Origin of the sequence: Stackebrandtia soli (genome assembly GCF_965137155.1) — a bacterium.
Taxonomy (GTDB): Bacteria; Actinomycetota; Actinomycetes; order Mycobacteriales; family Micromonosporaceae; genus Stackebrandtia; species Stackebrandtia soli.
Map to the genome: position 1 here is coordinate 101122 of NZ_CBCRZX010000003.1, position 111930 is coordinate 213051.

110 protein-coding genes, 2 tRNA genes, 1 pseudogene and 1 riboswitch (1 of these 114 only partly in view) are annotated in these 111930 nt (G+C 67.7%); of the genes and pseudogenes, 62 read left to right on the forward strand and 51 right to left on the reverse strand.

Annotated features, from left to right (window positions below; all coding sequences use genetic code 11):
• Window positions 1-910: 910 nt before the first annotated feature.
• Window positions 911-2149 carry an amidohydrolase gene (locus ACM9NP_RS02800; RefSeq protein ID WP_415644960.1) on the forward strand — a complete coding sequence of 413 codons (1239 nt, stop codon included), beginning with the start codon at window positions 911-913 and terminating at the stop codon, window positions 2147-2149.
• Window positions 2150-2266: 117 nt separating this feature from the next.
• On the opposite strand, the gene ACM9NP_RS02805 is transcribed toward ACM9NP_RS02800, so the two are convergent.
• The gene (locus ACM9NP_RS02805) at window positions 2267-2497 is read right to left on the reverse strand and encodes an SIP domain-containing protein (RefSeq protein ID WP_415644961.1); all 231 of its coding nucleotides are present in this window, start codon (window positions 2495-2497) and stop codon (window positions 2267-2269) included.
• Window positions 2498-2727: 230 nt separating this feature from the next.
• On the opposite strand from ACM9NP_RS02805, the gene ACM9NP_RS02810 reads away from it, so the two are divergent.
• The 3 genes and pseudogenes from ACM9NP_RS02810 (at window position 2728) to ACM9NP_RS02820 (ending at window position 4808) form a co-directional block, all read left to right on the forward strand.
• Window positions 2728-3324: a hypothetical protein gene (locus tag ACM9NP_RS02810; RefSeq protein ID WP_415644962.1), complete on the forward strand. Its 597-nt coding sequence runs from the start codon at window positions 2728-2730 to the stop codon at window positions 3322-3324.
• 281 nt (window positions 3325-3605) lie between these two features.
• Window positions 3606-4379: pseudogene (locus ACM9NP_RS02815) on the forward strand (endonuclease I family protein); the annotation flags it as partial.
• Window positions 4380-4580: 201 nt separating this feature from the next.
• Window positions 4581-4808 carry a proprotein convertase P-domain-containing protein gene (locus ACM9NP_RS02820; RefSeq protein ID WP_415645094.1) on the forward strand — a complete coding sequence of 76 codons (228 nt, stop codon included), beginning with the start codon at window positions 4581-4583 and terminating at the stop codon, window positions 4806-4808.
• 124 nt (window positions 4809-4932) lie between these two features.
• On the opposite strand, the gene ACM9NP_RS02825 is transcribed toward ACM9NP_RS02820, so the two are convergent.
• From ACM9NP_RS02825 to ACM9NP_RS02850, 6 genes are all read right to left on the reverse strand, one after another.
• Window positions 4933-5532 (reverse strand): vitamin K epoxide reductase family protein, encoded by a 600-nt coding sequence (locus ACM9NP_RS02825; RefSeq protein ID WP_415644963.1) that lies wholly within the window; start codon window positions 5530-5532, stop codon window positions 4933-4935.
• Between the two features lie 2 nt (window positions 5533-5534).
• Window positions 5535-6287: a DsbA family protein gene (locus ACM9NP_RS02830; RefSeq protein ID WP_415644964.1), complete on the reverse strand. Its 753-nt coding sequence runs from the start codon at window positions 6285-6287 to the stop codon at window positions 5535-5537.
• Between the two features lie 138 nt (window positions 6288-6425).
• Window positions 6426-6809, reverse strand: coding sequence for a hypothetical protein (locus tag ACM9NP_RS02835; RefSeq protein WP_415644965.1), 384 nt, complete (start codon window positions 6807-6809; stop codon window positions 6426-6428).
• A 383-nt stretch (window positions 6810-7192) separates the two neighbouring features.
• Entirely contained in the window at window positions 7193-7660 is a 468-nt protein-coding gene (gene purE / locus ACM9NP_RS02840) for a 5-(carboxyamino)imidazole ribonucleotide mutase (RefSeq protein WP_415645095.1), read from the reverse strand.
• 26 nt (window positions 7661-7686) lie between these two features.
• On the reverse strand, window positions 7687-8841 hold the full coding sequence (locus tag ACM9NP_RS02845; protein WP_415644966.1) for a 5-(carboxyamino)imidazole ribonucleotide synthase: 1155 nt from the start codon (window positions 8839-8841) through the stop codon (window positions 7687-7689).
• A gap of 104 nt (window positions 8842-8945) precedes the next feature.
• Complete coding sequence (locus ACM9NP_RS02850; RefSeq protein WP_415644967.1) at window positions 8946-9347, reverse strand: hypothetical protein; 402 nt, start codon at window positions 9345-9347, stop codon at window positions 8946-8948.
• 359 nt (window positions 9348-9706) lie between these two features.
• Between ACM9NP_RS02850 and ACM9NP_RS02855 the strand changes: the two genes are divergently transcribed.
• The 8 genes from ACM9NP_RS02855 to ACM9NP_RS02890 all read left to right on the forward strand — a co-directional run bounded on the left by ACM9NP_RS02855 (window position 9707) and on the right by ACM9NP_RS02890 (window position 19173).
• Window positions 9707-12106: a sigma-70 family RNA polymerase sigma factor gene (locus ACM9NP_RS02855; RefSeq protein WP_415644968.1), complete on the forward strand. Its 2400-nt coding sequence runs from the start codon at window positions 9707-9709 to the stop codon at window positions 12104-12106.
• A 77-nt stretch (window positions 12107-12183) separates the two neighbouring features.
• On the forward strand, window positions 12184-12681 hold the full coding sequence (locus ACM9NP_RS02860) for a GtrA family protein (protein ID WP_415644969.1): 498 nt from the start codon (window positions 12184-12186) through the stop codon (window positions 12679-12681).
• A 79-nt stretch (window positions 12682-12760) separates the two neighbouring features.
• A complete protein-coding gene (locus tag ACM9NP_RS02865) occupies window positions 12761-13366 on the forward strand; it encodes a GtrA family protein (RefSeq protein ID WP_415644970.1) in 606 nt (201 codons plus the stop codon).
• 527 nt (window positions 13367-13893) lie between these two features.
• The gene (locus tag ACM9NP_RS02870; protein ID WP_415644971.1) at window positions 13894-14160 is read left to right on the forward strand and encodes a hypothetical protein; all 267 of its coding nucleotides are present in this window, start codon (window positions 13894-13896) and stop codon (window positions 14158-14160) included.
• 2 nt (window positions 14161-14162) lie between these two features.
• Window positions 14163-14957, forward strand: a complete 795-nt coding sequence (locus tag ACM9NP_RS02875; RefSeq protein WP_415644972.1) for a hypothetical protein — start codon at window positions 14163-14165, stop codon at window positions 14955-14957.
• A 1-nt stretch (window position 14958) separates the two neighbouring features.
• Window positions 14959-17604 (forward strand): FtsK/SpoIIIE domain-containing protein, encoded by a 2646-nt coding sequence (locus ACM9NP_RS02880; RefSeq protein WP_415644973.1) that lies wholly within the window; start codon window positions 14959-14961, stop codon window positions 17602-17604.
• A complete protein-coding gene (locus ACM9NP_RS02885) occupies window positions 17594-18274 on the forward strand; it encodes a hypothetical protein (protein WP_415644974.1) in 681 nt (226 codons plus the stop codon). The genes ACM9NP_RS02880 and ACM9NP_RS02885 overlap by 11 nt, the downstream gene beginning before the upstream one ends.
• Before the next feature lie 230 nt (window positions 18275-18504).
• A complete protein-coding gene (locus tag ACM9NP_RS02890) occupies window positions 18505-19173 on the forward strand; it encodes a hypothetical protein (RefSeq protein WP_415644975.1) in 669 nt (222 codons plus the stop codon).
• Between the two features lie 36 nt (window positions 19174-19209).
• On the opposite strand, the gene ACM9NP_RS02895 is transcribed toward ACM9NP_RS02890, so the two are convergent.
• On the reverse strand, window positions 19210-19605 hold the full coding sequence (locus ACM9NP_RS02895) for a winged helix-turn-helix transcriptional regulator (RefSeq protein ID WP_415644976.1): 396 nt from the start codon (window positions 19603-19605) through the stop codon (window positions 19210-19212).
• A gap of 100 nt (window positions 19606-19705) precedes the next feature.
• On the opposite strand from ACM9NP_RS02895, the gene ACM9NP_RS02900 reads away from it, so the two are divergent.
• Window positions 19706-20341 (forward strand): NAD(P)-dependent oxidoreductase, encoded by a 636-nt coding sequence (locus ACM9NP_RS02900; RefSeq protein WP_415644977.1) that lies wholly within the window; start codon window positions 19706-19708, stop codon window positions 20339-20341.
• A 61-nt stretch (window positions 20342-20402) separates the two neighbouring features.
• On the opposite strand, the gene ACM9NP_RS02905 is transcribed toward ACM9NP_RS02900, so the two are convergent.
• The gene (locus ACM9NP_RS02905; RefSeq protein WP_415644978.1) at window positions 20403-21434 is read right to left on the reverse strand and encodes a 3-hydroxyacyl-CoA dehydrogenase; all 1032 of its coding nucleotides are present in this window, start codon (window positions 21432-21434) and stop codon (window positions 20403-20405) included.
• A gap of 219 nt (window positions 21435-21653) precedes the next feature.
• On the opposite strand from ACM9NP_RS02905, the gene ACM9NP_RS02910 reads away from it, so the two are divergent.
• Genes ACM9NP_RS02910 through ACM9NP_RS02920 form a run of 3 tightly spaced genes read left to right on the forward strand, consistent with a single transcriptional unit; the run spans window position 21654 to window position 24314 of the window.
• Window positions 21654-23129, forward strand: coding sequence for an aldehyde dehydrogenase family protein (locus tag ACM9NP_RS02910; RefSeq protein ID WP_415644979.1), 1476 nt, complete (start codon window positions 21654-21656; stop codon window positions 23127-23129).
• Window positions 23130-23170: 41 nt separating this feature from the next.
• Window positions 23171-23464 (forward strand): hypothetical protein, encoded by a 294-nt coding sequence (locus ACM9NP_RS02915; RefSeq protein ID WP_415644980.1) that lies wholly within the window; start codon window positions 23171-23173, stop codon window positions 23462-23464.
• A 16-nt stretch (window positions 23465-23480) separates the two neighbouring features.
• A complete protein-coding gene (locus ACM9NP_RS02920; protein ID WP_415644981.1) occupies window positions 23481-24314 on the forward strand; it encodes an alpha/beta hydrolase in 834 nt (277 codons plus the stop codon).
• A 453-nt stretch (window positions 24315-24767) separates the two neighbouring features.
• On the opposite strand, the gene ACM9NP_RS02925 is transcribed toward ACM9NP_RS02920, so the two are convergent.
• Window positions 24768-25511, reverse strand: coding sequence for an SDR family oxidoreductase (locus ACM9NP_RS02925; protein ID WP_415644982.1), 744 nt, complete (start codon window positions 25509-25511; stop codon window positions 24768-24770).
• A 109-nt stretch (window positions 25512-25620) separates the two neighbouring features.
• Window positions 25621-26586: an extracellular catalytic domain type 1 short-chain-length polyhydroxyalkanoate depolymerase gene (locus tag ACM9NP_RS02930; protein WP_415644983.1), complete on the reverse strand. Its 966-nt coding sequence runs from the start codon at window positions 26584-26586 to the stop codon at window positions 25621-25623.
• A 113-nt stretch (window positions 26587-26699) separates the two neighbouring features.
• Here ACM9NP_RS02930 and ACM9NP_RS02935 point away from each other — a divergent pair, with 113 nt between their 5' ends.
• Both ACM9NP_RS02935 and ACM9NP_RS02940 read left to right on the forward strand, forming a co-directional pair.
• On the forward strand, window positions 26700-27371 hold the full coding sequence (locus tag ACM9NP_RS02935; RefSeq protein WP_415644984.1) for a TetR/AcrR family transcriptional regulator: 672 nt from the start codon (window positions 26700-26702) through the stop codon (window positions 27369-27371).
• Window positions 27368-28225 carry an alpha/beta hydrolase gene (locus tag ACM9NP_RS02940; RefSeq protein WP_415644985.1) on the forward strand — a complete coding sequence of 286 codons (858 nt, stop codon included), beginning with the start codon at window positions 27368-27370 and terminating at the stop codon, window positions 28223-28225. The genes ACM9NP_RS02935 and ACM9NP_RS02940 overlap by 4 nt, the downstream gene beginning before the upstream one ends.
• Here ACM9NP_RS02940 and ACM9NP_RS02945 read toward each other — a convergent pair.
• From ACM9NP_RS02945 to nhaA, 5 genes are all read right to left on the reverse strand, one after another.
• Window positions 28215-29087, reverse strand: a complete 873-nt coding sequence (locus tag ACM9NP_RS02945) for a hypothetical protein (RefSeq protein ID WP_415644986.1) — start codon at window positions 29085-29087, stop codon at window positions 28215-28217. The genes ACM9NP_RS02940 and ACM9NP_RS02945 overlap by 11 nt on opposite strands.
• A gap of 105 nt (window positions 29088-29192) precedes the next feature.
• Entirely contained in the window at window positions 29193-29600 is a 408-nt protein-coding gene (locus ACM9NP_RS02950; RefSeq protein WP_415644987.1) for a (deoxy)nucleoside triphosphate pyrophosphohydrolase, read from the reverse strand.
• A 97-nt stretch (window positions 29601-29697) separates the two neighbouring features.
• Complete coding sequence (locus ACM9NP_RS02955; RefSeq protein ID WP_415644988.1) at window positions 29698-30423, reverse strand: GNAT family N-acetyltransferase; 726 nt, start codon at window positions 30421-30423, stop codon at window positions 29698-29700.
• An 83-nt stretch (window positions 30424-30506) separates the two neighbouring features.
• Window positions 30507-31367 carry an alpha/beta fold hydrolase gene (locus ACM9NP_RS02960; protein WP_415644989.1) on the reverse strand — a complete coding sequence of 287 codons (861 nt, stop codon included), beginning with the start codon at window positions 31365-31367 and terminating at the stop codon, window positions 30507-30509.
• Entirely contained in the window at window positions 31364-32611 is a 1248-nt protein-coding gene (nhaA, locus tag ACM9NP_RS02965; protein ID WP_415644990.1) for a Na+/H+ antiporter NhaA, read from the reverse strand. Before nhaA ends, ACM9NP_RS02960 begins: the two co-directional genes overlap by 4 nt.
• A 322-nt stretch (window positions 32612-32933) precedes the next feature.
• Between nhaA and ACM9NP_RS02970 the strand changes: the two genes are divergently transcribed.
• Window positions 32934-34154 (forward strand): cryptochrome/photolyase family protein, encoded by a 1221-nt coding sequence (locus ACM9NP_RS02970; protein ID WP_415644991.1) that lies wholly within the window; start codon window positions 32934-32936, stop codon window positions 34152-34154.
• A 212-nt stretch (window positions 34155-34366) separates the two neighbouring features.
• Here ACM9NP_RS02970 and ACM9NP_RS02975 read toward each other — a convergent pair whose 3' ends face one another.
• From ACM9NP_RS02975 to ACM9NP_RS02985, 3 genes are read right to left on the reverse strand one after another with little or no spacing between them, the layout of a single operon-like run.
• A complete protein-coding gene (locus ACM9NP_RS02975; RefSeq protein WP_415644992.1) occupies window positions 34367-35638 on the reverse strand; it encodes an RNA polymerase sigma factor in 1272 nt (423 codons plus the stop codon).
• Window positions 35638-36006, reverse strand: a complete 369-nt coding sequence (locus ACM9NP_RS02980) for a YciI family protein (protein WP_415644993.1) — start codon at window positions 36004-36006, stop codon at window positions 35638-35640. Before ACM9NP_RS02980 ends, ACM9NP_RS02975 begins: the two co-directional genes overlap by 1 nt.
• Window positions 36007-36053: 47 nt before the next feature.
• On the reverse strand, window positions 36054-36716 hold the full coding sequence (locus ACM9NP_RS02985) for a DUF998 domain-containing protein (protein ID WP_415644994.1): 663 nt from the start codon (window positions 36714-36716) through the stop codon (window positions 36054-36056).
• 285 nt (window positions 36717-37001) lie between these two features.
• Here ACM9NP_RS02985 and ACM9NP_RS02990 point away from each other — a divergent pair, with 285 nt between their 5' ends.
• Entirely contained in the window at window positions 37002-37511 is a 510-nt protein-coding gene (locus ACM9NP_RS02990) for an ASCH domain-containing protein (RefSeq protein ID WP_415644995.1), read from the forward strand.
• Between the two features lie 272 nt (window positions 37512-37783).
• On the opposite strand, the gene ACM9NP_RS02995 is transcribed toward ACM9NP_RS02990, so the two are convergent.
• Window positions 37784-37975, reverse strand: coding sequence for a YegP family protein (locus tag ACM9NP_RS02995; protein ID WP_415644996.1), 192 nt, complete (start codon window positions 37973-37975; stop codon window positions 37784-37786).
• A 564-nt stretch (window positions 37976-38539) separates the two neighbouring features.
• Here ACM9NP_RS02995 and ACM9NP_RS03000 point away from each other — a divergent pair.
• Window positions 38540-38896 carry a peptidase inhibitor family I36 protein gene (locus ACM9NP_RS03000; RefSeq protein WP_415644997.1) on the forward strand — a complete coding sequence of 119 codons (357 nt, stop codon included), beginning with the start codon at window positions 38540-38542 and terminating at the stop codon, window positions 38894-38896.
• A gap of 63 nt (window positions 38897-38959) precedes the next feature.
• On the opposite strand, the gene ACM9NP_RS03005 is transcribed toward ACM9NP_RS03000, so the two are convergent.
• Window positions 38960-39036: transfer RNA gene (locus tag ACM9NP_RS03005), tRNA-Met, on the reverse strand.
• Window positions 39037-39221: 185 nt separating this feature from the next.
• Here ACM9NP_RS03005 and ACM9NP_RS03010 point away from each other — a divergent pair.
• Window positions 39222-39443, forward strand: a complete 222-nt coding sequence (locus ACM9NP_RS03010; RefSeq protein ID WP_415644998.1) for an SCO4848 family membrane protein — start codon at window positions 39222-39224, stop codon at window positions 39441-39443.
• A gap of 265 nt (window positions 39444-39708) precedes the next feature.
• On the opposite strand, the gene ACM9NP_RS03015 is transcribed toward ACM9NP_RS03010, so the two are convergent.
• The 7 genes from ACM9NP_RS03015 to ACM9NP_RS03045 form a co-directional block, all read right to left on the reverse strand.
• Entirely contained in the window at window positions 39709-40263 is a 555-nt protein-coding gene (locus ACM9NP_RS03015; RefSeq protein WP_415644999.1) for an RICIN domain-containing protein, read from the reverse strand.
• A 589-nt stretch (window positions 40264-40852) separates the two neighbouring features.
• Window positions 40853-42442, reverse strand: a complete 1590-nt coding sequence (locus ACM9NP_RS03020) for an ABC transporter permease (protein WP_415645000.1) — start codon at window positions 42440-42442, stop codon at window positions 40853-40855.
• On the reverse strand, window positions 42439-43347 hold the full coding sequence (locus tag ACM9NP_RS03025; RefSeq protein ID WP_415645001.1) for an ABC transporter ATP-binding protein: 909 nt from the start codon (window positions 43345-43347) through the stop codon (window positions 42439-42441). Before ACM9NP_RS03025 ends, ACM9NP_RS03020 begins: the two co-directional genes overlap by 4 nt.
• A gap of 334 nt (window positions 43348-43681) precedes the next feature.
• Window positions 43682-43879: a hypothetical protein gene (locus tag ACM9NP_RS03030; protein WP_415645002.1), complete on the reverse strand. Its 198-nt coding sequence runs from the start codon at window positions 43877-43879 to the stop codon at window positions 43682-43684.
• A 567-nt stretch (window positions 43880-44446) separates the two neighbouring features.
• Window positions 44447-44860 (reverse strand): hypothetical protein, encoded by a 414-nt coding sequence (locus ACM9NP_RS03035; RefSeq protein ID WP_415645003.1) that lies wholly within the window; start codon window positions 44858-44860, stop codon window positions 44447-44449.
• Between the two features lie 413 nt (window positions 44861-45273).
• Window positions 45274-45350 (reverse strand) — tRNA-Met (locus ACM9NP_RS03040).
• A gap of 435 nt (window positions 45351-45785) precedes the next feature.
• Window positions 45786-46718, reverse strand: a complete 933-nt coding sequence (locus ACM9NP_RS03045) for a hypothetical protein (protein ID WP_415645004.1) — start codon at window positions 46716-46718, stop codon at window positions 45786-45788.
• Window positions 46719-46949: 231 nt separating this feature from the next.
• Between ACM9NP_RS03045 and ACM9NP_RS03050 the strand changes: the two genes are divergently transcribed.
• Complete coding sequence (locus ACM9NP_RS03050; RefSeq protein WP_415645005.1) at window positions 46950-47225, forward strand: DUF1876 domain-containing protein; 276 nt, start codon at window positions 46950-46952, stop codon at window positions 47223-47225.
• 19 nt (window positions 47226-47244) lie between these two features.
• Here the strand turns inward: ACM9NP_RS03050 and ACM9NP_RS03055 are convergent, their stop codons facing one another.
• The 4 genes from ACM9NP_RS03055 to aroA form a co-directional block, all read right to left on the reverse strand.
• Window positions 47245-48177, reverse strand: a complete 933-nt coding sequence (locus ACM9NP_RS03055) for a hypothetical protein (RefSeq protein WP_415645096.1) — start codon at window positions 48175-48177, stop codon at window positions 47245-47247.
• A 244-nt stretch (window positions 48178-48421) separates the two neighbouring features.
• Window positions 48422-49210 (reverse strand): histidinol-phosphatase, encoded by a 789-nt coding sequence (hisN, locus tag ACM9NP_RS03060; RefSeq protein WP_415645006.1) that lies wholly within the window; start codon window positions 49208-49210, stop codon window positions 48422-48424.
• Between the two features lie 172 nt (window positions 49211-49382).
• Entirely contained in the window at window positions 49383-50390 is a 1008-nt protein-coding gene (rsgA, locus tag ACM9NP_RS03065) for a ribosome small subunit-dependent GTPase A (RefSeq protein ID WP_415645007.1), read from the reverse strand.
• A complete protein-coding gene (gene aroA / locus ACM9NP_RS03070) occupies window positions 50360-51652 on the reverse strand; it encodes a 3-phosphoshikimate 1-carboxyvinyltransferase (RefSeq protein WP_415645008.1) in 1293 nt (430 codons plus the stop codon). The genes rsgA and aroA overlap by 31 nt, the downstream gene beginning before the upstream one ends.
• 55 nt (window positions 51653-51707) lie before the next feature.
• Here aroA and ACM9NP_RS03075 point away from each other — a divergent pair, with 55 nt between their 5' ends.
• From ACM9NP_RS03075 to rsrA, 4 genes are all read left to right on the forward strand, one after another.
• Window positions 51708-52430 (forward strand): SOS response-associated peptidase, encoded by a 723-nt coding sequence (locus ACM9NP_RS03075; protein WP_415645009.1) that lies wholly within the window; start codon window positions 51708-51710, stop codon window positions 52428-52430.
• Between the two features lie 159 nt (window positions 52431-52589).
• Complete coding sequence (locus tag ACM9NP_RS03080; protein ID WP_415645010.1) at window positions 52590-52925, forward strand: WhiB family transcriptional regulator; 336 nt, start codon at window positions 52590-52592, stop codon at window positions 52923-52925.
• A gap of 480 nt (window positions 52926-53405) precedes the next feature.
• Window positions 53406-54191 carry a sigma-70 family RNA polymerase sigma factor gene (locus ACM9NP_RS03085; protein ID WP_415645011.1) on the forward strand — a complete coding sequence of 262 codons (786 nt, stop codon included), beginning with the start codon at window positions 53406-53408 and terminating at the stop codon, window positions 54189-54191.
• The gene (gene rsrA / locus ACM9NP_RS03090; protein ID WP_415645012.1) at window positions 54188-54466 is read left to right on the forward strand and encodes a mycothiol system anti-sigma-R factor; all 279 of its coding nucleotides are present in this window, start codon (window positions 54188-54190) and stop codon (window positions 54464-54466) included. The genes ACM9NP_RS03085 and rsrA overlap by 4 nt, the downstream gene beginning before the upstream one ends.
• Here the strand turns inward: rsrA and ACM9NP_RS03095 are convergent.
• Entirely contained in the window at window positions 54411-54998 is a 588-nt protein-coding gene (locus ACM9NP_RS03095) for a TetR/AcrR family transcriptional regulator (protein ID WP_415645013.1), read from the reverse strand. The two genes, rsrA and ACM9NP_RS03095, sit on opposite strands and share 56 nt — an antisense overlap.
• Window positions 54999-55099: 101 nt before the next feature.
• Between ACM9NP_RS03095 and ACM9NP_RS03100 the strand changes: the two genes are divergently transcribed.
• Window positions 55100-56689 carry an MDR family MFS transporter gene (locus tag ACM9NP_RS03100; RefSeq protein ID WP_415645014.1) on the forward strand — a complete coding sequence of 530 codons (1590 nt, stop codon included), beginning with the start codon at window positions 55100-55102 and terminating at the stop codon, window positions 56687-56689.
• Window positions 56690-56787: 98 nt separating this feature from the next.
• Here ACM9NP_RS03100 and ACM9NP_RS03105 read toward each other — a convergent pair whose 3' ends face one another.
• Window positions 56788-56862: a 50S ribosomal protein bL37 gene (locus ACM9NP_RS03105; protein ID WP_415645097.1), complete on the reverse strand. Its 75-nt coding sequence runs from the start codon at window positions 56860-56862 to the stop codon at window positions 56788-56790.
• A 299-nt stretch (window positions 56863-57161) separates the two neighbouring features.
• On the opposite strand from ACM9NP_RS03105, the gene ACM9NP_RS03110 reads away from it, so the two are divergent.
• From ACM9NP_RS03110 to ACM9NP_RS03120, 3 genes are all read left to right on the forward strand, one after another.
• Window positions 57162-57368, forward strand: coding sequence for a biotin/lipoyl-binding carrier protein (locus tag ACM9NP_RS03110; protein ID WP_415645098.1), 207 nt, complete (start codon window positions 57162-57164; stop codon window positions 57366-57368).
• Window positions 57369-57559: 191 nt separating this feature from the next.
• Window positions 57560-58060, forward strand: coding sequence for a GNAT family N-acetyltransferase (locus ACM9NP_RS03115; RefSeq protein WP_415645015.1), 501 nt, complete (start codon window positions 57560-57562; stop codon window positions 58058-58060).
• A gap of 326 nt (window positions 58061-58386) precedes the next feature.
• Window positions 58387-59418 carry an SIS domain-containing protein gene (locus ACM9NP_RS03120; protein ID WP_415645099.1) on the forward strand — a complete coding sequence of 344 codons (1032 nt, stop codon included), beginning with the start codon at window positions 58387-58389 and terminating at the stop codon, window positions 59416-59418.
• 46 nt (window positions 59419-59464) lie between these two features.
• Here the strand turns inward: ACM9NP_RS03120 and ACM9NP_RS03125 are convergent, their stop codons facing one another.
• The gene (locus ACM9NP_RS03125) at window positions 59465-60454 is read right to left on the reverse strand and encodes a hypothetical protein (protein WP_415645016.1); all 990 of its coding nucleotides are present in this window, start codon (window positions 60452-60454) and stop codon (window positions 59465-59467) included.
• A 190-nt stretch (window positions 60455-60644) separates the two neighbouring features.
• Between ACM9NP_RS03125 and ACM9NP_RS03130 the strand changes: the two genes are divergently transcribed.
• The 4 genes from ACM9NP_RS03130 to ACM9NP_RS03145 all read left to right on the forward strand — a co-directional run bounded on the left by ACM9NP_RS03130 (window position 60645) and on the right by ACM9NP_RS03145 (window position 66789).
• Entirely contained in the window at window positions 60645-62531 is a 1887-nt protein-coding gene (locus ACM9NP_RS03130) for a hypothetical protein (protein ID WP_415645017.1), read from the forward strand.
• A 33-nt stretch (window positions 62532-62564) separates the two neighbouring features.
• On the forward strand, window positions 62565-64517 hold the full coding sequence (locus tag ACM9NP_RS03135) for a HEAT repeat domain-containing protein (RefSeq protein WP_415645018.1): 1953 nt from the start codon (window positions 62565-62567) through the stop codon (window positions 64515-64517).
• 117 nt (window positions 64518-64634) lie between these two features.
• A complete protein-coding gene (locus tag ACM9NP_RS03140) occupies window positions 64635-65648 on the forward strand; it encodes an Acg family FMN-binding oxidoreductase (protein WP_415645019.1) in 1014 nt (337 codons plus the stop codon).
• 532 nt (window positions 65649-66180) lie between these two features.
• Window positions 66181-66789 (forward strand): uridine kinase family protein, encoded by a 609-nt coding sequence (locus tag ACM9NP_RS03145; protein WP_415645020.1) that lies wholly within the window; start codon window positions 66181-66183, stop codon window positions 66787-66789.
• A 70-nt stretch (window positions 66790-66859) separates the two neighbouring features.
• Here the strand turns inward: ACM9NP_RS03145 and ACM9NP_RS03150 are convergent, their stop codons facing one another.
• Complete coding sequence (locus ACM9NP_RS03150; protein WP_415645021.1) at window positions 66860-68227, reverse strand: dipeptidase; 1368 nt, start codon at window positions 68225-68227, stop codon at window positions 66860-66862.
• 300 nt (window positions 68228-68527) lie between these two features.
• Between ACM9NP_RS03150 and ACM9NP_RS03155 the strand changes: the two genes are divergently transcribed.
• Together ACM9NP_RS03155 and ACM9NP_RS03160 are read left to right on the forward strand one after the other, a co-directional pair.
• Window positions 68528-69271: an SURF1 family cytochrome oxidase biogenesis protein gene (locus ACM9NP_RS03155; RefSeq protein ID WP_415645022.1), complete on the forward strand. Its 744-nt coding sequence runs from the start codon at window positions 68528-68530 to the stop codon at window positions 69269-69271.
• Between the two features lie 104 nt (window positions 69272-69375).
• Window positions 69376-70740: a cobyrinate a,c-diamide synthase gene (locus tag ACM9NP_RS03160; protein ID WP_415645023.1), complete on the forward strand. Its 1365-nt coding sequence runs from the start codon at window positions 69376-69378 to the stop codon at window positions 70738-70740.
• A 102-nt stretch (window positions 70741-70842) separates the two neighbouring features.
• Here ACM9NP_RS03160 and ACM9NP_RS03165 read toward each other — a convergent pair whose 3' ends face one another.
• A complete protein-coding gene (locus tag ACM9NP_RS03165) occupies window positions 70843-72957 on the reverse strand; it encodes a transglycosylase domain-containing protein (RefSeq protein WP_415645100.1) in 2115 nt (704 codons plus the stop codon).
• 365 nt (window positions 72958-73322) lie between these two features.
• On the opposite strand from ACM9NP_RS03165, the gene cobA reads away from it, so the two are divergent.
• On the forward strand, window positions 73323-74537 hold the full coding sequence (gene cobA / locus ACM9NP_RS03170) for a uroporphyrinogen-III C-methyltransferase (RefSeq protein ID WP_415645024.1): 1215 nt from the start codon (window positions 73323-73325) through the stop codon (window positions 74535-74537).
• A 1123-nt stretch (window positions 74538-75660) separates the two neighbouring features.
• On the opposite strand, the gene otsB is transcribed toward cobA, so the two are convergent.
• Window positions 75661-78234 carry a trehalose-phosphatase gene (gene otsB / locus ACM9NP_RS03175; protein ID WP_415645025.1) on the reverse strand — a complete coding sequence of 858 codons (2574 nt, stop codon included), beginning with the start codon at window positions 78232-78234 and terminating at the stop codon, window positions 75661-75663.
• Between the two features lie 46 nt (window positions 78235-78280).
• Window positions 78281-79723 carry an alpha,alpha-trehalose-phosphate synthase (UDP-forming) gene (locus ACM9NP_RS03180; protein ID WP_415645026.1) on the reverse strand — a complete coding sequence of 481 codons (1443 nt, stop codon included), beginning with the start codon at window positions 79721-79723 and terminating at the stop codon, window positions 78281-78283.
• A gap of 532 nt (window positions 79724-80255) precedes the next feature.
• Here ACM9NP_RS03180 and ettA point away from each other — a divergent pair.
• From ettA to ACM9NP_RS03200, 4 genes are all read left to right on the forward strand, one after another.
• Window positions 80256-81929 carry an energy-dependent translational throttle protein EttA gene (gene ettA, locus ACM9NP_RS03185; protein WP_415645027.1) on the forward strand — a complete coding sequence of 558 codons (1674 nt, stop codon included), beginning with the start codon at window positions 80256-80258 and terminating at the stop codon, window positions 81927-81929.
• A 315-nt stretch (window positions 81930-82244) separates the two neighbouring features.
• On the forward strand, window positions 82245-82646 hold the full coding sequence (locus ACM9NP_RS03190) for an acyl-CoA thioesterase (RefSeq protein ID WP_415645028.1): 402 nt from the start codon (window positions 82245-82247) through the stop codon (window positions 82644-82646).
• A gap of 62 nt (window positions 82647-82708) precedes the next feature.
• The gene (locus ACM9NP_RS03195) at window positions 82709-83371 is read left to right on the forward strand and encodes a hypothetical protein (protein ID WP_415645029.1); all 663 of its coding nucleotides are present in this window, start codon (window positions 82709-82711) and stop codon (window positions 83369-83371) included.
• Between the two features lie 450 nt (window positions 83372-83821).
• A complete protein-coding gene (locus ACM9NP_RS03200) occupies window positions 83822-84307 on the forward strand; it encodes a type III secretion system chaperone family protein (RefSeq protein WP_415645101.1) in 486 nt (161 codons plus the stop codon).
• A gap of 111 nt (window positions 84308-84418) precedes the next feature.
• Here the strand turns inward: ACM9NP_RS03200 and ACM9NP_RS03205 are convergent, their stop codons facing one another.
• From ACM9NP_RS03205 to ACM9NP_RS03220, 4 genes are all read right to left on the reverse strand, one after another.
• Entirely contained in the window at window positions 84419-85861 is a 1443-nt protein-coding gene (locus tag ACM9NP_RS03205; RefSeq protein WP_415645030.1) for a M1 family metallopeptidase, read from the reverse strand.
• Window positions 85862-86016: 155 nt separating this feature from the next.
• Entirely contained in the window at window positions 86017-86475 is a 459-nt protein-coding gene (locus ACM9NP_RS03210) for a globin (RefSeq protein WP_415645031.1), read from the reverse strand.
• Window positions 86476-86638: 163 nt separating this feature from the next.
• On the reverse strand, window positions 86639-87907 hold the full coding sequence (locus ACM9NP_RS03215; protein ID WP_415645032.1) for an MFS transporter: 1269 nt from the start codon (window positions 87905-87907) through the stop codon (window positions 86639-86641).
• A gap of 143 nt (window positions 87908-88050) precedes the next feature.
• Window positions 88051-89064: a mechanosensitive ion channel family protein gene (locus ACM9NP_RS03220; RefSeq protein ID WP_415645033.1), complete on the reverse strand. Its 1014-nt coding sequence runs from the start codon at window positions 89062-89064 to the stop codon at window positions 88051-88053.
• A gap of 129 nt (window positions 89065-89193) precedes the next feature.
• On the opposite strand from ACM9NP_RS03220, the gene ACM9NP_RS03225 reads away from it, so the two are divergent.
• Complete coding sequence (locus ACM9NP_RS03225) at window positions 89194-89745, forward strand: HNH endonuclease (protein WP_415645034.1); 552 nt, start codon at window positions 89194-89196, stop codon at window positions 89743-89745.
• Between the two features lie 83 nt (window positions 89746-89828).
• Here the strand turns inward: ACM9NP_RS03225 and kynU are convergent, their stop codons facing one another.
• Window positions 89829-91094, reverse strand: a complete 1266-nt coding sequence (gene kynU, locus ACM9NP_RS03230; protein WP_415645035.1) for a kynureninase — start codon at window positions 91092-91094, stop codon at window positions 89829-89831.
• Between the two features lie 282 nt (window positions 91095-91376).
• On the opposite strand from kynU, the gene ctaJ reads away from it, so the two are divergent.
• From ctaJ to era, 7 genes are all read left to right on the forward strand, one after another.
• On the forward strand, window positions 91377-91661 hold the full coding sequence (gene ctaJ, locus ACM9NP_RS03235) for an aa3-type cytochrome oxidase subunit CtaJ (protein WP_415645036.1): 285 nt from the start codon (window positions 91377-91379) through the stop codon (window positions 91659-91661).
• Complete coding sequence (locus tag ACM9NP_RS03240) at window positions 91648-92058, forward strand: DUF5130 family protein (RefSeq protein WP_415645037.1); 411 nt, start codon at window positions 91648-91650, stop codon at window positions 92056-92058. Before ctaJ ends, ACM9NP_RS03240 begins: the two co-directional genes overlap by 14 nt.
• A gap of 133 nt (window positions 92059-92191) precedes the next feature.
• Complete coding sequence (locus ACM9NP_RS03245) at window positions 92192-93223, forward strand: PhoH family protein (protein WP_415645038.1); 1032 nt, start codon at window positions 92192-92194, stop codon at window positions 93221-93223.
• A 31-nt stretch (window positions 93224-93254) separates the two neighbouring features.
• Entirely contained in the window at window positions 93255-93719 is a 465-nt protein-coding gene (gene ybeY, locus ACM9NP_RS03250; protein ID WP_415645039.1) for an rRNA maturation RNase YbeY, read from the forward strand.
• A 65-nt stretch (window positions 93720-93784) separates the two neighbouring features.
• Entirely contained in the window at window positions 93785-95056 is a 1272-nt protein-coding gene (locus tag ACM9NP_RS03255) for a hemolysin family protein (RefSeq protein ID WP_415645040.1), read from the forward strand.
• A complete protein-coding gene (locus tag ACM9NP_RS03260; RefSeq protein WP_415645041.1) occupies window positions 95046-95387 on the forward strand; it encodes a cytidine deaminase in 342 nt (113 codons plus the stop codon). The genes ACM9NP_RS03255 and ACM9NP_RS03260 overlap by 11 nt, the downstream gene beginning before the upstream one ends.
• Window positions 95388-95416: 29 nt before the next feature.
• Window positions 95417-96322 carry a GTPase Era gene (era, locus tag ACM9NP_RS03265; protein WP_415645042.1) on the forward strand — a complete coding sequence of 302 codons (906 nt, stop codon included), beginning with the start codon at window positions 95417-95419 and terminating at the stop codon, window positions 96320-96322.
• An 89-nt stretch (window positions 96323-96411) separates the two neighbouring features.
• Here the strand turns inward: era and ACM9NP_RS03270 are convergent, their stop codons facing one another.
• Complete coding sequence (locus ACM9NP_RS03270) at window positions 96412-96927, reverse strand: hypothetical protein (RefSeq protein ID WP_415645043.1); 516 nt, start codon at window positions 96925-96927, stop codon at window positions 96412-96414.
• Window positions 96928-97166: 239 nt separating this feature from the next.
• Entirely contained in the window at window positions 97167-97901 is a 735-nt protein-coding gene (locus ACM9NP_RS03275; protein WP_415645044.1) for a Crp/Fnr family transcriptional regulator, read from the reverse strand.
• Between the two features lie 346 nt (window positions 97902-98247).
• Between ACM9NP_RS03275 and recO the strand changes: the two genes are divergently transcribed.
• Together recO and ACM9NP_RS03285 are read left to right on the forward strand one after the other, a co-directional pair.
• Complete coding sequence (gene recO / locus ACM9NP_RS03280; RefSeq protein WP_415645045.1) at window positions 98248-99024, forward strand: DNA repair protein RecO; 777 nt, start codon at window positions 98248-98250, stop codon at window positions 99022-99024.
• The gene (locus ACM9NP_RS03285) at window positions 99021-99818 is read left to right on the forward strand and encodes an isoprenyl transferase (RefSeq protein ID WP_415645046.1); all 798 of its coding nucleotides are present in this window, start codon (window positions 99021-99023) and stop codon (window positions 99816-99818) included. Before recO ends, ACM9NP_RS03285 begins: the two co-directional genes overlap by 4 nt.
• A gap of 4 nt (window positions 99819-99822) precedes the next feature.
• Here the strand turns inward: ACM9NP_RS03285 and ACM9NP_RS03290 are convergent, their stop codons facing one another.
• From ACM9NP_RS03290 to ACM9NP_RS03300, 3 genes are all read right to left on the reverse strand, one after another.
• Window positions 99823-100620 (reverse strand): energy-coupling factor transporter transmembrane component T family protein, encoded by a 798-nt coding sequence (locus tag ACM9NP_RS03290; protein ID WP_415645047.1) that lies wholly within the window; start codon window positions 100618-100620, stop codon window positions 99823-99825.
• A 61-nt stretch (window positions 100621-100681) separates the two neighbouring features.
• The gene (locus tag ACM9NP_RS03295; protein ID WP_415645048.1) at window positions 100682-102100 is read right to left on the reverse strand and encodes an ABC transporter ATP-binding protein; all 1419 of its coding nucleotides are present in this window, start codon (window positions 102098-102100) and stop codon (window positions 100682-100684) included.
• Between the two features lie 7 nt (window positions 102101-102107).
• On the reverse strand, window positions 102108-102695 hold the full coding sequence (locus tag ACM9NP_RS03300; protein WP_415645049.1) for an ECF transporter S component: 588 nt from the start codon (window positions 102693-102695) through the stop codon (window positions 102108-102110).
• A 37-nt stretch (window positions 102696-102732) separates the two neighbouring features.
• Window positions 102733-102838: riboswitch (TPP riboswitch) on the reverse strand.
• Window positions 102839-102930: 92 nt separating this feature from the next.
• On the opposite strand from ACM9NP_RS03300, the gene ACM9NP_RS03305 reads away from it, so the two are divergent.
• From ACM9NP_RS03305 to ACM9NP_RS03325, 5 genes are all read left to right on the forward strand, one after another.
• Window positions 102931-103869, forward strand: coding sequence for a metal ABC transporter substrate-binding protein (locus ACM9NP_RS03305; protein WP_415645050.1), 939 nt, complete (start codon window positions 102931-102933; stop codon window positions 103867-103869).
• Window positions 103866-104606, forward strand: a complete 741-nt coding sequence (locus ACM9NP_RS03310) for a metal ABC transporter ATP-binding protein (protein WP_415645051.1) — start codon at window positions 103866-103868, stop codon at window positions 104604-104606. Before ACM9NP_RS03305 ends, ACM9NP_RS03310 begins: the two co-directional genes overlap by 4 nt.
• Window positions 104606-105469, forward strand: a complete 864-nt coding sequence (locus tag ACM9NP_RS03315) for a metal ABC transporter permease (protein WP_415645052.1) — start codon at window positions 104606-104608, stop codon at window positions 105467-105469. Before ACM9NP_RS03310 ends, ACM9NP_RS03315 begins: the two co-directional genes overlap by 1 nt.
• Before the next feature lie 89 nt (window positions 105470-105558).
• Window positions 105559-105843, forward strand: coding sequence for an ArsR/SmtB family transcription factor (locus tag ACM9NP_RS03320; RefSeq protein WP_415645053.1), 285 nt, complete (start codon window positions 105559-105561; stop codon window positions 105841-105843).
• Entirely contained in the window at window positions 105840-106265 is a 426-nt protein-coding gene (locus ACM9NP_RS03325; RefSeq protein WP_415645054.1) for a Fur family transcriptional regulator, read from the forward strand. Before ACM9NP_RS03320 ends, ACM9NP_RS03325 begins: the two co-directional genes overlap by 4 nt.
• Before the next feature lie 53 nt (window positions 106266-106318).
• Here ACM9NP_RS03325 and ACM9NP_RS03330 read toward each other — a convergent pair whose 3' ends face one another.
• A complete protein-coding gene (locus ACM9NP_RS03330; RefSeq protein ID WP_415645055.1) occupies window positions 106319-106648 on the reverse strand; it encodes a DUF6703 family protein in 330 nt (109 codons plus the stop codon).
• Between the two features lie 85 nt (window positions 106649-106733).
• Here ACM9NP_RS03330 and ACM9NP_RS03335 point away from each other — a divergent pair, with 85 nt between their 5' ends.
• The 3 genes from ACM9NP_RS03335 to ACM9NP_RS03345 all read left to right on the forward strand — a co-directional run bounded on the left by ACM9NP_RS03335 (window position 106734) and on the right by ACM9NP_RS03345 (window position 109183).
• Window positions 106734-107093 (forward strand): antibiotic biosynthesis monooxygenase family protein, encoded by a 360-nt coding sequence (locus tag ACM9NP_RS03335; protein WP_415645056.1) that lies wholly within the window; start codon window positions 106734-106736, stop codon window positions 107091-107093.
• Between the two features lie 15 nt (window positions 107094-107108).
• Window positions 107109-107651 (forward strand): hypothetical protein, encoded by a 543-nt coding sequence (locus ACM9NP_RS03340; protein ID WP_415645057.1) that lies wholly within the window; start codon window positions 107109-107111, stop codon window positions 107649-107651.
• A gap of 149 nt (window positions 107652-107800) precedes the next feature.
• The gene (locus ACM9NP_RS03345; RefSeq protein WP_415645058.1) at window positions 107801-109183 is read left to right on the forward strand and encodes a glycine--tRNA ligase; all 1383 of its coding nucleotides are present in this window, start codon (window positions 107801-107803) and stop codon (window positions 109181-109183) included.
• A 384-nt stretch (window positions 109184-109567) separates the two neighbouring features.
• Here ACM9NP_RS03345 and ACM9NP_RS03350 read toward each other — a convergent pair whose 3' ends face one another.
• Window positions 109568-109840 carry a hypothetical protein gene (locus ACM9NP_RS03350; RefSeq protein WP_415645059.1) on the reverse strand — a complete coding sequence of 91 codons (273 nt, stop codon included), beginning with the start codon at window positions 109838-109840 and terminating at the stop codon, window positions 109568-109570.
• Between the two features lie 600 nt (window positions 109841-110440).
• On the opposite strand from ACM9NP_RS03350, the gene dusB reads away from it, so the two are divergent.
• Window positions 110441-111649, forward strand: coding sequence for a tRNA dihydrouridine synthase DusB (gene dusB, locus ACM9NP_RS03355; RefSeq protein ID WP_415645060.1), 1209 nt, complete (start codon window positions 110441-110443; stop codon window positions 111647-111649).
• A 51-nt stretch (window positions 111650-111700) separates the two neighbouring features.
• Window positions 111701-111930, forward strand: the 5' portion of a protein-coding gene (locus ACM9NP_RS03360; protein ID WP_415645061.1) for a gluconokinase. Its footprint extends 277 nt past the window's final position; the window shows 230 of its 507 coding nt (coding positions 1-230); it begins with the start codon at window positions 111701-111703; the stop codon falls past the right edge of the window.

The following is a 111930-nucleotide window of genomic DNA, read 5'->3' on the forward strand; positions in this document are numbered from 1 at the left end:
GATCGATTCCCTCATCGACTCCGATCGATTCCGAGATGGTCACGGTGGGGCGGCGATCCGGTCACATCGGTTCGATCACCGTCGGTGGTGGCGTCGGAGAGCCACGTCGAACCGGTTGTCATCCGGGGCTGAGATCGGAGCCTTCGCCCAGTCGCCCCGGGCGGTCGCGCCATCGAAAGTGATCACCGTCACGGCGTCGTCCGCAGCGGCCGGATCCACTCGCCGAACGTGACGTTTCCGCAGGCACGCGCAGGTGTGCATCGGTATCCGGCGCATTGACGGCTCGGTCGCGATTTGCGTGGTCGGTGGGCGGTGCGTCGTGGTCGGAAGCGGCGATCTCGGACGCCTTCGCAGGGCCCGCCGGGCGCTGGTCGGCGTCCGGTGAACCCCGCTGTTCCGCCGGGTTCGCGCCGTCGGATCGGGGACCGGGCTCCAACTCGTCACGGCGGTGGCGCTGGTCAGCGCCGGTGCGAAACGACCTCATTGGGCGCTTTTCGTTGCACCGCAAGCGAATGGCTTACGTGGAGGATCGAGCCTTCTCACATCCTGGAAATGCGCCGCTTTCGGCGGGCGGCCCTGGGATGATCATTACGCAGCGTCACATTCATATCGATAACAATCAATTCAATACGTGTAAGTGGCATCGCTTCCGTTGCGGCCGTAACCTAGTCAGCGTTCAGGCGTTGTACCTGGTGTGAGACGTGAGGCGGATTCGATCGGGTGTGTCCCCGCCGAGCGACTGAACACTGTGGGTAGTGGGTATTGTGATCCGTGTCGCCCTTTCCGGCGGTTGCGCACCGTAGCAATCGTGGGTTTAAGTTGACCGACGCCCGAAAACCAACCTTCCTCTACGCGAAAGCCTGGATTCGTGACCATCATGTCGGCGCCAACCAGCCAGATGGAGAACACCATGTTTGACGAGCCCGTCCACGAGGCTCCCGGTATCGAGCACGACTCGGTAACCGAGATTCTCGATGGCTGGCTCCGTCGCCACGAATCCGCGCTCATCGGGCTACGCCGTCACATTCACGCGCACCCCGAGCTGTCCGGCTGTGAGCAGCGGACGGCGGAGCTCGTCGCGGCGAAACTCGCCGAAGCAGGTCTCGAACCCCGGCTGATCCCCGGCGGCAACGGCGTCCTGTGCGACATCGGGGACCCGAACGCGGAACACGTCATCGCCCTCCGGGCGGACATGGACGCGCTCCCGATCGACGACCCGAAGGACGTTCCTTACCGCTCAACGGTTCCCGGTGCCTGTCACGCCTGTGGACATGACGTCCACACGACGATGCTCGTCGGCGCGGGTCTCCTCTTGCAGGAGCTGTACCAGCGCGGTCAGCTGCGAGGTCGGGTCCGGTTGGTCTTCCAGCCGAGCGAGGAGAAGTTCCCGTCGGGCGCGCCGCTGATGATGCGGGCGGGCGCCCTCGACGACGTCACCGCGATCTTCGCGTTCCACTGTGACCCGAAGCTGGAGATCGGCCGCGTCGGCGTCCGTTCCGGTCCGTTGACCGCCGCGTCGGACATGCTCGAGGTGAAACTGACCGGCAAGGGCGGCCACACCTCCCGTCCACATTTGACAACGGACCTGGTGCACGCCCTGTCCCGTGTCGTGGTGGACGTGCCCGCGCTGCTCAACCGCCGTATCGATCCGCGAAACGGTGTGGCCCTGGTATTCGGCTCGATCCACGCCGGTTCCGCGGCCAACGCGATCCCGCAGGAGGGTTCCGTCCGGGGCACACTGCGGATGCTCGATAGGGACGCCTGGAAGACGATCCCCGACCTGGTCACCGAGATCATCGACAACGTCGTGACGGCGGCCGGCGCGACCGCCGAGGTCACCTACACGCGAGGCGTGCCGCCGGTGATCAACGATCGAGTGGCCGCCGCGATCTTCGCGAACGCCGCCGCCACTGCGCTCGGCGCGTCGTCCGTGGTCGAGGCTCCCGTCAGCATGGGTGGTGAGGACTTCTCCTGGTACCTGGAGCAGGTTCCCGGTGCGATGGCCCGTCTCGGCGTCGGTCGGCCGGGGGAGCAGCTCGATATTCACCAGGGAAACTTCGACATCGACGAGAAGGCCATCGCCCACGGGGTTCGGGTCTTCGCCCACATCGCGCTCGCGGCCGTCGCCTCGCCCGCCTGGTCGGCGTAGCTCCGGTTCAGCACCGACGTTCGGACGGCCCTGGCCCCCCGCAAAGGGAGCCGGGGCCGTCCCCCTTCATTGCGGCGCGAGCGTTCCAGGTGGTCATACACCGCAAGGGGACGCCGGTCAGGCGTCGGAGTCCTGGGCGTGGTCGACCGTCCAATAGGCAGTGAGGTGGACGTCCGAGCGCGGAAGACCCCACGCCTTCAGGGCATGACGGCGAAGTCGCGTGATGACGTCGCGTTCGGCCGCTCCCCAGAGCTTCGCCCGATCCAGGGGTCGGCGCTCGGTGAGCACGGCCGTTTCGGTCAGGAGCAGGCACTCGGGCGACCGGGTGTCCACAGGGTAAATGGGCACGGGGCCGAACCTCGGTTCGTCGCCCTTGTCGCGAAACGTGCTGTCGCCGCGAGGCCGGACGGCGCCAGGCCGCGGTCCTGCCGAGCGTGTCTTCAGTGGCGCGTCCTGGGTCCGCATCCGATCTTCGACTTCAATGTGACTGCCTTACCTCATATATGGACGCCGGTCGCCGTCCCTCGAGTTGCCACATCACACATGTCGAAATGGTGATATGTGGATAGGGTGCGTGGATGAGCGGAGTTCGAGGGTGGAAGCGCGGCGTCACCGCGGCGCGTCGACTCGCTCGGATTCCCGGCTACCACGTGGAATCAGGGCTGACGCCCGCCGAGTTCGATCGCGTCGAGGAGACCTACGGCTTCACCTTCGCCGACGACCACCGTGCCTTTCTGGCCGAAGGTCTGCCCGTCGGCGTCTCGCAGGACGACGGCGCCGTCTCGCGGCCGTGGCCCGACTGGCGCAATGGCGATCCGGAGGACCTGCGGAACCGCTTGGGCCAGCCCGCCAAGGGCGTCCTGCGCAGCGTCGAGCTCGGGTGGTGGGCACCGTGGCTGTGGGGCGACCGCCCGGTGGACAAGACGGAGGCGATGGAGGTGGTTCGGCGGTTCCTGCGTTCGGCGCCCACGCTGGTCCCGTTGTGCTCCAACCTTTTCCTGTCGGCGGGTCGCGGCACCGCAGGGCACATGGTGCTGTCGATGTGGGGCGCGGACATCATCTGCCACAGCAGGGACATCGCGCACTTCGTCGAGCGGGAGTGCGGCGAGTCCTCGTCGGGCGCTGACGTCGACCTCACGACCTGTGTCCCGGTCTGGCGCGACCTGCTGAGCTGACTCGAATGTTCCTTTATGGATTCCAGTCGGTTATCCATAGTGTTTGAGTGCTGCCGTTCGGTGGCTCTTTCGACGTGTCGTTACGACTCGGAATCTCCTGGTGGATATGCCTTTGGCGGGTATCGCAGTGAGGCAGATACAAGTATCATTATCACCTGTTCGCAGGATGTTCCATCATCCTTTCGTCGGTAGCGCTATGGCTGCCCGACTGTGAGGCTGTGAGACGTCCAGATCAATCAATGACACTGCGAGGTGTCGCCGTCCGAAAGGAACAGATGTTCATGAGGCTGACCAGAAAGGGGACGGCGATCACCGTGGGTGCCCTGGTAGGAGCCTCGATGCTCCTGGCGCCGATCGCGTTCGCCAGTAACACCGCCACCCCCTCCAGCGCTCCGGCCGGGTACTACGACAGTGCCGAAGGCAAGACGGGTGCCGCCCTGAAGACAGCGCTGCACGACATCATCGACGGACACGACATGTTGTCCTACGCCGAGGTCTGGGATGGAGTCGCGGCGGCGGACGCCGACCCGGACAAGCCCGGCAACGTTCGACTGCTCTACGCGGGACGTTCGGAACCCGTTGGCGGCAACTACAACCGCGAGCACGTGTGGGCGAAGAGCCACGGCGACTTCGGCACGCGGGTCGGCCCCGGCACCGACCTGCACCACCTGCGCCCGGAAGACCCCACGGTCAACTCCACCCGTAGCAACCTCGACTTCGACAACGGCGGCAAGGAAGTCTCCGGCGCCCCCGGAAACTACTACGACAGCGACTCCTTCGAGCCCCGTGACGCGATCAAGGGCGACGTCGCTCGGATGATCCTGTACATGGCCGTTCGGTACGAAGGCGACGACGGTTTCCCCAACCTCGAGCCGAACGACAACGTCAGCAACGGTTCCGCGCCGCTGCACGGGCGTCTGTCCGTCCTGATCGACTGGTCCGCACAGGACCCGCCGGACGCGTTCGAGATGAACCGCAACGACGTCATCTTCGAGCAGTTCCAGCACAACCGGAACCCGTTCATCGACCGCCCCGAATTCGTCAACGCGATCTGGGGCGACCCGACGAACCCGCCGACGGACCCCACGGATCCCCCGACGGACCCCACGGACCCGCCGACCGACCCGACCGACCCGCCGGCGAACTGTGATGCCACCAACGCCGCCGGAACCTCGATCGTCGACCACACCATCGTCACGAGCGACATCAGCGTGACCGACTGTGCCGGCAACGCGGCGACGGCGAGCACCGTCACGGTGAACATCACGCACCCGGATCGGGGCGAACTGTCCATCTACCTGTACGCGCCGGACGGCTCGTACTACGTCCTCAAGCGCACCGGTGACACCGGCGCGAACCTGGCGAAGACGTACACCGTCGACCTCGACGCCGAGGTCGCCAACGGAACGTGGACGTTGAGCGTCAAGGACTACGAGACCGGCAACGTCGGAACCATCGACAACTGGAGTGTCTCGCTCGGCTAGCGGACCGCCCGACCTGGTGTGGTTCGGTCGAATCACACGAGGTCGGGCACTCGCTGACAAGGCTTACAACGCACGTCGCCCGGACCGATCGGTCCGGGCGACGTCGTCTATGGAGCGGTCCTCGTTACAGCAAGGTCCGCCAGTAGTCCCAGAACTCCACGCCGATCATCGCGATGATGACGATGTACCACAGTGCCAGGATGACGCCGTGCATGCGGGCGATGCCGATGACGCCGTCGCGCAGCGCTCCGGTCAATCGGGCAGTTGTAACATTGTGGAGTGTGACGTACCAGAAGATCGGGATCATCACGACCCACACCACCATGCAGTACGGGCACAGGGCGCCAATGCGGTACAGGCTCTGGAAGATCAACCAGTGCACGAACACGATGCCGGCGGTGGCGCCGAGCTGAAGTCCCCAGTAGATCCAGCGCGGGAGCGTCGCCCCCGTCAGCAGGACGACTCCGATCGTGAGCACGATCGCGAAGCCCGCCACGCCGAGTAGTGAGTTGGGGAAGCCGAACAATACCGCCTGCGGGGTGTCCATGACCGATCCACAGGAGAGGATCGGGTTGATACTGCAGCTCGGTACGTAGGTCGGATCCAGGATCAGCTCGATCTTCTCGACCGTCAGGACGAACGCGGCGAGCAGCCCGATCGCGCCTCCGATCGTCAAGACCCACGGCAGTGCGCGGGAGACCGTCAGGTTGTCTTTCGTTGTCATCGTCACGCCTCCAGCGCTTCGTCAATAGCCAGTTTCAAATCCGCATAGGATCGTGCGTCGAGGAGTTCGCCGTTGAGGAACAGCGTCGGCGTTCCGGTCACGTTGAGGTCCATTCCGTCGCTGACGTCTTTGGCGACGCGATCGGCCGTCGCGGGATCGTTCATCGTCGCCTCGAACTCGGCGAGATCGAGGTCGAGTTCCTCCGCGAAGCCGAGGAACACGGACTCCTGCGAGGTCTGTCGCTCACCCCAGGACGCCTGGTTCTCGAACATCATGCGATACATCTCGTCGAACTTTCCTTGCGCGGCCGCCGCTTCGACGGCGCGAGCGGCGGGTTCGCCGTTGGCGTGTCCCGGGAGGGGGAAGTACCGGACGACGAAGGTGATGCGTCCGTCGTACTCCGTGAGGATACGTTCCGTCGACGGGTACAACGCACCGCACGCCTCACACTCGAAATCGAGGAACTCGACGATCGTCACCTTCTCGTCCTCGGCGGTCGACAAGGTGTGGCTGTCGGCGCGGACGAGTCTCGCGTCGGCCGCCACGGCCTCCGGCGTCTTGTCGGTGAAGACGAGCACGGCGGTGACGACGACCGCGAGGAACGCGACCAACCCGATCGTCAGCTTCGTGTTGAGGCTCATGCCGCCGCCCGCGAGCGCGCGGCTCGCTTTCGCGCCGTTGGAGCGGGCTTTGCTCGGGGGGCCGTTCTTGGGTCGGTGTCTCTGCCCGGCGCGGCGGGCTTTCTTCGTGGTCATGGGTTCCCTGTCTTGGGTACGGAAAGGAGGCGCGCGGCGCGAACCGGTGCCGTTTCCCGAATGGGTGGGCAGGCCGTGCCATCACGTCGAGCGATGAGGGGTGGGGTGTTCGCCGCGCGTGGGGCGAGAAGAGACGGCTTACGTCCGCCAGACGCACAAAGCGGCGTGCAGGCGGCAGGTCGCGCCGACGGAACGCCCGTCGGTGTGCGCGGCGGGCCGAGCTTCGTTCAGCGAATCGAGCCGGATGCCGGACGTCGTATCGACCTCCAGCACCTGCGTTCCACCTGGCGCGGGCGCTATCGCGCGTCCGATGACCTTCGGACACGTGTCATGTGGGGCGCAGCGGCCATCGTCGTCGATGGTGATGGTGACGGTCGGAGCCGTATCGGGCGACTGGGCGACCTGGGCGGCGTCGGTTGCGCACACCGAACCCAGGACCAACACCGACAGAATCGCCGCCAGCATCGCGACACGGCGGAGCGTCGACCCGAGGGTTCGATCCACCACGTGCGCGAGATTCACAGCGGCGACTATACCGGGCCGTTCGGCCGAGTGGTTGAGCCGAAACGGGTGCGGACCGTTCTAGCCGGTCCGTCAGCGTGGGGGAAGGCGTCGGACAGGTCGTTCTGTCGGCGTCGTCTCCGGGACCGCGAGGGCGATGCTCACGATCGTTTCGAGCGGTGGCGTCAGGAGCAGGCGTGGGAACCTCGTTCGCAGCGGAGGGGGGAATTCCCGGGAGCCCTAGGGGTTGTCCCGTTACCCGGCAGCTCGACTGCGGCGGGTCAGAACGTCGTCGACCGCGTTGTCGAACCTCTCGCATACGACACCGTTGTGCAGGAGCTCTCCGCCTTGCCGAGTGACGCCCGGACCCGTGTCTCGCAGGACCTGAGACAACGGGACGACCTCTAGTCGAGGGTTTCGAGTGCCGCGTCCTTCTCTTCGACCATCTTCACGAGCGCGGCCTGGTGCCCGTCGAGTTTGTCCCGCAGGATCGGATCGCTCGCGCCGAGGATTCGCACGGCGAGGAGGCCCGCGTTCGCGGCGCCACCGATCGAGACCGTCGCGACCGGTATCCCGGCGGGCATCTGCACGATCGACATGAGCGAGTCCATCCCGTCGAGGTACTTCAACGGGACGGGCACGCCGATGACGGGCAGGCTCGTCGCCGAGGCGACCATGCCCGGCAGCGCAGCCGCGCCACCCGCGCCCGCGATGATGACGTGCAGACCGCGCGAGGCGGCGGCGTCGGCGTAGGCGAGCATCGCGTGCGGCGTCCGGTGCGCGGAGATGACGCGCTTCTCGAACGGGACGCCGAAATCGTCGAGGATCTGGGCGGCGTTGCGCATGACGGCCCAATCGGAGTCGGACCCCATGATCAGTCCGACCAGCGGTGTGGTGTTCACGTCGCCTCTTTCGTCGTTGTGTCGATGCCGTCGCGCAGGATCGCCGCCGCCGTCCGCGCGCGGGCGAAGGCGTTATCGATCGTGTCGCCGCGCACCGTCACGTGCCCGATCTTGCGGCCGGGGCGTTCGGCCTTACCGTACAGGTGCACTTTCGCGGCGGGGTCGTGCGACATGAGCCGACGCAGCCGCTCGTCGGGCGGGATGGGGGAGTCGCCGCCCAGCACGTTCGCCATGACCGTGACCGGCGCGGTCGTCTCGACCGAACCCAATGGATAGTCCAATATGGCGCGGACGTGCTGTTCGAACTGGGACGTGATCGCGCCTTCGATCGTCCAGTGCCCGCTGTTGTGGGGCCGCATGGCGAGCTCGTTGACGAGGAGGCCGTCGGCCGTCTCGAACAGCTCCACCGTCATAACGCCGGTAACGCCGACCGCGTCGGCGATCGTGGTCGCGATGTGTCGAGCGCGCTCGATGAGCGCCGGGCTCGCGTTCGGCGCCGGGGCGATCACCTCGGTGCAGATTCCGCCGCTCTGGACCGTCTCCACGACCGGGTAGACGACCGTCGAACCGGACGGCGTCCGGGCGATCGAGACCGCCAGCTCGCGACGCAGCCGCACGAGTTCCTCGGCGATGAGGTCGACGCCCGAGGCGAGGAGCTCGGCGGCGTCGGACACGTCCTCGATCACGAAGACGCCCTTGCCGTCGTAGCCGCCGCGCGTGGTCTTGACGACGCAGGGAACGCCGAACTCGGCGAGATCCGCTTCGGTGGAGATCGGCGTCCAGCGCGGCGACGGAAGGCCGAGCCTGGCGATCTCCTCCCGCATCGCGCGCTTGTCCTGGGCGTACCGCAGGGCGTCGGGGCCCGGGTGGACGGTCGCCCCGTCGGCGATGAGCGCCGCGATGTGTTCCTGCGGCACGTGTTCGTGATCGAAGGTCACGACGTCGCAGTCGGCCGCGAACGAACGCAACGCCCCCAGATCGGTGTGGTCGCCGACCTCGACGTCCGCCGCGACTCTGGCGGCACCGTCGTCGGCGGACGCCGCGAGCACACGTAGTGACATCCCGAGCGGAATCACCGCCTGGTGGGTCATCCGGGCGAGTTGCCCCGCCCCGATCATCCCGACGACGGGCAGGCCGGTGTCGGCGTCCATCACGTCCCTCCCTGCTCGGCGCCGCGTCGCGCGGCGTCACCGCAAGTCAGCATAGAGGCGTGACCGGCGTCATCGGGCCGCTGGAACGCCGTCCGGGTCGACCGTCATTCGCACACCTCGTCGAGCATCGCCAGGGCGGTCGGCAGGGTCATCGGCAGTTCGAGCAGCCGAAGGCGCGGAGGTTCGCTCACCGGCGTCACCTCGCGCAGACGTCCGATCACTGTCGACGGTCGCGGACCGTCTGCGGCCACGATCGTGACGACGGTTCCCGGCGCCGCCATGACCACCGGCGCGTCCGTCAGGTCGCCGAGGATGCGCGCGTAGCCGAGCGGTACGACGAGACGGTCGAAACCGAGCAGCCCCGACGGATTCACGACGAACAGGAATCGGTATCGCTCCGGGCCGTTCCCCGCGTAGACGTCACGGAGGAGGACACGTAGTTCCGTCATCGCGTCGCCGGCGTCGGTCTTCCGGTGAGCACAAAGGATCAGACGGTGTATGTTCATGCGCGTCCCAACGTAACCATCGAAGGCGAGCGCCGGGTCTTACGACGCGGCTTAGGATTGGGACTCGTGTCGTCCACCGTGATGACGCGATATCACCTAATCTGTTGAATGCCTAGAGGTCGTCTCACCGCCTCAGGTCTCGCGAGGTGGCGCGGGGGCAGAATTCGGCAGTGGTTTCGCAGGGTACCGGTGGAGTTGACGACGGAACCCCGCGGCGCCGCCGGTGCGTGCCCAGGGCCGCCCGCGGCCTGGTGGATGATGGGGCGGCCCGTGCGGATCGAACCGGTCCCCCCGGTCTCGATCGCGGCCGATCGGCCAGCGCTGACTCGCGACGTCAGCGGCAGCTCTGACCACATAGGATGAAGTCCGCCGTGTACCTCGACATCGAAGACACCCCGGAGCTCGGAGAGTCGGCCAGCGCCGACGCCGAACTCATCGCCGCGACGCGTGCGGGCGACGCCGCCGCCTTCGGGCAGCTGTACCTACGCCATGTGCAGGCGGCGGCGAGGTTGAGCCGCATCCTTTCCAAGGATCGAGCCACCGCCGACGACCTGGTTTCGGAGACCTTCGAGCGGGTGCTGGCGGCCCTGCGCGCCGGCAAAGGCCCCGACCTCGCGTTTCGCGCGTACCTGCTGACGACGATGCGCAACTGTTTCTACAGTCGCACCAAACGGGACCGCCGAGTCGAGTACACCGACGACCTCACGCCCCACGATCCGGGCGAGGCCTTCGTCGACCCGGCGATCGCGGAACAGGAGCGACACTTCGCGGCGCGGGCGTTCAAACGCCTCCCCGAGCGGTGGCAGATGATCCTGTGGCACACCGAGGTCGAGGGGGACACCGCCGCACAGATTGCCAAGCACCTCGGGTTGACGCCCAACGGGGTGTCCGCGTTGGCGTACCGCGCCAGAGAACGCCTCAAAGAGATGTACCTGAGGGAGCACATTCAGGAGCCGCTCGCCGCGTCGTGCAAATGGACGACGGATCGCCTGAGCGCCAAGGTTCGCGGCGGTCTGTCCACCCGTGACACGACGAAGGTGGACAACCACCTGGTGGGCTGCGCGGCGTGTAAGTACCGCTATATGGAGCTGACCGAGATCAACTCCGGCATCGGCGTCATCCTCGCTCCGATCTTCCTGGGCCTCGCCGCTCCCGCCTACCTCGGCCTGTCGGCCCTCAAATGGGGCGCCATCGGCGTCTGGTTCGGTGGCGTCGTCGAAGGCCTGCGGAACGCGGTCGGCGCCGTTCGTCAATTCTTCCAACAGTTCGGCGGCCGAAACACCGCGCTCGCCGGTGGCGCGACCGCCGTCGTCGCGGCGGTCCTCGCGTTGCTGCTCCTCGCCGATGACGGCGCCGAACCCCCGGCCGACGCCGCACCCGCGACCGAACCGACGGTGGAAGCCCCCGCCGACGAGCCGGGGGATCCCACCGACCCGGACCCGGAGAGCCCGTCCGAGCCCGCCGACGACCCGTCCGAGCCCGCCGACCCCGTCGAATACTCCATTGAGGTCGATCCGTCCGACATCGGTCTGACGGCGGGCGTCGACGGTTCGCTTCCCATCACGCTCACCGCCCCGGACGGGGGGACGCCACGCGTACCGACCTGGCACGGGCGCGCCCCCGTCACCGAACTCGCGGGCCCGCACGCCCGAGTCGCGCCCGATCGGCTGACCCTCAGACTCACCCTCCCCGAAGGGATCTCGTCCCCCGGGGGAGACGCCACCGACGGTTGGAACTGCGAGAAATCCGCTCCGAAAGTCACCTGTACGAGGGAACGCCTGCGCCCCGGCCAGTCCACGACGGCGCTCGTCCCGATCGCCATCGAGGACTCCGTGTCCGGTTTCCAGGAGGTCGAGGCGCACATCACCACGGCCAACGGCGCCACCGGATCGTCCGTGCTGCGCTTCCCCGTCTCACCACCCTCGACGACGACCGCGTTCGCCGCGACGGACGCGACCGGCGTCGCCAACACCGGCAACACCCTCCTCAGCTGCCGCCCCGCGCTGATCTGCGGGCATCAGCTGACGGACAACCACTTCTCGATCATGAAGCCGTACAAGGCGGAAGGCGCACCCGACGGCGCCGGAGACGACGCCGTCAGCGGAGCCACCCTGTCGATTCCGGCCGGCGCCGAGGTGCTGTGGGCGGGCGTCTACTGGACCGCCTCGGAGTACGAGACCCCGGCGAAGGTCCGGCTGGCCGGTCCCGGCGGCGGCTGGTCGACCGTCTCGGAACAACGCGCGTGGGACGGAGCCGAACGGCCCGTCCGGCAGTCGGCCGCGACCGTCACCGACCTTGTTCGTGGTTCGGGAACGTATTGGTTCGCCGCCGACCCGGACGCGCTGCCGTCCGGCGTGCACCACTACGCGGGTTGGTCGCTCACCGTCGTCTACCGAGAGGCGGGCGCGCCGACGAAGGAGACCGCCGTCTACGAAGGGCTCGCGCAGCCCCGCAACGGCGGATCCCTGACCCTCGCGATTCCCGGCGGCGAGGTCGACGTCGCCTACACCCTGTGGGACGGCGACAAGACCTTGAGGGGCGACACGATGCTCGTCGGCGGCACGGTCGTGTGCGGCGGCGACAACCTCGGATCCAGTCGTTCGCCAGGCGCCCTCGAAGGTCCGAACTGGCACACCTTCGGGGTCGACGTCGACGTCTGTCGCGCGCGAGCGCGCGCCGAACCGACGACCCTCACCATCGCCGTCGGCAGGGACCCCATGGAGATCGGGGTGCTGGCGGTGTCCACCATGAAGCCCTGAGTCAGATCCATATGGGACACTTCCAACAACGGGCCGACCGTCCACGTCCACCGGCGACCGCCGTGAAGGAGGAACCGATGAACCGCGACGAGACGGCCGCGCGCCCCGGGAGCCCGTTGATCGGGTTCGTTCGGCGGATCGCCCGCGAGTTCGGCAAGTTCGCGGGCGTGGGAGCCATCGCGTACGCCGTCGACACGAGCCTGTTCAACGTCGCGACGTACGTCTGGCACTTCGACCCGCTGTCCGCGAAGGCCCTCTCGACTGCCGTCGCGGCGACCCTGGCGTTCATCGGCAACCGCTTCTGGACCTGGCGACACCGGCCCCGATCCGGTCTTCACCGGGAGTACGTCCTGTACTTCGTGTTCAACATCGTCGGGCTCGGCATCAACCTGGGTTGCATCGCGGTCTACCAACTCGCCGCCGACACCTGGCCCGCCACGCTCGACAACCCGATCGCGCTCAACATCGTCGCGAACGTCCTCGGTGTCGGCCTCGCGTCGCTGTTCCGTTTCCACTCCTATCGGACGTGGGTGTTCCCGCACTCCCCGCGCCGCCGGATCGTGCGGGAACCCTGAGCGGCGCCATCTGGTCCCGAGCAGGTGACGCCGCCGTAGCCGATCCGCTGAGCGGCGAGGCGGCCTCTAGGGTGTCGTGGTGCGCATTGTGAATTGGCTGCCACCGCGCTGGCGTGGTCTGGCGGCGGAGGTGACGAAGTTCGGGCTGATCGGTGTCGTCAACACCGTCATCAGCTTCGGGTTGTTCAACCTGTTCCGGCCGATCGGTTCGTTGAAGGCGAACGTCATCGCCGCCGTCGTCGCCATCACCTGCTCGTACTTCATGAACCGCTACTGGACGTACCGGGACCTTCCGGCCGCGTCGCTGCGCCGCGAGTACTCGCTGTTCTTCCTGTTCAACCTCGTCGGGCTCGGCATCGAACTCGTCATCCTGTTCGTCGCCGACTACGTCCTCGGCTTCGATCGGCATGCCGACCCGCTCGAACTGAACCTCGCCAAGGCGCTCGGTTTGGTCCTCGGCACCGGCTTCCGTTTCTACGCGTACCGCACCTTCGTCTTCGGCAAGACGGGTGCCGCACCCGAACAGGCCGCCGCCGTCCCGAGTTCCGCTCCGGCCACGGACGTCCCGGTCGGCGAACGCCGGGAGGCCTCGCCTCGGGGCCCCGAGGTCTCCGTCGTGCCCGATGATCTCGTCGTGGCTCCCGAGAACTCGGCGACTCGGTCGACCCAACCGGCCGCCGGGTAGGGCTACGCGAGAAGACCCGAATGGACATAGTGGAGTCATGCCCGCCCCCGGTGAACGAGGCCCGTCCCGCCGCTGGGGTCACCGGAAGGCGAGGGGCGGCGCGTCCGGTCGGGCGGCTTCGGTGGACGCTCGGGTCATCCGCTCGCGAAGTTCGATGTGAACCGTCGCTATATCAGGCCGACCTCGGCGCCGTGCAGGCACCCGCCTTTTAGGATCTTCAACGGTCCACCATGCTGTATCTACAGTAAATGAACGCGGTGACGGTCCGGCGCCGATCGATCTCGCTTCCATGTGGATCGTGATAATCCTCTATACGTTGTGGGGCTGGGGAACTCACATCGACGAGCTAGTGCCGCTTCAGCGGACCCGCCCGCGCGTTCCGATGGGCGAACGGCGATAATCGACCGTCAAGGGACCCGCACGATGGACGGCCAAAAGCTGCATGTGCGGGTTGTTGTCGCCTATCCGACAAATCCGGCGCCCCCTGGCTGAGGCAGAACGCGCGAGAAGTCGACAAAATGGAAGTCATGTCGGGTATTAGTGTTGAGGAACTCAGAGCCGCGATCGCAGCCGCGATGCAGCAGGTACGGGATGGACAGGCCGCCATCACGGCGGCGGGCGAACGGCTCCAAGGCGCGCAGCAGGCGTTGAGCGCCGTGACCCGCGGCAGTGCTCACCACAATGTCACCACCGCTCAAGCCGCTCTCGCTCAGGCGAACCAGGACTTGGAACAGTCGATGGCGGCGACCCAGGCGGCGGCCGAACAGGCCGAGGCATACGCGGCGACACTCTAATGGTGAGCATCGAAGCGTACGGTGCTCGACTGCGCGCCATCGCAGAAGAACTGCCCCTCGACGACGCCAAACGCGCTGAGGCGAGCCTGCGGGACGCGCACGCCATGCTGACGGTGGCTCTGAAGGAAGGCCGCCGGATGGAGTCGATGATGGAGCTTTCCCGCGCCTGCGAACATCTCGACGCGATGACACGACGCCTGAACGCGGCGGCTTCATCGATCGACGCGTATCTCGCCGCGATCGGCGTCGGGGGCGCGTCAACGACTCAGACGGGCCCTCCCGGCACAGCGCCCGCCGCGCCGTTGCCCTCCGATGGCGGTCCGGACTGGTGGCGTCGCCGCGTATGCGAGTTGACCGACGACGACACCGGCATCGACGCCGAGCCGTCGAGACTCGGTGTGACGGACCTGTTCTCGCGTCTGGTCGACGCCGCTCGGCGCGACGACCGGGACGGCTACCGGCGCCTGTTGCTGACCGCTCCGCCCGAGATCGCCGTTCGGCTGCCCGGTCTGGCGCTGCCGATGATCCGGAGTCTCGCCGCCGATCGACACGGCCAGTTCCCGACCACTGAGGACGTCGCCAAGCTGAGGTCCCGTCTCGACGGTCGGGCGCGGCGTCTCCTGCCGAAACTGCCCGACGACGTGACGGTGGGCCAGGTGAACGCCGCGTGCGGTCTCGCCTCCCGTCGCCCGGTTCGTTCGGGTGACGCCGAGGCCGTCGACGCGGCCGCGATCGGGCCGATCCTGGTCGCGACCATGCACTCGATTTCCCCACGCCCCACGGGAAGGAGCGCCTGACATGCCCGGCTGGCGCAAACGACTGTCCGATCGATTCTCCGAGGAGCTCGCTCTCGCGCGTGGCTCCGTCCGTCGTCTCGCGGCCTCGGCGACGGTGGCCGCCGGCGCGGCGGCATCCTCCGCGTCCGCCGCCCTCGGCGACGCGCGTGCCAAACAGGCGGCGTTGAGCGCTTCACACCGGAAGGTCCTCAACACGATCACCGACAAGGCGGAGGTCGACATAGCGAAGGCCGTCGACACCTTGACCTTGGTGTGCGAACGGCTCTCCGACGGTCCTGCGGCCGAGCATTGGTCACAGTGGAATCCGAGACCGTACCCGCATCGTGCCCAGGCGGGGCTATTCCGTGTGGGACGCCTCCTCGTCGGCCCGGAACGGGACGATCAGCCGCCGGCCCTGGTGCCGTTGCTCGATCACTCGCATCTGCGAATCGCCGCCGACGCGGAACCGGTGCTGCCTGGCATTCTGTTGCGGGCCTTGGGATCAGCGTCTCTGGGCGCGGTTCGTTTGAGCGTGTACGACCCCGAGCGGCTCGGGGGGAGCCTCGCCGGGTTCGCCCCGTTGACTCGGGGCGAGCTGCTCGGTTTCGTCGGCCCACAGGGGCTGAACGACCTGCTCGACGAGCATATCGAGCACATTAGACGTATCAACGCGACGGTGCTCGCAGGGGAGTACGCCGGTCTGCGGGAGTTGGCGATGGCGACGGGTCGTCGTCCGGAACCGTGGCGGGTGCTCGTCCTGCTCGGCGCGCAACCGGAGGAGTGGAAGGACGACCAACGCGCCCAGTTGGCCCGCATCCGCCGCGCCGGGATCGCCTGTGGCGTACACCTTGTCGTCGTCGGGGGTGACGTCGCCGACGACACCGACACGATCACGATCACCGCGGAACGCACGAGTCTCTCCGGGCAGGCCCGGGTCTCGCTGGACGCCCCGCCGCCGCAGGAACTCGTTCGACAGACGTGTCGCCGGATGGCCCTGGAGGCGACAGCGGGTCCGCCGCCCGCGCGACTCGCGGATCTCATTCCGCAAACACTATGGACGGACAGTTCGGCGGGCGGCCTGCGCGCGCCCGTCGGAGAGGGAAACGACGGGCGCCTCGCGGAACTCGTCCTCGGAGACAATCCGCCGCATGCCCTGATCGGCGGCCCGTCCGGTTCCGGTAAGACGAACCTGCTCTACACCTGGCTCGGGGCGTTGACGAGCCGGTACCACCCCGACGAACTCGAACTGTATCTTTTGGACTTCAAGGAGGGCGTGTCGTTCGCGCGCTTCGCGAGTGGGCGTCGGGACCCGAGTTGGCTTCCGCACGTCCGCCTGATCGGCGTCAACGTCAACGACGACCGCGAGTACGGCCTCGCGATGCTGCGGCATCTCCGCGATGAATTGCGCCGTCGCGCCGAGGCCGCGAAACGGCACGAGGCGACCAAACTGGAGGAACTGCGCGACGCCGACCCGGAGGGTCGCTGGCCGCGCCTCGTCGCGGTCGTCGACGAGTTCCAGGTGCTCCTCGACGGGCGCGACGCCGTCGCCAACGAGGCGGTCATTCTGCTGGAGGACCTGGCCAGACGTGGTCGCTCCCAAGGCATCCACCTCGTCCTCGCCAGCCAGGACGTCGCGGGCATCGAAGCGCTGTGGGGGCGGCCGTCGCTGATCGCGCAGTTCACGTTGCGAGTCGCGCTGCCGAAGGCGCGTCGGCTCCTCGCCGACACGAACACCGCGGCCGACGAGATCCCGCGTTTCCACGCCGTTCTGAACCCGGACTCCGGCGTGGCCGGCGCGAACCGGATCGTGCGTCTCCCGGACGCGAGTGACCGCAAGGAATGGGGTCCGCTCCAGCAACGCCTGTGGGACGAACGTCCTCCGGACAACGACCCGCCGATCCTCTTCGACGGTGACCGGGTTCCGGTTCTGCCCGACACACCGCTGGTGCCGGACGGAGCCCCCGCGATCATCGTGGGGCAATCGATCGACGTCGCGTCCCGCCCGGCGACCCTGCGGCTCACCCGCGCGCCGGGGCGCAACCTCGCCGTCCTCGGAACGCGGCTGACCGAGGCGTGCGACATCCTCGCGGGCGCCGCGCTCTCCCTTGCCAGACAACTTCCGTTGCGGGCCACCGTGTGCTGTCTCGACCCGGACGCCGTTTCGAGCGCCTACCGGCTGAACAGCGAACTGGCCAGGATGGACGCCGAAGTGGACTGGCGGGACAGTCTGACCGACGTGGTCGACGGTTGGCAGGACGTCCCGGACGACCGACTTCACCTCGTCCTGCTGTACGCCCCCGACGCGGCCTCGGCCAGTCTCGGTACGGCTGGCCGGGATCGGTTGCGCACCATGCTGATGAGCGGCCCCGAGCGGCGCGTTCACACCGTCGGATGGTGGAGGTCGGTGCCGCGCCTGCGGGACGACCTCGGCGGCTTCGCGGCCCGATTCGACGCCATCGACGCGTGGCTCGCCCTCGACGTCCAGGGCACCGACCTCGCCCCGATCTCGCCCGGCGCTCCGCTCGCCTGGTACCCACGCGCCCGGCGGGCCCTGTACTTCGACCGAGCGACGCACCGGACACCCGAAGTCGTCATCCCGTACAACACAGAGGAAGCCCTGCCGTCCTTCGACAACCTTCTCACCGGAAGTAACCTCAATGGACGTTGATTCGCCCGTCTCCGAGTACGCCCGCGCGTGCGCCGCCTACACCGACGCCGTCGTCCACGCGCACGCGGCGCGCGCGAAGGCCGAGGAACGGTATCGCGACGAGGTCGCGCGGGTCCGTGTCGTCGCGGAACGCGCGGTCGCCGCCCGCGAGGCCGCGCAGAAGCGTGCGACCTCCGTCGACGCGTTCGTCGGCGTCGTCGACGACACCGCCGCCGACCTGTGGAGGCGCACCGCCGAGCACACCACGCAACCGGGGCTCGGCCCGACCCCGGCACCGGTCGAACCCGAACGAGAGGAGACGGCGGCGGAGATCCGCGCTCGTTTGAAGGACGTGGCGAAGCTGCTCGGCCAGGCGCGCAACGGAAAGTTCCCACTGCCCGCGCCTCCGCGGGCGACCGCGATCGCGGCCGGGGCCGGGGCGGCCGTCGCCGTGTTCGCCGTCGTCGCGGCCTCGCTGCTGCTGAGCGGCGCGGGGGCGCCGCACGGGATGGCCCCGTTCCTGCGCGCGGCGGCACTGGTCGTCCTGTTCCTCGGTCTCGTCGCCGGAGTACCGGTGGTGACGGGGTGGTTGGCGTTGCGGCACCGGATCACGCCCGAACCGGTCCACATCGCGGCGTGCGTGGTCGCGGCGATCGCGGCGACGGCGGTGTTGACCCCGATCGTGCTGTGAGGACGTCGGCCGCTCGATCGGACCACGCTCCATCGCTTGCCGCACTCCGTCGGTGGCACTCCGTCAAAGTGGTCGCGGGCGATGAATCGCCCACCGTCGTTCTCCGCTTGGTTGGGCAAATTCTCGAATTAGGCGTGTTTTCGCAATTTGCCCAACCAAGCGGAAACGGGGAGTCTCGATTCGTCGGCCCGGCGTGCGGCGGATCGCTTGGTGCCATAACCTCAGGCAGCATGTGGGACGTGCTCGGCCTTGTGTGCCTCATCGTGACGATCGTGTTCACGCTGTACCTGGTGCTGGCGTTGGGGTGGCGGATGCGGCGACTCACTCGACTGCGCGCCTTTGCCGCCGAACACCACCTCCAACAGGAGCGCCCGGAAAGGTCGTTGCTGTCGTTGACGAGGGGTGCCCCGTTCGCGTCCGTCTCGCCGCCGCCGCGCCCGCCTGTGGTGCGGACGGTATTCCGCGGCGTGTGGAAGCGATACAGCCTCGTCGCCTTCGAGTTCCGGCGCGGCCTTCCGATGCAGGTCGTGTCCGTGACCCTGCCGAAGTCCTACCCGTTTCTCCAGGTCACGGTGCGCCTACTGGGGCGACAGCGGGTCGACGTCGCGGGCGCGGTCGAACATCAGACCGCCGACGATCGCTTCACGACGCGGTATCGCGCCGACTCCACGAACGATCGTTTCGCCGAGGTCGTGTTGACGCCCGATCTTCGGGACTGGTTGTCCAGTGGGGATCGGAAGAAGGGCTTCCAGTGGACGGTCGATGGCGACAGGCTCGTCACCTGGCGTCATGGTCCGCCGGATTCTCAAGGCGGTCAATCGATTCCGGTGATGGCGGAATTCCTCGTGGGGCTCGCCGATCACATTGAGGACGTTACGGAGAACATCGACTTCGACTGATCGTCCGTCCGTGTCGGACCGATGGGACGGGGCCGCTCAGCGAGTGGGGTACGCGCCTACCGACGCGGTGCCGGCCGGATCCGTCAGCGCGCCGTCGCGTCCGTCCAGCAGCTCGTCCCAGTGTCGGGCGGTCCATTCACAGAGGACGGCCAGGGGGACGAGAACCTCCCTTCCGAGTTGTGTCAACGCGTACCGCGCGTGTCCGTCGTCTTGTCGCCGCTCGACGAAGCCGGAGTCCATCAGGCCGCGCAGGGTTCGGGTCAAGACCCGTGCGGTGACTCCACGCAGAGGTGGTCGCAGTTCACCGAAGCGTCGCGGACCGTCCTCAAGGCATTTGAGGACCAACGCCGACCATTTGTCGCCGAACCGAAACGGCAGCAGATCCGAAGGACACAGTGGATCGAACAGATCGGCGGGGAGCGGCCTCGTCATCTCGCGACCGTAACAGGTATCCCTGGGGATACCGGGGGCGTCGGTACGGTCCGGTTGAAGGCCGTCGTCGCAGTGGCGGTCGAAACCTGAGAGGAACGACATGAACGATGTCATCGTGTTCGGCGGTGGTGGGTCGGCGGGACGGACCGTCGTGGAGGAGTCGCGACGGCGCGGCCTGACGGTCACGGCGGTGGTGCGGGATCCCGCGCGGCACGCCGATCTCGCGGCCGACGGTGTGACTCTCGCCCAGGGAGATGTCCTGGACGCCGAACGCATCGCCGAGCTCGCGCCGGGACACCGGTCCGCCGTTGCGGCCGTCTATGATGGACTATCTGACGCGGGGACGTTCTATCCCGCCGCGTCCCGCGCCCTGCTCTCGGGGCTGTCTCGGGCCGAGGTCGGCCGACTCGTGGTCGTGACGCTCTCGTCGTTGCTGCCGGGAGCCGACGGCGTGCCGCTGCTCGACAGTAGTGACTATCCGCAGGAGCATCGCGGTTTCATACTCGCGCATCGGGCGGGCGTCGAGGTGCTTCAAGCCCACTCCGGAGACATCGACTGGCTCGCCATCAGCCCCACGGGCGACTTCGATCGTCAGGCGGGACGGTCCGGGAAGTACCGGGTCAGCCATGGTGATGCGGCGGCGCGGTTGTCGTACGCCGACCTGGCGGTCGCGATCGTCGACGAGGTCGCCACCCCTCGTCACCATCGAGTCCATATCGGCATCGACGCCGGTTGACGGCGAACGGCTCCCGGACCACACGGTCCGGGAGCCGTTCCGTCCACGGTGGGACGATGAATCAGAGGTCGAAGGCGAAGGGGCCCTTGGGATATCCGCAGCCGAGCGTCATTGCCGTGTCGATGTCGGCCTCGCTGGCGTAACCGGACGCCGCCATCTCGCGGGCTTCGGCGATGTGCGGCGGAAGCAGTTCGGCGACGATCTCCGCGGCGCGCTCCTCGGAGAGCTCGGCGGCCGCGACCGGCTGCGTGTGGTCGTAGAAGCCGTGGCCGGTCTTGCGGCCGAGGCTGCCGTCGGCGACGAGCTGACGCAGGAGCGGAGCGGCGTCGTGGCGGGGAGAGGCGCCGTCGTTGGAGTGGATGCTGTCGAGGACCTCCACGGACGTGTCCAGGCCGATCACGTCGAGCAGCATCAGCGGTCCCATCGGGAAACCGACGGACTTCATCGCGCCGTCGATCTCGTCGCGGCTGGCACGGCCTTCGGCGAGCAGCCGGATCGCGTGATTGAGGTAGCCGAACAGGAGTCGGTTGGCGATGAAACCGGGCCGGTCTCCGATGACGACGGGCGTCTTGCCGACGCGCTTCGCCAGGTCGGCGATCTCACTCACCACAGTGTCATCACTATGGACAGTCTCGACGACCTCGACCAGCTTCATGATCGGCGCCGGGTTGAAGAAGTGCATGCCGACGACGCGGGATGCGCGCTTCGTCGTCTCCGCGATCGTCGTGACGGACAGCGAGCTCGTGTTCGTCGCCAGAATGGTCTCCTGAGGACAGATCTCGTCGAGTCGGGTGAACAGGTCGCGCTTGATGTCGATCAGTTCCGGGACCGCCTCGATGACGAGGTTCGCCGCCGCGAGCGCGCTCAGGTCGGTGGTCACGGTCAAGCGGGCGGCGATGTCGTCGCGGGTCGCCTGGTCCAGTCGGCCCTTGGCGAGCTGCCGGTCGAGGGACTTGTCGAGGCGAGCGCGGCCGGCTTCGGCGGCGGCCTCGACCGCTTCGACACCGATGACGGTGAGTCCGGCCTTGGCGAAGACCTCGGCGATACCGGCGCCCATCGTGCCGAGGCCAACGACACCCACTGTATTGATCACGACGAATCCTTTCCGATACGAATCTCGGTCACCGAGTCTGTCATGTGGTGTGCCGCTCACTCCGGCGGTCCGGGCGCGTGGTGCGGTCCGGTCGCTCCGAACGCGCCGGGGCTCGTTCGCCCCGCGCCGTACCGGGTACCGGGGTCTCGTTCTCTGGCAGGATGTGAGTACTTCTCGCGAACTATTGTCCGACTCCCGGAGCGGTCATACGATCGAGCCATGCAGACCGTGACCGCGCCACAGATCATCGACGGGCAGCTCGTGTCCGTTCGTCCCGCGACCGGCGAGGAGGTCGGACGTCACCCGGTCGCCGACTCGGAGACCGTAGCCGCCACCGTCGCCACCGCCCGTGAGACGGCCGCCTGGTGGGCCGGGCTCGACTGGTCGCGTCGGCGCGCGATCCTGCTCGCCTGCAAGAAGGCCATGGCCGCCGACGTTCGCGGGCTCATGACGGTGTTGCGCGCGGAGACCGGAAAGAGCGTGTCCGACGCTTTCAGCGAGATATCGACCTGTTTCGAGCACGCGGACTGGGCGCCGAAGAACGCGGCGCGCGTGCTGCGTCGTCGACGCGTCCGCACGAACCTGTCCCTCATCGACCACGCCTCGTACCTCGAGTACCACCCGTACGGCGTCGTCGCGGTCATCGGACCGTGGAATTACCCGCTGCACACCCCGATGGGGTCGATCGTCTACGCGCTCGCGGCGGGCAACACCGTCGTGTTCAAACCGAGCGAGTACACGCCCGGTGTCGGTCAGTGGATCGCCGACACGATCAACCGGGTCGCGGGCCGCCCACTCGTCGGGATCGTGCACGGCCTCGGCGACGTCGGTGCCCTGCTATGCCAGGCCGACGTCGACAAGATCGCGTTCACCGGCTCCGTCCCGACCGCCCGGAAGGTCGCCACGGCCGCCGCCTCGCGACTGATCCCGGCCCTGATCGAAGGCGGCGGCAAGGACGCCGCGATCGTCGCCGCCGACGCCGACGTCGTGACCGCCGCCGGATACGTCGCCTGGGGCGCGTTCACCAACGCCGGGCAGTCCTGCACCGGCTTCGAACGGGTCTACGTCGTCGAATCGATCGCCGACCGGTTCATCGACGCACTGGTCGCCCAGTCGCGCGACCTGAGGGTCGGCTCCGACGACGAGGCGCAGATCGGCCCGATCACCATGCCGAAACAGCTCGACATCATCGCCTCGCACATCGACGCTGCGGTCGCCGACGGTGGGACGTGCGTACTCGGCGGGCCCGGCACCGTCGAACCCCCGTTCGTGTCACCGACGATCATTGTGGACGTTCCTGAGTCCTCCGTCGCCGTCACCGAGGAGACCTTCGGCCCCGTCCTCATTGTCAATCGAGTGCCCGATGTGGACGAAGCGGTGCGGCGGACCAACGCGACCCCGTACGGCCTCGGCGGCGCGGTCTTCGGCAAACGCAACGTCCTCGACATCGCCAGCCGGGTCCGGTCCGGCATGACCGCCATCAACTCCGGCTTCGCGTTCGCCGCCATACCGGCGCTCCCGTTCGGCGGCGTTCGCGACTCCGGCTACGGGCGCGCGCACGGTGCCGACGGGCTGCGCGAGTTCGCCGTCGCGAAGTCGATCGCTCGCCGCCGCCTGCCCGCGCCGCTGCCGCTCATGTCGCTGAAACGCGCCGCGAAGCACAACAAGCTCCTCGAATGGTGGATCAGTCGGTGACACCGCCACGGGCCTCCCGGCTCGATCGATAACCTTGACCGGTGAGTCCCCGCCGCAACCGTCGATACAGCGCAGCTTCCCCGGTCAACCTCGAACGGGCGTCGACGTTCGGTGAGACGGTCGAGGACGGCCCGGACGGGCGATGGCGGGTGCGCGGCGTCGCCGCGGACCGCTCCGCCAAGACGTACCGCTGTCCCGGCTGCGATCAGGAGATCCCGCCCGGCGTCGCCCACGTCGTCGCGTGGCCGGACGACGGCGCCGTCGACGAACGCCGACACTGGCACCGCCCGTGTTGGCGCGCGCGCGGCACCCGCCGCCCCAATCGGCGCCGCTGACCGGCGATTTCGCTGTGTGCCGGCACACACGCGTCGCTTTGGCACACTGGGATACGTGACTGCGATACGAGCCAACTCGGTGCTGCCCGCGAACCGCCGCGCGCTCACCCTGCACACCGCCGACGACGTGGCCCTCGTCGCCGAACTCGCCACCCCGGAGCAGGCGACCCCGAAGGCGACGCTCGTGTGCCTGCACCCGTTGCCCACCCACGGCGGGATGATGGACAGCCACATCTTTCGCAAGGCGGCATGGCGCCTGCCGGCGCTCGCCGACATCGCGGTACTCCGTTTCAACACCCGGGGCACGTCCAGCACGGCCGGCACGAGCGGGGGGGCCTTCGACAACGCCGTGGGCGAGGCCTTCGACGTCGCGGCCGCCGTCGAGTACGCGGAGTTCGAGGAACTGCCGAACATCTGGCTGCTCGGCTGGTCGTTCGGCACCGACCTCGCGTTGAAGTACGGCCGCGAACCGTCGGTGCTCGGCACCATCCTGCTGTCGCCGCCGTTGCGGTACAGCACCGCCGAGGACCTCGCGGGGTGGGCCGAGGACGGCCGCCCCGTCGTCGCGATCATCCCCGAACACGACGACTACCTTCAGCCGGACGCCGCCCGCGAACGTTTCGCCGCGATTCCTCAATCCACCGTCATCGATGTTCCGGGCGGTAAGCACCTGTGGGTCGGAGACGCGGAGACCGTCCTCGACGAGATCGTGAAGGTCGTCAATCCCGACGCCCACCCCCTTCCCCAGAACTGGGACGGCCCGATGGAGACCGGCGACGCCAGCGCCTACGCCGATCGGACCGTCGCCGCGTTCTCCGACGTCGAGGTCCCGGGCCCCAAACGCGACTGATCAACGACGGCGAGGTCCCATCGTCGGCGGTGGCCCGAGCTCGCACGCGCGGACCGCTTGACGGAGCGGGAAAACCGCGTCCACGGTCTGCTCGACACGACCGCCGTTTCTTTCGACGGTCGTCTTCGCGCCTTGAAGGCCGTCGTCTTTGCCTGTCGACTGCTTCGGCCGTGTACAAGGCCTCGAAAGTCCGTGGCCGCTTCGGTTCCGGTGTTGGGATCACGAAGCGGAGGTCGCGGTGGAGTACGGCCGGTCGCACCGAGGGCCCCAGCCTGACCGCGGTCGCGTGGGTCCGAGGGCGGCCCGGCTTGGTGTGTGACGTACGGCCGGGGAGCAAGCCGTCGACGGTATTCTCCGCGCCGGGCCGAACAACGCGACCGTCCGCGCGTCCGAGCGCCGTTGGCGCTTTGGAACGAGCGGACGGCGTCCGGCCGAAGTGGACTCGACTCTCGCCTACGGTAGGTAGTCCGCGCCGCCGACGTAGATCGTGTGGCCGGATTCGGCTTCGATGGTGACGGCGTTCGCCACCTCGTCCGCGAATTCGTGGACAGTGACCAGATGCCCCGCAGCTTCGCGACGCGCTTCGATCGCGCCCGGCTGCGCCCGGTCGAGCAGGGTCGCCGTGATCGTTCCCTCGATCATGTCGCCCGACACGACGACGAGGTCGACGCCGCGTTCCCTCAGCATGCCGATCCGTTCGCGAAGCGCGTCCTCCCCGGCGCGCTTGCTGCGCGCGACCGGCTCGTACGCCGCCATCGTCGGGCGCTCGTCGACGAAGTGCGCCTGGTGGCTCGTCACGAACACGATCCGGGCTCCGGCGGGCATGAACGGCAGACACGCCTCGACCAGAGCCACCTGCGCGTCCCGGTTCAGCCGCAACGCGTATCCCGGATCAACATCGCGCTCCATGCCGCCGGACGCGTTGAGCACCAACACGTCCAGTTTTCCGAAACGCTCGCTGACGGTGGCCGTCATGGCGGCGACGGCGGCGGGGTCCGTGATGTCCGCGCGCACCGCGAAGGCGTCGCCTCCGGAATCCGTGATGCCGTTGGCGACGAGCTCGGCTCGCCGCGCCTTCTCCCGATAGTTGATCGCGATCCGGGCGCCCCGCTCGGCGAGGAGGCGTGCCGTCGACGCGCCGATTCCGCGCGACGCTCCCGTGATCAACACCGTTCGATTGGATGGATCGATGCTCATAACCATGCTCCCGTCGTGGTCCTGGCGATCACTCTATTGCCCGGTGATCTTGGGGGACCACGACGGGAGCGGACCCGGTCAACCTTTGTGGACTCTGGGTCGTCCGGTGTTACGGCATCGGGTTGGCGGCGAAGAAGTCCCACGTGATCGCGGTGGCGTCGGGTCCGGACGTGTCGCCGTACAGGCTGCAACCGCAACCACCGGGGTAGGCGTGGCCAGCGCCGTCGATCATGTACTGCTCGACGATGACGCGGCCCGCGTCATCGGTGTACGTGAGATGGGTGAAGCTCCGTCCACCGGGCACCTGGCCCGGCGTCGACGTGTCCGGTATGGCGTCGGTGCCCGCGACGGTCGTCCACTGTCCCGCGATCCTGTCGGCCGTCACGGGCGCGACCACCACGTCCGCGGTTCCCTGGAAGATCAACGTCGGCACGGATCGCGCCCGAACGCCCATCTCCGCCAGCGCGTCCATTCCCGACTCCTCCGGGGTGCGGCTGCGCGTCACATCGCAGTGGTACTCGCAGCCCGCGAGGACACTGCTTGCCGCGTACACGTCGGGGTAGGCCACGGTCATGATGTTGGCCATCACGCCGCCCGCCGACACGCCCGTCACGTACGTCCGCTTGTCGTCGACGTCGTAATTGGACGCGATCCGGTTCGTGATGCCCGCGATGATCGCCGGTTCCCCACCGCCACGGTGCTGATTGGACGGTAGGAACCAGTTCCAGCATCCCGCGGGGTTCACGAAGTTGTTCTGGTCGGGGAACACGACGATGAAGCCGCGCGCCTCGGCCTCGGCGCTCCACCCGGACAGGATGTCGAAGCCGACGTCGTTCTCGGTACAACCGTGCAGCGCCACGACGAGCGGCATGTCGTTTCCCGGCACATAGGACGACGGCACGTAGCCGTGGTAGTCGCGAACGCCGTGGAAACTCGCGTACGTCCCGGCGAAGAACGATCCGTTCGCCGCCTGTGCCGGGCTCGCGACGACGATGGAGGCAAGTGACAGGGCGACGCACAACAGCGCGGCGCGCAGAACGCGAGCGATCGCGCGCGGCTGGGGCGGAGAGGTCATGAGTAGTCCCTTCCATTTCCAATCGATCGATTGGGTTTGAGGTGTTGCGGGTCACTATCCTCCGCAGTGAGCTACCGTGTCAACCAATCGATTGATCGGATTCGAGGAGTGCCGTGGTCACCAACTGGGAACCCCGCCGTTTGAACGCCGTCGCGGTCGCGTTGCCCGAGACCGCCACGCCGTCCGGCACCCGCGGCCGCGTCCTGCTCGCCGCGCTCGCCCTGTTCGCCGAGTACGGCTTCCACGGCACGTCGATCCGACAGCTCGGCGCCGAGGCCGGGATCAACTCCGCGACCCTCTACTCGCACTATCCGTCCAAACAGCACATCCTCGCCGAGCTGGTCCTCATCGGGCACCGGGAACTGCACGAGCGGCTCCAAACCGCGCTCGTCGACGCGCCGGCCGACCCGACGGCCCGGCTCTGCGCGCTCGTTCGGGCGCAAGTCCACGCGCACACCGACTTTCCGCTGCTCGCGCTCGTCGCCAACGCGGAACTCCACGCCCTGGCCCCGGAACGGGCCGCGCCTGCGCTCGCCCTCCGCGAACAGTCCCGCCAGCTCCTCGGTCACGTCCTGCGCGCCGGCGTCGACCAAGGCGTCTTCCGGCTCGCCGATCCCGTGCTCGCGGGAATCGCGATCTCGTCGATGGGCATCCGCGTCGCCAACTGGTTCGGCCCCGACCAGCCCTACACCCGCGACGACGTGGGCGACCAGTACTGCGAATACGCGCTGCGCATCGTCGGCGCCGAACAATCCACACAGAACCCGAAAGGTGAAGGATCATGAAAACCCTCGACATTCCCGTACCCGGAGGTACCCTTCGCGCCCTGCGGTTCGGCGACGGACCGAAGGTCATCCTCGCGGCGCACGGCATCACGGCCTCCGCCATGTCCTTCTCGGCCGTCGCGAGGCACCTGCCGGAGTCGTTCCAGCTCGTCGCCGTCGACCTCCGTGGTCGTGGTGGCAGCGCGGACCAACCGGGGCCCTACGGAATGGACACCCACGCGGGCGACCTCAACGCCGTCGCCGAACATCTCGGCGCGCCGGTGGTCCTGACGGGCCAGTCGATGGGCGCCTACGCCGCGCTGCGGGCCGCCGCCGCGCGCCCCGAGCTGTACTCCCGGCTCGTCCTCATCGACGGTGGGCTCCCGCTGCCCGTCCCGGCCGGTGTCGACCCCGACGCGATCGTCGCGGCGACCGTCGGGCCAGCCGTCGCTCGGCTGTCCGAGACCTACCCCTCGGAGGACGCGTACCTCGAGTTCTTCCGCGCGCACCCCGCGCTCGGTCCGGACTGGAACGAGGACATGGCCGCCTACGTCCGTTACGACGTCTCCGAAGTCGGGGACGGCGCGGTCCGATCCCGCGTCAATCCGGCCGCCGTCACCGCCGACGGCCGCGACCTCGTCGTCGGTTCCGAGGCGATTCAACGCGACATCGCGACCCTGACCGTCCCGACGACACTGTTGTACGCGCCCAAGGGAATGCTCGGCGCGGCACCGGGACTGCTACCGCAGGCGCTCGTCGATCACTGGGCCGCCCAAGGCACCTTCACGGCGCGGCTGGTCGAGGACACCAACCACTACACGATCCTGATGACGCCCGGACCCGCCGCCGTCATCGCGGAGACGCTCACGGCGTGACCACCGGTGCCGGTGTCTCGAATCGGCCGTCCGGCACGCTCAGGCGCGCCCGATCGAGGCGCTCCGCGACGAGATCGTCGTGGGTGATCGTGAAGTCCCCGTTCCGGAACAGGGCGCCTTGGTCGTCCATCCAGGACAGCCGGACGCCGCTGACGCGATCGGGCAGGAAACGGCGCAGCGCGTGCCGCAGGCGGCCCCGGTACGTCACCCGGTGGCCCCAATCGGACGTCGCGTCCCCGGTCGACCAGATCAGTACGTGATCCCGGTCGACCGGGGCGCCGAGAGCCGGAACCGATCCGGCGTGCTCGTCCACTCCTGGTAGAACGAGCAGGTCGGGGTCGTCGGGGCGGTACCACAGCATCAACGGGTGCGCCCGTCTCATGTCCGCGTTGTCGAAACAGCACAGGACGATCGTGTGCGATGGAAAGCGCGCCGCGTAGAACTCGCACAGCTCGGCCGAGACGGCGGGGCGCCTGCGGTAGTCCACTTGAGATAGCGCTGCGGGGATCGCGTTCGCGTCGTCGGCGAGGACGATCGTGTAGATGTCGTGGTCGAACACGACGGCGCCGCCGCTCGCGGCCATGGCCGCCGCAACGCCGCCCCTCATGGTCGGACCGGCGCCGATCGGTACCGCGGTCGCCATGTCGTCCAGGACGTTCCCGCGAGCGCCGACGGAGATGAACTGTTCCGGTGACAAGTCCGCCGTGGGGAGGTGCAGGAGCATCGCGTTCGGTCCGTCGCTGAGGTTCATCGCGGCGTTCTGGTAGCCGAAGACGTTGACGAGACCGAGCTCCGGGTCCCGGAGTCGGCCGGTGTAGACGATGGTCTGCGAGAAGTTCGCCGACGCGGCCGATACGCACATGCGGACACGATAGCCACACTCCGCATCCATCGTCGCGGACACCCGGCCATTGATGTCTCTAATGGATCATCCGCTTCGGTGGTGCATGGTGCGCCGGTTCTGGGCTCAGTCCTGCCCGTCGACGTCGGCGCTGAGCAGCCGGACGGCGGGCAGGTCGGGTTCGGCCCAGTCGAGTGCCGCCAACTCCGAACGCGCGAACCACTCCAGGAGGTCGTGGTCGGTGCTCGCGATGGGAGCGCCGTCGGTTTCCTCCACGTGGTAGCAACTCAGGTCGATGCGCCGATTCTCGATGGTGGTCACCGAGCGATCCAGGAGCTCGCCGACGTCGATCGCGATGCCGAGCTCCTCCCGGATCTCGCGCCGCAGCGCCGCCTTGGGATCCTCACCCGCTTCGACCTTCCCGCCGGGAAACTCCCACTTCCCGCCGCCGGGTCGCCCGGCCGCCCGTCGACACGCGAGCACCCGGCCCCCGTCCACGAACACGGCGGCGACGACCCGAATCCCATTCGACATGACAAGCTCCCACTGTTGAACGTCCATGATGAACCAACGGTACGGAGCGGCGCTACGACGACGTCGTACCGGCACGCGGGTCGACGGGAAACCCCCGTCACGGGTCGGTGAGTTCGAAGCTCAGTTGGGTGCCGAGGGTGCGGAAGCCGAGGGTGCGGGCGGCGCGTTGGGAGGGGAGGACGCGGGCGCGCCACTGCGGCAGGAAGCCGTTCGCGAGGGCGTGGGCCGTCGCCGCCGCTCCCACGGCCTTGGCCAGACCCTTGTTGCGCCAATGCGGCGCGGTCAGGACGCCGATGTGGGCGGTCCGCCGCGGCCAGGTGTGATATCCCGCCGCCGCGACGATGAGGTCGTCCGCCCGGATCGCGAACACGGGGGAGTCGCAGGCGGTCAGGCCCGCCTCGGCGGCGTCGGCCTCCCCGGCGAGAGCCTCCGGGTGTGCGAGATCGGGATGATCCGACGCCAATTGCTCCACTGGGGATGTTCCAGTCGCGGATGTTCGGAAGCCGGACTCGTCGGCGTAGGCCAGTGTCGCCGGTCCGAGGACGTTCATGACCGGCAGAAGGCGTTGAATGACGGTCGCGTCGATGACGGCGCCGACCGGCGTGGTTCCCAAGTGCTTGCGGACGAGACGTTCGGCCCGTTCGCTGCGCACGGTCACGATCGCGGCGTCTCCGAGAGCCACCACCCCGATCCAACCCGCCGGCGACAGCTTGGAGTCGGGGGCCACCGCGATGTTGACCCGCCCCGGGACGAAGCGGACCTGCGTGGTCGCCAGTTCCTCCCACAGTCGGCGGGCTCGCGCCATCAATTGATCGGTCGTCATGTGTGAATCCTGTCGCATCCGGGCGGCAAAGCCTAACCGTTTTGGGACGACACCATGCCTTCGGCCACGAGCGCTCCGAAGCCTCAGCGGGCCACGGACGAAAGCAGCTCCGCGACCAACGGGACCACATCGGACGGACGTTCCTCCACGGCGAGATGTCCGACTCCGGACAGGACCAGCGCGGACGCTCCCAACAGCCGCGCGGTGGCGGACGTGAGTCGCCGAGGAGGCAGGAAGCGGTCGTATTCGCCACTGGCGACGATCAGAGGTTCGCGCGCGCTCGCCCGAAGGACCGCGACCGGCTGAGGGGACGGAGCCAGTGTTGAACGGCAATGTGTTCCGACGAGCCGCATCCAGTCGACCGTGTCCTTCGACGGCGCGGATCCCGGCGCCGTGAACAGTTCCAGCATTCGTCGAGTGCTTCGCGCGGTCGGCGCCAACAACCAGGCCGTCGAGCGCGCCGCCATCGCGGGGTCGAGCCGCAACCGCATGATCCCGGCCGGTGAGTACAACAGGCGCGCCGCGATCCGTTCAGATCGGCAGCCGAGGACGATCGCGGCGCCCATCGAGTTGCCGATTGCCACGACGTCCCGCGCGTCGAGCGCGTCGAGCGCCGCCGACAACGTCCCTGCGTACCAACCGTTGTGAGGGTTCCGTGGTCGAAACTCGCTCGACAGCCCGGGCTGGCCCGGTACGTCGATCACCGCGGTTCCCCATCGCCGTCCGAGGACGGCGGCGACGTCGAGACAGGTCGCGGCGTTGAAGTTCGTACCCGGAACGAGCACCACTCGTACCGGACCGCTCCCCACGTTCGTGACATGGACGTCGGCGGCGTCGGCCCGGACGACCCGGGTGCTGTGCGGCGTTCGCCACGCTGCCAGGCGATTCTCACACCAGTCGCGGATCGCCCGGTGCGCCGCCGGGCTCCGGTACACGGACTTCACGCGTCCTCCCCGGTATGGGCGATGCCGGGCCGCTCGGCTTGGGCACGGTAGTGCCGGTTCCTGGCCCCCAGTACGACGACGGCGAGACCGACCGCCGCGATCGAGCCGATCAACACGCCCGACTTCGCCTGCGCGAGCAGGGTTTCGTGCGCGGGGTACGACAGTTCGGCGATGAGCAGCGAGACGGTGAAACCGATTGCGGCGAGCTGACACATCCCGACTATGTCCATCCAGGACAAGCTCGGGTCGAGGCGCGCTCGTGTCAGTCGCGTGGTCAGCCACGCTCCGCCGAGGATGCCGACGAGTTTTCCTCCGATCAGCCCCACGATGACTCCCGTCGCGACGGGGCTCGTGATGATCGTCGCGAAGCCGTCGAAGGAGACACCCGCGGCCGACAGCGCGAACACCGGCAGCGCCACCCCCATGACCAAGGGCCGCAGCAGTCTTTCCATGCGGTGACTGGGATCCAGGGTTTCCGTCGGTCGGCGCCGCGTGCGCATGAGGACGCCCATCGCGACGCCCGCGATCGTCGCGTGAATGCCGCTCGCGTGCGTCAACGTCCAGATCGCGACGGCGAGCGGCGGGTAGATCAGCCACCGGCCGACGCGCGTCTCGTCGAGAACGCGGGACTGTTGCAGCCAGCCGAACAGCCCCAGCAACGCCACCGCGATGAGCAGGGGAGCAACGGCGATACTCGCGGTGTAGAACACCGCGATGACGACGATCGCGATGAGATCGTCGACGACCGCCAGCGTCAGCAGGAATGTCCGCAGCGCCGGGGGCAGGTGTCGTCCGACGAGGGCGAGGACCGCCAACGCGAACGCCACGTCCGTGGCCATCGGGATGCCCCAACCGCCGCCGGCGTCCGGATCGCCCGCGGTGATACCGAGGAAGATGGCGGCCGGAACGAGCGCTCCGCAGGCGGCGGCGACGATCGGGACGACCGCCTGACGTGGATCGCGCAGCGGCCCGGTGACGAACTCCTGCTTGAGTTCGTTGCCGACGAGGAAGAAGAACAGCGCGAGCAGCCCGTCGGCCGCCCATACCTCCGTCGATAGGCGCAAGTGGAGGCCGCTCGGTCCGAATGTGTACTCGCGTACGGCGTCATAGCTCGCCGACCACGGTGAGTTCGCCCAGAGCAGGGCCACGGCGGCTGCGGCGATGAGCAGGAGACCGCCGGTTCGGTCCTGGCGCAACGCGGCGGTGATTCGCCCCGCGATGCCGCTACCGTTCGCGTCGTTCATCGCCGTACACCCCGCGTATCGTCTGATATGGATGAAGTGGGGTTCGGGCGTGTGTCGGGTATCGGGCTCAAAGGCATGGGCACGCGGTCTTCCGGGGTCGACGGCAACGACAACGCCGACCAGACTTCCCGGCACACCGCGCATGATTCTACCGACGCGGGACGATCTCACCGACGATCGTGTGCGGTGTCACCCGGGCTTCTATATATCCGTCTACATAGAAGGCTCACCGCTGGCAACGGCTCGACATGGTCGGTGGACGCGCCTTCGCCCCCGGCACCGCGGAATGGCCTAGGGTGAATCGGGGCAGGGGAGGTGGCGCATGGGGACGGCGATCGCGTTGTTCACGCGGGATCTGCGAGTGACGGACAATCCGATGCTCACGGAGGCCCACAGCCTGGGTGACGACGTCATCCCGCTGTTCATAGTGGATGAGCGTTTGGCGGTGCCGCCCAACCGGGCGCGATTTCTCCGCGACTGTCTGATCGACCTGCGCGGTTCCCTACGCGAACTCGGTGGCGATCTCGTCGTCATCAGGGGCGACACCGAGGCGACCCTTCGGCGCATCGGCGAGCGGGCGCCCGTCGACACGGTCGTCATGGCGGAGGACTACAGCAGCTACGCACGGACCAGACGGCGTCGCGTCGAGAGGGCCTGCGCGGCGATCGGGGCGTCGCTGCGGATCACCGACGGGACCGCGATCGTCCCACCGGGAGCCGCCACGCCCACGACGGGCGGTGACCACTATCGAGTGTTCACACCGTACTCGCGGGCCTGGGCCGCCGCGCGGTGGAGGAAGCTCGTCGACGCCCCGCGCGCCATCAGCATGCCGTCCGGCATCACCGGAGACGATCCCGACAACGTCGTCGGCCCAGTGCGCGCCGAGTCGCCAGACATCCCCGAAGGAGGAGAGACTCAGGGCCGCCACCGATGGGAGGCCTGGGCCGAACGCGGCGTCGATTACGACAGCGTCCACGACGATCTCGCAGCCGACGACACGACCCGCCTCAGCCCGTACATCCACTTCGGATGCGTCTCGGCGCTGGAGTTGGCGACGGACCCACGCGCTCCCGACGCCCTGATCCGGCAACTGTGCTGGCGGGACTTCTTCTGTCAGGTCCTCGCGGCGAACCCGCGCCTGACGTCGGCACCGTACCGCTTCCCCGAGAAGGACACCTGGTCACATGACCCGGATGCGTTGGCGGCGTGGCAATCCGGTAGTACCGGAGTCGACATCGTCGACGCGGGGATGCGGCAGTTGCGGACAGAGGGTTGGATGCACAACCGGGCACGCCTGATCACCGCGTCGTATCTGACGAAGGTTCTCGACGTCGACTGGCGGCACGGCGCCGCGTGGTTCGATCGTTGGCTCGTGGACGCGGACGTCGCCAACAACTACGGCAATTGGCAGTGGGTCGCGGGAACGGGCAACGACCCTCGACCCAACCGCCGGTTCAACCTCGATCGTCAAGCGCGACGCTTCGATCCGGACGGCCGGTACGTCGCCCGATACCTGGACCGCGCGGACGACCGATCCGGTTGACGGTCCGGCTCAGGTCTCTCGGCCAGCGCCAAGACGCCGCATCGACCGCCGTGCGCGTCTCCTCGGTTTGACGAGAACACGACGGTTCGCGTCGATAATGGAGGGTGCTCGGTGATCCACCGCGCCACGACCACCCACGGCAACTCCTGTTGCGGGATACCGCTGGTCACCGCGCACGTCCTATCCGTCGGTGCCGATGACGTCCCGCTCGCCTAGTCCTGCTCGGCGCGGCGCCGCAGATACCGCTGCTCGACCGTGTTGCCGGTTCGTTCTGCCGCCGAAAGGTACTCGTCCCGGGCCCGCGCGCGCTCGCCGACGAGGTCCAGCAGGTGCGCGCGCACTGCGGGGACCCGCCCGGTGACGAGAGGGGACTCCGAGAGTCCGTGCGCGCGATCGAGTTCGTCGAGCAGCGCCAGACCCCGTTGCGGGCCGTACGCGTGGGCGACCGCCACGACCCGACTGAGCCGCACCGGCGCGGTCGGTTCGAGTCGTTCCAGCCACAGATAGAGCGCCGCGATCTGCGGCCAATCGGTGTCCTCGGTGCCCGTCGCCTCGGCGTGCACGGCCGCAATCGCCGCCTGGAGCTGGTAGCCGCCGACCTGGTCCCGCCGCCACGCCGCCTCGATCAGGGTCACGCCCTCGGCGATCATGTCCCGATCCCATCGACCACGGTCCTGATCGGACATCGGGACGAGTTCGTGATCGACGTCCATCCGGGCGGGCCGACGAGCCTCCGTGAGCAACATCAACGCCAGGAGACCTTGGGCCTCCGAACTCTGCGGCATCAGCTCGCACAGCATGCGGGAAAGCCGGATGGCCTCCAACGTCAGATCGGCTCGGCTGAGCTCGTTCCCCGCCGAGGTCGTGTAACCCTCGTTGAAGACGAGATAGAGAACCCTCATGACCGTGTCGACCCGCCGCCGCGCGTCGTCCGCGTCGGTGAGTTCGAATCGCGCCCCCGACCGCTTCAACTGCTGCTTCGCCCGGCTGATCCGCGTCCCCATCGTCTGCTCCGTCACGCCGTACGCGTGCGCGATCTCCACCGTCCGCAGACCTCCGACGGCACGCAGCGTCAACGCGATCTGCGACGCGACACTGAGGACGGGATGGCAACACAGGAGAAACAGGTTGAGACTGTCGTCGCGCTCGATCGCGGCCGGACCCGGCCGCTCCGGGGCGTAGGACCGGGGGTCGGTGTGGGCCACCGTCAACTGACGACGCCGCTCGGCCTGCTCCGATCGAAGTCGATCGATCATTCTCCGGTAGGCGACCCGGATGAGCCACGCGCGCGGGTCGTCCGGTGTCCCATCATCCCTCCATTGACGACTGGCGGCCAGGAACGCCTCCTGCACCGCGTCCTCGGCCACGTCGAAGCGGCCGAACCGGCGCACCAGCGCGCCGAGCACCTGCGGCGCCTCACCGCGCAGCAGGTGCTCGACGTTCGTCCGATTCTCGTCGCCGGACGACGGCATCGTCGTGCCCATCAGGCGAAATCGTCGCCCATGATCGGGCGAATCTCGATGGGTTCGCCGAGCACCGCGACGATGCGGGACGTGATGTCACGCGCCCGTTCAAGGCTGCTGCACTCGATGACGGCGAAGCTCGCGAGCACCTCCTTGAGTTCCGCGAAGGGGCCGTCGGTCGCGATGGCGCCCGCGTCGCCGGGACGGACGGTGACGCTGACGGCGGGGTGCCCCAGCCCTTCGCTGGTCACGAACTCGCCCGTCCGCCGAAGTTCCTCCTCGAACCGTTGGTAGGCCGCGAAAGCCGCCAAGGCCTCGTCGGACGGCGCATCGGCGGTCGTCGCGTCCCAACTGGCGGTGGGCGTGTAACTGAGCAAGAGGAACTTCACGTTTCGCCTTCCCGTACGCGGAACTCTCGTTGATCGCGGACACGGCGTCACCGAATGGATCGTCGCAGCGTCAGCGCGGTAACAGTAGTCCAGGTGAACGCGATGAGGCCGGTCCCGGCGATCTGGAGGCTCGAATCGGTGGGGGAGACCGGCAGGAGCAAGACCAGCGCGACGAACCCGTGCCCGGTCGCGGCCCAGGCCCGGCGCTCCCGGATCGATCGGATCATCGAGGTGACGCAGGCGATGGCGAGACCGACGAACGCGACGGCCGCGGCCACCGAGTGCACGATGCCGTGCCAGGACATCGCCGCCGCCGGGCCGGCGGGGGTTCCGATCGGGAAACCGTGCTGCGGGTCCATGGTGAACGAACCGGCGACGACGAAGCCGAAACCGAAGACGGCCAGGAGGATCGGGACGAGACGCCGCCCGACACCGTCGGTGACGAGTCGGCGATACGTGACCGCGAGCGCCAGCACGCCGAGCCCGGCAATGATGAAGGTGGCCGCCTGGATCCAGCCGAGCTCTCCTGTGGATAGTTGGCTGATCGGGTGAACGCTCAGGTTGAAGCCTTCGCGTGTCAGTATCTGCGCGGTCGCTGACAGGTAGAAGACCGGTCCGGCGAGCGCGGCGGCGATGAGCAGGGAGCGCGTGGAGCGCGTTGATTCCCGGCCCACCACGTCGCGGGCGGATCGGGTGGTGACCGTGTGCATGGATACTCCTCGGCGGTGTGCCGTCCGGCCTCGTGGCTCGGATCGGGGGACACGGGTACGTCGGAGCACTCGACCCGATCTCGACACGACCGCCAAGAAATCTTTCGACCTCGCTGTGTCGATGCTCCTTCGGTGGGCGCGTGCCAGGGGCCGAGGCTCGGAGATCGCCGATGACCTCTCCGGCGAAATGGGCTGGAGACACGAAACCCGGTCCGGTGGCGGCGTCGACCCGCCGACGTCGGAAAAGCCGTGTCGATCGCTGTCGGCCTTGTGCATAATCGCCGCATGACCGAACCCCGAGGCGCCGCCGCGCCTGTCGACGACACAGCCGCCACCCGCATGTGGGCGGATTACGAGTCGGCCCGACCGGCGCTGGCCGACGCGTGCCCGGAATACACGGTCGAGCACTTCGGGGACTCGGCGGAACTCGCCGACGAGCTACTGGACCTGGTGCTGTCCTGTGGAAAACGGGCGACGGCGGAGCTGGTGTCGGAGTTCGCGGCCCGGGGCGACAGCCTCCCCAGGATCGGTTCCCACTGGATCGCCTGTGACGGCGCCGGCGTGCCTCGGATCGTCATCCGCACGACGGAGTTGCGCATCGGGGACTTCACCACCGCCGACGCGGCGTTCGCCTTCGATGAGGCCGAGGGCGACCGGTCCTTGGAGACCTGGGCCGAAGGCCACCGACGGTACTGGCAGCGCACCTGCGCGGCCCGGGGGGCAGTGTGGTCGGAATCAGACGAGATCGTTTTCGAGCGTTTCCACGTCGTGTGGCCACCGGAACTGGCCGACTGACTGGCGGGGGACCGAACCCTTCGGCACGTTCAGTCGTGGTCGTCTCGCTTCGACCGTCGGGTTGTGGTGGACGCCCCCGAACCGTGATGGTTCGAGGGCGTCCTTTTCGGTAGCCGGGCAAGGTTCTTAACCTGCGACCTCCGGGTCATGAGTTGAGAGATGCCAGTCTCGACACGTCCTCTGGCCTCGGGTGTGTCGATCTGTCTCGGACTGAACGGCCGTCGTCGCTTCGAGACGGCTCCCCCTGTGGCGATGTGGTGAAGGTGTTGCGCCTAGTTGTCGGACAGGTCCACGATCGGCGCGTCCGCGGCGATCGCTTTGACCGATTCGACTCCGATCACCGCGTTCTCGCGGTTCTCGTAGCCTTGGCCGGATGCCACAATCTGGCCGTTGGCGGCGCGCAGGTGGAAATACACCAGCCCGTCCGTACCAACGAACAGTTCGAATTTGGCCTCGCCTGCCATGTCATCCCCCTCTGGATCAGTGGGGGTCGATTGTCGCCGGTACCTCCTGATACGGGGCGCGTCGACACGCCTCGACGACTCGTGAATGTGGATGCGGGATCCTCGACGGTCGATGGACGCACAGTGGACCTTTATCGGTGTGGTGATTCCCTGTGCGCTTGAGCAGAGACGACGAAACCACCCACGCGCGGCCGCGGCGCCGTTGGTGAGAAGACTGCGGGCGCGACGAAAGCCGTGCTTCGGGCGTTTACGTCGGGGTCGATTCGGTGTCTTGTCGTCCGGAGTTTCGGGCTGGTTCCCGAGTGATCAGTGCGCCAGAGGTCCACGAGGTGCCTCGACCCTTCGGCAAGGGCGTCACGATCCGGTGTGGATGTGGTCCGATGGCGTTCGTGCATGACTCGCCCAATAGGACGATCCTGTGATCTGGTCGTCCTTCTGGTCGGGCGGCTTGCTTGGCGATTCAGCGCACCAACGCGCGTGTTTTTCGCTGTCCTGGGCGTTTTGTCCTGGTAGGAATGTGGCGTGCGTCCCAATCGCGACGCGACTTTTCTCAGGGGGAGACAAATGCAGCAGGTGATGCGGGCTGTATGGGCCGCTGCGGCAGGTGCGACGGCGGCGATGGTGATGGCCGCTCCGGCGCTGGCCGCCGGCACGACCTACCCGGTCAACAGTTTCCATGAATGCCACCCGACCTCGGTGTGCGTATGGGAGGAGCCGGAATTCATTGGCCAGGGAATCGGGCATTTCGACCCGGATCCCAACCGGTGTTACTCCGGTCAAGTGCAGTCCCTGTTCAACCGGGCGATGGGCGATGTGGTCGTCTTCGACGACCCGCAGTGTCAATGGCCCATCGTCAGGGTGGGGCCAGACCAGGCGAGGCCCTTCGTTCCGGGCCAAAGCTGGATGTACCAGCCCTTCTAACCGGCGTCGAATCACCGATGCGGGAGCCGCCCTCGAACCGTGATGGTTCGAGGGCGTTTTACCTGGTAGCGGGGACAGGATTTGAACCTGCGACCTCCGGGTTATGAGCCCGGCGAGCTACCGAACTGCTCCACCCCGCGCTGCTTGTACGAAACCCTACCTGGGCCGCGTTCCAGCCGATACCCCGCACCCGAGGCCGGAGCGTTTCCGCAGCGTATGAGGCATGATCGGGCTCTGGGCCGTCCGTACGGCCGGACGTGGTGCCCCGCGTGACATCGGCTCCGGGCCACGTTCCGGCGTTTGGGGCGGTCGGGAGAATGTCCGGATGAAGTCAACCCGCCGGACCGCCGGTTTCATCCTGCTCGTCGCCGCGTTCATGGTCTTCGAATGGATCATGCTCGGCTTCAACCTCGCGGACGGCCACCCCACGGCCTTCTATGTCGTGCACGGCATCCTGATCGCCGTCAACCTTCTGATCGCGCTCGTCCTGGGCGTCATCGGCGTTCGGGCCTGGCGCTCCCACCGCTCCGCCCCGTCCGACGGCTGATCCACGTCACCGGTCGCCCCAGGCGGAGTCGACGGGTCAGGGGTCCTATGTGTCGTGATGTGCTGCTCGATACGCGTTGTCGATCGGCGTTCTCGGTTCGACGTACGCCGTCGCCGTCGGCCGGCCGGCGTGCCGCTGAGCGTGAGCCCGGTCAGCATTGTGGAGTGAGATCGAATGCGGGGAGCCCGCGACACCCATCGCTCCGCTCGTAGGTCGAGCAGGCGATGGGCGTCACGGTTCGGGCACGGCCTCGTGTCGAATCGACTCAGGCCAGGCGGTTCCGGAACACCTGGTTCATGTAGTCGCCGACCGGCGACAACACCGTGTAGTGGTCGTTCCCGGTGGGAACACTGCTGGGTGTGATCGCCAGGGACGTGTCGTTGTACGGTCGGATGGTGAAGCCGTTCCGGACACCGGTGTCGGTGATCGCGAGGTACCACCACTGTTGCTTGTTACTCGTCGAGCAGGTCTTCGTGGAGACGACCTTGCGGTACTCCACTCGATCCGGTTCGAGGCAGACGTTCCCGCCCGCGTTCTTGATTCGGAACGTGTCGGCGCTGCCGTTCACCGATTCGTAGACCCACTTCTCGGCGTCGACGATGACTCCGTTGTGGTCCTCCCACAGGTCGACCAGTCCGGTCGGGGTCGTGGCGAAACCGTTGGGAGTCAGGTGTTCCCCGGTCTGTACGTGGTCAATGAACACCTCGACGCCGACGGGGACCGCCTCCGTTTCGGCCGCGAACGCGGCGGACGGCGTCAACGCGGCGACGGCGACGAAGGCGGGCACCAACGTCCTGCGGGTCAATGCCTTCAGGGACATGAGAATCTCCTATCACTACCTAAAGTGTCGTCACTATGACAACACGAAGAGTTGGGAGTGATGTTGGGGGGGCCGGTGTTCCGCAGCGTCAATGGTGAGAGTGGACGGATCGAGACGGGCGAGGCCGACGTGGCGACGAGAGAGTCGTCGCCAATGTGACGGCGGGTGATCGCACTTGGAGGTCTCCGGAGCCATCACCGGTCATGACGTTTCAGCGTCGAGCCTTTCCGCCTTATGGGCGATTGGGGACTGCCATTCCAATCTCCCCGGTTCGGTGCGAACGGATGTCGTGAATGGAATGACTGAAGGCTTCATCTCGCGATCGATGGTGTGCGGAGAGGAAACGAGCGCTCGTCGAGCGACGTCATTCGTTGGTCATCCGATCCGAACTGGCGCGTTCGGCTCGGGCGCGGTGGCCCCTTGCCCGGCCGTCGGCTCGTCACGAGTGTGTCGAGCGATGTTGGCGCCCTTGCCGATCCTGCCGGTCGCGCCATGCCACGAGAGTTGATCCACTTGCGAACTCCCACCCTTGCCGGCCGGTCGTAGTGGGCACCGTGTGATCGCTTGCGGCGTAACGATTGCGGTGGTCCTACCGGGCGAGATCGCGTCGGCGGAATCCGGTGAAACCGATGGCAAGGAGCACCGTGGTGACGAGGGTGACCCAGGCCAGGCCTGTGTAGTCGGGATCGGCGGCCGAGGTGTTGGGAACGTGCCTGAACGGACTGATGCCCAGGACCCAGTCGTCGAGGTCGAAGGTGGGACCCAGCAGAGTGAGGGCGAAGGAGGTGAGAACGCCGAACCACGCGGCCAGCGCGACAACGGGACGGGCGCCGACCACGGCGACCGAGACGGCGACGACGGTCCATACCGCCGGGACCGTGGCGACGGCCTGGAGGAGGGCGTCCCCGAAGGTGAGGCCGATGTCCGCGGTGGCGGCCAGCGCCGAGATGAGGGTTCCGGCGGTCAGGAGGTACAGCGTGGGCGCGGCAAGGGCGACGATCGTGTTGGCCCCGTAGTAACGGGGCCGCGAGACGGCGGCCGCCATGATCGGCTCAACGCGGTCGCCGAGCTCCTCCGCGCGGACCTTGAGCATGGTCTGGACGCCGGGAATGGCGGCGATGATGCCGACCAGACTGAGAATCGTGACCAGGAACGCGGTGAGCAGGTCCGCTTCCGTGGAGGCACCGGAGGCGAGGATCCGCTGGACGGCGCTGTCCCCGCCGAGGATGTCCTTGACCGACGTCGTGAAGTACCCGAACACGACGCCCAACGCCAGAAAGGCGATGGCCCAGGAGATGATCGGGCCACGGTTCAGGCGGAGGGCGAGACGCCACGGGGTGCGTATCGTCCCGCGGGCCGGACCGGGACCGGGGGCGATGGCGCCTTGGTCGAAGTCGCGTCGGGCCTGGAGGGCGAACGCGACGACCAGGGCGACGGCAGTGAACGCGAGGGCGAGGGCGAGCGGCCACCAGTGGTCACCCGAGGCCGGCCGCGTTTCCTGCATCCACCCCAGGGGGTTGATCCAGACGGTCCATTCGGGAGCTTCGAGGGCGTAGGCGAAGCCACGCAGTCCGAATAGGATGCCGAGGGTGGCGACGGCGATGGAATTGGCGGTGCGGGCGTCCGCCCCGAGCTGGGCGGTGGTCGCGGCGATGGCGGTGAACATCCAACCGGTGGCGGCGAAGGTGGCGCCGAGCAGAAGGGAGGCTTCCGCGTCTCCGCCGCAGGCGATGGTGACCGTCGAGGCGAAAACCCCGATCAGGACGGAGCCGATCAGGGCCATGGCGCAAGCGGTGAGGAGGCGCGCGGCGCGGCCCATGACACCGGAGGCGAGCAGTTCGGCCTGGCCTGAATCCTCTTGGCCACGAGTGGCCCGGGTGACGGTGAACGTCGCTCCGAGCGCGGCGAGGAAACCTCCCAAAGCCAGTGCGCGCCAGGCGTTGAAGCCGTCGGCCGTGGTCAGGTCGTGGGCGGGGCCGAAGATCAGACCGAGGGCGGGGTTGGCGTCGATGGCGGCGGCCAGCCCGGCACGGTCGGCCTGGGTGGGGAAGACCCACGGGTAGGCCAGGACCGAGGAGGCCGACAGGAGGGTGGCGAGCACGATCCAGGGGGCCAGCGAGCGGCCATCGTGTTTGAGGGACGCGCGCAGCAGCGGGGCGGTGCCCGTCATGGCGCTCATCGGGTCACCTCGGGGTCGGACTCGTTCTCATACAGGCGCAGGAACAGGCTCTCCAACGACGGTGGCGCGACTGTCAGTGAAACGAGGCCCAACGGCGCGAGTGCGGCGATCGCCTCGGCGACCTTGTCGGAGTCGACGGCGGCGGTCAGTCGGTCACCGTCGATCCGGACCTCGCCGAACGCGGTGAGGTCGGCCGGGTCGGGAACACGTTCGAGGACGGCGCGGATGACCGTTCGCGTCTGTCCCCTTAGGTCGGTGAGCGTTCCCGATTCGACGATCCGACCGTCCCGGATGATCGAGAGTCGGTCGGCGAGGGTCTCGAGTTCGGCCATGACGTGACTGGAGAGCAGGACCGTGACGCCGCGCCGTTTCGCGTCGGCGACCACCTCCTGAAAGACGTTCTCCATCAGCGGATCCAGGCCGCTGGTCGGTTCGTCCAGGATCAACAGTTCGGCATCCGACGCCAGGGCGGCCACGATCGCGACCTTCTGCCGATTGCCCTTAGAGTACTGGCGGCCGCGTTTGCGGGGGTCGAGCTCGAAGCGGTCGACCAGTTCGTCGCGGCGGGCTTTGTTCAGACCCCCGCGCAGGGCTCCGAGCAGGTCGATGGCCTCCCCTCCGGTCATACCCGGCCACAGTGAGACGTCGCCGGGCACATACGCCAAGCGCCGGTGCAGGTCGACGACGTCTTTCCACGGGTCACCGTCGAGGAGCCGCACGGTTCCGCCGTCGGGGCGGAGCAGGCCCAGCAGCACCCGGATTGTCGTCGACTTCCCCGCGCCGTTCGGACCCAGGAACCCGTGGACCTGCCCGCGCTCGACCTTCAGGTCCAGGCCCCGGAGCGCCTGGAAGCTCCCGAAGGACTTCGTCAAGTTCTCGACTTCGATCACCGCGTCAGCGCTCATCGGCACCGCTTCCTCGCACTCACCGGCGGTCAGCGCCACCGAGTCGAAATCCCACGACGGGGAATCCCCGAAGGGAGTCCTCAGCGTATGCGTATTTCGGTGCGTCTGGTGGTACCGCTTGCGCACGGGGACCTGCTTTTCGCGCGGACGGTGGCGGTCGCGTGCGGGAACGGCCCACCCCGAGGCGGTCGGGTGGTCTTGGATCGGCCGTCGGACCCACACCGAAGGCGCAACTGATCCTTAGTGGATACCCCGGGTGGTGGTGCGCCACAGCGAAACCTGATGTCCCTGCCGTCGCGTCGCCGGAGTAGGGGTGTTCGCGATTCCCGGGAAGCTAGCGGGCGATGATGTTGACCGTCAGGTAGGCCCCGAGGATCAGTACGGGGACGGACAGCATCACGCCGACGACTGCCATCGGCTGGCCGCGCCGATGTCCGGTGCAGCCGATGATCGCGAGAGCCAGCCCGGCCAGTCCGAATGGGAGGGTGAGGTAGTGACGGAGACCGGCCAAGTCGATGGGGAGGAGCGGCAACCCGGCTCCAATGAGCGCGAGAAGTACCGAGGCTACGGCCAGTCCAGGCCCCTTGGGAGGGTTCGTCGGTGGTGGGCCTGGCCATCCGGGGGTTCCCCAGGGCTGTTGCGATATCGGGTATTGCGGAGGTATCGGTGTGGCTGGCGCGATGCCCGGGCCTTGGGGTGTGGCATCGGGTAGTGGCGTGGTCGCGTTCGGTTCGGTCGGCTGGCCGTAGGTCATCGGGTATGCCTTCCCTGCACGGCGACAGCCCCATCGCATTCACGCATGTCCCCAGGTTAGCGAGCAACGAGAGGGATGCTGCTTCGCCCTCGCTCACGATGGAATCGATCGTCGGAGGTGTCGGCTCGGCGAGGTCCGGCACACCGACCGATCAACTGGTGGGCCGAGTCTCTCGCGCTCCGACGCGTCCCGTCCCGATTTTGTCGCATGTGGAACTCGTCGCGCCCTCGGTGTGAAACGACGAAGACCGCCCCGCCGTCCGGTGGGGGACGGCGAGGCGGATCGAATTGGCGACGGTCTTGTGTCGGGTCAGACGGTCACACCATCGTGAGTGGGCGGGAGGCCCTAGGACACGGTGAAGTTGAACGGCGCGTCGGTCGCCCCGTTGGTGGGATTGCCGGTGGTGACGAGCAGTGTGTCGGTCCTATTGCCGCACCTGGAGTTCGGTTCGGCGGTGACGAATATCTGCGTGTTCCAGGCAGCGCCGCTGCGTGGCGTGGCGTTGGCCACCAGGTCGCTGATCGGTGTCGCGGTCTCCAACTGGATGCAGTAACGGCCGGCCTCGGGCTTGTTGACGCTCACGACTCCCTTGGAGTTCTGGATGGTGCCGTCGGCGTTGATCGATCCCGCGGCCTGCGCGTAGGGCGCCTGGACTGCCTCGGTCGGTGCCGCGGCGGCCGCGCCGGCCAGTGCGGCGGTGGCGATGGCGGTGGTGGCGATGGCGGTCGATACCCGGAGCACGGCGGTGCGAATGGACATGACATCTCCTTCTGCGATGAAATCGATTGGTGTGGAAGTGATCTGCGCTCACCTAAAGTAAGCAACGAGATCATAGCTGACAGTAATCATGGCTATTGTGGTGTGTCCACGTAGCTGACTTCGCGATCAACGCAACACGGCATTCTTCGCAGGTCGGGTGGGGTTCAGGCTCTGAATCCCGCGCATGTCGGCACTCGGATGGCCGCCCCCGTGGCCCCCGCACCGGCAGTTGGTCTGCCTATTCGCCGCCGTTGCGTTCACGCGGCGTAACGAGAGTTCTCAAGCGCCTCGGTCGTGACCCGATGGACGTTCGCTTGTGGAGGTGACAGCGACGCTTTTCCTTGGCGGTCTCAGCTTGGTCACCAGGGCATGAAAAACGCCCTCGAACCGTGATGGTTCGAGGGCGTTCTACTTGGTAGCGGGGACAGGATTTGAACCTGCGACCTCCGGGTTATGAGCCCGGCGAGCTACCGAACTGCTCCACCCCGCGTCGGATGCGTTTGTAACTTTAGCGCACGTTTTGGGTGTCTTACGGCGGGGGTGAGGTAAGTCCGGTCACGTGTGAGCGTTGTGACGCGGGTGACGTGTGCGAACAGTTCGTGGCGTGAGCGAGAATGCGGCGCTTTGTGTTGCGTCCCAGCACTTCTCATGCCGACTTGATCGGTGTCGGCCGTCCGGATTCGATGCTTGGTGTCGACCTGGGGTCCGGACTTCGTTCGAATCCGGACGGCCGGGGCGGGTCGAGCTGCGCAGATCGGGTGTCGTCGGGGAGGGTCGAAACGGAAGCTGATGCCGACCTCGGGGCCGGGGACCGGCGGAGCGCGGATGAGGGATCGCCCACATGTGGCATGCGGGCGATCCCTCGGACGTCAAGCGGGGACCGTCGGTCGGCGTCGCCGAGGTGCCGGTACGGCGAGACGCCCGTTCAGCCCTCGCTCGGGGTGCTCTCGGTCGCCGATTCGGCGTGGTCGGTCGGCGGCAACACCGCGCCGATCGCCTCCGTCACGGCGGCAGTCAGGTCCGCTTCGGACACCGCGTCGCCGAGTCGTGCGGTCAGCGCCGTCACGAGTGCCGGGCCGAGACGCTCGGCGAGGGCTCCGTCGGCGCCGCGCTGGCGCGGTGCGACGCGTCCGAGTTCCTCCCGGACGCTGTTCTGGATCTCCGCGGCGCTGGAGCCACGGAGTGCTTCGAGGATCGCGGCCTGGCCGGCGAGAATCTCGGGCACGGCATCACGGATGAGGTCCTTGGCTTGACGTGCGTGCCCGTACGCCGATCCGAGCGCGGTGCGCACGGTGATCGTCTCGTCCAGGTCGGGCCAGGCCTGCGGGATCCATTCGGACAGCTTCACCTTGTCGTCGAGATCCACGTCGAGCTCCTTTTCTCCCTTGATGACGGACAGGACGCCCGCGAGCGCCTTCCGGTCATTGGCGTATTTGCGCAAGATGGACATGTGGACGTGCCACAGGTGTGAGTCGTCGCTTGTGGCTGGTCTGCCGTAGTAGGTGTCCCAACCGGCGACCGAACTACCGTTGGTGGTGCCGAAGAACTCCCGCATGCAGTTCAGTCTGGGGTCGTTCTGGTCTTTGGCGGAGGCGAGCAGGCGCTTGGTGATCGTCTTCATCCACTTGGAGTCGAATGAGATGTCGAGGGCGGAGGCCGCCCAACCGTCGCCCGCCTTGTCTGGTCCGGTTTGGACGCTGTAGTCGTTCTTCGGGAGACGGTTTCGGGCGCGGTGATACCCATACTTGTGGCTCGGGTCGCCGACGATGCCGGAGAACCTCGCCGATGGAATGGCCTGGACGATCGCGTTGCCCAGCCACCGAAGTGCCTGTGGTGCATACTCGGCCACAGCTATCACGTCCTCAATGGTGCGTGGTGCGGTGGGAATCGGCCGACGTCACTTGTCGACTTGCCTGACGAGAATAGTCGGGTATGAAGATCGTTACAAGGAGTACGCGCGGCATTTCGTGAGTTTTGCCCGTTTTTGTCGCCGGATGATGGTATTGGACAACCCGTTGTCGTCACGACATGACAACTAGTGATATTCGGAGCACACTTGTGGGGTAGTCGACGGGGAGGAGGTAACGCCATGTCGACGATGATGTTGACCGCGAACTGGATGATCGACGTCCGATTCGAGGAGGACCCGAACCACACGGTGGCGACGGCGTCTCTGCGAATGCCGAACGGCAGGGAACTGCGCGCCACAGGCCGTGCGCGGCGAAACCCGGGCGACCGTCCGGTAGCCGCCATCGGTGAGGAGATCGCCTGTGCTCGTGCGTTGTCGCAACTGACGCACGCGATGCTCGATTTCGCCGCCGATGAGGTCGAAGTGAATGTGCACCGGGGCGACCCGGTTCCGTGACGAATCGGGCGTGAGCCCGTCAGTGTGTTCCGGCGCCGTCGCACCGACGGACGGCGCCGTTGACGGTCGTCGTCGGTTGCGCCTGGACCACGTCCAGATCGAACGGGTCATCCCGTGGGGGAGAGATGTGCTTCGGCAGCAGCGCGTTCGCCTGGCCCTGGGGTTCGGCGAACCGCGTCAGCGCCAGCACCGTGCCCAAGGTGACGATGAAACCGAGCGCCGCCAGCCATTCGAGGCCCGGCCGTATCTGATCTCCGAGGAGCAGCAGGCCGACGGCCGCCGCCGGAGCGGCGAAGGCGGCGTCCATCGCGGCCACCGCCGCGGTCGTGCTGCCGCGCTGCATCGCCAACGCCAACAACAGTTGTCCCGTCAGCGACTGCACGATGATGAGGTAGAGCAGGGGATTCGACAGCAGAGCGGTGACGTCGATCGCGCTCGCGAGTGGTCGGGACGCGACCGCGGCCGCCCCGAACGCGAGGCCCGCCAGGGCGCCGAGGGCCACCGAACCGGGGACGCCGTCGAGCTTCTTCGCGGTGATCCAGCCGAGCCCGGCGATGAGGATCCAACTGCCCGACAGGGCCAGGATCGCGAGGGTGTCGAGGTCTTCCGAGGCCGATGGTTTCGCCGATATGACGAGTGCGGCTATGCCCGCGGTCAGCCCGACGAGGATGACCACCTCGGCACGCGGCAACCGCCATTTCAGGACGATGACGCCGAGGATCGCGGTGACTCCGAGCCCGGCGGCGACGGCGGCCTGTACGAGGAACAGGGGCAGGTCCGCGCGGGCCACGATCGCCAGGAGGAAACCCAGGCTTTGGCAGCCGATGCCGACGAGATACGTCTTCTGGGTCGCTAGTGAGAGCAGCAGCTTGGGATGAAACGACTGATGCGTTTCTGCACGATTGGCGGCGACGGCTTGCAGGAAGTTGGCGACCCCGTAAGCGATGATCATCGCCGCGAGGAAGAACCAACCCGCGGACACTTTGTTGAGGGTAACCCTCGGTCTCGCCCCCGCCCAGCCGGGTGAGTCCCACCTTCGGGTGAGTCATCGCACCCGTTCGTAGCGTCATTGCGATGAGGTGGTGTGCCCGTCGCCGTCTAGCGAGCGCGCCAATGACTGAACGCGGAGATGGCGCCGATCTGCCTATATTGAAATATATCGATGGCAACTGATGTCGAGCAAGCGGCCGAGCCGCCTAGCTCGGTCGCAGCGCGTCGAGCACCGCGTCGTGCAGGTGCCCGTTCGTCGCGACCGCGGAGCCTCCCGCGGGGCCGGGATTGCCGTCGAGATCGGTGAAGCGTCCACCGGCCTCGGTGACGATCACCGAGAGCGCCGCCAGATCCCACAGTTTCACCTCGGGCTCGATCGCGACGTCTACCTGTCCCTCCGCGAGGAGCGCGTAGCTGTAGAAGTCGCCGTACGCCCGGCTGCGCCACGCGCCCTTCAGGAGGCCGACCATCTCGTCACCGCGACCGTGCTCGTACCAGCTCGGGAGGCTCGAGTAGCTGATCGAGGCGTCCCCGACCTTCGCGACACCGGACACCCGGATGGGTTCCGCGCGATTGCGGTGCCGCCCAGCGAAGGCTCCGACGCCCGTCGCCGCCCACCAGCGCCGCCCGATCGCGGGAGCGGACACGAGGCCGATGACCGGTTCCTTCCCCTCGTAGAGGCAGATCAGGGTCGCCCAGACCGGCAGGCCGCGCATGAAGTTCTTGGTGCCGTCGATCGGGTCGATGACCCAGCGCCGCGACCCGGCGCCCGGCTCGTCGCCGAACTCCTCGCCGAAGACGCCGTCCCGGGGGCGGGCTCGCGCCAATGTGGACCGGATGGCCTTCTCGACCGTGGTGTCGGCATCCGTGACGGGCGTGTGATCCGGTTTGCTCTCGACGTGCAGGTCCGCCGAACGGAATCGGTCAAGTGCGATGGAATCGGCGCTGTCCGCCAGCAGGTGCGCAAGCCCCAGATCATCCGCGTGGGTCGACATGCGCCCGAGTCTAAACCGCGCTCCGCCCCATCGCCCTCACCTTGTACCTCACGTCCCACGGAAACAGGATCCCGCTTGGTTGGGCAAAAGTTCCGCTTGGTTGGGCAAATTGCGAAATCACGCCTGTTTTCGACATTTGCCCAACCAAGCGGAATGGAAGGTCAGGGCGCGGTCAGCTGATCGCCGCGAGGAGACGGCGGTACGACTGGAGGCGTTGGGGTGCCTCGCCGTCGGCGTCGCGGAGCGAGTCGAGGGCGCACACGCCCGATTGACCGGTGTGGTCGCACCCGGGTTCGCACCCCGTGGCGACGTCGGCGAGGTCGCCGAAGGCGTGCAGCAGCGAGTCGGACGAGACGTGCGCGAGGCCGAAGGAGCGGACACCCGGCGTATCGACGATCCAGCTCCCGTCCGGCAGTTCCAACGCGACCGCGTTGGTCGACGTGTGCCGTCCCCTGCCGATGGCGCTGACGTCGCCGACGCTGCGGTCCGCGTCGGGAACGAGCCGGTTGACGAGCGTCGACTTCCCGACACCCGAGTGGCCGATGAGGACGGAGAGTTTGCCGTCGAGTCGTTCGGCCAGATCGTCGATCGGCTCGTCGGGTCGGCACGTCACGTACGGGACGTCGAGGTCGGCGTAGTAACGATCGATCTCGGGTAGCGCGTCCGCTCCGATGTCGGCCTTCGTCAGGCACAGCAGCGGCTGGATGTCGGCGTCGAACGCCGCCACCAGACAGCGGTCGATGAATCCGGTGCGCACCGGGGGATCGGCGAGCGCGCACACGATGACGAGCTGGTCGACGTTGGCGACGATGATGCGCTCGATCTTGTCGTCATCGTCGTCGGCGGTGCGGCGCAGTTGCCCGTGTCGAGGTTCGATCCGGACGATCCTGGCGAGGGTGCCGTCGTCGCCGCTCGTGTCGCCGTCGAGGGCGACCCGGTCACCGACGACGACTCCCTTGCGGCCGAGTTCGCGGGCGCGCATCGCGGTGACGTCGGTGTCGTCGACGCGGCAGGTGTAGCGGCCCCGGTCGACGGCGATCACGAAGCCGGGAACGGCCTCGGCGTGTTTGGGGCGGATCTTGGTGCGAGGGCGGGAACGCCGTGTCGGGCGTACCCGCACGTCGTCCTCGTCCCAGTTGCGGCGTTGTCTCAGTGCCCTGTCCCCAGCATTCGTGTCCACAGCTCCGGAAACTCCGGCAGTGTCTTGGACGTACACGCTACATCGGACAATTCGACGTCGGGCACGGCCAGACCGATGACGGCCGCCGCTTGGGCCATGCGGTGATCGGCGTAGGTCTCGACGACGGTTCCGCGAAGTGGGCGGGGCGTGATCGTGAGCCCGTCGGTCTCCTCGGTCACGTGGGTGCCGAGCTTGCCGAGTTCCGTTGCCAGCGCGGCGATCCGGTCTGTCTCGTGGCCGCGCAGGTGGCCGATGCCGCGCAGCCGGGACGGGGAGTCCGCGACGGCGCACACGGCGGCGACGACGGGGGTCAGTTCGCCCACTTCGGATAGGTCGGCGTCGATGCCGGTGACACGGCCCGTCCCCGTGACGGTGAGCCCGTCCTGATCGCGGCGGACGTCCGCGCCGAGCCCGGTGAACAGTTCGCGGAGCGCGTCGCCGGGTTGGCTGGTCGTGTGAGGCCAGCCGGGCACGGTGACGGTGCCTCCGGTGATGACGGCGCCGGCGAGGAAGGGGGCGGCGTTCGACAGGTCCGGTTCGATCGTCCATTGCCTGGCCGTGAGCTCGCCCGGCTCGACGCGCCAGACGTTCCGGTCGGCGTCGTCGACGTGGGCGCCCGCCGCGCGGAGCATGTCGACGGTCATTCGGATGTGCGGCGCGGAGGGGACGGGTGGGCCGGAGTGCCGGACGACGATGCCGCGATCGAAACGTGGCGCGGACAGGAGGAGACCGGACACGAGTTGACTGGAGCTCGACGCGTCGACGGTGACCTCGCCTCCGGTGACGCGGCCGGAGCCGTACAGCGTGAAGGGGAGGCTCGCCGACTCGGCTTCGACGGTGACGCCGAGGGCTGTGAGCGCGCGCAGCAGTGGGCCCATCGGTCGAGTTCTGGCGTGTGGGTCGCCGTCGAAGGAGACCGATCCGCGGGCGGTCGCCGCCAGCGATGGGAGGAAGCGCATGACGGTGCCGGCGAGCCCGCAGTCGACGTGCGCGGGGCCGCGAAGGGGCCGTCCGGTGACGCTCCAGACGCGCGCGTCGTCGTCGACGTCGATCCCGAGGGCGCGCAGTCCGGCGGCCATGAGGGCGGTGTCGCGGGCGGCTAGGCCGCCGTCGATGCCGGAGGTGCCGGTGGTCGCGGCCGACAGGAGCAGCGCCCGCGCCGTCATCGATTTCGATCCGGGCAGGTCGACGGTCGCGCGGATGGGACCGGTCGCGGATGGAGCGGCCCAGCGGGCCGCCTCGGGTGCGCGCGTGTGTGTCACGCGACCAGCCTACTGAGCGCGCCGAATTGTCGGCCCCACGACGTACCGTGAGCGGATGTGCGGCAGATATGCGTCGACTCGCAGTAGTACCGACCTGGCGACCTTGTTCGACGCGGTGGACGACACCGACGGGCGCGTCGTGCCCGGTTTCAACATCGCTCCGACGATGCCGGTTCCGATCGTGCGGCGGTCTCGGCGGAAGGAGGAGCGGGTCGTGTCCGCCGCGGTGTGGGGGCTCGTCCCGCCGTGGGCGGCGGATCCCTCATCGGGCGCGCGGATGATCAACGCGCGAGTGGAGACGGTGACGACGGCGCGTTCGTACCGGACACCGTTCCGGCGTAAGCGTTGTCTCGTTCCCGCCGATGGTTGGTACGAGTGGCAGAAGCTTTCGAATGGGAAGAAGCAGCCGTATTACATGACGGACCCGAGTGGTGATCCGTTGGTGTTCGCGGGCTTGTGGGAGTTCTGGGGTCGTGGTGACGAGGGGATCATGACCTGCACGGTGTTGACGACCGAGGCGGTCGGGGACTTCGCGCGGGTGCACGATCGGATGCCGTTCGTCCTGGCTCCCGAGCGCATTCCGGCGTGGCTGGGGGAGGTCGACGCCGAGGTGGACGAACTGTTGCGTCCGGCGGGCATGTCGTATCTGTCCGGCATCGAGTCGCGGCCGGTGTCACGGGCCGTCGGCAACGTCCGCAACGATGGTCCACAGTTGATAGAGCGAAGTGAACTGTCGTCGGAGGGCGGCGAGGAAACCCAGCAGCAGACACTGTTCTGACGGGCGAACCCCCTCGGCTTTTCGTATTGATCTGTCCGTGAGGTATTGATCTCGCACCACCATGTGGGGTAAAACACATCCCTACGCGCACTCGACGGTGTGGTCGTTCGTCGCCGTCAAGGCACACCGGACCTGGATGGAAGCGGGAGGTTGGGCACGTTGAGCCGATCGAAGAGGAAGCCCAATCAGGAGGAGATCGACGCGGCTCGACGGGACCCGAGGTTGCGGGAAGCGTTGACGGCCGCGCGCGATGATTCGGAGTGGCGGCTTCGCGGCGAGTGCCTGTCCGCCGATCCCGAGACGTTCTTTCCGGAGCCGCAGGCGCAACAGTCCCCGGCGGAGGCCCTGGCGTTGTGCTCGAACTGTCCGGTACAGGCGCGTTGCCTGGCGTGGGCGCTCGACGCGGGCGATCGCAACGGTGTTTGGGGTGGTACGACGCCGCGTGAGCGTCGCGCGATGATCCTCGCCTGGAAGGACGCGGTACGCGCCGCGTAGTGCGGACGGTCGGCACTCGAATCACGGGCGGGGGCCCGGGAATGATCGACGTGCGGGACGACTTGAGTCGAAGGCGGGATGGCTCCTGCCATCCCGGGCCCGGCGACGGTGTCGTGTCGCCAGGCCCGGGCAGGGCCTGGGAGGTTGGCAACAGACCTTGCGGCCTGCTTTAAAGGGAGGTCCCTAACGGGTCCACTGTTATCAACGAGGATGCCCATGGCCGGTAACGGGGAGGCATTGCTTGATTACACGAATGGGTGACGCCCCAGTCCTTCTGGGCTCGACGGCCGAGGGGGTTCCGTGTTTGGTCGACGGAAAGCGCACCGCCGCAACGCATCGCACTCCGGGTGCGATTCGCTACGCGCCGAGTTGTGTTCCATTCCTCACGGGCGCGCGGAATGGCCGACGCCCGCGCGGTGTTTCACCGCTGTGTGGCGACGTCGCGAAGGCGTCGCGACGGAAAGGATGTGGCTTCTCGTGATGGCCTCCACCAGGGAGCGCGCCGACCAGGCGCAGACCCGCCAACTGGAACGACTCCTCAACGCCCCGGCCTGGCCGGTGGACGCGAAGGTGCTGCCGAAGGATCGTTCGGTTGGTTCCGCCGAGGGCGGCCGTGTCGTACGCTCAGGCGTACGGACACAGGGAGGGGATTCGGTGACCGAATCGCAGGGGGACGAGACCGGCGCCGGTCGGCGTGCCCGCTTCGAGCGGGACGCGATGCCGCTGGTCGACCAGCTGTACGGTGCCGCCTTGCGGATGACCCGCAACCCCCAGGACGCCGAGGACCTCGTTCAGGAGACCTACCTGAAGGCGTTCAGCGCGTTCCACCAGTTCAAGGAGGGCACGAACCTCCGCGCGTGGATGTACCGCATCCTCACCAACACCTACATCAACTCCTACCGCAAGCGCAAGCGCCAGCCTGTGCAGGCGCCGACGGATGAGATCACCGACTGGCAGCTCGTCGAGGCCGAGTCGCACACGTCGTCCGGTTTGCGTTCGGCGGAGACCGAGGCGCTGGACCGTCTTCCCGACTCCGACATCAAGGACGCGCTCGCGCGCCTCCCCGAGGAGTTCCGTCTGGCCGTGTACCTCGCGGACGTGGAAGGCTTCGCGTACAAGGAGATCGCCGAGATCATGGGCACCCCCATCGGTACGGTCATGTCCCGGTTGCACCGTGGACGGCGGCAGCTGCGCGACATGCTTCAGGAATACGCCGCTCAGCGCGGCTTTTCGGCGGCGAGCAAGGAAGAGGAGGTCACACGGTGACCGGTGGAGAGCAGCGGTCGGTTGACTGTCGTGAGGTCCTCGCCGAGGTGTACTTCTATCTGGACGCCGAATGCGCCGACGCGAGACGGGTGATCATCAAACAGCACCTCGCGGAGTGTTCGCCCTGTTTGGCCGAGTACGGCATCGAGCAGGACGTGCGGGCGCTCGTGCAGCGCTGCTGCAAGCAGGAGAAGGCGCCCGAGGAGATCAAGCTGCGGCTCAAGGCGAAGTTGGAGCTGCTGACGGCCGCCGATCCCTCTCGTTTGACTCGATGAGTTCGATGGAGATCGCGAGCGTCGCCTCGCGGATCTCGGCGGGATCGTCCGCCATGCTGGTACGCAGGAACCACGCGCCGTGCATCGTCATGATCGCGTCGAACGCTCGCAACCGTCGCAGTAGCGTGTCCTCGTCGGACGCGAGGATGCGGATGAGGCGTCCCATGCGTTCCTGGAACAGCTGTTCCTTGTTGAACTTCCGCAGCGCGGGCCGGTTCTCGTGCATGAACCGCATCGCGGGCATGTGGGCGACGAGCAGGTCCGCGTAGCGCGCGAGCAGTTCGCGTTTCGTGTCGATGCTGTTCGGTCGGCTCTCGCCCCACTCGGTGAGCTCCTCGACGGCGTGACCGTAGTCCTCGAAGAAGCTGACCGCTATGTCCTCTTTGGTGCGGAAGTGGTAGTACAGCGCGGCCTTGGTCAGCCCGAGCCGCTCCGCGATCTGTCGAAGCGACGTCGCGTCGTAGCCTTGCTCGGTGAACAACTCCATCGCCACCTGCTGAATGCGCTGGCGGGTGTTGCCTGCTTCACTCACCCAAACCTCATAACTGACTTGCCGGCCGGCTAGGACGGGCCTATCGTAGCTGGCGGACGCTTACTTGTCGACCGGTAAGCAAGTTGGAGGGATTCCTATCGATGTCGGATACAACTGACACGGCTGCGGCCGAAGTTCCGGGGGTAAGACGCGAGGTCCTCGTCGTTCTCCCGGGTCTGATGCTCGCCATTCTGCTGGCGATGCTCGACAACACGATCATCGGCACCGCGATGCCGACGATCGTCGGCGAGTTCGGCGGTTACGGCCACATGTCGTGGGTCGTCACCGCCTACATCCTCGCCGCGACGGTGACGACACCGTTGTACGGGAAGCTCGGTGACCTGTACGGCCGCAAGCGGCTGTTCATGTTCGCGATCGGCGTCTTCCTGATCGGCTCGGTCGCCTCCGGCGCCGCTCAGAGCATGGAGCAGCTGATCGCGTTCCGCGGCCTTCAGGGGCTCGGCGCGGGTGGTCTGATGGTCGGCGCGATGGCGATCATCGGCGATCTGGTCCCGCCCCGCGAGCGTGGGCGCTACCAGGGTTTCATGGCCGCGGTCATGATGTTGGCGACGATCGGCGGCCCGTTGATCGGCGGCTTCCTCACCGACCAGTTGAACTGGCGGTGGGCGTTCTACATCAACATCCCGCTCGGTCTCGTCGCGCTCATCGTCATCGGTGTGACCTTGAAGCTTCCCCGGCACCAGATCAAGGTCCGCATCGACTACGCCGGCATCGCCCTGTTGTCGATCGCCGCCGCCGGTCTCGTCCTCGTGACGACCTGGGGCGGAACTCAATACGACTGGGACTCGCCTCAGATCCTCGGTTTGATCGCCGTGTCGGTCGCGGCCCTGGTGGCGCTCATCCTCGTCGAACAGCGCGCGTCGGAGCCGGTGCTGCCGCTGCGGTTGTTCCGCGACTCGAACTTCGTGATCATCAACGCCGTCGGTTTCCTTCAGGGCTTCGCGATGTTCGGCGCGATGACGTTCATCCCGATGTATCAGCAGATCGTCCAGGGCCTGTCTCCGACGGAGTCGGGACTGTGGTTCATCCCGATGATGCTCGGGTCGATGGTGTGTTCGCTGGCGGCCGGATCGTTCGTCACCCGCACCGGACGCTACAAGATCTTCCCGATCGCGGGCAGCGTCGTCATGATCGCCGGAATCGGCCTGCTGACTCAGCTGACGACCGAGACCTCCCTCATCGTCACGAGCCTCTACCTGCTCGTTCTCGGCGCCGGTCTCGGCCTGCTCATGCAGATCACCATGTTGGTCGCGCAGAACAGCGCGCCGCAGCGGGACATCGGCGTCGCGAGCAGCACCTCGACGTTCCTGCGCAACATAGGCGGCTCGTTCGGGGTCGCGTTGTTCGGGTCGATCTTCGCCAACCGGCTCGTCGCCTCGATGGACGGCAAGGTGCCGGACGAACTCGCGGCGAACTTCGGCGGGGACGGCGCCGGGCTCGACCCGAAGGAGGTCGCCAACCTGGCGGAGCCGATGCACACGGTCGTCACCTCCGGCGTCACCGAGGCGTTGACGACGGTGTTCTGGTGGTCCATCCCGTTCGCGGCGGCTGGCTTCCTGTTGGCGTGGTTCATCAAGGAGGTTCCGCTGCGCGGTAGCCCCGGACACACCGAGAAGCCCGCCGAAGGCGAACCCAACGCGGACTTGAAGACCCCCGTCCGCACGGGCTGATACTTCAACGACAACGAGGTCCGTCGAAACGTCCCCTCTCGGGAGAGGACGATTCGGCGGACCTCGTGCCGTTCGGGTGCCACCGGCACCCGTTGGCGTTACGCGTTGGGGCGCTTGCCGTGGTTGGCGCCGTTCTTCTTGCGGGAACGACGCTTGCGCGCACGCTTGGCCATGTCTGCCTCCTGCGGTCGATGGGTCTTCAGCCGAGCGTTAACGATACGCACCCCGTTCGAACGCCGGCGGCAGGCGGTCACGGTCTCACTCGGACGCCGATTCGTCGCGCCCTGCGTTTATTGTGGTGAGGCAGTATCCCCGCGAACTGTCCCCCGACCAGCACGGTCACGTACTGTGCCCCGGTACAACGCCGCCGGTCGGCGACGGTGCCTGACGTCATCACCGTCAGGGACGTGACAGCGCGGCACAACGACAGACGAAACAGGAGGCGGCCGTGGCCGAGGAGATCCGCGCAGAGATGGTGGCGAACGTGTGGAAGGTGGTGGCCAAGAAGGGCGACACCATCACCGACGCCGACCCGATCGTGATCTTGGAGTCGATGAAGATGGAGATCCCCGTGCACGCCGAAGACGGCGGGGTCGTGTCTGAGGTCGCCGTCAACGAGGGCGATGTGGTGCAGGAGGGCGACCTGATCGCCGTCATCGAGTTACCGTCCAACGGATGATCATCGTGCCGGGCCGGTGCGGACGCGGGTGTGCGCGTTCGACACCGGCCCNNCNCGCGTCCGCCGACCGACGCTCGGGCCCGTCCGTCCCGTCGGGTGAGCGAGGTCTCGTCGCGCACGGTTTCCTTCGACGTCCGGCGCGCGCATCATTGGGCGCGACCCCCACCCCCGGGTTCGTCGAAAGGACCATGATGGACATTGTCATCCGCCCCGCCGAATCCGACGACTACGCGGCGATCGCGGAGCTGTCGGTCCTCGCCTACGTCGACGACGGCCAGCTCGCCGAAGGTGTGGGCGGGCACTACGCCGCGCGTTTGCGCGACGTGGCCGGCCGGGCGAAGGACGCCTCGCTTCTCGTCGCCGTCGATGTCGACGGGACCGTGCTCGGCTCCGTCGCGATCTGCCTGCCCGGTTCTCCACTGGCGGAGATCAATCGCCCCGGCGAGCTGGAGTTCCGGATGCTCGCGGTTCACCCTGACGCGCAGGGTCGCGGCGTCGGGCGGGCGCTCGCCACCGCGTGCGTGGATCGGGCGCGCGAGTTGGGCAGCCGCGCCGTCGTCATCTGCACGCGCGACGAGGTCGGCAAGCCCGCGCAGGCGATGTACCGGTCGATGGGCTTCACGCGAATCCCCGACCGCGACTGGAACCCGATCGCGAATGTCCAGCTGCTCGCTTGGGAACTCGCCCTGTAACGATCCATGTAGAACTATCCACTATGGCGCAAAGGCGTCGGCCCCCGGTCGACGCCTTTTTCATGCCCCTGTTTCTGGTCGCCCTCGTCCGTCGGCGCGCCCGCGACTCCGCGGTGCTCGGCGCGGTCGTCAGGGCGGATCCCTCCGCGCTTGTCACGAGGATCGCTCCCCGCGACACTGGCGGTTCATGTGTGATCGGAATATGCTTTGATTGCGCATTACCGCGCAAAGCTTGAGCATTGGGAGTAGATATGGCCGAGGAGCGCACGCTCAATCGCACCGCGCCCACGTCGGACGGCATCGCCGAAGTCGCTTTCGGTGCGGGAATGACCGCCGACATCGCGGAGCAGCCCGAGGTGTACGCGCGGCTCGCGGACGAGCAGTCGGGCGCGATCGCCGCCGTCGCCGCCGAGATCGCTCGCGAACGACCCCGCTTCGTCGTCTACACCGCCCGAGGCACCTCCGACCACGCGGCGCTGTACGCGGCGTATCTCACCGAGATCCGACTCGGCATCCCCGCGAGCCTCGCCTCACCGTCGGCCATCACCGTGTTCGGCGCGCGCCCAGACCTGTCGGGCGCGCTCGTCGTCGGGGTGTCCCAGTCGGGCGGCTCGCCCGACATCGCCGAGGTGTTGCGGGTCGGCAAGGAATCGGGCGCCCGCACCCTCGCCGTCACCAACAACGCGGCGTCCCCATTGGCGTCCGTCGCGGATCGACACATCGACGTGTCCGCCGGGCATGAGCGAGCGGTCGCCGCGACGAAGACGTACACCGCTGAGCTGTTGGCCCTGCTCATGCTGATCGAGGGCGTCCGCGCCGGGGACGGCGTCCTGCCGGAGGAGGAGCGTCGCGCCGTCGCCGAGCTCCCCGAACTGGCGCGCGTCGTCCTCGAGGACGACGCCGCGATCCGTGCCGCGCACCGATACCGCTTCGCCGATCGGGTCGTGACGACGGGGCGCGGCTACGCGTACCCGACGGCCCGGGAGGCGGCGCTGAAGTTGATGGAGACGTCCTACCTGCCCGCGTTGGCGTTCTCCGGGGCCGACCTGTTGCACGGCCCGTTGGCGATGACCGACCCGGACGTTCCGGTTCTGGCGGTCGTGGGCAACGGTCCAGGTGGTCAGGCCATGCGTGATGTGTTGGGACGCTTGGGGGAGCGGCGCGCCGACGTCGTCGTCATCGGACCGTCCGATGTGATGGGTTCGGCGTTGCGGGTCGCGTCGCCCGCCGTGGACGAGAGGTACGCTCCCCTGCTGGACATACTTCCGTTGCAGCGCTTGGCACTCGAACTCGCTCTGATCAGGGGCGAGAACCCGGACGCGCCGCGTGGACTGCGCAAGGTGACCCAGACGATGTAGGACGTGGCGGTGGCGCCGTGGAGGTCCGTCCGCGGCGCCACCGTCGTCAGCAGGCTCCCGTTCCCGTCGTCAGGTCGCAGAAACCGGTGCCGGTCTGCCAGGTCAGGCCGCCCCTGGCGTTGCTGCCGAACGGGCGGGACGCGACGACGTCGGTCGACGCCCCCGAGCTCGCCGCGAACCAGTACCGGACTTCGGTTTGCGTACCGTTGACGTCCTGTTTGAACACGTAGAACGGTGCCGCGATCGGAGAGCGCCCGCCACCGGGCTTCGCCCACCAGTTGCTTCCCTGCGCCCGCGCGGGGTCGACGAACAGACAAGCGCGCGTCACGCCGCCGTAGCGGCACTCACGGACCTCGCCGCCGCCGTAGCGGCCCACGCCGTCGACCGTGGTCACGCCGTTGTTGTAGACGCGCCAGAAGATCGTGTCGCAGGCTCCTTCACGGCAGGCGTTCCAGTCGGCCCACGCCGAGGCGCGGGCGGATGGGGCGGTGGCCCCGGCGTTGATTCGTGAACAGAACTTGTTGACGATGAAGGGGACCATCCGGTCGGCGGCGTTGCGGGTGTCCATCGCCTCCATCGCGGTGAAGTCCGTTCCGAGCCCCGCCGAGTCCAACTGCCACATTCCAATGCCGGGGTGGAACCAGAGGCCGGGGGCTCGTCCTTGCGGGTCTCCGAGGGTCGACTGCGTGTCATACCGCGACAGCGTCATCGGCGAGGGGGCCGCACCGCTCGGCGACACCTCGGGCCAGATCATCGCGATGCTCAACGCCGTCGCGTACTTGCGGTCGATCGCGCAGGACGCGTTCGACACCGCGCGTTCGGCCGCCGCGTTGACGTCGGCGAGCGGCTCGGCCCCGAAGTACATGACCGGGGCCGCGGCCGCCTGCGCGGCGTCGGCGAGTTTCAAGTCCAGAACGGATGCCTGGGCGGATATCGTGCCTTCCTCGGCCGTGGCGGGTGCCGCCACGAGCGCGGCGATCAAACCCACCGCGGTCACCACGGACGCCATCAAGGCCGCGCGGCCACGACGAATCATGGTTGGTCCTCTCTCTCGGGGAGCAGCAGGTTAACCCGGTCGGCTTGAGAAGTTCCATAACGGGCGAACGGGGCAAAGGCCGCCAAACGATCGACGGGGTTCGGTGTCTCGATCTCATGGGATTCGCCGTCGTGAGATCGTCGGCCCGACACCGGTCCTCATACTGCCGCGGGCAGTAGCATCATCGCGCATGTGGGACGAAATCGACCGGATCGACTGGGACGCATCGCAACACAATGGTGGGTCCGATGTCGATATTCCCGGTCTGCTGCGCGCGTGTCGGGGTGGAACCGACGCGGTCGACGCGGCGCGGATGCTCGACGACGCCCTGTACCACCAAGGCGGTTGGGTGTGTTCGGCGGCGACCGCGGCGCTGCCGTACCTGGTCGCCGTGGCGTGCGACGAGGGGAGCCCCGTTCGCGTCGGCGTACTCGACCTCATCGACGGACTCGCGCACGAGTCCACCACAGTCGACGAACAGTTCGTCGACACCGCCTGGCCCGCGGCGCTGCGAACCGCGCTACCCCGGCTCATGGGCCTCCTCGACGATCCCGACCTGGGAGTGCGGCGCGGTGCCACCGTCCTCGCTCGGTACCTCGACGGGTCCGAACGCGCGGCAGTCCTGTTGAGCCGGTTGGAAAAGGAGCCCGATGACGCGCTCCGACTCGATGTCGTCATCGGCCTCGGCGAACTGATCGCGGCCCACCCCGGTTCTGCGCCCGACGTCCGCTCAATCCTCAATAGATTGTTCGAAGGGGACGATCTCCAGGCTCGTTTCGCGGCACTGCGCGCGTTGACAGACGCGGACGCGCTTCGACCCGGTGATCACGTTGACGTCGCCGCCGACGCGCTGCTCGCGGCCGACGTGAAGCGGTGGGAGGGCGCGGATTCGGGCGGCGTTCGCGGCCGGATCGCCTTGATCGCGGGGGCGCTGTTCCCGGAAGCCGCCCCCGGCAGCCGTTTCGCTCGTCTCCTGTACGCCGGTGCCGCGGACCCGGACGCACGCCTTCTCGCTCTCGGAACGGCCGCCACCGTCGCCGCGCATTGGCGCTCCCCGACGGACGACCTGCTGCCCATGCTCGGCGACGCGCTCAGCGACGGCGACGCGCGGATACGAGGGGCGGCGTTGCGGCTGATCGCCGGCCTCGGCCCGGAAGCCGAGACACTCCGCGAGCCCGTGACCGCGCTGCTCGACACCGACAGCGACACCAACGCCGGGCACGCGCTCCGCTTTCTGGCGAGGCTCGAGGACGAGGGGGTCGTCCCGATCGTCGCCGACCGCCTTCGACGCGGCGACCATCCGTTCGGCGAGATCGCCGCCGACGTCGCGCTCGCCCCACTCGGAGACTGGGCGCCTCGACTGACACCCGCGCTGCGCGAAGGATTGTCGATCGCCGACGGCACCTGCCATGCCGCCCTGTGCCGGACCGTGATCGCGTGGAACGAGCGAGCCGCGTCGGCGGCTCCCGAACTGGTGGCCGCGCTCGACGGCGCCGACTTTCCCCTCGTCGTCGCCCGCGCGCTGGGCGTGCTCGGCCCCGCAGCGGTCGCTGCCTCCGCTCAACTGGCCGAACGCGCCGACGCCGCCGGGCACGACCGGCTCGTCGCCGCGTGGGCCCATTGGCGCGTCACCGGCGACCCGTCGATCGCGACGCGCGTCCTCGGCGGCGCGCTACAGTCCCCTATGGATGGATCGACCGCCGCCGAGTTTCTCGCCGACCTCGGCCCGACCGGCACCGAACACGCGACGACGGTGCGCGACCTGCTCGCCGACAGCCATCCGGGTTGGGAACGCGCCAATCATGCGTGGGCACTGTGGAGGATTACGGGTGATGGCGAGGTCGCGGCCCCCGCGCTCGGCTCCGTTCTGGTCGGGCTCGACCAGGCCCACGTCGCACCCGTCCACCTCACCGCCGTCGAACGCCTGACCGCCATGCGATCGACGGAGGGCCTCACCCTCGCCACGGCCGCGATCGCCCGAGACGAACGCCTGTCCTGGTACCGCAATCATGAGTCGATCATGGACGATCACGCCGTGCGTGCGGCGATCGCGCGCTGGGCCACCGTCGTCGGCTAGACCATGTCGGACGCGGACATTAGAGTGCGGCGCATGTGGAACGGACTGGACGCGATCGCCTGGGGCGAGCTCCGACACAACTACGGCCCCGCCTCGGACGTGCCGGAACTCCTGCGCCGATGTCGTGCGGACACCGCCGACGACGCCGTCACCGCGTTCAACGAGCTCGACAACAACCTCTACCACCAGGGTGGATGGGTATGCTCGGCGGCAACGGCCGCCCTTCCCTTCCTCGTCGATCTCGTCACGACCCCGGGACATTCGCTGCGTTCCCATGTCCTCCACCTGATCGACGCCTTGGCCGACGAAGCCCGCACCGTCCACGACGACTGGGTCGACCCGGGGTGGCCGACCGCGTGGCGTTCCGCCATCGACGGCTTGCGACCGTTGGCGAACGACGAGGACGCGGAGATTCGGCGACTCGTCACCCGGCTGATGACCTACCTCGTGGGGGACGAGCGGGCGTCCGCGCTCCTCGAGCGGTGGCACTCCGAGACCGAACCCGGCACCCGCCTCGACATCGTCGTCGCTCTCGGCTCCGCGATGAATACTGTGGAAGGTCCGGCGTCGCGTGAGTCGATCATGACGCTTCTCTCAAACTTGTCCACTGGAGATGATCCGCAGTTCCGATTCGCGGCGCTGCGTGCCCGAGTCGAAGCGGGCGGTGTCGCCGAACCGTCGGACACGGAGATCCCCGTCGGGGCGATCCGCGCACCCGACGCGAACCGGTGGGCTCACGCCACGACGGGGGGCGACCACCTCGGCCTCGCGACGACGGCGGCGAAGCTGTTCGACGACGGCGCGGCCCAGATCGCCGTCGTGACCGGTCTCGCCGCCGACGGTGCCACGGTCGAGGTTCGCCGTGCCGCCGCCCACGTCGCCGCCATCGCCACGATGCATCGCCGATCCGTCACCACGTCCCTGTTGCCGACGTTGGGGCGGCTCCTCGCCGATCCCGACGCCGAGTGCAGGGCCCGGGCCCTGCACATGCTCGCGTGCATCGGGGCCGAAGCGGTGGACCACGCCGACGAGGTGACGGCGCTGTTCACGGACGAGGGGCAGTGGCGCCGGACGTCCAACGCCGACATCGCGCTGTGGGCCGCGACGCGGTTCGAGGACCGGAGGTCCCTCCCTTCGCTCACGGAACTGATCACGACCGGTCGGCCCGGTTTCACGCATTCGAACATGTTCTGGGGCGATCGCACCGTCTCCTCGGCCATTCCCGGCCTCACGGACGTGCTCGCGCCGCTTGGCGAGTGGGCCGACGAACTGCTGCCCGCGATCCGTGCCCGCCTGGGCGAACTCGGCGCCGCCGACGAGGCCGAGATCCGCGCGCTCGCGGGTGTTCTGGCCGAATGGGGAGACCGAGCCGCTCCGGCCGTCGGCGAGCTGGCCGCCCTGCTCCCCGTCACGACGGAACCGATCCTGGCCGCGCTCGGCGCGATCGGCCCGGCGGCGTCGGGCGTGACGCTACCGCCGGTCACGGACGTGGAGGGCGACCGGCTGCGGCACCACCTCGCCATCACGCATTACCGGATCAGCGGCGATCCGACGATCGCGCTGGACGTCCTCGGCTCGGCCGTGGACGCCGGCGACCGCTTTGCCGCCGTCGAGTGGCTCGGGGAACTGGGGCAGCCGGCGGGCGGCCACGTCCCCGCGTTGAGCCGCCTCCTCGACGCCGGGGACGAGTGGGGGCGCGCTCGCGCCGCCGCCTCGCTCTGGTCGATCACGGGCGACGCGACCCGCGCGGTGCCCGTGTTGGCGAGCACCTTGGACGGTCTTCGCGACGGCCGTGTCCTTCCCGTCATGAGATTCGCGGTCGGTCGACTCGCGCGGATCGGCTCGGCGGCCGCGCCCGCGGTTCCCCTGGTGCGTGCGTTGGTCGAGGGCGACGAGCGGCTCGCCTACTTCGGTGGTTGGCGGGTCTTCACCGAGGACGAGGCGTTCCGGGCCGCCGCTGATCGATTGTTCGCCGCCGTGGCCTGAGTTCGCCGAGTCCGACGACCGAGCGCGGCACTTAGCGGTGCTTCATCGTCGCTTTCAGTAGTCTGTTGCGGGTGGGGTGCGGGTGACCGGCCCGGACTCCGGACAGGGGGAGGCGAGATGTCGGCCGATTCGAGTGAATCCGTGGAGGTGTTGACCTCGGCGGTGAGTGTCGCGCGGTTCGCGCCGTCGGTTCACAACACGCAGCCGTGGCGCTGGGAGATCACGATGGGGGCGTTGGAGCTGTTCGCCGACACGCGGCGTCAGTTGCGGCTCAGCGACCCGGACGGTCGTCTGCTGACATTCAGCTGCGGAGCGGCCCTGCATCATGCTCGGAAGGCTTTGGAGGCGCAGGGTTATCCGAATCCGGCCGTGTCTCGGGCTCGGGGCCGGACCGTCACCTCGGCCGACCCGCTGGCCCGGATCGCGCTCGGAGAGCGTGGTGAGTCGACGGAGGAGGGGATACAGGCGTTGCGCCTCATGATGTATCGCCACACCGACCGGTGGCCGGTCCTGGACGAGCCGGTTCCGACGGAGACGTTGGAGCGTCTGTCGGACACCGCCGAGTCGGAGGGCGCGCACTTTCACGTGCTGTCCGACGCCGACGTGATGACTCTGTCGGCGATCACGAACGAGGCGCAGCGGATCATCTCGGCCGACGCGAAGCGGCTCGACGAGATCAACGAGTGGTCGGGAGCGAGTCGTTCGGGGGTGGGTGTCCCCGAGGAGGCCGTCAACCCGGAGCCGGGGCATGTTCGGGTCGCACCACGTCGTTTCGGGCGGGCACGGCCGACACATCCGTCCGATGTCACCGATGAGCCTGATAACGACAATTCCGCCGTCTACGGTGTCGTTTTCGCGACCTCGGACGACGTCCCGGCGTGGCTGCGCTCCGGTGAGGCGCTGTCGGCGTTGTGGCTGGTGGCGACCGAGCTCGGCCTGTCCGTGGAGCCCTTCAGCGAACCGATCGAAGTGGACGCGACGCGGGAGCGGCTCGCGGGTCTGTTGTCGGGAATCGGTTACCCGATGTTGGTGTTGCGGATTGGTTGGGCGCACAGTCCCGGCTTCACTCCGCCTGCCACGCCTCGGTTGTCGCTGGAGGAGATCCTGCACCGTGCGGGGGAGGACGGGTAGCGGAGCCCTGAGCGAGCGCGGAACTCCACATCCCGTTGCGCGACCGCCAGGCGCCGCCTCGTGGCGTCGTCGGAGCACCCGCATCGCGCCGCGGCACGTCAAAGGTGCCGAACACCGAGGAACCGCTCCGCCTGGTCGGGTGACACCCTCGGTCCGCGCCTCGCGCGACCTGCGGCAACGACGATCCAACCCCTGGTCGTGATGACCGTCGGCCGCGACATCGCGTGCGGGTGGGGCCATGCAAACATTGTGGACTGGATCGGGATCGGTTTGATATCCCCAATGGATCGAAATGGTGGCGTCACCATGGCTTTGGGTGACGGTCCGAATCTTCCCGACGGTGGCCGGCTTGGCATTGGAGGTGTAAGGAAACCCTTGGGCGCGTGTGGATCGGGTGAACACAGGCGAAGTGCCCAGGGTGCTTTGGCAGTGGGCACCCTGGGCACTTCGAATTTCTTGCTGACCCATATAAAGAGATATCGGCTTGCGTCGAGGGGTGTCAACCCGCGACGGGTGTTGTTATCGGAGTGTTATGAGAATTGAGTCCTATGCGACCGTGGTATCGGCGATCGTCGAGCGGCCCCCGCGTCTCGGCGCCACGAGGCTCGTCGCCGTCGACGGCCGTTCGGGCAGCGGCAAATCCACATTCGCCAGGCGACTGGCCGAACGCGTTAGTGCGGCCGGGCATGTCGTGGCCATTGTGCATACCGACGACCTGCTGATCGGCTGGGAGCATCCGCTCGAAGTCGGGCCTCGCCTGTCGTCCGCGGTCCTGGGGCCGATATCGCGTGGTGAGGCCGCCCGCTTTCGCGCCTACGATTGGGAACGCGGGGAAATGGCCGATGATTTCGTCTCCGTCGATCCACCCGACATATTGATTATGGAGGGTGTTTCATCTGCCCGGCGAGAATGGAATCCACTGTTGACATTCAATGTATTCATATATGCCGACGCCAATGCCGCGTTGGGGCGGGTGCTCGATCGCGACGGCATGGACGTCCGCGATCGAATGACCGTGTGGCAGTCCCAGGAGGACGGCTACTTCGCGGACGACGATCCGCGTTCGAGGGCCGACCGGGTGGTCGACGGGGTCTCCTCGCTCCCGCCGGACGCCGTCGACGGGATGGTGCTTCTCGGCTGATCCCTCCATCCACTGTGCTGACAGTGTGGACGGATCGCGGGCGGGGCNGTCGCGACCCCGCCCGCGACGATCACGCCGACGGCTTCAACTGGGCGACCTTCTGCAACAGCAGGGCCTCCGCGTGGCACACCCGGGCGAACTCCTCCAGGTGCAGGCTCTCGTTGGGGCCGTGGGCACGCGCGTCCGGATCCTCGACGCCCGTCACCAGGATCGCGGCGTTCGGGAAGAGCTCCTGGAACGTCGCGATGAACGGGATCGAACCGCCCACGCCCATGTCGACGGGCTCGGTGCCGTCCCACGCCTCCGCGAACGCGGCCCGCGCGGCGTCGTACGCCGGTCCCCGCGCGTCGATGACGCACGGGTTGCCGCCCTGGTCGAGCGTCACCGACACCTGCGCCCCCCACGGCACGTTCTTCTCCAGGTGGGCCTTGACGGCCGCGAACGCGCTGACGTCGTCGTCTCCCGGCGCGAGCCGGACGCTGACCTTGGCGCGGGCGCTCGGCTGCAACGCGTTCGCCGCTTCGCGGGCGCCCGGGGCGTCGACTCCGAGGACCGTCGCGGTCGGCTTCGTCCAGATCCGTTCCACGATGCGGCCCGTCCCGATGAACTCGACGCCGTCGAGCATCCCGGCCTCAGCGCGCAGTCGCTCCGTCGGCATGTCCAACGGCGCGGCCGTTCCGCGCACGAGCCCGTCGATCGCGACGTCGCCGTTCTCGTCGTGCAGCGTCGCCAGCAGTCGGCACAGCGCCGTCAACGCGTCGGGGACCGGGCCACCGAACATGCCGGAGTGGACGGCCTGCTTGAGGGTCTTGACCTCGACGTAGACGTTCACCAGGCCCCGCAGCGACGTCGTCAAGGCGGGATGCCCGATGTCCCAGTTCCCCGAGTCGGCGATGACGATGACGTCGGACGCCAACAGGTCACGATGTTCGGCGATGATGTTCTCGAGTGAGTCCGAGCCGTACTCCTCCTCGCCCTCGACGAAAACGGTGACGCCCACGGGGAGGTCGTCCCCGAACGCGCGCAACGCGGCGACGTGAGCCATGATGCCCGCCTTGTCGTCGGCGCAACCGCGCCCGAACAGGCGACCGTCCCGCTCGACCGGTTCGAACGGGTCGTCCTGCTCCCAGTTCGCCGGATCACCGGCGGGTTGCACGTCGTGGTGCGCGTACAACAGGACCGTCGGAGCTCCCGGCGGAGCCGGTTTACGCCCGATCACGGCGGGCTGGCCGGGTTTCCCGGTCGGGCCGACACCGGTGACGATCCGCACATCCGGCATTCCGGCACCGCGCAACAACTCGGCGACGGCCTCCGCGCTCGCGGCGACATGTGAGTGGTCGAAACCCTCGAAAGCGACGGACGGTATGCGCACCAAGCGTTCCAGGTCGGCACGGACACCAGGCAGGACGGCCTCGACGGCAGCGTGAAGATCAGACATGCGGCCATCGTAGAGGCTGCCCCGGCACTTCCGGTCGTGCGAGGCGCGGCTCAGGACGTCGGCCCGCTGGACGGGGAGGGGCGTGGACGCCCTCGCGCGCGGGAGCGGCTCCGGAACTCCCGCACACGAGGGCGCGTCCGCTTCTACGATTCGACCTTCGCGTCCGGTTCGCCGGTGAATGGGCCAGACTCGCAACCCGAGGGCACCGCTCCGCCGCTCGCGTGGCTGCACCGCGAGACGCGGAGTACAGCCGACCGCCGCGCCCGTCACGATCCCGATCGACCTTCTAGACTGGCCGCCGTGACAGCCCGATTCCGACCCCTGATGTCGCTGCGCTGGCTCGGACTCACCGCGCTGGCGCTCGTGCTGATCGCCGTGTGCGCGTTCCTCGGCACGTGGCAGTACGACCGCTACGAGGCGCGCGCCGCCGTCAACGACCGGATGGTCGAGGCTCAGCACGACGAGTCCCCGGCGGACGTCACGAGCGTTGTCGACGTCGAGGAACCCCCCGCCTCCGACGCCGCGTGGACCCGCGTCACCGCCACCGGATACTTCGATGAGGACGGTCAGATCCTCATCCGCAACCGCAGCGTCAACGGCAAGACGGGCTACGAGGTCGTGACCCCCCTGATCCTGGACGACGGCCGTGCCGTCCTCGTCAATCGAGGGTGGATTCCACCCTCCACCGAGGGCGCGCTCGCCGTCCCCGAGGTTCCGTCGGCCCCGGCCGGGGAGATCACGATCTCCGGCACCGTCCACCCGTCCGAGGGCGAACGCGGCGAGATCAACACTGTCGAGGGCGTGACACAGGCGCGGTCCATCAACATCGACTTGATCGCGGGGACCCTCTCGTACCCCGTGCTCGCCGGGTTCATCACCGACGACGACCCGGGCGACGGCCTCGTCGGGATCCCCGTCGTCGCCGAACGCTCCTGGCAGAACTTCGCGTACGCCTACCAGTGGTGGTTGTTCGCCGCGATGATCCCGGTCGGCCTCTTCGTGTTGGCGCGAAGGGACATCCGGACGGTGGCGCCCGCCCAGTAGGTTGGTCGCGACGGGCCGCCCCGGCAGTGGACGGCGGGTTGCGTCACCCCACGATCCGGCACTCGGGCTGGACTCTCCACTGTGAATCCATAAAGGAGTCAGGAATGACCGATGTGCCACGCCTCGTCATCTCGGCGCCGTCGTCCGGCCACGGCAAGACCGCCGTCGCCGTCGGGCTGCTCGCCGCGTTGACCGCGCGAGAGCTGTCGGCGTCCGCGTTCAAGATCGGCCCGGACTACGCCGACGCCGCCTACCTGGGGATGGCGTGCGGAAAGACCGGCCGCAACCTCGATCCCCGCCTCACCTCCCACTCGCTCGTTCCCGACCTGTTCGTCCACGGCAGCGCGGGCAGTGACATCGCCGTCGTTGAAGGCGCTCTCGGTCTGTACGACGGAATCTCCGGCGTCGCGGGCTCCCAGACGACCGCCCAACTCGCGCAACACCTCCGCGCGCCCGTCGTCCTCGTCGTCGACGCCGCCCTCACCGGGCAGTCGGTCGCCGCGCTCGTACACGGCTTCAAGACGTACGACAGCCTCGTGTGGCTCGCCGGCGTGATCCTCACCCGCGTGGCGTCCGATCGCCACGAAGAGGTCCTCCGTCAAGCACTCGACCGCATCGACGTGCCCGTCCTCGGCGCGCTGCGCAAATCCGACCTCGTGTCGCTGCCCCCGCGCCACCACGGCATGGTCCCGACGGCCGACCGCGCGCCCGAAGCGGTCCGCGCCGTCCGCCGCCTCGGCGAGACGATCCTCGACACCGTCGACATCGACCGTCTCCTGTCGATGGCCCGCTCCGCCCCGCGATTGTCGGCGACCCCTTGGGACCCCGCCGACGTGCTCGCCACCGCCGGACACACGCCCCGCCCCGGCCCGAAACCGCTCGTCGCCGTCGCCGGAGGCAGCTTCTTCACCTACTCGTACACCGAGAACATCGAACTCCTGCAAGCCGCCGGCGCCGACATCGCCGTCGTCGACCCGCTCCGCGACACGAAACTGCCCGACGGAGCCCAGGGCCTCGTGTTCGGTGGCGGCTTCCCCGAGTGGTACGTCGAAGAACTCGCCGGAAACGTCGACATGGAACGGGACATGGCCGCGCTCGCCAACGCCGGCGCGCCCATCGCCGCCGAATCCGCCGGGCTCGTGTGGCTCGCGGAAGAACTCGACGGCCGACCCATGGGCGCGGTCCTCGCCGCCGCCGCCAAGAGCACCGATCAGACGGTCCTCGGCTACCGCGACGCCACCGCCTACTCGACGAGCGTCCTCATGCGGGCGGGGGAGACGATCACCGGACACCAACATCATCGGACCGTTGTCTCCCCGCGCGCCGGCGACCACCCCGCCTGGTCATGGCTCGGCGGACGGACCGAGGGCTACGTCGAGCGCGGAGTCCACGCGTCCTACCTCAATTTGAACTGGGCCGCCCTGCCCGTGATGGCGTCACGTTTCGTCGGCCGAGTTCTCCGAAGCTGACGCGCTCGGCCGCGGCCCCGTCCCGAACGGACGGCCCCGCCGCCCGACCCCGAACGCGACGACGGCCGAGGCGTCCGCCCCGGCCGTCCCGCCACCGCTACCTCACTTATGGACGATTTTGCCGCTTGGCGGCGTGAAGTCCTTCTTCGGTTGGTCCTTCAACACTTCCGTGATCGCCTTGGCGACCGCGTCGATCGGTTTCTGCGAGTTCCCGTCACCCACCGCGTTGAACGGATTGTCCGGGTCCGCGATGAACGACGCCGCCGCCAACTGAGGAGTGAAACCGACGAACCACGCCGCCCGCGTCGAGTCCGTCGTACCGGTCTTGCCCGCGACCGGACGATCCACCTGCTTGTACACGCCCGGCGCCGTCGACCACGGGCCGCAGCCGCCCTTCGCCGCCTTGTACCCCGTCACGCACCTGGCCGCGTCAGTCGCCGCGCGCGCCACTTGCTCGTCGATCTCCTGCCGACAGTTCGGCGCGGTCTCCGTCATCTCCTGACCCGTCGAATCCATCGCCTTCAAGATCGGCGTCGGCCGACAGAACTTGCCGTCCGCAGCGAGAGTCGCATACGCCCCCGCCATCTCCAACGGCGTCGTGTCGGCCACCCCCAGCGTGAACGCGCCCCAACCCTCGGACCGTTCCGGGTCCGCGTAGTACTGGTCGGTGTCGCTGCGCCACTGCAGACCAAGGCGTTCGGCCATCTTCACGACCTTGTCGGCGCCGACCCGCTGGATCAACTGCGCGAAGTACGTGTTCACCGACATTCCGAAGCCGGACCACATCGTCCGGAGGCCCGCCATCGAACCCGACGCGTTCGACGGACACCACACGCCACCGCACGACGCCGGACCGGACGCCACCGGGTACTTCGTCGCCACCCGGTGCGGCGAGTTGATCTGCGTGTCCAACGGCATGCCCGCCTCCAAGGCGGCGAGCATCGTGAACATCTTGAACGTCGAACCCGCCTGGTACCCGGCCATCTCGCCGCCGCCCATGAGCGCGTTCACCGTGTTCGGGTAACTGCCCTTCACGCCCTTCGAACTCGCGACCGGGTGCGAGTGAATCCCGTTCGCCGACTGATCCAGCTCGAAGTTCCGGTTCACCGCCATCGCCTTGACCCGACCCGTTCCCGGCTCCACCGCGACCGTTCCCAACGCGAACTGCGAACCCTTCGCCTGCGTCTTGTTCGTGTGCGCCTGCAACTCCTTCTGCGCCGCCGGGTCGATCGACGTGATGATCGTGTACCCGCCGCGACGCAGATCGTTCTCCCGGTCCAACGGCGTTTTCCCGAACTGCGGCTGCGCACGCCACCAGTGCCGCACGTAATCGCAGAAGAAGCCGTACGTCATGACCTCGGCCGACAAGTCCATGCACGAGTTCGTCGGCTGCGAAAGGTTCAGCTTGATCGGCTTGTCCTTCGTCTTCTCCGCCTGCTCCGCCGTGATGTACCCGAGAGACTCCATCCGGTCCAACACCCAGTTACGCCGGTCCGTCGCCTCCGTCTTGTCACTCGCCGCCGGGTCGTACGCCGACGGCGCCTGCACCAGACCGGCCAACGTCGCCGCCTCCGTCAACGTCAGATCACCCGGCGCCTTCGAGAAGTACACGAACGACGCGGCATAGATCCCGTACGCGCGATGCCCGAAATAGACGTCGTTGAGGTAGCGCTCCATGATCTCCTCCTTGGAGAGCTGCTCCTCCACCGCCATCGCCAGCCGCATCTCGCGCAGCTTCCGCGACGGCGTCTGCTCCGTCACCGAGAGGATCTCCTCGACACTGTCGGCGTTCTGCCGCAGCGCCCCACGCACGTACTGCATCGTCAACGTCGACGCGCCCTGCTCCACCTGGCCGCTGCTCTGGTTCGCCGCAATCGCGCGGACGATGCCCTTCATGTCCACCCCATTGTGGTCGTAGAACCGGGCGTCCTCCGCCGCGACGATCGCGTGCCGCATCACCGGCGACACGTCGTCCAACGGCACGTTCCGTCGAAACTCGTCAAAGAACTGCGAGATCAGCGTCGTCCCATCAGCCGCGTAGACATACGTCGTCTGCGGCGGCGTCGACTCGCCGATCGTCACCGACAACCGGTCGATCGCGTCGACACCCGCCTTCAACGACAGGCCACCGGCCGCCGCGAGCGGAAACACCAAGCCCGCCACGACCAAGCCGACCAAGACCCCGATCTTCAACATCGCCCGTGTCGACCGCGCCATCGACTGGAACACTCCACCGACACGTCGCCCCGCCTGCTTCCACCCCATGCCCACGACGGTAAGGCAACGACCCGCACCAAGCGGCCGATTCCCAACACGAACGGCACCACGCCTCCACGACGACGACCATCATCCCCGACGGCCACGACCCCCATCGGCCTTTGTCGGCAGTCCCGTCAGCCGGCGGATCGACTGCGGCGGACCGTGAACGCCCGGCGACGTCGGACCGTTCGCATGCGACACCGGCGTGCGGGCGATCCCGTACCGCACAGCATGACGCCCACATACTCGCCTCGCACGACCTGCGACAACGGGACGACCTCTAATCTGGCAGCCAGCAACCGAACGCGAGAAGAGGACCCGCCATGTACCCCCTGGGGCTGCGACTATCCGAACGCGACGTCCTCGTCGTCGGCGGCGGCAACGTCGCCCACCGCCGCGTCCCCCGCCTCATCGACGCCGGAGCCCGCGTCCACCTCGTCGCCCCGACCGTCCACATCTCGCTCGAAGCCCTCGCCGACGCCGGAGCCATCACCTGGCACCGCCGCGGCTACCAATCCTCCGATATGGACGGAAAGTGGCTCGCGCTCGCCGCCGCCGACGACCCGACCGTCAACATCACCGTCAGCGCCGACGCCGACGACCACCGCGTCTTCTGCGTCCGCGCCGACGACGCCGACGCCGCCACCGCCTGGACCCCCGCCGTCGCCCGCTCCGGCCGCCTCACCGTCGCGTGCTTCGCCGACGCCGACCCCCGACGGTCCGCCGCGCTCGCCGCCGACATCGCCGACCGCCTCGACACGGGCGAACTCGCCGCACCCGTCCACCGCCCACGCCCCGGCGACGCCACCGGCACCGTCACCCTCGTCGGCGCCGGCCCCGGCGACCCCGAACTCATCACCGTCGCGGGACACCGCGCGCTCCGCCGCGCCGACGTCGTCGTCACCGACCGACTCGGCCCCGCCGCCCTCCTCGAAGACCTCCCACCACACGTCGACATCGTCGACGTCGGAAAGATCCCGTACGGCCGCCAAGCCACCCAGGACGACATCATCGACACGATGATCGACGCCGCCCGCGACGGGAAGACCGTCGTCCGACTCAAAGGCGGCGACGGCTTCGTATTCGGACGCGGCGGCGAAGAACTCGACGCACTCGTGGCCGCCGGGCTGCCCGTCCACGTCATCCCCGGCGTCAGCAGCGGCATCGCCGCCCCGGCGCTCGCGGGCATTCCCGTCACCGAACGCGGCATCGTCCACGACTTCACCGTCGTCAGCGGCCACCTCGCGCCCGGCGACCCCGCCGGACTCGTCAACTGGGACGCGCTCGGGCGTTCGACGGGAACGCTCGTCCTGCTGATGGCGGTTCGCCACCTGCGCGCGATCACGTCGACGCTCATCGAATCGGGACGCGACCCCCGGCTGCCCGCCGTCGCGATCATGGACGCCAGCACGACCAGGCAGCGCGTCGTCCGGTCGACGCTCGGCGTGATAGCGGAGGTGCCGGACGTGACGGCGCCCGCGGTCGTCGTCATCGGCGAAGTCGCCCGTGAACGCGGGGCCGGGTCAGTTAACCAGTGACGGGCACAGCATTCGACGTGCAGTTTCGAGTACGGGTTCCGGCGGTCACGGCGGTTCCAACGCCCCATGTGGATGTCGACGCAACAGTGCGTGCCGGGATATCGGGCCAGCTCCGCCGGGCATTCCTCGACGAGCTGACGGACCGAGCGGCTCTGGAGTTCGTAGGCGCGGCGGCTTCCGGTCAGGAACAGCGTCTCGGCGGTGATCGACCAACGGAGGTGGTCGCGGAAGTCGTGACGGTCCCGCCGCGCGTAGTCCTCGCCGGTCATCGACGGGAACGCGCGGACGGGCATGGTCACCTTGTGGCTCTTCGCGGCGGACAGGCGCGTCCGCACCTGCTTCCATCGTGACACCGGGAAACCCAGGCTGTGGTGCAGCAGCACCAGGTCGAGTTTCGGGCCGCCCCAGTCCTCACCGCAGTTCGATTCGCTGGAACGCAACGGCAGGTACACCAGGCTGTTGGGTGAGCGCGTGGCCAACCACCAGGCGATCGCGAGTTCCATCGTGGCGGTCTTGTCGACCGAGAGTTCCACCCCGAACCGGCTCGCGTACAGCGACGTGTGCGCGCTCGGACGTTCGGGTCGGATGACGCGGTATCGGTTCCCGCCCAGTCGTACGTCACTGACGAGGGTCCGCCATTCGCGTCCTTCCAACCGCACCGTTCTCCCCTTCTTCGCTCACGGATCGTCGCCGACAGTGTAGGAAGTGGCGCAACGCGTGTCGGGTGCGAGCCGCATGGGCCTTCCGCGACCCGGACGCGATCCGTCCCGGTCCGCGTGGTGCGGGTCGTCGAGGGCGCGCGTACGCGATGACGACACCATTGGCTGAAGTCGACTTCAGCCCGCTTTAGCGTGGCTTCAGCACTCCATGGGTAGTCTCCGACTTAGGGGAGGAGGCTGGAGGCCCCCGAGATATACCATAAGGGACTATTGTCGGTTACAGTCATTGCCGCCCAACATGATTCGCGATCGAAGACGTCCAGGATGGGCGGGCTCATCGTGAGTCGATCGACTGCGTGGCCATCCTCCGGCGATCCTTTCCGGGCGCAGCGCCCTGGAACGACGACGGGCCGCCCTGGAGCGGAGGCTCCACGGGCGGCCCGACAGTGAACGGGGCGAACGGCTCAGTGCCGGTCGAGTTTGTCCAACAGCAACGCGCAACGGATCAGACCGAGGTGCGAGTACGCCTGCGGGTGGTTGCCGAGCGCGCGTTCCGCGACCGGGTCCCACTCCTCGGCGAGCAGCCCCGTCGGTCCCGCGCAGTCGAGGATCTGTTGGTACAGCTCCTCGGCGTCACCGACACGTCCAATGAGGATGTACGCTTCGGCGAGCCACGCGGCGCACAGGATGAAGCCGCCCTCCTCGCCGGGGAGGCCGTCGTCACGGTGGTACCGATACACGGTCGGCCCCGACCGCAGCTCCGCCTCGACGGCGTTCACGGTGGCGATGAAGCGCGGGTCGTCCGTGGGGAGCAACCCGCACATGCCGATCCACAGCGACGCGGCGTCCAGGTCGGCGTCACCGTAGGCCGCGGTGTACGCGCCCACCTCGGCGTTCCAGCCCTGCTCGATGACGTTCTCCGCGATCGCCTCGCGCAGCGTCTCCCACGAGCCCTTCCGCGCCATGCCGTACTTGTCGGCGAGATAGATCGCCTTGTCGATCGTCAGCCAACACATGACCTTCGAGTAGACGTGGTGCCGCGGTTGCTGCCGCGCCTCCCACAGGCCGTGGTCGGGTTCGTGCCAGCGACGTTCCACGGCGTCGGCCATCGCCGTCACCACGGACGCCTCGAACTCGGTGAGACTGCCTCGGCGGTCGGCGACCCCGGCGACGAGATCCGCGACCGGTCCGAACACGTCGAGCTGGACTTGCCGGTTCGCGGCGTTCGACACGCGGACGGGGCGCGAGCCGGCGTAGCCGGGCAGTGTGTCGATGACGGCTTCGGGCCCGAGCGGCAGACCGTCGATGGCGTACAGCGGTGCGAGCCGTTCGGGGTGCCCGCCGGTGCGCTCGACGACGCCCGCGACCCAACCGAAGAAGTTCTCCGCCTCGTAGAGCGAACCGAGATCGACGAGCGCCCGCGCCGTCATCGACGCGTCGCGAAGCCAACAGAAGCGGTAGTCCCAGTTGCGCACGCCGCCCAGGTGTTCGGGCAGGGACGTCGTCGCGGCGGCGAGGATGCCGCCCGTCGGTTCGTGGCACAGACCGCGCAGCGTGAGGGCGCTGCGCGCGACCATGTCCGCTTCGCGTTCGGGCAGGGTCAGGGTCGAGACCCAATCGACCCGCGGGCGTTCCGTGGCCTCCCAGCGGTCGGCGACGCTGGTGGCGGTCGCCGACACGTCGTTCGTGCCGCAGCGGAACTCGAGGTCCAGCGAGCCGTCGATGGTGGAGAGGTCGATCGTGGCGCGCGCGGTGTCCTGGCCGCCGTCGGTGGTGATCTGCCATTCGACGCCGGGGGAGCGCAGCGCCATGGGCTCGTTGTCGCCCAGGACGAGCAGACCGTCGTCGATGGGCTGCAGGCGCACCTGAAGTTGTCCGAAGTCGGGACGGGGGGCGAATTCGATGTCGACCGGCACGCGGCCCGACAACCGTCGGACCAGGACGGTCGGGTGTGGGTCGTCGGCCTGGAGCGAGGTCGAGTCGAGCCAGTCGGCGACGGTCAACCCGGCCCACCGCGTCTCGACCGTCATCGTGTCCTTGACGTAACGCTGCCCGAGTGTCATGCCCCCGTTGACGGGCTTCACCGAGAAGTATCCGGCCGCGGGGCCGCCGAGCAGGTCCGCGAACACGGCTCCGGAGTCGGGGCGGGGGTGGCACAACCAGGTGATGCGCGCGTCCGGCGTCACGAGCGCGCTGTTGGCGCCGTCGGCGAGCATCGAGTGACGTTCGATCGGCACCGCCGCCCCACCGAGCAGCCAGGTGCGGCGGGTCTCCAGCAGGATCGCGAGCAACTGCGCGACTTCTTGCGGGTCTCCCAAACGGTGCGCCGCGCGGGTGTCGCCGTTGCCGACGCGAATGCCGACATCGGGGCCGTGCAGATGCGCGAAGGCGTTCTCGTCGGTGATGTCATCGCCGATGAAAAGGACGGCGGACGCGCCGAGCTGCTGCCGCAACGAGTCCAGGGCGTCACCCTTGTGAGTGGTCACGACCGACAGGTCGAGGACCTCTTTGCCTTGGGTCAGTTGGACTCCGGACCACGTCGCCGGGCCGCTCAACACGGAGTCCACGACGGCCTCGGTGACGGTCGCGTCCGCCTCCCGCGTGTGTACCGCGGCGCCCGCCGGTTTGTGCTCGACGCGGGTGCCGGGGTGCGTCGACGCGATCGACGCCAACGTCTCGACGAGCTTCGTCCGCAGCGCGATCTGTTCGTCGGACAGGTCGTGAGTGAACCCGATGTCGAATTCCGAACCGTGCGAGCCGACGAGGTGCACTTCGCCGGGCAGACGCGACAGCGCCGCCAGATCGCGCAGCGCCCGGCCCGAGATCACCGAGACCTTCGTCTGCGGGAGGTTCGCCAGCGCCCGCAACGCCGTCACCGATTCCGGGATCGGCACGGCCTTGGTCGGATCGGTGACGATCGGCGCGAGTGTGCCGTCGTAGTCACAGGCGATCAACAATTGCGGTACTCGCGCGAGCCGATTCAACGCCGATCGCAGTTGTGGATCGAACGTGGCGGACGTCGAGACGTTATGGGTCATTGACTGGTTCCCAGGACTCTGCATGCCATAGTGATGGCGCGGTCAATTACGTGGACGTTTTGTGAATATTGCCGGAATTGTACGCGGTGGCCCTTTCGGGAACACCGAGCGCGGTGAGGAAAGCGCGCGCCCAATGTTTCACATCGTGTCCACGAAGATAACGCCGCATCGCGCGCATCCGGTTCCGTCGATCCTCGACCGAAGCATTGGCGGCGTGCATCAGTACGTCTTTCAACTGGTCAAGATCGTGCGGGTTGACGCCATACGCCTGTCGCAGATCCGCGGCGGCTCCGGCGAACTCGGACAATACGAGCGCCCCGTCACCGTCGATGCGCGAAGCGACGTACTCCTTGGCGACGAGGTTCATTCCGTCGCGCAACGGAGTCACCGCCATGACATCGGCGATCGAGTACAGGGCGGCCAATTCCTCCCTGCTGTACGACTGGTGCAGATAATGGACGGCCGGCTGCCCGACTCTTCCGAATTCGCCGTTGATCCGCCCGACTTCTCGCTCCACAGCCGACCGCAATGTCTGGTAATGCTCGACGCGCTCGCGGCTCGGGGTCGCCACTTGGACCATCACGACCTCGGGCACCGTCAATCGCCGTTCCGCCAACAGTTCCCGGTAAGCCTTCAGGCGTTGTTCGATGCCCTTCGTGTAGTCGAGTCGGTCGACGCCGAGGATGATCGTCCTCGGGTCGCCCAGTTCGGCGCGGATCTCCTTGGCTCGGGCCGCCACGGATTCGGTGGACGCGGTCGCCTCCACCGCCGCCGTGTCGATCGAGATCGGGAACGCTCCGGTTCGGACCTGCCTCCCGTCCACGTCGATGACATGCCCTTGTGGACGGAGGTCGAGCAGGTGTCGCGTCAGTCGAAGGAAGTTCTGCGCGGCGCCGGGCCGCTGGAACCCGACGACGTCCGCCCCCAACAGCCCGTTCAACAGTTCCGAACGCTTCGGCAGCTGCATGAACAACTCGACCGGAGGGAACGGGATGTGCAGGAAGAACCCGATCCGCACGTCCGGCCGCAGCTTGCGCAGCATCGCCGGAACGAGCTGCAGCTGATAGTCCTGCACCCACACGACCGCGTTCGGTGCCGCGACCTCGGCGGCACGTTCGGCGAAACGGGCGTTGACCCGTTCGTACGCCTTCCACCAGCTGCGGCGCAGGATCGGTTGTTCGACCGCGTCGTGATAGAGCGGCCACAGCGTCGCGTTCGAGAAACCCTCGTAGTAGTCGCGCAGGTCGTCGCCGGTCAGCGGCACGGGGTGCAGCCGCATGCCGTCCAAGGCGAATGGTTCGACGTCTCCGTCGGCGTCGCCGGCCCAGCCGATCCACGTCCCCTCCTCGGCTTCGAGGACGGGGTGCAGCGCCGTGACGAGGCCACCCGGGCTGCGCCGCCACTTCGGGGTGCCGTCGGGGGCGCTCACGCGGTCGACGGGGAGACGGTTGGCGACGACTACGAAGGAACTTGTGGTGGAGCCGCTCATCGATGGTCCTTTCGAACGCGTCGGCTTGGTCGTCACGTTCACTCGCCGCTGGGGGAGGCCGTCGATGGACGTCCGCCCGATCACCCGTACCGGCGACATTGCCGGTGACGGCCGAGCTGTCACGGCCGTGGAGGCGGAAAGCGGGACGACTGTCCATCCTACGGTCCGGCGTCGGCCCGATCGTGGTTTCGCCGGGTGAACCGACGCGACTGTGACGGGTGAGACTGACGGCGCCCTCGCGTGAGGCGCGCGTCGGGCCGTCCGTCGGGGCGTCGGGGGAGTGCGTGCATACTGGTGTTTCTCGGCTACTCGCGCGCCGGAAGACCAGGAGCGGGTGTCGGTGACAACACGTCGTCGGCGTTCTGGTGCCGCCCCACCCGGCTGCCGCGCAACGACCCACGCCTCGGTTTCACCGCCGCGCTCGGGGGTTGCCGCCGCCGACACAGGCGCGGGGGCAGCCGGTCGAGTCGTCCATCCGCTTTGCGAGTATGGACGGCGCTCTAAAGATTCGTGACATCGACGAGGGATGGCCGTGGCCCAGTACATCTTCACAATGGAAAAAGCGCGTCGAGCGCACGGCGACAAGGTCGTCCTCGACAACGTGACGCTCTATTTCTTGCCGGGCGCCAAGATCGGTGTCCTCGGACCCAACGGTGCCGGAAAGTCGAGCCTGCTGAAGATCATGGCGGGCGTCGACCACGTCACCAACGGCGAAGCCAAGCTGATGCCCGGCTACACCGTCGGGATGCTGGCGCAGGAACCGCCCCTCGACGAGACGAAGACCGTCCTCGGCAACATCGAGGACGCCGTCGCCGACACCAAGGCCAAGCTCGCCCGCTTCGAGGCGATCGCCGAGCAGCTCGCCACGGACTACACCGACGAGCTGATGGAGGAGATGGGCAAGCTCCAGGAGGAGCTCGACCACGCCGACGCGTGGGACCTCGACTCCAAACTGGAGCAGGCGATGGACGCGCTGCGCTGCCCGCCCGGCGACGAGGAGGTCACCCACCTGTCCGGTGGTGAGCGCCGCCGTGTCGCCCTGTGCAAGCTCCTGCTCGAACAGCCCGACCTGCTGCTGCTCGACGAGCCCACCAACCACCTCGACGCCGAGAGTGTTCTGTGGCTCGAGCAGCACCTCGCGTCGTACCCCGGCACCGTCGTCGCGATCACCCACGACCGGTACTTCCTCGACCACGTCGCGGAGTGGATCCTCGAACTCGACCGTGGCCGCACGCACGTCTACGAGGGCAACTACTCGACTTACCTCGAGAAGAAGGCCGAGCGCCTGTCGGTCGAGGGCCGCAAGGACGTCAAGCTCCAGAAGCGACTGAAGGGCGAGCTGGAGTGGGTGCGCTCCAACGCGAAGGCCCGTCAGACGAAGTCGAAGGCACGTCTCGACCGGTACGAGGAGATGGCCGCCGAGGCCGAGAAGACGCGGAAGCTCGACTTCGAGGAGATCCAGATTCCGCCGGGGCCGCGCCTCGGCAACGTCGTCATCGAGACCGATGAGCTGGTGAAGGGCTTCGACGGCCGCACTCTCATCAACGGTCTCAGCTTCTCGCTGCCGCGCAACGGCATCGTCGGCATCATCGGCCCCAACGGCGTCGGTAAGACGACGCTGTTCAAGACGATCGTCGGACTGGAGAAGCCGGACGCCGGCAAGGTCCGCGTCGGCGACACCGTCGAACTGTCCTATGTCGACCAGTCTCGTGAGGGTCTGATGGGCGACAAGACCGTGTGGGAGGTCGTCTCCGACGGTCTCGACTACCTCATGGTCGGCAAGGTCGAGATGCCGTCGCGCGCGTACGTCGCCGCTTTCGGCTTCAAGGGCCCTGACCAGCAGAAGCCGATCAAGGTCCTCTCCGGTGGCGAGCGCAACCGCCTCAACCTCGCGTTGACCTTGAAGCAGGGCGGCAACGTGCTGCTGCTCGACGAGCCGACGAACGACCTCGACGTCGAGACCCTGTCGTCGTTGGAGAACGCGCTGCTGGAGTTCCCCGGCTGCGCTGTGGTCATCTCCCACGACCGGATGTTCCTCGACCGCGTCGCCACGCACATCCTCGCGTGGGAAGGCGACGAGGACGAACCGCGCTGGTTCTGGTTCGAGGGCAACTTCGAGTCGTACGAGAAGAACAAGATCGACCGACTCGGCCCCGAGGCCGCCAAGCCGCACCGTGTCACCCACCGCAAGCTGACCCGCGACTAGGAGGCTCCGGCCGTAGGGAGTGGTTCCCTACCAACGGAATCTCCGGTGCGTGGACGATCCGCGCGACGACCGGGGCGGGAGGAGCATCGCTCTTCCCGCCCCGGTCGCGTTGTGCGCGGACGATCCGGCCCCCTCGCACAGCATCGTCTACAGGGGATCATTTCGGCGCGGTCGGCGCGAGGTCGCGGGAGCCACCGCGTTTCGTCGCGTTCGCGGGTGAGTCGCGTGGCTCACAATGAGTCGGTTGGTCGTCGCGGCCGGAGTCGGGCGACGAGTACAACAATGAGGTCCGCCGACAACCGAGGAGCTGCCGTTATGGCCCGGTACACCTATCATTGCGCGCTGCGTTGGTCCGATATGGATGCCTTCGGGCACGTCAACAACGCCCGCTTCCTGACGCTGTACGAGGAAGCCCGCGTCGCGATGATGTTCACCGGCGCCGAGTCGGGCGGGCTGTCGTCGTTCCGGGAGGGCGTCGTCATCGCCAGGCACGAGATCGACTACCTCCGCCCCGTCGACTACGGTGACCCGGTGCGGATCGACCTGTGGGTGTCGGAGATCCGCAACTCGTCCTTCGTCGTCGACTACGAGTTGTTCGACGACGACAAGCTCGCCAGCCGCGCCCGGTCCGTTCTCGTCCCCTACGACCTCACGGCCGGGCGTTCACGTCGCGTCTCGGAGGCCGAACGCGCCTTCCTCGAGGAGTGGAGCGACTGACCGTTCCCCGGCTCGCATGCGAGACGTGAGGCACAGGGGGCGCCGTCGGTAAGATGCGCCCCATGAGCACGCCGCGCCGTTCCCGCCCGTCGACGCTCGACCGCACCGCGACCGTCACGACAGACGGCCGCGCCGTCGTCGAACTCTCGTCGGTGCCGCCACTCGGGCGGTTCCTCGCGCGGGCGTGCCGCCTCGACCCGAACGCGCTCGTGCGGCTGCGGGCCGGAGCCGCCGGCACCGTCGAGGCATGGGTCGTCCTGCCTTTCGACGTGCTCGCGATGACGTCCGTTCCCGGCGACTTCGACGGAGACAGGGCCGTCCTCGCGGCCGAGCTGCTGCGCGTGCTCGACGGGGGCGAACTACCCGTGTCCAGAGACCGTCAGTGGCGCGGCGCACTACCGCGTGGCACGGGCGAGATCGTCGAGGAGATACCCGTCGCCGACATCCGCCGCATCGGCGAGGCCGCGGCCGCGACCCTTCGGGCGGCGCGGGGTCAGGGCGTCGGTGACCGCCGGTTGCGAGACGTTCTGCTCGATCAGGTCGTCGTCACCGTGCTCGATGACGACGGCGATCACGCCGTCCGGCTGCGGTTGGTCGTCGGCCTGTTGCGGATGGGGCTCGCGGACGCCGGTGTGGTGCGCGTTCGTCGGCTCGGCGGGCGGCTCGGGCTCGAGGCCGACATGGGTACAGTGTGGAGTTCCGACCCCGGTCTTACGCTGCTGTAATTCGCGATCTTCGATCGCTGAGGGGGTCGACGGACGGCGGCATCGCATCGGTCGGTCGTGGTTGGAGCATGGCCCGTTCGGCTGATTTCGAGGGTCCGTCCGGCGTGATGTCACCCCTTTCCCCTGGCCTTCGACGGGCCCCGGCGAGTACGTTTCCAAAGACGTGATCCACCAACGGGAGTCGCGAACCGGCGACCAAAGCATTTACACGGATCACTCGAAGCGATCATCGAACGGGAGGGGCGCGAGATGGCCTGGTGGAGAAAGCGCGAATCGGAAGGCGTGAACGAGCCGACGGAGCTCAACGACGTCACCGAGCGCCCAAGCATCCGACCTGCTCAACCGAGTCCGATTCCGGCGCCTCGCCACAGCGACGCCGAGGTGGAGCTGGACGAACTCCTGGCGAGTGACGACCCGCACGAGCGCTGGGACATCATCAAGCAGGATTTGATGGATCTCGACCCGGACTTCTTCAATGGTCTGGAGCAGCTCGCCGACAACGACGAACAGCCCGAACCCGCCGGGGAACTCACCAACGACCGGCTCGCGCAGTCGCTGCGTCGCCTGTCCGTTCGGTACCTGGTCGACGAATCGGGGGCGCTGCTGGCGATGTGGGAGCGTCACGTGCTCCAGATCCGCAGAGAGGGCCCGGCCGGCGAGATCCTCGTCCTACGGGCACGCGCCTACTCGACCGTTCCGACCGAGTGGGAGAACCGCGCGTACCGTGCCGTGAACGAGTGGAACCGGACACGTCGTTTCCTGAAGGCGTACGTCGGCGAGCTCACCGAGACCGGTCAACTGCCGATCTACGGCGAAACCCAGATCCCCGTCCGCCCGGGCCTGTCGGACGCCCTGCTCGACGAGTTCGTCGACTGCGCGGCGGCCGTCTCCGGAGCGTTCGTCGACTGGTTGTACGACGAGGGCGGCGTGCTCTAAACCCGAACCCCCGAAGCCATACCCCGAAAGCTTTTTCGAACCACCATCCCCCCGGTGGAGGAGATGCCCGACACGTGTCACGTGTCGGGCATCTCCCGTCTCACCGTCAGTTCATCGGGGAGTGGTCGGGGAGTCCAGCCACGCGTCGATGAACGCGGTCAGGTCCTTGCCGGTGTGCTCGTTGACGAAGGCCGTGAAATCGGCGCGCGTGACGTTCTGGTTGAGGTGCTCCGCGACCCAGGCCGCCAGGAGCTCGTCGACGGCCTCGGCGCCACCGATCTCGTCACGCAGCTCGTACAGCATCAGCGCGACGCAGTAGTAGCTGTTGGACGCCGCGAACGCCGCCGGGTCCGGGTCGCCCGGCGGGCCGTACGTCTGTCGAAGTTCCTCATCCTCGATGCGCCAGGCATCGACGACGGCCTTCTCCTCGACGTTGCCCTGATCGATCTGCCACAGCTGTTCGACGTACGTGGCGGCGCCCTCGCTGATCCACAGACCCGTCCAGTCCTTCGGCGTCACCGTGTTGCCGAACCAGTGATGCACCAGTTCGTGGACGACGACTCCGGTGACGTACTCGGACTCCCCCATGTTCGCGAAGCCGCCGGAGAAGGTCACCATTTGCTGCGTCTCCATCGCCGACATCCCGCCGACGATGACGATCCCCGCCGAATCGAAGGGGTAGGGACCGTATCGTTCCTCGATCCAGGCGATGAGTTCCGGCGTCCGTTCGAGTATCGGGTCGAACGCGGGATAGTCGGGCGTGTTCCACAGCGTGATGGGAAGCCCGCTCGGACCCTCCATTTCGGTCATCGTGTACCGGTCGACGGCGATCGTCGCCAGATACGACGCCACCGGGTCCGATGAGGACCAACGGTAGGTGTTGTCCTCGACGCCCATGAAGGTCCCGCTGGCGACTCCCGCGTATCCGTCGGGAACGGTGATCGCGAAGTCGTACAGGGCTTCGTCGGACGGGTGGTCGTTGGACGGATACCACGTCAGCGCCCCGTACGGTTCCTGAAACGACCAGAGGTTCCCCTCGGGGCCGATGGACGCCCCGATGCCCTCCGTCATGTCGCCCCGGTGCGACGGGGCATCGATCGGTCTAGGGGTCCCGCTGTACGCGATCGCGAGCGTCATCGTCTCGTCGGCAACGACGGGCGTGGCCACGTACAGATCCCACTGCTCCTGCTCGTAATCGGAGACGGTCTCACCGTCGGCGAGCACCTCCGTCACCTTCAGGGCGTCGGAGAAGTCCAGGCTGAGGTCGTCGGCCGTCTCGACCGGGCGGATCGTCAACGTCGCCCAGCCGCGCAGTTCCCGCTGTGCCGGGTCGTACTCGAGGTCCAGTTGATAGTGGAGCACGTCGATGTCCGCGTGCCCGATTTCTGGATACAGTGGATCGATGACGGGATCGCTGCGTCCCGCGTCCAGGTCATCGCGCGGCGCGGTGTCCGGCGGGGCATCGGTCAGGATCGCGGGAGGATCGGTGCACGCCGTCGCCGTCAACGCCACGGCCACACCGAGGGCGGCGAGCACACGGATTCGAGAGGTCATGAGCGCCGATGATAGAGGCCCCTGGCCGCGGGAGCGGACCTGCTGGGCGTCGGGACGGCCTCAACCAGCCGACGTGCGTCCCTGGCCGTCAGACCGTCCGATGTGTTCGATCGATCGAGCGTGTCACCACCGCGCCGGGCCGGCGGCGGGTGTCACTATTCGGGCGCGTTGACGAGGAAGTGGGCAGCCCGCTCCAGGTAGTCCCACAGGATCGCGTCGAGGTCGGCCGGGAGCTCCAACGTCGTCACGGCGTGCCGCATGTGACGCAGCCACGCGTCGCGCTCGGCGGGGCCGATGCGGAACGGGGCGTGCCGCATCCGCAGCCTTGGATGTCCGCGCTGCTCTCCATACGTCTTCGGCCCGCCCCAGTATTGCTCGAGGAACATCCGAAAGCGCTCGGCCGCCGGGCCGAGGTCTTCCTCGGGGTACATCGGTCGCAGGAGGGGATCATCGGCGACACCCGCGTAGAACACGTTGACGAGCTTGGTGAACGTCTCGGTACCGCCGACAGCCTCGTAGAAGTTGTCCGGGGGGACCGCTTTGGCGTCGGTCCGCAGCGGAATGGCGGCACCGGAGTCGGTGTCAGGCGTCGATCGTGCCGTGTCAGCAGACATCTATCTATCGTGCCAAGAACAACGCGCGCAATGGAAGTCGGCGGGGCCGCAATCACACCGAATGAGGGGGACATCACCGTCGGCGGTGTGTCGGCGGTCCCGTTTCGGGCCCGTCAGCTCGGCTTTTCCCACCGTGCCGACGAAATGCGTGCGCGGAGGGCGGTCAGGCGGTCTCGGCTATCTCCGCCGACGCGCGCTTCGGTTCGGCCGGTTCCGCCGTCAAGCGCGTCCACAGCCCCATGAGCACCAGTCCGGCGGCGAGGCCCGCAACACCCCACACGCCGATGGAACGGGGTATCGACAGGCCGACCTGGGCGAGCAGTCCCATCGACAGCACGGCGATGCCCTGGACGAGCGACATGCCGCCCATCATGACGGCGTTGGCGCGCGCCCGAAATCCCTCCGGGAGTTCACGGGCGAACATGCCGTTGAGCGTCGGCAGGATCGCGCCGGAGAGGTTGCACACGACGCCGATCGCGACGGCGCCCCATGCCGCCGGATCGAGGAGCCCCAGCGTCAGGGACACCGGTGCCAGCATGAACAGCGGACGCATGTACCGCTGCCGGGTCGCGGGCGGGACGAAACGCGTGAACACCAGCGAGGACACGATCGCGGCGAGGGGAGCGGACGCCATGAGGATGCCTTGGAGCAACGCTCCGCCACCGAGATGCGCGGCCCACGGGGCCGCCGCGCCTTCGGGGATGATCGTGAAGGCCAACACACAGAACACGATGACCGCGATCAGGCGTAGACGCGGGTGACCGAAGACGAGCCGGAGGCCCGCCGCCGTGTCCGTCAGGAGCCTTCCCCGGTCGGACTTCGCGATCGCGGGCGGGCGTCGCTGAACGGTCAGGTGCAGGATGGCCGCCGACAACGCGAACCCCGCGGCCGTAAGGAGCAGCGCCATCCGGGGATCGATCGACGCGAGCACACCGCCGAGTATGTAACCGGTGAGCTGAGCGGATTGGCTGAGCGTCAACAACACCGACAGCGCCAGCGTCAGTCTCTCGCCGGTGAGGATCTCCTGCAACAACGCCGCTCGGGACGCCTGGTACGCCGGCGTGACCATGGCGGACGCGAACACCAGAACCAGCATCGCCCACAGCGGCATCCCCGGTATCGCCACAAGCCCGATGAGGACCATCCGGATGACGTCGCAGGCGATCATCGTCGACCGGTACGGGAACCTGTCCGCCAAGGTGGCGAGGATCTGCGCCGGGCCGAGGTACGGGGCGTAGGTGATCGCGAACGTGGCGGCGGCCATGAGCGGCGAATCCGTGGCGGCGAAGACAAGGAACGTCACCGCGACCCGGGTCAGCATGGAGCCCGCCGTCGACAACGTGTACGAGCTGAAAAGCCCGACACTCTCGCGATTATTGAAGACTTCGCGGAACGTCGCCGGTTGATCGGGGTGTGACTGGCCAGTTGTCACCGCCAGGGGATCCTTCCGGTGAAGACGGCGCACAGTTCATCCGTGCGTTCACACAGTCTGCCCGATCGGATGACGTCATGGGTAACCAGATGGCCTCAAAATGCACGGCCGGCCGTAACGTTTCGGTAGCGGCACGGATCTGATCACGCGGGGTTGTCGGCCTGACTCGTCGGCGACACGAAGACGCGGCCCGTGAAGGGCGTGATGATGCCCGCCTCCTGGAGACTCGCGCTGACTCGTCGTCGCAGCTCGCGACCGATGGCCCACTGATCCTCCGACGTCGTCTTCAGCGCAAGCCGGAAGGTCATTCCATCGATCGTGATATTTACCACTCCCTGTACCTCGGGCTTGTCAAGGATCGAGGCCGCCCACTGCTCCTCCTCGCTCAGCTCCGTGGCGGCGGCGGATATCGCCTCCTGGGCCTTCTCGACGTCCGCCGACGGAGGCAGCGGAATGTCCAAGATGACCTTCGCCCAGCCCTGGGACTGGTTGCCCACGCGAATGATCTCACCATTGCGGACATACCACAGTGTTCCCTGAATGTCGCGGATCGTGGTGACGCGCAAGCCGACCACCTCGACAGTTCCCGACGCCTCGCCCAAGTCCACGGCGTCACCGACGCCGTACTGATCCTCCATGATCATGAAGATGCCCGAGATGACGTCCTTGACGAGCGCCTGAGCGCCGAAGCCGATGGCGAGACCGGCGACGCCCGCGCTCGCCAACAACGGCCCCAGATTGACGCCGAACTCGTCCAGGATCAGCATGAACATGATCGCGTAGATCAGCCATGACACGAGGCTGCGCATGACCGAGCCGATCGTCTCGGCGCGCTGCCGCCGCCGGTCCCCGAGCAACTCCACCGCGTCGGCGTCGCTCATCAGATTGGGGACGCGCTCCTTGAACGGACGCAGTATCGCGGGAACCCGACCGTTCGCGGACGTCTGGGTCAAGCGCTTGATCGTCCTGTTGATGAGGCCCCGCGCGATCAAGCAGATCGCGATGATCATGAGTATTCGCAACGGAAGCACGATGAGCGTGTCCGCACTCTCGGCGAGCCACGGTGAGCGCGTGGCCTTCCAGATCAGCCCGCACGCCGAGCCTTCGTCACTGGCGCAGGCGGGGGCGTCGTCGGAGAGCAGGAAATCAGTCAACACCCGACGTTCTTACCGCATGGCCGTTGGGACGTACCTGTCGACCGGTCGGCCACCATAACCGGAGAACAACACAGGTGCGATTTGGCCTCGAATAGGGAAGACTGTAAATCGCTACCACAAGGAGGTGCCATGACCGTCATCAGTCCACCCGTTGTGGACGGCGCCACACTGACCGGCGCCGTCACGGGTGCCGCGCTCGTCCTCAACGCGACCTACGAACCCCTCTGTGTCGTTCCGCTGCGTCGCGCGGTGGTGCTGTTGCTGACGGACAAGGCGGAGACCGTCACCCCCGGAGACGGTTACCTCCGTGCAGAACGGCTCACGATTCAGCTCCCCTCGGTGCTGCGGCTCACCCGCTACGTCCGGGTCGCGCGTCGGCGAAAGGTCAGCCTGACCAGGCGCGCGGTGTTCGCCCGGGACGGCTGGAAGTGCGCCTACTGCGCCGGTCCAGCCGAGACGATCGACCACGTCATGCCCCGTAGTCGCGGTGGGCAGCACATCTGGGAGAACGTCGTCGCCTCCTGTGCGCGCTGCAACCACAAGAAGAGCGACCGCACCCTCGCGGAGATGGGTTGGCGCCTGCCGGTTCCCCCGGTGTCCCCCAAGAATCCTTTGTGGTACGTCCTCGGGCACCGGACTCCGGACCCACGATGGACGGTGTGGTTAATGCCGCGACAATGACGTCTTCAGCCCTCGCCGCCACGCGCGGCGAGGGCTGTCGCTTGTTCATGGCCCTCGCCGTGCGACGAGGGCGACCCGCCGCGTCACGTCACACGGGAGACCGCGTCGTCGAACTCGACGTACGCCCCGCTCGCGACGATGTCGGCGATGCCCTCGACGGCCCGCGCGATCTCACCGAAACCGTTGTACAGCGGCGCGAAGCCGAGCCGGACGCGATTCGGCGCCCGATAGTCCGGGACGATCCCGGCGCGACGCATCGCCTGCGAGATCTGCCAGGCCTTCGCGTGTTCGATCGTCACGTGCCCACCCCGAAGGTTCGGATCGCGCGGCGTTGCCACCCGGAATCCCAGCGGCACCAACCTTCGCTCGATCAGCGCCAGCGCGTAGGTCGTCAACGCCACCGACTTCTCGCGCAGTGCTCCGATGCCCGCCCGCGACGTCGGTTCGAGCGCCGCCCGGACCGCCGTGATCCCGCTGATCGGCGGCGTCCCCACCGAGAACCGGCGAATGTCCTCGACGGGGCGGTACTCCGGCCCCATCGCGAACTGGTCGGTCTGACCGAACCAACCCCACATCGGTTGCCGCAGCCGTGATTGCAGGTCCTTGCGCACGTAGAGGAAGGCCGGCGCGCCCGGTCCCGCGTTGAGGTACTTGTAGGTGCAACCCACCGCGAGGTCGACCCCGCAACGGTTCAACTCCACCGGAACCGAGCCCGCCGAATGGCACAGGTCCCACAGGGTGAAGGCCCCGGCGTCCCGCGCGATCGCGCTGATCCGCTCCATGTCCGCCAACGCCCCCGACCGGTACGCCACGTGTGAGAGACAGACGACCGCCGTGTCCGCGCCGACCGCGGCCGCCACCGCCTCCGGATCGACACCGGTGTCGATGTCGGTCCGCACGATTCGCAACGTCGCGCCGAACTGCTCGGCGATGCCCGCCAGGATGTAACGGTCCGTGGGGAAGTTGTCGTCATCCGTGACGAGGACCCGGCGGTCGGGCGTCGCCGCCGCGAGCGCCGCCGCCGCGAGCTTGTACAGGTTCGCGCTCGTCGAATCCGCGACGAGCACCTCGCCCGGCGACGCCCCGAGCACGGACCGGGCCAGCTCGTCACCCGCGATCGTCGGCAGGTCCACCCACGAGTCCCAGCCGGCGACGAGTTCGGTGCGCCAGGTTCCGTCCAACAGTTCGGCGACCGCCTTCGCGACCGCGCGCGGAGGGCGTCCCAGGGAATTGCCGTCCAGGTAGACGAGTTCGGCGTCGTCGAGGGCGAACAGATCCCGGTATCCGGCGAGCGGGTCGGCCGCGTCAAGGGCCGCGGGATCGGAGTCAGCGTCGATGCGGGGGTACATGTCGCACATCATGCCGTGTTCGTGACGCCACCACCACCCGGACGCTCGTCCGATGTCGCGTGGTTCGAGGGCTTTCGCCGTCGTCAAGTCCGGCAGTGTTTACCCGTCGGTAACGGGGTCGTACCGCCCGAAGAAGACGGACATGACCGGCGGGACACCCCCGGCGCCCTCTCGCGACGCGAGCCGACGAGTTCGGCTACGGTATCCACTCAGGCGGGGTCCGCATGGCGCGGCCATGTCATCGGTGACCTCGCGATGATTCTCGATCCTGTGAAGGCGGACATGACGGTTCTGGACACAGTGCTGATCTTCGTCGGCATCCCGGCTGTGGTGATAGCCGTGGTGGTGGGCCTGGTGTACGGCTCGAGCCGACGCCAAGCAAAGCGGTACCGGCCCGGCCGCGACTTCGAGGTCGCGCCCGTGTGGTTCCTCGCTCGCCCGGAGGACGTGTCCGTCGCCGGAGCAGCCGATTATGTCGCCGAATCCGAGCAGGCCCAGTCGAAGGCGATCGAGGGCACGTCGAAACTCCGCACCGGAATCAAGGGAGGCGCCAGTGCGAACTGGTGACACGACCGTCAAGCCCGAGCCCGTGCGCCACGACGGCGACGTGCTGGACGGCCCGTTCAACGTCCGTCAACTGCTGCGCATCGACGAGGCGTTGGCCGCCGCCGACCGGCAGACCGGTCTCACGTTCAGCGTCTATGTCGGACCGCTGCACGAGCCGGTCACCGGCGCCGCGCGCGGAATGCACGATCGACTGGCCGATCCGTCGGAGAGTGTCCTCGTCGCGGTCTCCCCGACCCAGCGCAAGCTGGAGATCGTCACCGGTGACCTTGCCGCCAAGCGCATCCCCGACCGCAACGCGGCCCTCGCCGCGCTGTCGATGACGGCGGCGTTCGGCGGTGGCGACTTGACGCGCGGCATCGTCGACGGCCTGCGCATGCTCGCCGATCAGGCGGGCTGACCGCCTCCCAACCCGAAAACGTGGATGCCGTCGCCCGCACCTTGGCGATAGCATGGCCGCACACGCCGTGGTGGTCCGCTACGGCCTTGAGTGGGAGAGCAGGTGGCGAACGGCCGGGTACCGGCCATTGCCTATGTCTGACGCATCGACTTCGAACGGGAAACCCCGTCCACAAGCCAAGATCACTGTCGGCGATTCGGCGACCATGGTCGCGCTGCTCGGAGCCGCGGACGAGAACCTGCGTTTCATCGAGCGCAGTATTCGTGCCGACGTGCACGTGCGGGGCGACACGGTCACCCTCACCGGAGCGCCGAAGGACATCGCCGAGGCCGAGCGACTGTTCTACGAACTCATCGGCCTGATCAACAAGGGGGAACAGCTGTCACCCGACGTGATTCGCCGGGCGGCCGGAATGCTCGCCGCCGGGGATGACGAGAGCCCGTCCGAGGTGCTCACGCAGAACATCGTGTCTCGTCGCGGTCGGACGATCCGTCCGAAGACGATCGGACAGAAGCGTTACGTCGACGCGATAGACAACCACACGATCGTGTTCGGTATCGGCCCGGCCGGAACCGGCAAGACGTACCTGGCGATGGCGAAGGCCGTGCAGGCGTTGCAGGCCAAGCAGATCAACCGGATCATCCTGACTCGCCCGGCCGTCGAGGCGGGGGAGCGGCTCGGCTACCTGCCGGGCACGCTGTTCGAGAAGATCGACCCGTATCTGCGGCCGTTGTACGACGCGCTGCACGACATGATCGACCCCGAGTCGATCCCTCGGCTGATCGAGGCGGGCACGATCGAGGTCGCGCCGCTCGCGTACATGCGCGGGCGCACGCTCAATGACGCCTTCATCATTCTCGACGAGGCCCAGAACACCACGGCCGAGCAGATGAAGATGTTCCTGACCCGTCTCGGGTTCGGATCGAAGGTCGTCGTGACCGGTGACGTCACCCAGATCGACCTGCCGGGCGGGGCGACGAGCGGTCTGCGGATCGTTCGCGACATCCTCGAAGGCATCGACGATCTGCACTTCTCGATGCTCGGTAGCGCCGACGTCGTCCGGCACCAGCTGGTCGCCGACATCGTCGACGCCTACGCGAAGTGGGACACCGAGCACGCCGACGACGCCGACCGTGGCGCCCGGAAACCGCAGCGCCGCCGTTAATACCGATTCAACACAAGAGGAACGAGCACACGTGTCCATCGAGATCGCCAACGAGTCCGGGATTGACGTCGACACCGACGCGATCTGCGACGTGGCACGGCACGCACTGAGCGAGATGAAGGTGCACCCGCTGGCGGACCTGTCGATCCTCGTGGTCGACATGCCGTACATGGCGGAGCTGAACCACCGTTGGATGGGCTCGGAGGGCCCGACCGACGTGCTGGCGTTCCCGATGGACGAGCTGTCGATCGGTCGCGGGCCGTCCAACGACGAGGAACCCGCCGCCGAGACCCTCCTCGGTGACATCGTGTTGTGCCCGGAGGTGGCGGCCAAACAGGCCGTCACCGCCGGGCACTCCACCGCCGACGAGCTGCACATGCTCACCGTTCACGGCGTGCTGCACATCCTCGGCTACGACCACGCCGAGCCTGACGAGGCGAAGGAAATGTTCGGTCTCCAAGGCGAGCTCTTGAAGAGTTGGCACCGGAATTCGTAGGATCGGCGCAACGTTCGAACAACGTGTCGATTTCAGCGAGCCGGTGAGGAGAGCGAAACACCTCGATGTCGTCTACTACCCTGCTCGGCATCGCCGCCGCTTTGGTGGTGTTGGCCGGGCTGGCAGGATCCACTGACGCCGCGTTGCAGCGGTTGTCTCCCGCACGAGTCGCCGAACTCGTCCGCGAACGGGCGTGGGGTGCGGTGTCGCTTCAGCACATCGTCTCCGACCTGCCCAGATACGTCAATCTGCTCCTGTTGCTGCGTTTGGCGTTCGAGCTGACCGCGACGATCCTCGTCGCCGTCGTCGTCTTCTCCAGTTTCGACTTCGGCTGGCTGGTCACCCTGTCGACGGCCGGTGTGATGACGTTGATCAGTTTCATCGTGATCGGCGTCGGCCCCCGCACGCTCGGCCGTCAACACGCCTATCGGATCGCGCTGACCGCCGCCGGAACCGTCCGGTGGCTCGGCACGGCGCTCGGCCCGCTCGCGTCGCTGCTCATCGTCCTCGGCAACGCCGTCACGCCGGGCAAGGGTTTCCGGGAGGGGCCGTTCGCGACGCAGACGGAACTGCGCGAGATGGTCGACCTGGCGGAGGAACGCGGCGAGGTCGAACACGGCGAACGCGAGATGATCCACTCCGTTTTCGCCTTGGGCGACACGACGGTGCGCGAGGTGATGGTGCCCCGTACCGAGATGGTGTGGATCGAATCCGCGAAGACGATCGAACAGGCCCTGGCCCTGGCGCTGCGGTCGGGCTTCTCCCGAATTCCGGTCCTCGGGGAGGACATCGACGACATTCGTGGCGTCGTCTACCTGAAGGACCTCGTGCGAGCGAGTCGCGAGGGCGGTGGTGTCACGGTCGCGGAGGTGATGCGGCAGGCCGCGTTCGTCCCCGAGACGAAGCCCGTCGACGACCTGTTGACGGAGATGCAGGCGGCGCGCACCCACATCGCGATCGTGGTCGACGAGTACGGCGGCACCGCCGGGCTCGTGACCATTGAGGATATTCTTGAGGAGATCGTCGGCGAGATCACCGACGAGTACGACGTCGAACGCCCCGTCATCGAGGAGCTCGGGTCGGGAACGTGGCGGGTCACCGCGCGACTGTCCGTCGACGACCTGGCGGAACTGTGCGAGGTGGAGATACCCGACACCGACGTCGACACCGTGGCCGGGCTCATGGCGCAGTCGCTCGGCAAGGTCCCGATCCCGGGCGCCGTGACCGGAACGCACGGGCTGCGGTTGGCCGCCGAGGGCACCGCCGGCCGCCGAAACCGGATCGACACCGTGGTCGTTACCAAATTGGACGATGAGGAGGAGAACGATGGCAGCTGAGACTCAGGTGACCCTGTCCGCCGAGGACGCGAAGCTCCTGGCGTTGGCGAAGACCGCCGCCGCCCGAGTGGGCGCGCCCGGTGGGGCGTCTGTGCGGGACGAGGACGGCCGCAGCTACACCGCCGCCGACGTGAACCTGCCGTCGCTGAAGCTGTCGGCCCTGCAACTGGCCGTCGCTCAAGCCGTCGCCGCCGGAGCGACCGGACTGGAGGCCGCGCTCGTCGTCGCGACTGAGGCGGACGCGGCCGGTGTGGCGGCCGTGCGCGATGTGTCGTCCTCCGCCCCGATCTACCTGGTGGCGGGCGACGCCATCACGAAGGTCGCGGCGTGAGCCGTCCGACCGGCGGGGACAATGGGGGCATGGAGCAATCGAGTCAGCCGTACCGTGCCGGGTTCGCGTGTTTCGTGGGGCGGCCCAATGCGGGTAAATCAACCCTGACGAACGCGATCATCGGCTCCAAGATCGCCATCACGTCGAACCGACCGCAGACGACCCGGCATGTCGTGCGGGGGATTCTGCACCGCGAGGATTCGCAACTGATCCTCATCGACACTCCTGGCCTGCACAAGCCGAAGACCCTGCTGGGGGAGCGGCTGAACGACCAGGTGCGGCAGACGTGGAACGAGGTCGACGTCGTCGGTTTCTGCATCCCCGCCAACGAGAAGCTCGGCCCCGGTGACCGGTTCATCGCGCGCGAGATCGCGGCGCTGTCCGCGAAGGTCGTCGCGGTCGTCACGAAGATCGACCTGGTCGACACGAAACGGGTCGCCGAGCAGCTCATGGCCGTCAGCGAGATGGCCGAGTTCGCCGACATCGTCCCGGTCAGCGCCGTCTCCGGCACACAGCTCGACACGCTCGTCGAGGTGCTGTCGAAGCACCTGCCCGAATCGCCGCAGCTGTACCCGGACGACATGATCTCGGACGAACCCGAGCGGGTCATGATCGCGGAGCTCATCCGTGAGGCCGCGCTCGAAGGCGTCCGTGACGAACTGCCGCACTCGATCGCCGTCGTCATCGAGGACATCGAGGAGGAGGAGACCGAGGAGGGTCCCCGCACCAAGATCTACGCTGAGATCTATGTGGAGCGTCAATCGCAGAAGGCGATCGTGATCGGGAAGGCGGGCGCGCGGATGCGCGTCGTCGGCACCCGGGCCCGCAAGGAGATCTCCAAACTGATCGACTCCCGCGTCTACCTCGACCTGCACGTCCGCGTCGCCAAGGATTGGCAACGCAACCCCAAATACCTACAGCGCCTGGGCTTCTGACCCACCGACCGACGGTCGGGAAGTGACGGTGAGCCGTTGGGGGACGCCTGGTGCCTCCAACGGCTTCTCTCCGTCATCGCTCGGGAACCTCAGGCGGGAATGGAGAGCTCGTCGAACGCACTGTGCAGGTCGGTTCGTTCGTTCGGCATTGCAGTGCCCTGAGGTTCCATTGTGGAAGTACCGGAGCCCTCCTTGTCGATGAGGGCTCGGATGGCGTCGATGTCGGCCTGGTCCTTGGGCCGGTTCATATCCATTTTGTACCGCAGGACCTGGTCGAGTCGGGCATAACGGATGTCGTCGACGACATCGGCGCCGTCGATGATCGCGTCGATGTCGTACTTGGGTGAGATCCACCGATCGCATATCTCGATCCTGCCGCACCAGAACGCGAGTATCGGTGTCCCGGTGCGCGGGCTCAACGTGACGGTGTCGGCCAGCAGTCCGGCAGTGACCCAGGCCTTCCCACGGGCCAGGACGTCGATATCGGTGATATCGGTTCGTATCCCGTGGTTCAGCAGCGGGCCACTGCCGAAGACGACGAAGTCATTCGCCGGGAGCTTCAAGGTGCGCAGCGCCGTGATCAGGCTGTGCTCGGTCGCGGGCAATGTCGGTATCCCCTAGTTCTGCCTCGGTGCAGCTACCACAGTGGTGTTCGGGAGTGATGTCAACAGGTTGAGCCTCACGGCCGCGATACGCCCGGATGACGTCCGGTATTCGTTGGGGCTCCGCCAGTTTGGCGATGTGTTTCAAGGTTGCGGCATGGATCCAGGTCGTCGCGATGGTGGCGAGGGGAATCCCCAGCAACGCGAGCAGGGGGAGCCCGGCTTGGATCGCACTTAACATGTCATGACCCCTCTCTTCGGGTCGGTGTGCTGTCGGGACGATCGGCGATCCGACGCAGCACGTCGATGTCGTGAATGGTGAACCGCCTGCGGCCCGTGGTGAGGATGCCGTTCTCCTTGAACTGCTTGATGCACTGAACGGTCGACTCGCGCGAGATCCCGGCCAAGCCGGCGAGATCCATTTGGGTGAGGTCCTTGAAGGACATCACCTGGCCGTTGTCCGTTTCGCTCACCGTGCCCAGGCCGGTCGACGTCAGCTTGAGAAATGCCCCCGCGAGCTTCTGCTCGGCGGTCGTGGCGGACTCGGCGCGAACGTCCGTCATGGCCGTCTGGATCAGCGCGGACTTCTTGTACAGCGCCTTCATCACACGGGGGTGCCGGTCGAGGAACGACATCCAGACATCGCCCGGGATGAACAACGCGTCGACGGGGGTGATGGCGATGACGTCGGCGATGCGTGGTCCCCCCGTGATCGCCGCCAGCTCGCAGGTGACCTCGCCGGGGCCGTGGATGGCGACGATGCGCGGGGGTGCCTTCCGCTTGGTCTGGTCGGTGGGATCGTGCCGCATGGCCTTGACATGCCCCGCCATCAGGTACAGGACGAAATTCGTCGTGTCGCCATGTCGGACGAGGACAGACCCGGCCGCGTACACGGGCGGCCGGTTGGCGTTCTTCTCCAACACGGCGAGGTCCTCATCGTTGAGGATTCGTTCGGAATGGGGTGTCGCCTGATCCATTCGTTAAGAGTATCAATACTCACAAGAAAATGCATTAGCACATACTGAAACAGGTGATGATCCTCGTATCTTTGCGTACGAATCCTCAATCCAGTGCGTATCGATACCCGGACGAACGAGTGGAGATCCGCAAAGTGATCGCGCCTTCGATCGTGACGCCCGTGAATCACGGTGACCGGCCCGCCGAAACCGGTTCGTGCTCCCATGCGCCGTGGCACTGGACCGCAAGCGCCTCTTCGCTTTGCCGGGTGCCGTCTGCGGTCGGGCCCATCGATCCGGGTTCACGGTCGCCAGCCCCCGTCCTCCGGCCAGAACGGTGTCGGGATGACCGGGCAGAATGGGGCGGGTGCCGGGTATGTTGCGGAAGTTTTTTCGGGATGACGCGATCGTCCTGCGGACCTACAAACTGGGCGAGGCCGACCACATCGTGTCGATGCTGGGGCGTCGCTCGGGGCGGATGCGCGCCGTCGCCAAGGGGGTGCGCCGAACGACGTCGAAGTTCGGCGCGCGGTTGTCGCCGTTCGGGCACATCGACGCCCAGTTCATCGAGGGTCGCAACCTGCACACCGTCACCCAGGTCGTCGGGATCAACCTGTATGGACGGACCATCACCGCCGACTATCAGCGATACACGGCGGCCTGCGCCATCAGCGAGACCGCCGAACGGTTCACCCCCGAGGAACACGAACCGAGCCTGCGGATCTTCCAGCTCACCCTCGGCGCGCTTCGCGCCCTGTCCGAAGGCGTCTACGCCGCCCCGCTCGTGCTCGACGCCTACCTGCTTCGCGGCATGTCCGCCTCCGGGTGGGCACCCGCGCTCGACGCCTGCGCGATCTGCGGCGTCGCCGGCGAACATCGCGCGTTCTCCGTCGCCGCAGGTGGCTGCGTGTGCCGTTCCTGCCGCCCGGCGGGCTCGGCGCATCCATCCGACGGGGCGTTTACTCTGATGCGTGCACTGTCGTCGGGAGACTGGCGCACCGCGCACGCCAGCGAGCAGCCCGTTCGCAACGAGACGAGCGGGCTCGTCTCCGCCCACCTCCAATGGCATCTGGAGCGCTCGGTGCGCGCCCTGTCGTACGTTCCCCGCACCCCGTTGCGTCCCATGGAGATGGAGAACCGTTGAGCCGTTACCGCCTGCCGTCACCGCACCCGTCCGGCGCCACCCCGCCGAAGCTCCCGAAGGACCTGGTCCCCAAACACGTCGCCATCGTCATGGACGGCAATGGTCGGTGGGCCAAACAGCGCGGGCTGCCGCGCACCGAGGGCCACGCGCGCGGTGAGGCGTCGCTGTTCGACGTCATCGAGGGCGCCATCGAACTCGGCATTCCCACGTTGTCGGCGTACGCGTTCTCTACGGAGAACTGGCGGCGCTCGCCCGATGAGGTGCGCTGGTTGATGGGGTTCAACCGGGACGTCATTCACCGCCGCCGTGACGAGTTGTCCGCGATGGGCGTGCGGATCCGGTGGGCCGGTCGTCGGCCGAAGCTGTGGCGCAGCGTCATCAACGAACTCGAGGTCGCCGAGGAGTTGTCGAAGAACAACGACGTCATCACGCTCCAGTTCTGCGTCAACTACGGTGGCCGCGCCGAGATCACCGACGCCGCCGCCGCCATCGCGCGCGACGCGATCGCCGGTCGGATCAAGCCGGACAAGCTCACCGAGAAGACTTTCGCGAAGTACCTGTACAACCCCGGTCTGCCCGACGTGGATCTGTTCCTGCGGTGTTCGGGGGAACAGCGCACGTCGAACTTCATGGCCTGGCAGGCGACCTACGCGGAGATGGTCTACCTCGACACGTTGTGGCCCGATTTCGACCGCAGGCACCTGTGGCACGCCTGCGAGCTGTACGCGTCCCGCGATCGCCGTTACGGTGGCGCCATCCCGAACCCGGTGCCGGTCGCGGATAGTCCGGAGTAGACGGCTAGAACAGGAATCGGTACGTTCCCAGCGCGATTCCGCCGACCGTGATCGCGACCGCCAGCGCCGTGATCGCGCAGACGAGCACCCAGTCCCGGCCGCGCCATCGTTGCGGCCGGGCGACACTGCGGGGAAGGTCGGAATCGAAGCCGCGGGCGTCCATCGCGACGGCCAGTCGGGTTCCCCGCCTGATCGCCCCGACGAGCAGCGCGAACATCGTCGACGCGAACAGGCGGGCCCGCCGTATCGGATTGCGGCCGGCGTCGACGCCCCGCGCGCGGCGCGCGGCCGTGATCATGCGCCATTCGTCGGCCAGCAGCGGCAGCATGCGCAGTGCGGCGAGCGCTCCGATCGCGAACCTCGGCGAAACCCTCCACTGTTGAATGAGGGAGTCGGCGAGGTCCGTCGGATCGGTCGTTCCGAACACCAATATGGACGGAATGGCGATGGCGAGGAGTCGGATGCCGAGCGACAGGCCCGCCGTCAGGTTGTCCTCGGCGATGAGTATCGGGCCGACGTCGAGGATGACGGCGCCGGTGCGTTCTGCCGCGAACACGGTGTTGACGAACGAGACCATCGCGGCGGCCAGCCATAGGAACCGTGACCGCGACAGGAGCGCGCGGGCGTCGACGCCGGAGAGTGGGACGATGACGGCGAGCGCGGTGAGGAGGAGGGCGGGGGTCAACCAGTCCGTGGCGGCCATCGCCGTCAGGCCCCAGATCAGCAGCGCCGTGACCTTGGCGACGGGGTTGTACCGCGCGATGCGGGCGTCGTGGTGCGCGATGGGGCTCGGGTTCAGCACGAGGCGGCTCGCGGTGTGCTCGGGTTCGGCGAGGCGGAGTTCGTCGGGATCGGGACGTCGGTCAGCACGCGCTGCCTCCGTCGAGTCGGAGGCGCGTGTCGGCGAGGGCCTCGACGACGAGGGGGTCGTGGGTGACGGCGAGGATCGCGGCGCCGTCGTCGCGCAGTCCGGCGAGGAGGTCGATGAGTTCGTCCCAGGTGCGTCGGTCTTGTCCGAACGTGGGTTCGTCCAGGATGAGGATGTCGGGGGAGTTGGCGAGAACGGTCGCCACCGACAGCCGGCGTGCCTCGCCCCCGGACAGGGTGAACGGGTTGGCCTTCGCGAGACGGCCGAGGCGGAGTCGGTCGAGCAGGTCGCCGACACGACGTTCTATCTCCATTGTAGGTAGTTTCGCGGCGCGCGGGCCGAAGGCGAGTTCGTCCCAGACGCTGTTCGTCACGAACTGATGCTCGGGGTTTTGGAAGACGGAGCCGATGCGGGCGGCGAGCCGGGCCGCCCGGAGCCGATGCGGCGCCGTCGTCGTTCCGGTCAGGGTGACGGTGCCGGTGGTCGGCGCGACGAGTCCGCCGAGGACATGCGCGAGCGTGCTCTTGCCGGAGCCGTTTCCGCCTTCGACACAGGTGACGGTGCCGGAGTGCAGGGTGATGTCGACGTCGGCCAACGCCGGTGTGGCGGCGCCCGGGTAGCGCAGTCCGAGCCCGGCGCCGGTCAGCGCGGGTGGGCCGATGGCGACGGCGCGGCGTGGTGTCATGGTCGTGCTCGGGGTCCAGATCCCGTGACCGGCGAGGGAGTCGTCGGCGAAGACCGTCGATGGTGGACCGTCGGCGAGGATGGCGCCACCGGGCGCGAGCGCGATGACCCGGTCGACGAGCGGGAGGGCGAGGGCGACTCGGTGTTCGACGATCACGAGCGTGGTGTCGCGGTCGGCGGTCGCGCGGCGTAGTCCGTCCATGATGGTGTCCGCGCCGTCGGGGTCGAGGTTGGCGGTCGGTTCGTCGAGGAGGAGCAGGCCGGGTCGGGCGGCGAGCACTCCGGCGAGCGCGAGGCGCTGCTGTTCGCCTCCGGACAGGGCGTGTGTGGGGTGGTCGAGGGGGTAGCGGAATCCGACGTCGGCGAGGGCGCCGCGAACGCGCGGCCAGATCGCCTCGGTCGGGACGGATCGGTTCTCGAGTCCGAACGCGACGTCGTCACCGCAGCGCGACATGACGAGTTGCGTCTGCGGGTCCTGGAAGAGGATGCCGATGTGGTCGCGCGCGGCTCGGGCGTCGGCGCCGTCGACGAGGACGTGGCCGGTCTGTTCGCCGGAGTCTTCGGCGAGCAGACCCGCCATCGCGGCGAGCACCGTCGACTTCCCCGCACCCGACGCGCCGAGCAGCAGGACTCGTTCGCCGTGGTCGATGCGCAGCTTGACGTCGGTGACGGCGGGATCGCGTCGTCCGGCGTGTCGCCAGGTGAAGTCGCGGAATTCGACGGTGCTCATGGCCGGATCAGACGGCGGCGCGGTCGCGCCCGGAGGGGAAGCGGTCGAGTGCGCCGGTGGCACTGAGCGCCTTGGTGAGGGCCATCGCGCCGAGGCCGGCGATGATCGCCGACGACAGTGTCGCCACGGCGATGAACGGGATCCGGAACGTCAGCCAGTCGGTCTCGCCGTACCAGACGAACGAGTCCCACACGGTCGCGGCGAACCCGGCGAGGGCGCCGCCGAGCAGTGCTTGCGGGAGCCCGTAACGGCGGTATCCACCGAGCGCGAACCCGGCTTCGCCCGCCGCGCCCTGAACGGCGCCCTGGAGGACGAGGCCGATGCCCCAGCTGGTGCCGAGCAGCATCGAGACGGTCGAGGCGACGGTCTCGGTGAACAGCCCGGCTCCGGGTTTGCGAATGACGAGCATGCCGAGGATGGCGGGAACCATCCACAGTCCATAGACGATGGCCTTGAGCGGTGGGTAGAACGCGAGGGCGGCGCTGGCGCCTTCCCAGACGAAGTTCCACGCCCAGAAGATGACGCCGAAGGCGACGGCGAGTACGGCGGCGACGACGATGTCGATCGTGCGCCACCGGTTCGTGTTTCTTGTCATGTGCGGTTGACCTCCCAGTCTTTCGTGCACAGACAAGGGAGGAGAGGTGTCGACTCCCTACGCCGGTATGAACCGGATCAGGTTCGAGGGTCTGCGGGTGATCCGCACTCTCAGCCCCGATGGGGGCTCCCCTGTCGCGTGCGACCCTAGCACCGCCGTTCGCACATGTGGAGTCGTGACGGGTGTGACTCAATCGTAATTGACAATGATTATCAATAGCGGGCATGCTGAACGTATGACGAAAACCGTTTTCAAGAGCGCGACGACCCTCGCCGCCGGGCTCCTAATCGCCACGACCGCCGCCGCCTGCTCCGGAAGGTCGGAGTCGGGCGCCGCCATCGACGTCGTCGTCTCCTTCTACCCCCTGCAGTTCGTCGCCGAGCGCGTCGGCGGCGACGACGTGTCCGTGACGAACCTGACCCCCGCGGGCGCCGAACCCCATGACATGGAGTTGGAACCTCGGCAGATGGCGGACATCACGGACGCCGATCTCGTCGTCTACCTCGGTGGTTTCCAGCCCGAGTTCGACGCGGCGATCGACCAGCAGGCCGGGAACCGTTCCCTGGACATAGCGGCGGTGACCGAGCCGATCGAGGCCGACGAGCACGACGAGCACGATCACGAGGCCGACGACCACGAGGGCCACGACCACGGCGGCGTCGACCCGCATGTCTGGCTGGATCCGACCCGCATGGTCGAGATCGTGTCCGCCGTCGCGGACCGTTTCGCCGAGGTCGATCCCGAGCACGCCGACACATACCGAGCCAACGCGACGACCCTCACCGAAGAATTGACCACACTGGATGGTGAGTACGAGGAGGGGCTCGCTCAGTGCGACAGCCGCGACCTCGTCGTGTCCCACGCCGCCTTCGGCTATCTCGCCGCTCGCTATGACCTGCACCAGATCGCGGTCAGCGGTCTGACCCCCGAGGCCGACCCCGGTTCCGACGCGATCGCTACGGTGTCGGAGTACGTGCGGGAGCACGGCGTCACCACCGTCTTCTACGAGACTCTCGTCGATCCGCAAGTCGCCGAAACCATCGCGGACGAGACCGGAGCCGACACGGCCGTCCTCGACCCGATCGAGGGACTCGCCGAGGGTGATGACGGTGATTACCTGTCGGTCATGCGCAGTAATCTGTCCACTCTGCGACCGGCCTTGGGGTGTGAATGACCGTTATCGACGTCCGCGGCGCGACCGTGCGCTACGACAAGCGGGACGTGTTGCACGGCGTCGGTCTGACCGTGGCGGAGGGCGAGGCCGTGGCCCTGCTCGGCGCCAACGGTTCCGGAAAGTCCACTCTGGTCAAGGCCCTGCTCGGCCTGGTCCCGTTGTCGTCCGGTCAGGCCCTCCTGTTCGGGCGGCCGACGCGATCGTTCCGCAATCGCTCCTGGATCGGATACGTGCCGCAACGCCTCGGCATCGGCGGGGGTGTTCCCGCCACCGTCTCCGAGGTCGTCTCGGCGGGCCGACTCGCTCGCCGTAGGATCCCGTTCCCCGCCACGGCGGAGGACAGACGCATCGTCGCCGACTCGCTCGCGTCCGTCGGTCTCGCCGACCGCGCCGCCGAACCCGTCGCCGCGCTGTCGGGCGGCCAGCAGCAACGCGTCCTCATCGCGCGGGCCCTCGCCACCCGGCCCAAACTGCTCGTCATGGACGAGCCGACGTCCGGTGTCGACGCCGCCAACCAGGAACTGTTCGCCAAGCTTCTCGCGGAACGCCTCGCCGAAGGCTGCGCGGTCCTCATCGTCATGCACGAACTCGGGCCCCTCGCCGACATCATCGACCGCGCCGTCGTCCTGTCCGACGGCCATGTCACCCATGACGGACCGTTGCCGACGCCGCGCGGCGCCGACGGCGACCACCCCCACGGGGTCCTGCCCGACGACAACCCCTGGAGCGGTGCCTGATGGAGATCTTCACCTACGACTTCATGATCCGCGCGCTCATCGCCGCCGTCGTCGTCGGCGTGTGCGCCCCCACCGTCGGCGTCTTCCTCGTCCAGAAGCGAATGGCCCTGATCGGCGACGGTCTCGGACACGTCGCCCTCACCGGCGTCGCACTCGGCTTCATCACCAACATCGCGCCACTATGGACGACTTTGGTCGTGACGGCGTTCGGCGCGGTCGCCGTCGAACTGATCCGACGCAAGGGCCGCACCGGTGGCGACGCCGCGCTCGCCCTACTGTTCTACGGCGGCATCGCCGGGGGCGTCTTCATCACCTCGCTGGCCTCCGGCAAGACCAACGCCGACCTCCAGTCCTACCTCTTCGGATCGTTGCTCACCACCACGAGCCAGGACGTGTGGGTGATCGGCGTCCTCGGCGTCCTCCTGGTCGCGACGATGCTGTCGCTGCGGCCGTGGCTCGCCGCCATCTGTCAGGACGAGGAACACGCCGTCGTCGCGGGCCTCCCCGTCCAGACGCTCAACCTCCTGCTCGCCGTCATCACGGCCGTCACCGTCTCCGTCGCCATGCGCGCCGTCGGCCTCCTGCTGGTCAGCGCCCTGATGGTCGTACCCGTGGTCACCGCCCAACAGGTCACTCGCGGATTCGTCGCCACGATGTACGTCGCGATGGCCCTCGGCCTCGTCACCTCGGCGGGCGGAGTGGTGACGGCGGGCCTCCTGAGCGTCCCGCCGGGCGCCGCGGTCGTGCTCGGAGCCGTCGCCCTCTTCGTGGTGATCGCGACGGGGCGTTCGCTCGTCGTCGGGCTGCGTAGGGTCTCCAGGAACGGGCCCCGTCGCGACGAGACGGCGCCGACGATGAGCTGAGCCACCGGGCCGCGTCTGCCTGGTATCGATCGAAGGCGATAACTTGTTGTCAGGAAGCGACAGGCGAGGAGGAACCGGCCATCAGCGTGATGAGCGATTACCAGTCGGCGAGCGAACTACTGCGTGCGCTGTCAGCCCCGATGCGCATCGCCATCGTCACCGAGCTGGCGTCCGGGCCGAAGTGCGTGCATGAGATCGTGCAGGCGCTGGAGGCGCCGCAGCCGCTGATCTCGCAGCACCTGCGGGTGTTGCGCGGCGCTCGCGTCGTCGCCGGGCAACGGCGGGGTCGCGAGATCGCCTACGCGTTGACCGATGAGCACATCGCGCACATCGTGGCCGACGCCATTCACCACGCAGGGGAGACACACCGATGACCGACAGCCCGACCATGACCCGCAGCACCCGGCAACGGACCGCCGTCATGGACCTGCTCGCCGAAGTCGACGAGTTCCGCAGCGCCCAGGAATTGCACGGCCTGCTGAAGGAACGCGGGACCAAGGTCGGCCTGACCACTGTGTATCGGACGCTGCAGGCGCTCGCGGACGCCGAGAGCATCGACGTGATGCGGATGCCCTCCGGTGAACACCTCTACCGGCGCTGCAGCCAGGGCCACCATCACCACCTGGTGTGCCGGGACTGCGGTCGGACGGTGGAGGTCGCCGGTCCCGCCGTCGAACGCTGGGCCGACGCCGTCGCCGCCGACCACGGATTCACCGAGGTGTCGCACACCGTCGAGATCTTCGGTCGCTGCGCCGAGTGCTCGCAACCGTGCCCGAACGGCGAGGAAGCGTCCTAGGCCTCTCTGAACGCAGGCCTCGTCTCGGAGGCGTCGAACGCCGCACGAGGGCGTTAGAGCAGGAGCTTGCCGATGGCGAGCGCCGTCAGCGCGATGACGACGAGGACTCGCGCCAGCCGGGTGGCGGTCGCCGTCTGGCGGCGCCATGTCGCGTAGACGAGGAAGCCGCTGCCGCCGGCCAGGATGAGCGTGAGGACGCCGCCTGCGGGGCCGGGGGTCATGAGGATTCCGACGGTGATGACGAGGACCGACGCGAACACCGCGATCTTCGGGAGTCGTTCGAGCCACTGAAGCAGCCGGGCGGTCGCCTCCGACGGCGCCTCGCCGCCCGTCGACTGATCGGGAGTGGTGGCGGTGGTGCCCTTGTCGCTCACGGTAAACATCTTTCGATTGCTGGTGCCTGCCGCAGGTCGCGGATCGGCGCTTCCGGTAGCGTCAGCATATGCCGTCTTGGGAGAAAGTCGCCACATGCTGGTCGTGAATCGTTTCCAGGTGGAGCCCGACGACGTCGACGCGTTCAGCACTGACGCGACGGCCGCACTGCGCGCCCTGTCGGCCTGCCGTGGTTTCCTGCGCGGCGAATGTGGTGGCAGCCTCGACGACCCGGGCACGTGGATACTCGTCACGCGGTGGGGGACCGTTGGGGACTATCGACGCGCCCTGTCCTCCTACGACGTGAAGCTGTACGCGACGCCGCTGCTGGCGCGGGCGCTCCCGGAGGCGTCGGCGTTCGAGATCAATCTCGCGGTCGTCGACGGCGAGATCGAGACGCGCGACAGCGATCGCGCGTCCGCCACCGACCGGCTCCGCGACCGTCCGCTCGACTAACGAAGGCCGCCGTTGATGACCTCGCCATCCCCGGTTCCCCCTCCGACGGCGTCGGTGCCGTCGCCGCCGCCGTCACCCGAGCCGGTCTCGGCTCCCGTCGGCCCCGGCGCGGTCGTCCCGTTCGCCGCACCGCCTCGCGACCGCGACGGCAACAAGCTCGTTCTGTGGATCGTCCTCGGCGTGTTGTCCGGTCTGCTCGTTTGCGGTGGCGGCGGGGTCGGTCTGGTGTCGATCCTCGTGTGGGCCAACGGCGAGATCCTCGAACGCACGGAGGACACGGCGGCGAAGTTCCTCGACGACATCGTGGCCGACCGGTACGACGACGCGTACGACGAGCTGTGCGCGGATCGGCGACAGGCGATATCGCTGGATCAGTTCACCACCGACTGGGAGTCACTTCAGGTGACGGACTACGAACTCCTGCCTGCGGGCACCAGTCAGGAGGGCGACCCCGTCGCGCCCGCCGAATTCACCACAGAGGACGGATCGACGGGCAAGGTCACGCTGGTGATCAGGGTCGACCCGGAGAACGGCGCGATGCAGGTCTGCGGCTGGTAATCCGAATGCGGTGACGTAACGGCGACGAGTACGCTGTCATCTCGGTCGCGTTCTTCGTCACGTATGGACGTGGGGTCCGCGACCCCTTGGACCGGGCGATCTGCCCGGCGAACCACAACCGACCGCCAGCCGGATGGAAGAATTTCACCGTGTCTATGGACAGCATTGACGCTCTCGTCAGCCTCTGCAAGCGCCGTGGTTTCGTGTTCCCGTCGAGTGAGATCTACGGCGGATCGCGTTCGGCGTGGGACTACGGTCCGCTGGGAGTCGAGCTGAAGGAGAACGTCCGCCGCCAGTGGTGGCGCTCGATGGTGCAGCAGCGTGACGACGTCGTCGGCCTCGACTCCGCGGTCGTGCTGGCACGTCAGGTCTGGGAGTCGACCGGTCACGTCGAGGAGTTCACCGACCCGCTGACCGAATGCCAGTCCTGCCACAAGCGGTACCGCGCCGACCACCTCATCGAGGCGTACGAGGCGAAGCACGGCCACGAGCCGACCGACGGTCTGTCGTCGCTCGTCTGCGCCAACTGTGGAACGCGGGGAGCGTTCACCGAGCCGAAGATGTTCTCGGGTCTGATGAAGACCTTCCTCGGCGCCGTCGAGGACGAGTCGAACCTGCACTACCTGCGCCCCGAGACGGCTCAGGGAATCTTCATCAACTACAAGAACGTCGAGACGGCGGCGCGCAAGAAGCCGCCGTTCGGTATCGCGCAGACCGGCAAGTCGTTCCGGAACGAGATCACCCCGGGCAACTTCATCTTCCGCACTCGCGAGTTCGAGCAGATGGAGATGGAGTTCTTCGTCGAGCCGGGCACGGACGAGGAATGGCACGAGTACTGGCTCAACGAGCGCTGGAACTGGTACCTCGACCTCGGTCTCTCGGAGGAGAACCTGCGTCGGCACGAGCACCCGAAGGACAAGCTGTCCCACTACTCGAAGCGGACCGTCGACATCGAGTACCGCTTCAAGTTCGGCGGCAAGGAGTTCGACGAGCTCGAGGGCATCGCCAACCGCACCGACTTCGACCTGTCGGCGCACAGCCGCGGCTCGGGCGTCGATCTGTCCTATTTCGACCAGGCCAAGGGCGAGCGCTGGGTCCCGTACGTGATCGAGCCCGCCGCCGGTCTGACCCGGTCCGTGCTCGCGTTCCTGATCGAGGCGTTCGACGTCGATGAGGCCCCCAACACCAAGGGTGGCGTCGACAAGCGCACGGTCCTGCGGTTCGACCCGCGTCTGGCTCCGGTCAAGGTCGCGGTGCTGCCGTTGTCGCGCAACGAGAAGCTGTCGCCGAAGGCCCGCGAGTTGGCGGCGGACCTGCGGAAGCGTTGGGTCGTCGACTTCGACGACGCCGGTGCGATCGGCCGTCGCTACCGCCGCGCCGACGAGATCGGTACCCCGTTCTGCGTCACGGTCGATTTCGACACTTTGGACGATGACGCCGTGACGGTGCGCGATCGCGACTCGATGAAGCAGGAGCGCGTATCGCTGTCGCAGGTGGAGTCTTACCTGATCGAGCGGCTTCCCGGCTGCTGATCCGACTTTCGCGTGGGCGTCACCGGTTCGCCGGTGGCGCCCGTTCGCGTTGGGCGCGGTCCCGGGCTCGCGTCATCCCGGTGAGGCCGATCGTGATTCACCGACGGAGCTCTCCGGGCCGTGGCGTCGTCGTCAGGTCGGGACGTCTGTCCACTCCGAACATTTCGGCGCGGCGTTCGTTGTCGACGACACGGGGCCGACCCGGTCTTCTTGTTCTCGCGGCCCGGCCCAATCGGTGGCCATCGTTCTGGGCCGAGTGCGGATGCGTTGAACGTCGACGTCTCGCCCGGCCGCACATCCCCACCCACTGTGGAGAGTGAAGAACGCCGTCCGCGTTCGATCCAGGCGTGTCGTGATCTGTGATCAGGAGCGGTCCGGGCCGCGCTACGCGATGGTCGTGACGACGACGATCGGGGCGACCCAGTCGCGGAGCGCGTCGGGCACCTCGTCGACGCAGTCGACTTGGAATCGCTTCTTGCCTTCGGACATCCACAGTGCAGCGGGGCTGTCCGGGATGCGCGCGGGCCGTTCGAACGGCTGCCGGGCGATCACCTCCGCGACGGCTGTCGCCTGCCCGAGGAATTCGGCCTCGGCGACGGCGTGGTCGGCGGTGGACAGCACCGGAGGATGAGCGATCGAGCGTCGTGAGCGTGGCATGTGACGGGTACTCCTTCCGCAAGTACAACGCCTTAACCAGGTAAGGAGTTGCGGTGGCGTGAAGATTTCCACCTTTGGAGGCGAGTGATTCGGTCGCCTCGTCGCGTCCTGCTCGCTCGGAACACGATACTCGGCACCGCCGGGGCCGACACCGGATTTTCGGACCTCGCGGACGCCCCACGCGCGTGATGTCGACAGTCCACAAGGTTTTCCCTGATCACGGCACGATGTTCCATTGCGCATCGGTGGCTGCCGGGCGTTCCGACAGGCGCTCCAGCCACAACGTGCTCGCGCGCACCGACCGCCACCCGCGAACCTCGGCTGGCGGGCCATCGGCTCCGAGATCGAACGGCGGCTTCGACGGGGTCGTCCAGGTGACGGGAGCGACGAGTCCGCGGCGAATCGCCACCACGATCGGCCCTTCGCGCGGTAGGGCGGTCGCGGACGGTGCCCGCTCCGAGCTCACCGCATGCGACTCCGCCGGAGTGACGTCCCGGCCGGACGCCGACGCGCTCCGCGCCGAACGACGCGAGTGCCGCCGACGGCCGGCCGAGCCACCGCGTCGGTCTCGGCCCTGATGCGCTCATACGGCGATATGTCATGCTCGACGACGTGACATCGACGTTGACCCTCGGCGACACCCCCGTCGACCCGCCCGTGGTGCTGGCTCCCATGGCGGGCATCACGAACGTGGCCTTCCGGGGCCTCTGCGCCGAGCAGGGCGCGGGCATCTACGTGTGCGAGATGATCACGACGGCGGCCCTCGTGGAGCGGAACCCGAAGACCCTGCGGATGATCGCCTTCGGTCCCAACGAGGACCGTCGGAGCCTTCAGTTGTACGGCGTCGATCCGGCGACCGTGCGCAAGGCCGTCGAGATGGTCGTGGAGGAGAACCTCGCCGACCACATAGACCTCAACTTCGGTTGCAGCGTCCCGAAGGTGACCCGCAAGGGCGGCGGTTCGGCGCTGCCGTGGAAGCGGCGGCTCTTCGGGCAGGTCGTCTCGGCGGCCGTCACCGCCGCCGGATCGATCCCCGTCACGGTCAAGATGCGCAAGGGCATCGACGACGACCACCTCACGTATCTCGACGCGGGCCGGATCGCCGAGGACGCGGGCGTCGCCTGGGTCGCGCTGCACGCGCGCACCGCGGCCGACCGCTACTCCGGCACCGCCGACTGGGAGACGATCGCGACCCTCAAACAGGCCCTCGGCGTGCCCGTCCTCGGGAACGGGGACATCTGGGAGGCCGACGACGCGGTCCGCATGGTCCAGCAGACCGGCTGTGACGGGGTCGTCGTCGGCCGCGGCTGTCTCGGACGGCCGTGGTTGTTCGCCGATCTCGCCGCCGCGTTCGCGGGCCGTCCGACCCGGGTCATGCCTTCACTCGGAGAGGTCGCCACGATCATGCGGCGTCACGCGGAACTCCTCGTCGACTGGTACTCCGACGCGTCGCTGCCCCGCACCGGAGATGACGCCGGGACGTTCCGGGACCGGCCGGAGAAGCGCCGTCACGTGTCGGCCGAACAGCACGGCGTCGCGGATTTCCGCAAGCACGTCGCCTGGTACCTCAAGGGCTTCGCCGTAGGTGGCGAACTGCGTCGTTCCCTCGCCATGGCGTCTTCCTTGACCGAGCTCGACGACCTGCTCGCGCTTCTCGACCGCTCCCAGCCGTTCCCGCAGGCCGCGATCGGGCAGCCGCGTGGCCGCACCAACAGCCCGAAGAGGGTCACGCTGCCGGACGGGTGGTTGTCCGATCGGGACGACGACGCGGTGCCGGAAGGCGCGGAGCTGGACCACTCCGGCGGTTGATCGGTGTCGTTCGGTGCCGACGGCGGCCTCCCCAGCTCCTAAGCTGATGCCGTGGGAGAACCTCAGGTGATCATGGTCGCGGGTGTCGCCGGGACGGGGAAGTCGACGGTCGGTCAACACCTGGCACACCGGCTCGGCTGGGAGTTCATGGACGGCGACGACCTGCACTCGTCGCGCTCCATCGCGAAGATGTCGCGTGGCGAGCCGCTTGACGACGCGGACCGCCGTCCGTGGCTGTGGTCGATCGGACAGCACCTCGACGATTGGATCGCCCAGGGCGT

What these genes read in the sequence shown, in the direction of transcription:
- ACM9NP_RS02800 (WP_415644960.1), top strand. Translation starts at nt 911, where the DNA reads ATGTTTGACGAGCCCGTCCACGAGGCTCCCGGTATCGAGCACGACTCG.
- ACM9NP_RS02810 (WP_415644962.1), top strand. Translation starts at nt 2,728, where the DNA reads ATGAGCGGAGTTCGAGGGTGGAAGCGCGGCGTCACCGCGGCGCGTCGA.
- ACM9NP_RS02825 (WP_415644963.1), bottom strand. Translation starts at nt 5,532, where the DNA reads ATGACAACGAAAGACAACCTGACGGTCTCCCGCGCACTGCCGTGGGTC.
- ACM9NP_RS02830 (WP_415644964.1), bottom strand. Translation starts at nt 6,287, where the DNA reads ATGACCACGAAGAAAGCCCGCCGCGCCGGGCAGAGACACCGACCCAAG.
- purE (WP_415645095.1), bottom strand. Translation starts at nt 7,660, where the DNA reads ATGGGGTCCGACTCCGATTGGGCCGTCATGCGCAACGCCGCCCAGATC.
- ACM9NP_RS02845 (WP_415644966.1), bottom strand. Translation starts at nt 8,841, where the DNA reads ATGGACGCCGACACCGGCCTGCCCGTCGTCGGGATGATCGGGGCGGGG.
- ACM9NP_RS02850 (WP_415644967.1), bottom strand. Translation starts at nt 9,347, where the DNA reads ATGAACATACACCGTCTGATCCTTTGTGCTCACCGGAAGACCGACGCC.
- ACM9NP_RS02855 (WP_415644968.1), top strand. Translation starts at nt 9,707, where the DNA reads ATGAAGTCCGCCGTGTACCTCGACATCGAAGACACCCCGGAGCTCGGA.
- ACM9NP_RS02860 (WP_415644969.1), top strand. Translation starts at nt 12,184, where the DNA reads ATGAACCGCGACGAGACGGCCGCGCGCCCCGGGAGCCCGTTGATCGGG.
- ACM9NP_RS02870 (WP_415644971.1), top strand. Translation starts at nt 13,894, where the DNA reads ATGTCGGGTATTAGTGTTGAGGAACTCAGAGCCGCGATCGCAGCCGCG.
- ACM9NP_RS02880 (WP_415644973.1), top strand. Translation starts at nt 14,959, where the DNA reads ATGCCCGGCTGGCGCAAACGACTGTCCGATCGATTCTCCGAGGAGCTC.
- ACM9NP_RS02885 (WP_415644974.1), top strand. Translation starts at nt 17,594, where the DNA reads ATGGACGTTGATTCGCCCGTCTCCGAGTACGCCCGCGCGTGCGCCGCC.
- ACM9NP_RS02890 (WP_415644975.1), top strand. Translation starts at nt 18,505, where the DNA reads ATGTGGGACGTGCTCGGCCTTGTGTGCCTCATCGTGACGATCGTGTTC.
- ACM9NP_RS02895 (WP_415644976.1), bottom strand. Translation starts at nt 19,605, where the DNA reads ATGACGAGGCCGCTCCCCGCCGATCTGTTCGATCCACTGTGTCCTTCG.
- ACM9NP_RS02900 (WP_415644977.1), top strand. Translation starts at nt 19,706, where the DNA reads ATGAACGATGTCATCGTGTTCGGCGGTGGTGGGTCGGCGGGACGGACC.
- ACM9NP_RS02910 (WP_415644979.1), top strand. Translation starts at nt 21,654, where the DNA reads ATGCAGACCGTGACCGCGCCACAGATCATCGACGGGCAGCTCGTGTCC.
- ACM9NP_RS02925 (WP_415644982.1), bottom strand. Translation starts at nt 25,511, where the DNA reads ATGAGCATCGATCCATCCAATCGAACGGTGTTGATCACGGGAGCGTCG.
- ACM9NP_RS02930 (WP_415644983.1), bottom strand. Translation starts at nt 26,586, where the DNA reads ATGACCTCTCCGCCCCAGCCGCGCGCGATCGCTCGCGTTCTGCGCGCC.
- ACM9NP_RS02940 (WP_415644985.1), top strand. Translation starts at nt 27,368, where the DNA reads ATGAAAACCCTCGACATTCCCGTACCCGGAGGTACCCTTCGCGCCCTG.
- ACM9NP_RS02945 (WP_415644986.1), bottom strand. Translation starts at nt 29,087, where the DNA reads ATGTGCGTATCGGCCGCGTCGGCGAACTTCTCGCAGACCATCGTCTAC.
- ACM9NP_RS02950 (WP_415644987.1), bottom strand. Translation starts at nt 29,600, where the DNA reads ATGTCGAATGGGATTCGGGTCGTCGCCGCCGTGTTCGTGGACGGGGGC.
- ACM9NP_RS02955 (WP_415644988.1), bottom strand. Translation starts at nt 30,423, where the DNA reads ATGACGACCGATCAATTGATGGCGCGAGCCCGCCGACTGTGGGAGGAA.
- nhaA (WP_415644990.1), bottom strand. Translation starts at nt 32,611, where the DNA reads ATGAACGACGCGAACGGTAGCGGCATCGCGGGGCGAATCACCGCCGCG.
- ACM9NP_RS02970 (WP_415644991.1), top strand. Translation starts at nt 32,934, where the DNA reads ATGGGGACGGCGATCGCGTTGTTCACGCGGGATCTGCGAGTGACGGAC.
- ACM9NP_RS02975 (WP_415644992.1), bottom strand. Translation starts at nt 35,638, where the DNA reads ATGGGCACGACGATGCCGTCGTCCGGCGACGAGAATCGGACGAACGTC.
- ACM9NP_RS02985 (WP_415644994.1), bottom strand. Translation starts at nt 36,716, where the DNA reads ATGCACACGGTCACCACCCGATCCGCCCGCGACGTGGTGGGCCGGGAA.
- ACM9NP_RS02990 (WP_415644995.1), top strand. Translation starts at nt 37,002, where the DNA reads ATGACCGAACCCCGAGGCGCCGCCGCGCCTGTCGACGACACAGCCGCC.
- ACM9NP_RS02995 (WP_415644996.1), bottom strand. Translation starts at nt 37,975, where the DNA reads ATGGCAGGCGAGGCCAAATTCGAACTGTTCGTTGGTACGGACGGGCTG.
- ACM9NP_RS03000 (WP_415644997.1), top strand. Translation starts at nt 38,540, where the DNA reads ATGCAGCAGGTGATGCGGGCTGTATGGGCCGCTGCGGCAGGTGCGACG.
- ACM9NP_RS03010 (WP_415644998.1), top strand. Translation starts at nt 39,222, where the DNA reads ATGAAGTCAACCCGCCGGACCGCCGGTTTCATCCTGCTCGTCGCCGCG.
- ACM9NP_RS03015 (WP_415644999.1), bottom strand. Translation starts at nt 40,263, where the DNA reads ATGTCCCTGAAGGCATTGACCCGCAGGACGTTGGTGCCCGCCTTCGTC.
- ACM9NP_RS03020 (WP_415645000.1), bottom strand. Translation starts at nt 42,442, where the DNA reads ATGAGCGCCATGACGGGCACCGCCCCGCTGCTGCGCGCGTCCCTCAAA.
- ACM9NP_RS03025 (WP_415645001.1), bottom strand. Translation starts at nt 43,347, where the DNA reads ATGAGCGCTGACGCGGTGATCGAAGTCGAGAACTTGACGAAGTCCTTC.
- ACM9NP_RS03035 (WP_415645003.1), bottom strand. Translation starts at nt 44,860, where the DNA reads ATGTCCATTCGCACCGCCGTGCTCCGGGTATCGACCGCCATCGCCACC.
- ACM9NP_RS03050 (WP_415645005.1), top strand. Translation starts at nt 46,950, where the DNA reads ATGTCGACGATGATGTTGACCGCGAACTGGATGATCGACGTCCGATTC.
- ACM9NP_RS03055 (WP_415645096.1), bottom strand. Translation starts at nt 48,177, where the DNA reads ATGATCATCGCTTACGGGGTCGCCAACTTCCTGCAAGCCGTCGCCGCC.
- hisN (WP_415645006.1), bottom strand. Translation starts at nt 49,210, where the DNA reads ATGTCGACCCACGCGGATGATCTGGGGCTTGCGCACCTGCTGGCGGAC.
- ACM9NP_RS03075 (WP_415645009.1), top strand. Translation starts at nt 51,708, where the DNA reads ATGTGCGGCAGATATGCGTCGACTCGCAGTAGTACCGACCTGGCGACC.
- ACM9NP_RS03085 (WP_415645011.1), top strand. Translation starts at nt 53,406, where the DNA reads ATGGCCTCCACCAGGGAGCGCGCCGACCAGGCGCAGACCCGCCAACTG.
- ACM9NP_RS03100 (WP_415645014.1), top strand. Translation starts at nt 55,100, where the DNA reads ATGTCGGATACAACTGACACGGCTGCGGCCGAAGTTCCGGGGGTAAGA.
- ACM9NP_RS03110 (WP_415645098.1), top strand. Translation starts at nt 57,162, where the DNA reads ATGGTGGCGAACGTGTGGAAGGTGGTGGCCAAGAAGGGCGACACCATC.
- ACM9NP_RS03115 (WP_415645015.1), top strand. Translation starts at nt 57,560, where the DNA reads ATGGACATTGTCATCCGCCCCGCCGAATCCGACGACTACGCGGCGATC.
- ACM9NP_RS03120 (WP_415645099.1), top strand. Translation starts at nt 58,387, where the DNA reads ATGACCGCCGACATCGCGGAGCAGCCCGAGGTGTACGCGCGGCTCGCG.
- ACM9NP_RS03125 (WP_415645016.1), bottom strand. Translation starts at nt 60,454, where the DNA reads ATGATTCGTCGTGGCCGCGCGGCCTTGATGGCGTCCGTGGTGACCGCG.
- ACM9NP_RS03130 (WP_415645017.1), top strand. Translation starts at nt 60,645, where the DNA reads ATGTGGGACGAAATCGACCGGATCGACTGGGACGCATCGCAACACAAT.
- ACM9NP_RS03135 (WP_415645018.1), top strand. Translation starts at nt 62,565, where the DNA reads ATGTGGAACGGACTGGACGCGATCGCCTGGGGCGAGCTCCGACACAAC.
- ACM9NP_RS03140 (WP_415645019.1), top strand. Translation starts at nt 64,635, where the DNA reads ATGTCGGCCGATTCGAGTGAATCCGTGGAGGTGTTGACCTCGGCGGTG.
- ACM9NP_RS03145 (WP_415645020.1), top strand. Translation starts at nt 66,181, where the DNA reads ATGAGAATTGAGTCCTATGCGACCGTGGTATCGGCGATCGTCGAGCGG.
- ACM9NP_RS03150 (WP_415645021.1), bottom strand. Translation starts at nt 68,227, where the DNA reads ATGTCTGATCTTCACGCTGCCGTCGAGGCCGTCCTGCCTGGTGTCCGT.
- ACM9NP_RS03160 (WP_415645023.1), top strand. Translation starts at nt 69,376, where the DNA reads ATGACCGATGTGCCACGCCTCGTCATCTCGGCGCCGTCGTCCGGCCAC.
- ACM9NP_RS03165 (WP_415645100.1), bottom strand. Translation starts at nt 72,957, where the DNA reads ATGGCGCGGTCGACACGGGCGATGTTGAAGATCGGGGTCTTGGTCGGC.
- cobA (WP_415645024.1), top strand. Translation starts at nt 73,323, where the DNA reads ATGTACCCCCTGGGGCTGCGACTATCCGAACGCGACGTCCTCGTCGTC.
- otsB (WP_415645025.1), bottom strand. Translation starts at nt 78,234, where the DNA reads ATGACCCATAACGTCTCGACGTCCGCCACGTTCGATCCACAACTGCGA.
- ACM9NP_RS03180 (WP_415645026.1), bottom strand. Translation starts at nt 79,723, where the DNA reads ATGAGCGGCTCCACCACAAGTTCCTTCGTAGTCGTCGCCAACCGTCTC.
- ACM9NP_RS03190 (WP_415645028.1), top strand. Translation starts at nt 82,245, where the DNA reads ATGGCCCGGTACACCTATCATTGCGCGCTGCGTTGGTCCGATATGGAT.
- ACM9NP_RS03195 (WP_415645029.1), top strand. Translation starts at nt 82,709, where the DNA reads ATGAGCACGCCGCGCCGTTCCCGCCCGTCGACGCTCGACCGCACCGCG.
- ACM9NP_RS03200 (WP_415645101.1), top strand. Translation starts at nt 83,822, where the DNA reads ATGGATCTCGACCCGGACTTCTTCAATGGTCTGGAGCAGCTCGCCGAC.
- ACM9NP_RS03205 (WP_415645030.1), bottom strand. Translation starts at nt 85,861, where the DNA reads ATGACCTCTCGAATCCGTGTGCTCGCCGCCCTCGGTGTGGCCGTGGCG.
- ACM9NP_RS03210 (WP_415645031.1), bottom strand. Translation starts at nt 86,475, where the DNA reads ATGTCTGCTGACACGGCACGATCGACGCCTGACACCGACTCCGGTGCC.
- ACM9NP_RS03225 (WP_415645034.1), top strand. Translation starts at nt 89,194, where the DNA reads ATGACCGTCATCAGTCCACCCGTTGTGGACGGCGCCACACTGACCGGC.
- kynU (WP_415645035.1), bottom strand. Translation starts at nt 91,094, where the DNA reads ATGTACCCCCGCATCGACGCTGACTCCGATCCCGCGGCCCTTGACGCG.
- ctaJ (WP_415645036.1), top strand. Translation starts at nt 91,377, where the DNA reads ATGACGGTTCTGGACACAGTGCTGATCTTCGTCGGCATCCCGGCTGTG.
- ACM9NP_RS03245 (WP_415645038.1), top strand. Translation starts at nt 92,192, where the DNA reads ATGTCTGACGCATCGACTTCGAACGGGAAACCCCGTCCACAAGCCAAG.
- ACM9NP_RS03255 (WP_415645040.1), top strand. Translation starts at nt 93,785, where the DNA reads ATGTCGTCTACTACCCTGCTCGGCATCGCCGCCGCTTTGGTGGTGTTG.
- ACM9NP_RS03260 (WP_415645041.1), top strand. Translation starts at nt 95,046, where the DNA reads ATGGCAGCTGAGACTCAGGTGACCCTGTCCGCCGAGGACGCGAAGCTC.
- era (WP_415645042.1), top strand. Translation starts at nt 95,417, where the DNA reads ATGGAGCAATCGAGTCAGCCGTACCGTGCCGGGTTCGCGTGTTTCGTG.
- ACM9NP_RS03275 (WP_415645044.1), bottom strand. Translation starts at nt 97,901, where the DNA reads ATGGATCAGGCGACACCCCATTCCGAACGAATCCTCAACGATGAGGAC.
- ACM9NP_RS03295 (WP_415645048.1), bottom strand. Translation starts at nt 102,100, where the DNA reads ATGAGCACCGTCGAATTCCGCGACTTCACCTGGCGACACGCCGGACGA.
- ACM9NP_RS03300 (WP_415645049.1), bottom strand. Translation starts at nt 102,695, where the DNA reads ATGACAAGAAACACGAACCGGTGGCGCACGATCGACATCGTCGTCGCC.
- ACM9NP_RS03305 (WP_415645050.1), top strand. Translation starts at nt 102,931, where the DNA reads ATGACGAAAACCGTTTTCAAGAGCGCGACGACCCTCGCCGCCGGGCTC.
- ACM9NP_RS03310 (WP_415645051.1), top strand. Translation starts at nt 103,866, where the DNA reads ATGACCGTTATCGACGTCCGCGGCGCGACCGTGCGCTACGACAAGCGG.
- ACM9NP_RS03315 (WP_415645052.1), top strand. Translation starts at nt 104,606, where the DNA reads ATGGAGATCTTCACCTACGACTTCATGATCCGCGCGCTCATCGCCGCC.
- ACM9NP_RS03320 (WP_415645053.1), top strand. Translation starts at nt 105,559, where the DNA reads ATGAGCGATTACCAGTCGGCGAGCGAACTACTGCGTGCGCTGTCAGCC.
- ACM9NP_RS03325 (WP_415645054.1), top strand. Translation starts at nt 105,840, where the DNA reads ATGACCGACAGCCCGACCATGACCCGCAGCACCCGGCAACGGACCGCC.
- ACM9NP_RS03330 (WP_415645055.1), bottom strand. Translation starts at nt 106,648, where the DNA reads ATGTTTACCGTGAGCGACAAGGGCACCACCGCCACCACTCCCGATCAG.
- ACM9NP_RS03335 (WP_415645056.1), top strand. Translation starts at nt 106,734, where the DNA reads ATGCTGGTCGTGAATCGTTTCCAGGTGGAGCCCGACGACGTCGACGCG.
- ACM9NP_RS03340 (WP_415645057.1), top strand. Translation starts at nt 107,109, where the DNA reads ATGACCTCGCCATCCCCGGTTCCCCCTCCGACGGCGTCGGTGCCGTCG.
- ACM9NP_RS03350 (WP_415645059.1), bottom strand. Translation starts at nt 109,840, where the DNA reads ATGCCACGCTCACGACGCTCGATCGCTCATCCTCCGGTGCTGTCCACC.
- dusB (WP_415645060.1), top strand. Translation starts at nt 110,441, where the DNA reads ATGCTCGACGACGTGACATCGACGTTGACCCTCGGCGACACCCCCGTC.